Origin of the sequence: Candidatus Tisiphia endosymbiont of Nemotelus uliginosus, assembly GCF_964264835.1 — a bacterium.
GTDB lineage: Bacteria > Pseudomonadota > Alphaproteobacteria > Rickettsiales > Rickettsiaceae > Tisiphia.
Genome location: NZ_OZ183485.1, coordinates 403,700 through 519,042, shown reverse-complemented (window position 1 = coordinate 519,042; position 115,343 = coordinate 403,700). Strand labels below are relative to the sequence as shown.

The following is a 115,343-nucleotide window of genomic DNA, read 5'->3' as shown; positions in this document are numbered from 1 at the left end:
GGGTTTACTATATTGAAAATAAATTTCTCTAAATCACTAATGTGCCACATAACGTCACAATTTAACGCTACAATATTTTCATCTCCTGTGAGCATAGTGCTTTCTGCTACTATAGTTTTAGTATTATCTATACCAATATTAGGCCTAAAACTACTGCTAGATCTATATCCTATCTCGATTCGACGTGATTGATTCACTTTTTCGATTATTACTTGTTCGAAAGGAAGGGGTAGGTGGTAATTTAAGCCAGGAGATCCTTTACGGACAAATTTGCCAAACCTCATGACTGCTGCTTCTTCTCCTTCTTTTACTTCATAAATTCCGGAGGCAAACCAAATAGCAGCTAATGATAATAAAATTAATATCACTACATTATTATTAAAACTAAATTTACTATAGAAGTCATTAAAATGAAAATTATTTTTTTTCCTAGGTTTAGTAAATATGTTATATTCAGTTTTTTCATTATCCTGATCAAAATCTTCCCAAGGAGATTTTTTCATAATTTGCGCATATATTTGTTTAAACATATGTTATTATTGCCTTTTGATTAATTGATACATTATAGAGATATCGACAAGAATCCATTAATAGAGTACTATATCCTGTATCTATCTTTACGTCAAGCTGTTACTATCTAGCTAAGTTAAGGCAATTTTTATATAACAAAACAATGATTAATATAAATAAGCAAGAGATCTTAAGGAAGATTTCAGATATTACCTTTAATGATAATACAAAATTGATAAATGTTATCTCTAACATCATAATTAAAGATAACAATATTGGTTTTGCCATTGATACACTTAATCAAGATCTTCAGGTAGTGAATCATATTAGAAATCAAGCGATCAATAAGCTTATGGAAATACCTAATATTGGTAAAATAACTATCGCTTTAACTAACAACCGGGAAATAGTAAAAAAGCCCCATAATAGTAAAGTGAAACATCTGATCGCCGGGGTAAAAAAGATAATATTAATTGCCTCTGGTAAGGGCGGTGTCGGTAAATCCACTGTTGCAGCATTAATTGCCGAGCAATTAAATATGCAAGGGTATAAAGTAGGGATAATGGATGCAGATATTTATGGCCCTTCAATCCCTCATATATTTGGTGTTAGTGGGGTACCAGAGATGGTGAATAATAAGATGATTCCTTTAGAATCAAGGAATATTAAAATTATTTCTATAGGACTGCTTATTCAGAATCACTCAGCTGCTATTTGGCGGGGCCCAATAGCAAGTAAAACAATTTATCAACTTTTATCTTTAACTGATTGGAGCGAGTTAGATTACCTAATTATTGATATGCCCCCAGGTACTGGCGATATTCATTTAAGTATTTTAGAAAATTATCAATTAGATGGAGTAATAATAGTCACCACCCCTCACAAAATGTCTCAAATAGATGTAGTAAGATCAATTGACTTATATAAAAAATTTAATTTACCAATTCTAGGAATTATAGAAAATATGAGTTATTTAGTTGAACCCGGATCGCAAAAAATCATTCAAACTTTTAGCCAAAATTCGGGTAAAAATTTTGCTGCAGAACATAATATTCCCTTTGTCGGTAAAATTCCTCTGGACCCAAGATTATCATATAATTGTGATAACAGTATTACTCTAGCTGGTATCATTAATTTACCACTTAAAGGCTTTATTTAAACTTTCTTATACCATTTCCGGGAACTAAATTATCTATGTTCGTCGTACTTCATGATCTTCTGCTCCTCACATACACTGCAGTTTGAAGCGAAGAGTTAACTTCAAATTCCCTACCAGAGCCGAGCTCTAAAAGAAGTCTATTATATCTCTCTTACTGGCCTTGCTCTTTGTTTGCGTCTAAAGATATTAAACCTATGCCACAAATTAATAAGGGATTGTGATTTTGATAGGTCACGTTTATATCGTTCTTTAGTCATCAATTCATAGTTAGTAATTAAAGAAGGAATGACTTCATTATAATATACTCTATATAATCCTTGCATTGTTGCCATAGTTGTTAAATAACCCCATTTCATAACTTGCTGCGGCACCCTTGCTAACGCTTCAATACAAGCTATTGTTTCTTCAACCTCAGGATTACTGTCTTTATAGACGTCGGCGATCGGTGCTAAATTGAATTGCATATCTTTAATCATAGCTCTAATCATTAAACCCATATATTGATCAGTGGCAAATCTTTTGACAAACAATAATTTTCTTGCATGAATATTTAATAAAAATCTATATTTATTTATTAGAGACAATAACTTTGCTTGATAAAACCGCACACCCCTTAAGTTATTTTTATCATAAAATTTTATCTTTTCTTCGTAATGAATCATTTTCTCCATTCCTAAGTTGAGAAGTGTAGATAATAATTTATCGCAATTAATAAGGTCATTTCTTCGTGCTTGTTTAACATGAGGGGCTGCCCTGGTGCCAGCAAAATTGGCGGAATGACGGCTAATTTGTCTACCTTTTTCATCTCTTTTAATATCAGCGAAATGCCCTAACTCTTGACCTGCGATGATTTGCAACCGCGCTATCGCTGCCCACCCATCGCCAAAAGTTGGGTGTTCTATATTGTTTTGCGCAAACGGATCCCCTCCACATGAGACAAAAACCGCAACATTTTTGCCATCAGTGCTTTGCATACCACTATTACCCCCAGAACGTTGCCAGTCAACTATATTCATCATATCGCCAATATTATGAGAATAGGTAATAAATACTTGCACTTTATCATGTAGTAGCCACCTGATTACTATTGGATGAGCAGCTTGCACAAAAATTCTGGCTAATTTCTCGGTAATTTCTTTTTTAACCGGTTGTAATTTCTGAATTTGTTTATGCAAATCTTTATAAATAGATGCTAATTTTTGAGTGGATATATTGGATTTATATAAAGACTGAAATAATTGATTAGTTTGAGGTATTAATGCAGGATCTGTGATCTCTTCTTTGCTTACCATCCTGCTGATATTAAATTTCGGATCAGAAAATCTGGCAAAATTACTACTAGTATCAGTATCGATCCTAAGATTACCTGATTTAATTAATTGCTGCGCTAATTGTTCATACTCTAACTGCATATCTTCAGGAAAAAACGCCGGTACTTTATCAAGTATATGATAAATGGAACTCATCACATTATAAATTAATGATTACTATTAGAGCCTCTATTGCCCAGCTCTTATATGACTTTTTAAATAATAAGCATAATTAAAGTGATTTGTCAATGAATAGAGATCGCCTCCTTACCACCCGACTGAATATTTATAGAGCCATAATTTAGGTATTTCAGGTAGGTTGAGAGCGGCATGTAATAAGAATCTTAAGCCCTGTTTAAATAGTGATATTGTGGATCTATAAAGTTTTTTTTGAAGATATAGCCCCAGTAGAGATAGCCCAAAATAAAGCAACAGTCAGTACTAAAATAAGACGTTCAATCCTATCTTCATGCTGTAAATGTGTTTTGGTTATAGAAAATCCTCGTGATTTAAAATCAGAAAACATACATTCTATGCCCCATCTCATCCCATAATCAAGTACTCTGTATTTTGATGGTAGGCAATCCATAGCAATAATCCACGGCTCTTTGCAACCAGCTTCTTGTAAAATACCTATATTAGTTGTAACATTGGTATTGTGAAAAGTTTGATTTTCTAAAGATGTCAGCTTCATATTGACTGCATCACCTGTAGTGATTTCCCCTCCTTCTTGCATCAGTATAAGATTAGATTTAAGTCTTACTCGATAGCTCCATCCAAGAGATTGACATAAATTAATTAACGAGTGTGTACCATAAAACCGATTGGCTGCAAGCAAGATCTTAACACCTTCAGGTATCATTTTAGCTACATCCTTGATTAATGATTCTTGCACCTCAAAGCCAATGGCTCCTTGAGTTTTTTCAACCTTCCATGCAATTGGCATGGCTCTTTCACCAACTCTCAACGAAATCATCAAACATTCAAAATTAGTGGATATTTTACTTTGGTCCAATATCAATATAGCAGTCTTTTCTTTGCTAGCGGCCATCGTAATTATTTCCGGAACAAAACCATGCATAACCGGCTTAGGTTCTATCAAACAGTTAGATAACAATCTACTAATATACCTTTCTTTCGATTTAACATCTCCTGTCTTACGGGGCAATACCGCAATCCACTCTCCACTATTGACGCTGCTACAGCTTAATGCAGATGCTGCCAAATCAGCAATCCCACTTATATGCGACTTATGCAAACCAGTAACTCGACTACCTAAATCCTCTTCAATTACCTTTGCTATATGAGCTACTCCTCCAGTAAATATTCGCATCTTATTCTCCAATGATTATTATATTTGGAGATCATATTATCACGCTTTTTTACTTCTAGCAATTTAAGTCGGGTGGTAAGGCAGCAAGGAATAACAAAAGTTAAGAATGATCTGAAGTCTAACAGTCTCTATAGCAGCACCAATCCTCCTACTTTGGCTGATAATTCCTATTCCCATAAGCAATATCTTATTAACTCGTAGCGCCAACAAGAAATGACTGACTTAAAACGACAACTATCCTATCGAGCGGAAAAAGTAGCTTACTCTCTTTTGGGTTCACCAAATAAATATTTATCTAATAACCACACGCTGCGCTTGGGAGAGAATGGCAAAATAGTGATGAAAATCATAGGTAGTAAAGCCGGTATCTGGCATGACTTTAGCAATGACCTAGGTGGAGATTTATTTACTTTAGTGCAAAGAGAAAAGAACTGCAATTTTATGCAAGCTAAAGAATATCTGCAAGATATGGTTGGCATGGCTAATAACTATCAAAATAAAGCAACCTGGCTAAAAGATCTGGCGGCAGACGCATTTTACCAAAAAACCAAAACTCAGGATCAAAAGGAACAACATGTTGCAGAAGCTAAAATCAAATACGCCCAAGTTTTATACGAAAAATCAGATTCCATTAAATATTCCACCTCTCAAAATGTCGCAAGAAAATATTTATCAGAACATCGGGGAATTGAAATAATTCTAACCAAATATCAGCTAAGCCAAGATCTCCGCACTAGTATGATGTGGGATAATACCAGCAAACAACATTACCCGGCCCTAATTGCTTTTGCCAGGGACAAAGAAGGTCAAATCACCGGCGGACAAACTATTTATTTAAATAAAGAAACCGGCTCCAAAGCTGATATTACGGCTAATAAACGTTCTTTTGGTAAAATTAGTAGTTCTTTTGTAGAAATTCAACGAGATAGTGACCAAAAACACAATATCACTATTATCGCAGAAGGAGTGGAAACTGCTTTAAGCCTTCAAGAAGCAGGACTAAAAGGTAAAATCCTATGCAGCCTTGGAGTTAGTAATATCAAAAACTACCAACCACAAACAAACGAAAGGATTATAATCGCTGCCGATAATGATGGTCAAAATGCTCCCTCTCTGAAAGTTATAACAAACGCCAAGGAAACATTAGAACAAAAAGGTGCTATAGTTTTAATCACAATGCCTAAAGAGCCTGGAGATTTCAATGATCTACTTAAAACTCAAGGAATAGACTCTATCCGTAACCTACTAGTACCAAAGATTGAGAAATTAGCAACAGGCCATCAGAATAATCAGCTCAAGTCTATAGAACTAGAATTTTCCAAGGTAGCAACTGCTAATAATGTTCAGACACTACAAAATTTCCGGAATGCGATAAAATCATTAGAGAGATTTGGCTCAGCAGAAAATATCACCACTGCTCTACAAATATATAAACAACAAGGACTAGAAACTTTCATTACCTATAGCCGTAAAACCTGCTCTACAGCAATTGAGCAAAAAATAACCACAGATTTACAAACCATGAAAAACAAATTTGATCCAAATTATAACTTAGGTGATACCAGATTTTGCGATATAGTCATACACGACTTTAAAGGCAAAAGCCACGTAGTGCCAGAAGATTACCTTAGAGCCATAGGTAAAGATAAACAAGTAATGCAGTATATTAAGCCAGAATCAACGGTGGGTAAAGAAATAAAGCTGGAGTTAAAGAATGGAGCAGAGATACAGAAAAATAAAGGAATATTAGTGAGAGGAATTTAAAATTACCCTAAATATGTGAGGGTAACTTTTTAACTCATTACTAAATAAAATAGTTAACAGTAAATTAATTATCTATTAGTGGTCCACTTAATTTGTGATACAATTAGTTAACTTTTTCAATAGATAGGAATGGGAAATGCACTGAAAATTCTTAATTAATGTCAACTAAACCAAATAGCAAATTAAAATGTAAATAATAAAAAATAAAATGGGTAGATAAAATGGCAAAAAGTGAGAGAGGGGATCGGAAGGAGCTCATTGTTAAAAACATAAAAAGTATAATTGAAGGCCATCCAGAAGTTAGTAAAAAAGTAAAATTTAATGATAATTCAGATAGGCACGTAACTGGTATTCTGCCGCAAGACCTACAAGAAGCAGTACAACGTGTGCAGTTATTTGTTAATAAAAGTGAACCTTTTCCAATAAATTCAACAGAGCCAAAAGATATAAGAGATATAAAAATTCTCGAAACTGGGTTAAGGCAATTTGTGAGGATATTAGACGACCATCCTGGATTAAAGCCGGTACAGCAAGAGATAATCAAGGAGTTCTATAAATTTGCCAAAGAAGGAAATCGAGAAGATAGAGCTAATTTTTGCACACAACAATTGGATGAGTTGCTCGGTAAAAAGCCTCTCTATGAAAAACCGATACTGTACGGAATTCAAGAAGGAGAGGGTAAGACTGCTCTGCACCTGGCAGCAGAACGTGGAGATTTAAAGGCAGTAAAGCAGTTAATATCTCACTCTGATGTTAAAGCTAAAGACAATAGGGGCAATACTCCTCTGCATCTGGCAGCAGGATTTGGGGGGTCAGTAGACGTAGTAAAAGAGTTAATACCTTACTCTAATGTTAAAGCTAAGAACAGGGAAGGTCAAACTGCTCTACATGCGGCAGCATACTATGGACATTTAGATATAGTAAAGAAGTTAATATCTCACTCTGATGTTAACGCTTATGACAATTTTGATACGACTGCTTTGGATGTTGCCGGAATGCATAACCGCTTAGACGTAATGAAGGAATTAGTACCTTATATTGATGCTAAAGCTAAGGCCCGTAATGGTAGAACTGCTCTACATACGCTAGTACGCCGTGGAGACTTAGGTTTAGTAAAAGAGTTAATACCTCTCTCTGATGTTAATGCTAAGGAAAATAATGGCGACACTATTCTGCTTGTGGCAGCAAGTAAGGGACACCTAGACGCAGTAAAGAAGTTAATACAAGCTAAAGTTCCTATAAATGCTAAAAATTTGCCTAATTATGACACTCCTCTACATCTGGTAACCCAAAATGGAAACTTAGAGGTAATAAAAGCAATAATAGAGGGTGGGGGCAATATTAACGCCCAAAATAAAGGTAATAATCCTAGACGTGATATAGCTCTACCAGTAAAAATAATACAACAAAATCCTGAGATGATGTTTCAGGCAGTAATAAATAATATGCGTCAATATCTTCCAGTAGATCCCCTAGAACGACCTGCAATTCTAGCCACTAAATTAACTGATATAATAAAGGGATTAAACCAAAGAACAGACGTTAATAACCCTATTATGCGTTCTTTCATAAAAATGTTTGAGAAAGAACATGATAAGAGTGTTAACGTAAATCAAGAAAATACAGCTTCCGAAGCCAAAGAAATAGCAGGTGGCGTATTTCACTCTGCCCCTTCAGAAGTTGGAACATCCGAAGTAAAACCTTCAAATACTCCTAGTAAGAAAAGCTCTTTAAATAAAGAGACAAAATGCTCATTAATGTAATAAAAAAGCATGCACGCTATTACATCCATTACCAAATAGCTTACAAATTGGTAAAATGAGAAACTCTACCTTCGTGAGTTTGCAGCCTCATCTGTAACTTAGTAATGGGAAAATTACCAGCAAGTTTTACGTAGCAGGCCAGGTCTGGTAAGGTCATGATTTCGGATGGCATGACTAATAGTTTTTTGCGTTCGATATTATTAATATTTACTCCATCGCGCATGGTGTTGGAGCCGTAGGATAGGCTTTCTTGAGTTTCTAAAGTTTCTTGCTCACCGAGCATAAGTGCGGATCTGTGGGCGGTTTGTTGATCACTGACCCGAAAGATGAATTTGCTGTTAAACAAGTCTAACATTGAAGCAGAGCCAGATAGACCGTAAATTTCTTCTAGCTGGTAGATGTTTTGCATGCCCGCAACAAAGCAGCCACCATATTTTCGGCTCTCAGCCAAAGCGGTTGGCAGAGACGGTATTTTCTGCAAAGCTGGTAGTTCGTCGATAATAAACCACATGTTGTTATTATTTGTGTGAGTAGGCCGATCCATTAGAGCTTTAATAGCAATGCTGAGCCAAGCTGAAATTAGAGGACGCAGGGTAACTCTTTGATTGGGTAGCTGTTATAAATAACCAGCCAGTCTCGAGCTGATTGGTGAACCATCGCCTAATGCTGAAATCACCATCTGGTTGCAGGTGTTTTAAAGCTGCAATATTTTTCCCAACAGTAGCCTGAATGCCAGCTGAAGTTTCAGGGGCACTGCTACTAACAATACCAGCCACTGCGGTATTTTTAAATATTTTAGAGAATGCTTTATTATCTGAATAAATGATCATATTAACCAGTTTTTCAATATCTTTGCTATCCTGATATAGCTGCAAACTTTCAGATAATACTAACTCAGCATTTTTTGCAAAGAAATCATCTACTTTAAAGTTATAGCTGCTAAAACTACTAGCGATATCATCATAATCAGAAATTGCCTGGCAATCATTCCATGGAAGCCAATGTTGACTGTTTTCTGCAAAAGGATTAAGTAATTTATCTATTTTCGGATCAAAAAACCTATTAACAAAACTACCAGTTAAATCCACAATAATGGCACGCTCTTTCTGTCGTCTAATCTGAGGCAACAGCTCGTTCAACATATTAGTTTTACCAGTGCCAGTAGTGCCGGTAAGAAGAAGATGCTGTCTTTCACTGCCCTTTACTAGAGGCAGTCCAGCAAACTTGATATTTGAAGCTTTTTTAGCTTTTTGCAACATTTTAGCAAGCACCTTAGATTCTACAAAATCCATACCCCTAATTTTACTTGCCACCATTGATTTTTTCCCACGAGCAGAACAAAATATTACTGCTACTACTGTCCCTAAGGCAAAAACTATAAGTGTTTCCAACCAAGCTGTATGCAGTAAAAATTGGCCAAACTTATAAATCCTTACCCCATGATTTGTGTCATACCAAAATTTATAGATAAATTCTTCGGCATGCCGGTAAACCCAATCTTGTTGCTCAAGATAATAAAACCTGATACCTATCTGCTTAATAGAGTAAAAATGCTCACCTATAATTAGTTTTAATTGTACGTAGCGTTCAATGATAAAATAATATAAACTAGCTAAATATAATTTCTGCAATATTCGCCATATTAACCACAGTAAAGCTACCAACAACCCAACCACAAAGACATTGCTGCTCCCCTGCCCAAACATTCGAAACTGATGCGCTACAACCTGAGATCCACGTGTGAAGCTGTTTTGGGTTTGCTGGTTCACAAGAATTTATTATTTACCTTGGTTATCTTCATCATCACTAAAATCTTTTGCCAATTCTGCTTCCAATTCTTCAATCGTTGGTAGAGCGGTCTTGATATTCTCTGGCAGATTTTCTGTTAATCTATATTCAGCAAGCCCAATTGGCTTAGTCATGTCACGCAAAGCATATTCAGCCAGCACATTGTTTTTAGATTTACATAAAATAAGTCCTATGGAAGGTTGATCACTTTCATGTTTTATAAGATCATCCACAGCAGAAAGATAAAAGTTCATTTTACCGGCATGTTCAGGCTTAAAATCTTTGTCTTTTAGCTCCAAAACTATAAAACAACGTAACTTTAAATGATAAAATAGAAGATCTATATAAAAATCCTGATCCCCTACTACTAAATGATATTGTCTACCTACAAAAGCAAAGCCAGCACCCAATTCAAGGAGAAATTTCTCCATATGATAAACTAGTGCCCTCTCAACTTCTCTCTCATGCGCCTCTTCACCTATGCTGAGAAAATCAAAAATATATGGATCTTTTATAGTATAATGAGCCAAATCTGAATGCGGAGATGGTAGCTTATTTTTAAAATTGGTTACAGCCTGCCCTTGACGCTTATGCAAAGCTAGTTCAATTTGCATATCTGAAGTAGTTGAGATTTAATCTTACATTTAGTAAAATAAACAAATTATTAAATGGAGATTAAAATGAATTTAAATCAGAAAATAATAAGACCAAAAATAGGATTACTTGAACTAGCAAAAAGCTTAGGAAATGTATCTAGTGCATGTAAGACAATGGGGTATAGCAGAGATAGTTATTATAGATTCAAGGAATTATATGAGAATGGTGGCGATGAAGCCTTGTATGAAATAAGCCGTAAGAAACCCATATTGGCTAATAGAGTTGATCCTATTGTAGAGAAAGCGGTATTAGACATGGCAATAGAGTACCCCGCTTATGGTCAACTTCGTGTATCGAACGAATTAAAAAAAGATGGGATTTTAGTATCTCCCGGCGGCATTAGATCTATCTGGCTTAGGAACGATCTCAATAATCTTAAGAAACGGCTAGTAGCTTTAGAAACTAAAATGGCTCAGGATGGCATTATACTTACGGAAGCTCAATTACGTGTCTTGGAGAATCGTAAGAATCTTAAAGAGGCACATGGGGAAATAGAGACAGAACATCCAGGCTATCTTGGTTGTCAAGATGTTTACTATGTTGGCAACTTTAAAGGAATAGGTAAGGTTTATGGTCAAACTTTTATCGATAGCTATTCCAGGGTGACGGATGCCAAATTATACACAGACAAAACAGCTATAACCTCTGCTGATATGTTAAATGATAGAGTTCTACCTTGGTACGAAGAACAAGGTATTCCTATACTACGTATATTAACTGATCGTGGTACTGAATATAAAGGAAATATAGAACATCATGCCTTTGAATTGTTTTTAAGTATTGAAGGAATAGAACACACCGTTACAAAAGCATATTCCCCTCAAACTAACGGGATATGTGAGAGGTTTCATAAAACCATGAAAAATGAGTTTTATGATACTGCAATGCGTAAAAAGATTTACAATTCACTTTTTGAATTGCAAAAAGATCTTGATACCTGGTTACGTTATTATAATAACGAACGTCCTCATTCTGGTAAGTATTGTTATGGTAAAACGCCTATGCAAACCTTTAAAGATAGTAAAAAATTAGCGTTTGAAAAAAATAATGAGATCTTGTATCTTGAACACTTATCTGACAGTCAAAATTTATCTGACAATCTAATAAGTTAATTTATGGGGTCTGTAAGATCAAATCTTGACTTCTACACATAATCATTATATTCCTTGACCACCCATATGTAATAGAGTGTTTTACATAAAAAAAACGAATTTCTTTATCTGTTAGCTTATCTAGTAGGGTAATATTATGGTACCACGTTAATTGTGCAAGCACCTCTTGCACAAATGCAGAATCTGGATATTCCTCAGCAAATTGTCTCATATATTTAAGATTCCGAGTGCTAAATCCTTTCATCTCAGGAAAGGCAGATCTTAGGTCACGGCTCAGTTTATCAATGACTTTAGCACCCCAGCCATGTTGTTGTTGGCGCTTTAGAATTTCGCTACCGATATAGTGATATAAAATTATTAGCTCTTTATTAACAGACCGTGCTGCTTGATAACGGCTTGTAGATACCAGTTCTTTCAATTGTTCTAAAAATTCTTTATATTCTAGGCTAATGATATTTTTATCCATGATACTTTAACTATAGGTTCATAAAACTAATAAACTTTAACCAAGGCAATAGAGCAACAAATTATCATTTTTGTAATAATTTAGCTTTATTGAGTAATTCTGTAGCTTCTGCTACTTTTCCCAGTTTTTGCAATACTTTACCTTTTTCCTGATAGCTTTCAGCAAGATCAGGTTTATATTTAATTGCTAGATTAAAATTTTCTATAGCTTCATTGTATTTTTTTAATTTTGCAAAAACTGTCCCTTTGTCATAATATTCTTTTGCTGAATGCATCTTAAAGTTACTAGTTACATCATCATCCTTAAGATCTTCGTGCCATACTTCAGGTTTATTGTTAACCTTTTTATCTAAGAACTCTTCTGCATTTGCAATAGCGGTATTAAATAATAACAATGATAGAATAGTGGCAACTAACTTTGTTATGGTACTCATATAAATGAATCTTTATCTGTTTTTTTGTATTGATTTAAGTATTAATTTTCATTATCTTGTTTGTTGCTTGATGGTAAAGTAATATTTCTCCGTTTTATAGCATCTGTACTTAAACCAATATTATCTGCTATTTGTCCTGCAGTTCTAATAATTGTTGAGCTACTGGTTTGATCAAATTGCTCTTTTAATTCGCTACCCCCATCCTTTATATCCAAAGTCATACCTCCAAGACCTACAGTTCTTGCTCTTTCTTCTCCGGATAATTGAATATCAAGTATTTCATCTACATTTTGACTATACAATTTTTTGCCTTTATTTAAATCAGATTTTACTGATTCTGTTAATAGTTTTTGTGCACCTGTGCTATCTGTAACCATAGCTTGTTCTTGTAATCTATTATTTGATTCTAGATAGTTAGTTTTTAAGTCATTTTGTGTTTCTATTGGTGTATTGTTAATAGTAGAGTCAATGGTTTGTAGTGCCTTAGCTTGAGTCTGACTATCCCCCCAATTAGTTTGAGGCAATGGATTAGCGACTTCTATTACTTCTTGGGCTGTTTGCATAGCTTCATGGCTGTGAGCACGTGCCCATCTAGCAGCTTGTTCTTTAGTAACTATTCCAGGGATATTTTTAGCAATAATTGCCTGTAATACCGGTTCATTCATGTTGTGATCAATAGTAGCAGAGTTACTCTCCACATAGTTTCTTTGGTTGGATAATTGCTGCATGGTTTGTTGTGTTTTAGATATTTCTCTGCCGACTGTTTGTTGTTCATGCCAGGTACTGCTTAAATCTTGACCCACTGATCTAACCTCATCACTACTATTACTGATCCTGCCATCTTTTTGGGCCGATTTTACTTTTTCTAAAGCATCATTATAGGCTTTTTGTTGAGTTACTAATTTATCATGACGCACGCCTTCACTATTATTAGCATTTACTCCAATATTACCACCAAAAACCCCTGTTTTTAGCCCTAAACTTGCGTTTGTATTAGTAGTGGTTTCTTTCCTCTCACTACTACCATAATTTTCATTAAGAGATTGTCCTTGTAAAATAGATTCTTTGATTGCTTGATTTTCACTAAATGAAAAACCTTGAATCATTGAGTCGCTTTGGGCCCATTTTAAGGCTAGACTCTCTGAGTGTCTTTGTTCTTGGGAATTAAGTATACTTGATCTATTAGTCAAGGATCCCATTTTACTTTGGGCCGTCATAAATTGATTCTGCAGGCTATCTGACCAAAGTTGTGAAGATCGAAAATTAGTAACTAAAGAATCAACAGACTCAGTGATAAATTGTTTGCCGCTATCAGTATTAGTAACTCTCATACCTCCATCGTCAATTATTCCAGCTCCCATTTGCAGCGATGGGGTTAGATTTTGCTGCGCGATGGTACGATTGCCGATATTATAGTTGTCAAGGCTTAGGTTATTATCTGCAATATTTGTTCCTAAGTTACTTGCCACTGCAATTGGTGAGAATTGGCTGGCCAGCGTTGTAGTAGCATGAGCACACGCCTTTAATACTGCCCAAGACAGCATTGGTACCGAGGCGGCTAGCATTTGGAAGGTAGAGTAAGTGTGTAGTAACATTTCAGAGAAACTACCGTGTGATAGGATATTGAGGCCTACTGCTCCAAGAGAAATAGATTTTCCAGCCAAGCTTATCATCCCTAAACAATGGATTGTATCTTGGAGAAGAGGAAGGAAAGTGCCTCAATAAGGTTAGGAGTGATACTGAACAATGGATTGGTTTATAAAAACCGTGCTTATCTTAAGTACACTCCTAATTTATATAAACAAAGTGAAATACGAACGGTAGCCTGATCAATCAAAGATCGAATTACAATCCTGTAGCAATCACTTCATAAATTCAAGGTAAACTATATGAGCACCAAGCACAATATTTTTATGGGAATAGATGTTTCAAAAGATACTTTGGACATTTATTATAATTCCACCCATTACAAAATTAAAAATAATATAAGAGCAATATCAAATTTTATACAATTAAATCTTGTACAAGCCAATATTACTATTAAACTTTGTGTTTTAGAATCTACTGGCGGTTATGAAAAGCTTGTCATGAAACTTTTACAAAACGCCGAAGTCAAAGTTCATAGAGCGCATCCAAATAAGGTATATGCCTTTGCTAAAGCTAAAGGACATTTTGCTAAGACTGACAAATTAGATGCAGTGTTACTTGAACAATATGCAGTTTTTATATCAGATACTCAGCAAGGAGATGAGATATTATCAGATTTACAAGAAGAATTAAAAGCACTCAAAGCCGTGGAGTTTGATTTACAAGCTAGTGTACAAGCTAACAAAAATCGTTTACACCAACTTCAAGGCAAAGCTTTATCCTATTTAAAGAAACAGATAAATTTTGTGGATAAGCAGCTAGAACAGATTAGCAAGGATATTGAGGCTCTGATTACTCAAGATGACAATTTAAGTAAGAAGCAGGAAATTATTACTAGTTATAAAGGGGTAGGCAAGAAAATAGCCAGAGTGCTATTAATTGAGCTTCCAGAATTAGGCAAACTTAGTAATAAAGAGATTTCCTCTCTTGTAGGTCTTGCTCCTAAAACAGTCGAAAGTGGTAAGAAAGTCTATAAAGCTCACATTACCGGGGGTAGATTTGTTGTACGTCAAGCTCTTTATATGGCAGCTTTGGTTGCAACTCGCTATAATAAAATTATGCAAGTTTTTTATAATAAATTACTTAACGCTGGTAAAGCTCCTAAAATTGCTCTTGTTGCTGTTATGAGGAAGATTATTGTCTGTTTAAATTCTATGCTTAAACATAATACTTTTTTTCTTGACTCCTAAGACGGTAGATGAGAAAAAAATTGATAATATCTTTGATAATAAGAACGATGAACATCAGCTTTGTAACTCTGATGATCAGTGGACACGAAAGGAATTTCATAAAATATTTAAAGTTTGTAAATTCATAGCAGATCATATAGAAAAAAATAATACCCCCGAGGATAATTTAGCTTACGATCATGCTTACAAAATGGTAGTTGCTTTTGCTGATTCACCAAATAAAAAATACGTAGACACCCTCAAAAACTATAGAGATTTCTTACAGTAGATAAAATCACAGCTTTAACTTTATCTAATTTTTCATTATCTGTATTAACCTTAAAACCAGCATTATAAATAGTACGGTAATATATATTATCTTCTTTTGAATATTTTATAATATTAGCGTGACTACTTTCCTGGTCTAACGTATTTGTATACCTTATATAAGTAGTATTGCTCTTGTTAGGATCTTCTATATCTTGTACCAATATACTTGCTTGCTTATTAAAATCTCTATCTCTGTATAATACATTATCTTGGTCAGCCATCATCGCAATAGGATATAACATATCAGCTAACTTAGGATCTAGCGCTTCAGGAGTACTAGCGATATATCCTTCAATCAAAGCTTTATAACCTAGCAAAGCTGTACTATGAGATTCTCCTAAATCTTTATCGCTTGTTCTATACTCATCACCACGATCGGCTTTTTCTCTTTCAATTACCGCCTCTACATTTGACTTATATGCTTTTAAATTGTGATAAGCTGCCTTGGCCTGATTATACTCTTCTATAGTAATGTTTGATTCTGAATTTGACATATAATTAATTATAGTAAGTTACATTACACCAAATGATGTTAATTGAATAAAAGGCAAGTCCGTAGTTTAATTGGCCAGATTATTAACGCTTAACCGATATAACCGCTATATTAAAGTTTAAATTATTTTAATTATTATCTCATTGGCTAATCTTCTACTGGTGACATATAAACATTAGCTTCATGACTGCTAATAATTCTCACTGCTTTAATCTATGTTAACATAACATCAATTATCTAATTATGTTTTGTGAAAACCTTTATATTTATTAATATATAATACCCTATATTTCTAAAAAATGTTAAGATTTCTTTAGGGATAGCAAAATTATGTAATTGAGATCATGAAAATACAGGAGCAACCAGCTGCCAACAATTTAGCAGGCATATTAGAGCAGTTCGCGAACTTACCTTCCAGCTTCCCGAATTATGTTCAACAAATGACTGCTTTAGCACCTCCTTTAACGGAAGAAGAGCAAAGAAAATATCAACAAGCAAAACAGTGGTGTTGGCATGGGAAGGAATTACTAAAGGACGGTAATTATCAACAGGCTTTAGAATCATTTTCAAACGCCAAGGAAAATATTCCTGCTTCTTGGCAAGATGGTTATTTAGCCGTTTGGGCAGAGATGCAAAGTGCAGACTGTTATCAACATTTAGGTGAGTTTCTTATAGCGGTAAGTAAATTAGAAAAAACTATTGAAAAAGCTTCTGATAGGACAAAATGTGACTATGCACTGGAAAATTGTTATAAAGACCTCATTAAAATATTGGGGCACTTAGATTCTTTAGAAGATACACCAAAACAACCTAAAAATTTATTAGAGATATATGAAAAAGAACAAATAAATATCAGGATATTCGGCAACATCATTTCTTAATGTTTCCATATTTATTTTAGTCGCAGGGTTATTACGGGTTAGTTCAGGATCAAGTTTCTTTGTCCAACGAACTAATGTTGTTTTCCCTATGCTAAAACGTTTGGCCGTTTGCTCAAAGCTTAAACCTTCTTTTTGCTTAATCGAAAATATTTTTCGACGAAAATCTATTGAATATGTCATATCCCATTATTATAGCCGATTTATTAGTGATTAGCTGTATTGTTGTATATACATTATGAATATATGAATATTTAATTATAATTATTATAAAATAATTAATAAATCTTAGAGTTTTTTAAATTAAATGGTACAATTGATAATGTAAGCAATCTTTTAAGTAAAGTAAAATTTCTTAAAATATCCATAATTAAAGACCTGAACGAACGGAAGTTAAAGCGTTAGTAATTTAATAAAGGTTAAGTGGAAACAATAGGAAAATCTTTATGATACAAACATGTAAATCTCATAAAAATTTATTAACCCTTGCTTTCATTGCCGTGTTGTTGATAGACAATTATAATGCGCTCAGTGCTGTAAGGCTGAGATATACTGGTGATTGGGCAGATGAGTATATATATTTTTCGACTGGCAAAGGATTTGATCCTGGCGGGTCTTTTGAGAATGGGTCTATTATAAAGGTCAAACAGAATAAATATAGAACTTCTACTAATATGATTGTTGATAGGGATGATACCCAAATACAAGCTATGAGTATTGAGTGCGATAATACACAAATCCCGATGCTAGCTGTAGGATCTAGTATAAAAGTAGTAAGGCTTGGTTCGATCGTAACGCCACCTAAACCTGAGGCAGCAACTCTACGTCTATTAGGATCTCCTCCTGGATATGAAAAAGATGAGAGTACTGATATAACTTTTATACTGACAGGAACTCAGGGAACAGCTTTAGATGTCAATACTGGTTTAAATAATTACTCTGGATTAGGGGATATTTCACCTGATATTACCCTGAGGGTAGATTCTCTCAATAGAGGGGAAATTGAATGGAAAGGAAATTGTTATAGAGCTACAGAAGCAAAACGTATAAAAAAATTAGAAGTATTTACGGATTTCGTCAATGGCAAAGGAACTAATTTTAATGAAATAGACATTGGAAAACGTGACCAGCCAGCAATGCTTACCTTATTATATGAAATAGGTGATACCTATACATCCCCTACCTTAAACTTTAATCATGAATATTCAACATTAAGACTAAAAAATGATAATGGTAAGAATCGGATAATAAATTTATATTCTCGTATAATGCCTAACTATAATAATTATGGAGTTATTGAATTAAATGCTATTAATATAATACCTTATTAAAGTTACAAGCTCGGAAAGCACGTATAACTCTTGGAACACCAACCTATCGCTTTAAAGAATTGTGGATTACTGGTAATCAACCTGTATATCTTGAAGTACCAGTTTTTGCTAAAACTGTAAATATAACTAATAAAGCTGCTGGTGTTTACCTCGGTAAAAATATAAGTTGTGATCAATGGAACATACGGCCTGGTAGTAAAATAGAGTTAATAAACAACATTACTACCACAGGTAATCTATCTGCTGAGAATTTTGTTATAAATTTAAGCAATAAAAAGCTTAACTATGCAGGAGAAGCAAAATTTACTGGTACTTTGCAAATTAATAATGAATATAATGCCAATACCAATGAAGGCGGTAATATACAAATTACTTCTGGTAAATTTGATCTCAGTGGAGCAGAACTACTAATTAACACTTCCATTACATCGGATATTAATAATCTTCCACAAAAAATTGAATATAGCTTAGTGTCAGCGATAAATGATGCTGTTATTATTGCTCCAACACAGGATTATAAGCTAACAATAGAAGACAATAATCGTTTTATCAATTGGATAGGTTCAATGGTTTCGAATAATAAAAATCTCACTTTAACTGCTGCTAGTACAATACTTAAAGCACCAGCACCCGAGACGCCACCATCACCGCTTCTACCACCAGGACCTGCTGAGCCTTCTACACTACTTGGTGCTAATCATGGTAATAGTGCTGGTAGCTTTGTTGATGTTGGTGGTAAGGCAAGGTCTGACACTGGTGGTAGTGCTGACAGTTTTGTGGTTGTTGGTGATGTAAGACCTGATTCTCATGATAGTGCTGGTAGCTTTGTTGATGTTGGCAGTAATGCAAGAGGCTTTGCTGAAGGAGCTATCAGTTGGGGCAACGCCAGGGGTCAAGTAAGACGCTTAGCTCGGATTAACGATGACACTAATCATTTAAATGCTGGTAATATGCATGACGAGTTAAGTAGCACTGGTGACAATGCTAGCATTTCAGCTGATGCGCCTAGTAGTGAAGAAGGAGCAGGTGGTACTAATGCTGGTATAAGTCGCACAATAGGTGCAAGTTATTTTGGCGATATAGCAGCAAATTCTACTCACAAGAGTACTTTGATTCCCCAAAACAGCGCTAATGAGCTTATTAGCCAGGAATTGAATCAGAATGAAGAGCAACAAAAATTTGCTGTTCAGCTAACTCAAGTTACTAATAGAGTAAGTGATGCAGCTAGGTTTAAAAATAGCTTAGGCCTGTTTAATAAAGAGACTGCCACAGCGGATAGTAGGGAAGCAGCAGATAGGCTTATTACTCGTAATATCCCGCCTAGCACTGCAATGTGGGAATCATTGAAGGGTATGCATCAGCCAGCGGACCAACGAATGTTAGAACTTCAGACTATTGCGAATCATGCAGTAGTTAGTGCAGGTAATGATGATGAAACAAAGAAAACACCTGGTTTTTGGATTGCTCCTTTTGCCGCTAGAGCTACCCAAAAACAGCATCATGGAAGCAATGGCTATAAGTTAAACATGCAAGGTGGCACATTGGGAGGTGATTACTCCATAAATGATAATCTTGTGTTTGGTGTTGCTTATAGCCACCTTACTACTAACCTAAAATATCAAGGTATTAAAATAGGCGATAAAGCTAAGGTTCAAACTAATATAGTGTCATTATATGGTGTACAATTTTGGAGAACTAATTGTTTTTTAGAAGGAGTACTCTCTTATGGTTGGAGTAAGGTAAAAATTAATGAAAACCGTAAAACATTAAGTAATATGGAGCATGCTATTGGGAAATATACAGCAAGGGCTTATAGTGGACAATTAGTGGCGGGTTATAATTATTTTGACGATAAAAAAGTAATAATTACTCCTATTATCGGATTAAGTTATATCAAATTTAGAGATGCTATCTATCATGAAAGTGATACTAGTTATCAGAATTTGAAGATCAAGGTCAAGTCTGATTATAAGTTTGAAGGGTTAGTAGGAATAAGAGTGTCCACACTCATCCCTACTGACCAAATGCTAATAATTCCAGAATTACATGGCAATATTCACTATAATATTAAAGGTAAATCTCCAAATATTGAGGCAAGAATGGATGGTATAGATGAGTCGTTACCAACTAAAGCATTTAAGCAACCAAAGATATTTTACAATGTTGGAGCTGGCATCATGTTTAAGTGTCATAATCAACCCATAGAATATGGTATCAAATATAATACTACGCTTGCTAAGAGATATATTAGCCATCAGGGTAGTATGAAAATTAAAGTAAATTTTTAAGCTGTATACTCGTCTTGCAAGAATTACGAGAGTGTTCAAATAACTATGTCAAATTGAAAGAAGATAATCTTTTGTAAGATATAAAATTAAATATAGCCTTGTATCTTGAATATTGTCTTTAGTGAGAAACTATAAGATACTTAAGGGGACTTAAGTAAGAAGGCTAGATATACTGTGTATAGCCTTAGGACAAAGATCCTGTCGTTTAGATAAGTAACTAGCCTTCTCGTACTCAATGGAGATCGGACGGTGTCTTAGGTCTTGAAGTTTATATCAATGAACCTGTATTTACAAGGTTGATCTTTGAGTATTTCATTAATTATAAACATAATAGTATTTTATGGACAGCATAATTTTAGGTATAGATATTTCTAAACAAACATTTGATGTATGGCATAAATCGTTAAGGTGCTGACACTACATGTATCTCCAAGTGCGCATATCTATTATGCTTCTGTATGTTACCTTGTTTGTATCCTACTGATCTAAGCTATAGCATTGTCAATTAATAACAAAATTAAAACTAAAAAATTTGATAATAATCCAAAAGGCTTTAGTGGATTAATACAATGGCTAAAAACTAAAGAAATTAATACTGCTCATGCTTGTATGGAAGCTACTGGCTCTTACGGATTAAAGTTAGCTCAATATCTCTATGATAATAAAATTAAAGTTAGTATAGTAAACCCTGCTCGTATCAAAGGTTTTGCCATGAGCAAACTTTGCCGTGTTAAAACTGATAAAGTAGATAGTGAATTAATAGCCCAATTTTGTATAGCAATGAAGCCTGATCTCTGGCAACCACTACCTTCTCATATCCACGAATTACAACAATTGGTAAACCGTTTAGATGATTTAATCTCTATCAAAAATCAAGAAACTAATAGGTTAGAAGCATCATCTGATATAGTTACTGTAAATGTTCAAGCTCATATTAAATTTTTGAATGAACAGATCAAAGAAATAGAACAACTAGTTAGCCATCATATCAAAAACCATAAAGAGCTGGATGATAAGGGTGCTCTTCTTGCTTCAATCCCAGGAGTAGGAGAAAAAACAATAGCAGTAGTGCTTGCTTTCTTATCTAATATAGAGAATTTTGATTCTGTAAAACAAGTAGTAGCCTTTATTGGTCTCAACCCAAAACAGCGTCAATCTGGTACTTCAGTACGGGGAGCTAGTAGAATATCAAAAACAGGTTGCTCAGATTTGCGTAAAGCTTTTTATATGCCTGCTATAGTTTCTCTTAAATTTAATCCAATTGTTAAAGAATTTGCACAGCGCTTAAGTGGTTTAGGAAAACCCAAAATGGTTATAGTGATAGCTGCTATGCGTAAGTTGTTACATATTATTTACGGGGTACTTAAAAATAAAAATTCCTTTAATGAAAAAATTGTTTAAAATACAGATAATTTTATAAAAATTTAACAATAAATTTTTATAAAATTCTTAAAAATTTGTTGACACTCAAGACGGTATCTAAATGATTTGGGTAGTGACAAATAATAAATTTTACCATAATTTTGCTCAATTTTCAGAAGCTATAGATAGATTTTTTGGTAATATTGATAAGTACAAATATAAATTACGCATTCTTATAACTGACCAATTCCAAATCATAATTTTTAACCATTTTGCCAACTCTTCAGGTTAATTTCCCAGTGTCTGGTTCATATTTTTACCACCTAAGTTAATGTAGCATGTCCTGAAAATTCTCTAAAATTCACAGTAATTTTCTACTAAAAGTTTAGTTAACTCCTAAATAAGGAGTTAACTCTATAGCTTTTTATCCTCTAGTTCAACCAACTGGACACTAGAGAGGTTAATTGAGTATAACGTGGAAGAATTGTTGAATCTAAGGACTAGAGAGCAATAATTTTATCAAAGGTCATTTATATAGAGATCACAATCAGCGAATTAAGTTAATATTGGTATTTTTTAATTGTAGTTCTGCCCAAACCCTATCAGCAGTATATATAGGAGCTTGCAACTGAAGACCTAAAGCAATACATGAGCGATCTTCTAATGATAGACCTTTGTGTTTTGCATGATTTTGTAATTCAGCTGCAAGCTTAGCTTGTTCAAAATCAAAAGGAATAATATTTGTAATAATTTCGGCAATCAAAGTTGAAGCTTCTTCAGTTAAAATGCCAATACGCTGTAAAGCAGTTAAAGTTTCAGCAACATTTACTGCTGACATTACCGAATGGCTTAATAACGGTTTTATTATTTCAGTTCCAGGTTCTTCTTGAATAAGAGCGAGTAAAGCAGATGCATCAAGTACAATCTTATTGATCATAATCCATCGTATGCTTCCAGTAAATCTGTGTAACTTTTCTTTTTAAATATGGTATTGTAAAAAATTTGCTTTAGGTTTGGTGGTATATTAGGTTAACTGGTAATAATGTTATCCATTATTAGGTTTTAAAGTTTAAGAGTAAAATTTTACTTGATTACAGCATACATATTACTTAGTGTTATAATTAATTTACTAAAATAATTAAGTTACCAACATGCAAAAGTCAAAGGTAGTGACATTAACTTTGCAAGAAAAAGAAGCGCTTGTAGATCATATAAAGGAATCCTCCTTAAATGAAGATGATAAGCAAGTCATAATTGAGCTGTTAAATTTGTATGATGATTTAAAAGAGAAACTAAAATCGTCAAATATTAGCGTTAAGAAGCTCCAGGAAATGTTGCTAGGTTTTAAGTCTGATAAGATAAAAAAGCTTCTCCAGATTCAGTAAAAGAACCGCCAAATGAATCTGGTAATGCAGGCGGAGGTTATAGCAAGAAGAATAATCGTGATAATTGGCAAGGAAAATATTCCTTTGAAGATTATAAGGATGCTAACATTACTTATTTAGATCCTGAACATTTCTGTAGTGGAGACGAATGCCCTTACTATAATAAAGGTAAGTTATACAATAGCGAAGATAGGAAGCTATTACAATTTACAGGTAGTAGTCCTATAGAGGTAGATCGATATATCAAAAAAGTATACAGGTGTAATGGCTGTGGCCGCACAGTAATGAAGAAGAACAATATAGAGAAATGGACTAACAGTAGTAAGAGCTTGATAATATTGCAGAGAACTCATGGTGTACCATTTTACAGACTATCTCGGCTACAGACATTAAATGGTATACCGATATCGGATAGAACTTTATGGGAGCAATATTTATACGTTTGGCAAGAAGGTGGGGGCTTTGAGGTATTTGGAGCATTATTAGAGATGTTAGCAGAGTGTAAAGCATTTAATCTTGATGATACTAGAGCTAAAATTTTATCATAGTACCCCACACTTATTGTTGAAGTTGAAAGGCATGCATAATGTGTTTTCGTAGTAATGAAAACAACATAGCAGGGGTATCACTTAACGAGTTATAAAAATAATCTTTTATCCAATCAAATCCGTAAGTAAATAATGAGTATAATTTACGACCATGTTTTTTGATCTTTATAGGATAAATTTTGTTCTTAATGTCACCAGCAAGCACGCAAATAGCTAAGGATAAAGATACTATTGCAAATAGTTTTTCCAGCTTTTTTTGATCTGTAATGTGGGTATCTTCAATATTAAATCCAGATGACTTGAGAGACAGAAAAGGTCGCTCAATGCTCCACCTCTGCTTATATGCTAGCAAAGCACATTCACCAATAAGCACATTACTAGCAATAAATAGTTGCTCTCTTTCTAATTGCAAACAAGTTATTTTAATTGCCATACCATTGTAAATTTTGCTTTCTATAGTTTTAGTGTCACCCATTTGCATATCGGCAAAACATTTATTCAACTTCATCTTGCCACCGTTGAAATGCTTGACCTTCTCACTTTTTCTTAGCCTGATAGCAAAAGGTAATTTTTGGATTCCACCCATATATTGCAACCATTCCTCACCAACAAATTCCCGATCGGCAAGGATAAGCTCTATCATTTCCTTAGGTATAATTGTTAAAATTTGCTCAATCAATTTCTTTCTTTCATTAGTAGAAGAGTTGCCTTTTTTATCAAGTAACAACCATGCTATAGGAATTGAAATATTACCATAAACGATAGTTGCAACAAAAAAATTCAAATTTTTAATACCAAATTGCCAGCTGGTTCTATCTATGGCAAGGCTAATTTTACCTGTTAGACAGAGCAATTTAACAATAATTTTCCCTAAACTTATAAAGCACATATTTTGTTCTAAAAGCAAACGCTCAACTTTAACAATCTTGGCATGCAAATTGCCTTTAGAAGCGACATACAGTGCTAATTCTTTGATTCTCACAGTTTTAGCTTTTACTACTGCACAAATTAATTCTGCAAATGTTTTAATTCGTGCTGGGTGCCAATCTAAAAATATGTATAATATTTGGTATAGTGATTGAGAGTCCATTAATACCTCCTGTTGCTTGTTTCTCAGCGGAGATTAGTGACTCTCAGTCACTTATTCAATTTATTATTTTAACCCTCCTGTAAAATCTGTGGGGTACTATGAATTAATATAACTCCTTATTTTTTTAAAACATTTGATGCTGATACTATAAAATCATGGACTAATATATAAATCTTCAGGTTTGTGAAGATAGCTCAACTTACACTTGCAAATGTGATAAAACTAAGTTAACTATCAAAAGATAAATAAATATGAAAAATCAAATGATGTGGCATCCGGATATTCTTGGTCCTCTAACCTCATTAATGAAAGCAGAGGAAATTACTCTTAATCTGTTAAAAAACTCTATTGAAAATATGAGGGAACATGGTAGAAGTTGTACTGAGATAGCACAAGTATTGAAAGTAGCTAAGGTTAAGCTTAACAGCTTTGCTCCTAACCCTAAAGATGCATTGTTAATGCAAGCAATGTTAAAAGACTATACTAATGTAGTCAAAGTACTTTGCAAATTTTCTATTAATAATATTGACGACCTGAATAAAGCTTTTGAATATGCAAGTTTATATAAGCCAGCTATGTCTAGAGATGACATGAAAAAAATTATTAAGGAAACAGGATATCCTGTTTTAGATAGGGTAGGGTTATCAATCTCTGCTCAATATCTTCCACCTAATGCAACGATAAAAATGAATATTATAGGTAAAAAATCAGACAATTTAGGATTTTGTGAGCAAAATACAAGTAATAAAATGATAGACCTAGTTCTGGAAACAGGAGATACTCGGTTGCATGAGGCAGCAAGAAAGGGGGATTATATAAAACTACAAGAGTATATTGACCAGGGTGATAATATCAATACTCCAAATATAATTGGTGATACTGCCCTACATGTGGCATTACTTGTGCCAGATATTCAACTCGTAACTTCAGCACGTTGCCCGCAAGAAGCAAAAAGATAAATTAAGATGGTAGTTGACGGAGGCAGTAAAGCTAATGAAGCGGGTAAGGGTAATATTTTAATGTTCAGCAAGAATACTCCAGGAGAACAAAAGGAGAATAAGGTAAATCAGGATGAACAATGCAAGGTAGTAGAATTATTAATTAGGTATGGGAGTGATTTTGTCAAAAAAAATGAAGGGGGTTATACTCCGTTAGGTTTGATGCGGACACATCATTTTGAAGAATTGCTATCAGGCATTAATAAACGTATGGAAGCAAGTGATACACCACAAAGAATGACCGACATACATAAAGAAATAGTATGGCAATTGGAAACAGCAATAGAAAATTGTCTTTGTCCAGTGGATGATAGTAATAGAAAAGAGATTGCAGAAAAAACTTCTACTCTAGCAAGTATAATTGAGAGGTATAAGATGCAATATCAAGAAAAATTAGAAGAAAAATTTACGAACAAAGATTTAGATCAATTATCTATAGAAGAACCGATAGAGCAAGCTGAGAAACAAAAAGATACATTAGCGTCTTTGGCTTATAACCAAAAGGCTCCTTCTGTTATAGAATGTGGTAGTTCAAATATTTCCCAGTATGAGCCTACGATAGGGGGAGAGGTATCCTTTCACTCTAGTACTCATTCCGAATAATCAGATATCTCTTGAGACTCTTCAAAACCGAGAGTAAAATTCTTTTTGATTTATATTATTGCAAGATCCATTGGCCAATTATACAATGTCATTAGTTAGGAATTGACCAGACAGTTTAGTTGTAACTATGTCTATAATCACACAATTTTTCTAATATTATAAGTAATTTTGCCACTCATTTTTATAGAGCTAAATACTATAATAAAGTATTCATAGTACCCCACAGATTTTACAGGAGGGTTAAAATAATAAATTGAATAAGTGACTGAGAGTCACTAATCTCCGCTGAGAAACAAGCAACAGGAGGTATTAATGGACTCTCAATCACTATACCAAATATTATACATATTTTTAGATTGGCACCCAGCACGAATTAAAACATTTGCAGAATTAATTTGTGCAGTAGTAAAAGCTAAAACTGTGAGAATCAAAGAATTAGCACTGTATGTCGCTTCTAAAGGCAATTTGCATGCCAAGATTGTTAAAGTTGAGCGTTTGCTTTTAGAACAAAATATGTGCTTTATAAGTTTAGGGAAAATTATTGTTAAATTGCTCTGTCTAACAGGTAAAATTAGCCTTGCCATAGATAGAACCAGCTGGCAATTTGGTATTAAAAATTTGAATTTTTTTGTTGCAACTATCGTTTATGGTAATATTTCAATTCCTATAGCATGGTTGTTACTTGATAAAAAAGGCAACTCTTCTACTAATGAAAGAAAGAAATTGATTGAGCAAATTTTAACAATTATACCTAAGGAAATGATAGAGCTTATCCTTGCCGATCGGGAATTTGTTGGTGAGGAATGGTTGCAATATATGGGTGGAATCCAAAAATTACCTTTTGCTATCAGGCTAAGAAAAAGTGAGAAGGTCAAGCATTTCAACGGTGGCAAGATGAAGTTGAATAAATGTTTTGCCGATATGCAAATGGGTGACACTAAAACTATAGAAAGCAAAATTTACAATGGTATGGCAATTAAAATAACTTGTTTGCAATTAGAAAGAGAGCAACTATTTATTGCTAGTAATGTGCTTATTGGTGAATGTGCTTTGCTAGCATATAAGCAGAGGTGGAGCATTGAGCGACCTTTTCTGTCTCTCAAGTCATCTGGATTTAATATTGAAGATACCCACATTACAGATCAAAAAAAGCTGGAAAAACTATTTGCAATAGTATCTTTATCCTTAGCTATTTGCGTGCTTGCTGGTGACATTAAGAACAAAATTTATCCTATAAAGATCAAAAAACATGGTCGTAAATTATACTCATTATTTACTTACGGATTTGATTGGATAAAAGATTATTTTTATAACTCGTTAAGTGATACCCCTGCTATGTTGTTTTCATTACTACGAAAACACATTATGCATGCCTTTCAACTTCAACAATAAGTGTGGGGTACTATGAAAATTAATAAGTTTTTTTACATGGTTAATTAGCCCAATGCAAGAGTTCCTAATTAGTTAAAACAGCTTAATTTTCCTCCACCTCGTCTTTAGCTTAATCAAAAGGTTTAACAACAACCATAATGACTGCTAATATCATAAATACTGTTGGTACTTCATTCACAGTACGAAAAAACCTTTCTGTATGACGATTTTTTCCGTTAATAAAGTTTTTTCTCCATCTAGCTAGTAATCCATGAAAAACTGTAAGCCCTAGAACTGCCGTCATCTTTATATGAAACCATGTTCCTAAAGCGACTAGTCCATATATATAAGCATTTGTTAGACCTAATATATAAGTAATAATCATCGCCGGGTTCATAATGATCCTAAGCAATCTGCTTTCCATTAACTGAAAAGTTTTATCGCTTTCACTGCCTACTGTCGTTTTAGCGTGATAAGCATATAATCTTGGTAAATATAATAACCCTACCATCCAACAAATTACTGATATGACATGGAAGGCTTTAAACCATAAGTAGTAACTAGCCATATTGTACCTAATTTTTATAATTACATAAACACATAGTGAAACGAGAGGGACAGATTTTTTTATTAATTGAACTGACTATTAAATTATTTATATTTTTACTTGCTGGTTGTTTAACTAAGCCTAATATTATTTTAGTTAAACTATCAATAAATAATTTATTTATCCCAAGAGCAGGGACCCTAATATATTCAATTCCATATTTATTAGCAATATTAATATATTCTATATCTAATTCTACCAACGTTTCTACATGTTCTGATACAAACGCTATAGGTACTATTATTAATGCTTTATTTTCTTTTCCTGCCTTCTCTATTTCATCTTCTGTACTCGGTCCTAGCCACTTTACTGGACCGATTTTACTTTGATAAACTATTTTATAGTCTAAATTATCTATATTAACCTGAAATAATATTTTTTCCACTGTTTTTTCAACTTGCCATTGATAAGGGTCTCCTAATTCTATTATTTTCTCGGGAAGACTATGAGCTGAAAATAAAACTCGATAATTTTCTTTATTTTTTAGGCATTTTATTGATTGTTTTAATATTGAACAATGAGAAGCAATAAAATCATTATCTACCGGGTAACAACAAATAGTTTTTACTGGAATATGAGTAAGTTTAATTGTAGATAGGGAAGCCATAAAATCTTCAACTGAAGATTTAGTAGTAGTAGTAGAAAACTGAGGATATAAAGGTAGTAATATTATTTCTGAAGGATCATATTTATCTATATGCTTTACTACCTCCTTTGAGCCAGGAAAAGCATAGCGCATTGCTATAAAAACCTTAAAATCTTCATTTAATATTTGTTTTAATTGGGTAGTAATAGCAAGTTTTTGAAGCTCCGTTTCTTGTAAAATCGGGGATTTATTCCCTATTAAAGAATATAAGTGCTGTGACTTTTTTTCTCTAATGATTGAGAATAATTTCGCGATAATAAACCTTAATGGATTAGGAAGATTAATAATAGCTTTATCGTAAAATAAATTAAATAAAAACTGCTTAACTTCACTTAAACTACTAGGCCCCCCTAAATTTAGCAAGACAATTGCTATTTTCCTTTTAACTATTTTCGTATTTGAACTCTCTAACACAATTAACTAAAAACTCAACATTTTCAACTGGCGTATTTGGTAAAATACCATGCCCTAGATTAAAGATAAAATTCTTTTCTGGAAAATTGGTAATTAACTCTTTTACCTTTTTTTCAATAATTTCTTTATTAGTAAGTAATATTAAAGGATCTAAATTTCCTTGAACTACTATTTTGTTGCTCCAATTCTTCATTACACTAATTGGCACGAATTGATCCACTCCTATAGCAGTTATTCCAGTATTATTAATATAATTTTCGTATAGAAACCCTGACCCGCGTGGAAACCCTATAATAGGTAAAGTAGGAAATTTTTCTTTTAAGGTTCTGATAATTTTTTTAGTAGGTTGGATAACGAATTGATCATATTCTTTCTCTGCAAGGATCCCTGCCCAGGAATCAAATAATTGTACTATATCAACACCGGCCTCTATTTGCCCAATTAAATGAATAATAGTTTTTTTTGTAATAAAGTCTACAAGTTCTTGAGCTAATTTATTATTTTCATATATAAAGTTTTTGGTTGTTTGAAAATTTTGTTTACCTCTCCCTTCTAGCAAATAAGTCATTACAGTCCAAGGAGCTCCTGTAAAACCTATTAATGTTTTATCAGGGAGTAGTTGTCCTCTAACTTTTCTAATTATTTCATAAATTTTATTTAATTTTTCTTTATTTAACTCTTTAAAATATTTAAAATCATCTTCTTTTTTAAATTGTTGTAATACTGGCCCTTCTCCTTGTTCAAATGTTACTCTCCATCCTAAAGCATCAGGTAATATTAAAATATCAGAAAAAATTATAGCGGCATCCAAGTTATATCTTTTTACCGGTTGTAGGGTTACTTCTACTGCTTTTTCTACATCGTAGCATAGTTCTAAAAAGTTGGTGACGTTATCTCTTACTTTTCTGTATTCAGGTAAGTGCCTACCTGCTTGTCGCATTAACCAAATAGGAATCTTAATATTATTGTTTTTAAAGGTTTGTAATATTTGATTCATGGGGTTTCTATAATTGATAATATTATAATATTATTTTTTAGGTTGATGTAGAAGAACATAATATGTAGATTATTTGAATATACACATAATTATCAACATTTATATATCTTTTAAATCTCTTATTATTTAAGTGACTATAATTATTACTCACATAATTTTTTAAATTGTTTTGAAAGTGGATAACTAATCACTATTTATGTGAATAATATACCAAAACAGGAAAGATACGCGGCTATTCGTTATTTACACACAAAATTATCCACATAATTATATTATTGTTCGTGTCGCTTCGTAGCTGTATTAACTATAGGGCTTACAAGGCAATTATTAATTATTTGTAACATATAAAAATTAACAATAGTAAAAAATTATCCACAAAGGCTGCAAATAACCATGAAAAAGTTGATTATTCACCTAGTTTCTGAGTCTTCAATCCAAACAGTTAAATATGTAGCTAATACTGCCTTATTACAGTTTAATAAAGTTGAATCAAAATTGTACCATTGGCCAATGATAAGAAATAGTACCTTATTAAGAGAAGTTTTAAATAAGATCAAGGGTAAGCCAGGGTTGGTATTATACACTATTTCAAATAATGATCTAAGAAAAGAGCTAAGTAAATTTTGCTATAATTTAAAAATACCTTGTATTTCTGTGGTAGGAAAAATAGTAAAAGAAATCTCAGTGTTTCTAGGAGTAGAAATAGAAGGAAATTTTGGATATGATCAGGAATTCGATGAGAGTTATTTTGATAAAATTCATGCTATTGATTATACTTTTAGGCATGATGATGGGCAAATGCTTAATGAGTTAGAGGAAGCAGATATTGTTTTAATTGGCCCCTCCCGAACCTCTAAGACTCCTACATCAGTGTATTTAGCATATAATGGGTTTAAGACAGCAAACATACCATATATATATGGACATCCATTTTTAGAGCTGTTAGACAAAATAACGAGCCAGCTAGTAGTAGGGCTAATTATTAATCCCGCTAGGCTTATTGAAATAAGAGAAACGCGCTTAAATTCTTTGCAAGTAACTGATGCTACTAATTATACCAATTATCGAATAGTTCAAGAAGAATGTATGCAGGTAAGGTTAATTTGTGAACAAAAAGGGTGGCTAGTGGTCGATGTTTCCAGAAAGTCTATAGAAGAAACAGCTGCTTTAATTATGAAAAATTACTATGATCAGAAAAAGAATAATTCCAAAAATTAAAGATTTGGTTTCGGGAATAATGAAATATTTTGTAACATAATGTAACTTGCATATTAATATTGAAGGAATTAAAATTACCAAGGTTTTTATAAATTGGACAGAATGAGATTATGCAATTAACTATACTTAATTCAGTAAGTTGTTACGGTGTAGGGGTCCATTCTGGCAGAATTATTCAGTTAACATTAAAACCGGCGAAAAAAAATACAGGAATTATTTTTATTAGAAATGATATATCTCCAGAGATAAATTCTATCCAAACTGGTTATTTTAATGTTTCAGATACAACTTTATCTACTACTATACAAAACGAGCATAAAATATCTGTTTCTACCGTAGAACATTTATTGGCAGCCTTCTGGGGGTGTGGAATAGACAATTTAATAGTAGAAATTGATGGTCCTGAAGTACCAATAATGGATGGGAGCAGTAAGCCATTTATATTTATGATAGAATATGCTGGTAAATTATTACAAAACGCGCCAAAAAAATACTTGAAAATCTTGAAAGAAGTTAGAGTGAATCATAAGGATTGCGAGCTAATATGTAGTCCTTCTGATAGAATGATTGTTGATTTGACTATAGATTTTGCTAGTAAAGCTATTGGAAAACAAAATTTAGTTTTTTCTGAAAAAGAATCATTTAAAAATAACATTGCTGATGCTAGAACTTTTGGTTTTGTTCATGAACTTGAATATCTAAAGAGTAAGGGGTTAGCCCGTGGAGCTTCTCTTGATAATGCTGTAGGGATAGATCAAGATATTATAATGAACCACGAGGGATTACGATACCAAGATGAATTCGTGCGCCATAAACTTCTTGACCTTTTTGGAGATTTATATACTACAGGTGCCCATATGATCGCTAACATTCATGGTTATAAAACCAGCCATTCTTTAAATAATGAGCTATTGCGGCGAATATTTAGTGATAGCAGCTCTTACCAATGGGTTGGTGCTGTATAGCTTTCAGATTTGGCTGTTAATCTATAATTTAGAAAATATCTTTTTCATCTCTTGTAATAAGCTAGCAAATAAAAATTTTTCAAAACCTTTGCGAGGGATGATGATCATTCCCCAATTATGCTTCTCTATTATTTTCTGCAGAGGGTGGTTACTGCCATCTTGTTCTGGAGCATTCACTAGTAGTCTAACCAAATGTCTAATGCGTCTTTTGATTTTATTACGAGTGACTGCGGATTTGCTTAATTTCTTTCCTACTTTCATCCCCCAAAAAAAAATATTATTATTTTGTTCTGGTAATTTATTATGATAGGTAATTTTTGCAAAATCCTTTGTAATAATAGCAATAAAATAAGAACAGTGAAATTTCTTTCCTGCTTTATTAACTAAGTCAAATTCTTTTTGATTTTTTAGAGAAGTAATGAACAAGCTTGTTTACGCTGATAGCCTTTTTCTACCTTTAGCACGGCGTTTTCTTAATATTTCTCGGCCCCCAACAGTTGCCATTCTAGCTCTAAATCCGTGTCTTCTTTTTCTAACTAAATTACTCGGCTGAAATGTACGTTTCATAAATTTACTCTTGTGGATTGAAAAGCTTTGCTAAATAATAAAAAGATAAGAAAAATATACTTCTTATCTAATACTGTAAATAGCTCTCTTTATATTGAGATAACAGAAAATTGTCAATTTAAATGTATATTAACTAAGGGAATTCAAGTAAAATAATGATCGAGAAGACTCAGAGTTGTATTTTGAGAATTTTTGTGATAGAAATTCTTCTGCTCGTGATGCCTTTTGTTGAATTAAACTTAGTTCTATTCTGGATAAAAGTAATAATAATTTTAAAGTAAATATTGAAGTATAATGGCAAGACCTGATTTTACTGATTCCGCTAATATTATAAAAGAAATAATTAGAGTAAATCATGCTGGAGAATACGGAGCAAAAAGGATTTATCAAGGGCAGTTAAATTATATTAACAACCAAAGAGATTATACTACAATAAAACATATGTTAGAGCAGGAAGAAGCACATCTTCAATATTTTAATGATCTATTACTAAAACAAGATGTTAGACCCACTATTTTTATCCCATTTTGGCATGCTATTGGTTATACGCTAGGGAGTATTTCAGCTTTAATGGGAAATAAAACAGCTATGTTACTAACGCAAGGGATAGAGGAAGTTATTGAACAACATTATCAAAATCAGATAGATTATCTAGAAAGTAATGATATTGAACGAGACCTGCTAGCTAATATTAAACAATTTCAGCTAGAGGAAGTAGAGCATAAAGATATAGCATTAGAGCAGAAAAATGAGGAAATGTTAGCAGGTTCCTTAATAAAAAATATAATAAAAACAATGTGTAAATTGGCTATCATATTAAGTAAAAAGTTATAATAATTGCTTACAGTTTTAAATAAAAGTTTAAAGCAATTCACAGATCCTAATCTTATCCTCAATTAAGATATAAAAATATAAGGGAGTATTATGTCATATCAATATGTTTATGTTATGAATGGTTTAAGTAAAACTATTAATGGTAAACAAATTTTAAAAGAAACCCATTTATCATTCTTACCAGGAGCAAAAATTGGAATAATAGGGCCAAATGGAGCAGGAAAATCTACTCTTCTAAAAATTATGGCAGGCATTGATAAGGAATATGATGGAGAAGCTTTTGTAGCAAGCGGTATCAAGGTAGGGTATTTAGAACAGGAACCTCATCTAGATTCCAGCAAGAACGTATTTGAAAATATTATGGAAGGTTTAAAAGAGAAAAAGCTTTTAATTGATGAGTTTAATGCAATAAGTTATAAATTTGCTGAGGAGATGTCGGACAATGAAATGAACGAACTCTTAGAAAAACAAGCTGATCTTCAAGAAAAAATAGATAGTTGTGACGCATGGAGCTTGGAGCGAGAAATAGATATTGCTATGCTTGCTTTGAGATGTCCTGATAAGGATGCGGATGTTATAAAAATTTCTGGAGGGGAGAAAAGGAGAGTAGCTTTATGTAAGCTTTTATTAGAAAAGCCTGATATGTTATTACTTGATGAGCCTACTAACCACTTAGATGCTGAGTCAGTATCTTGGCTTGAAAATTATTTGAAAAATTATAAAGGTACGGTAGTAGTAATTACCCATGATCGTTATTTTTTGGATAATGTAACAGATTGGATATTAGAAGTCGATCGTGGTAGATGTGTTCCTTGGCATTCTAATTACACTGCTTGGTTAGAGCAAAAACAGGCTAAATTAGAGCTTGAAGATAAAGAAGAAGATGATAGGAATAAACAACTAAAACGAGAACTCGAATGGATACGCCAGTCGCCAAAAGCTAGGCAAACAAAAAGTAAAGCCAGAATTACTGCTTATCAAGAGTTGTTAACTAGACAAAAGGAACAAAATACCGGGACAGCGCAAATTATTATACCTAATGGTCCTCGTCTTGGCGATTTAGTGATAGAAGCAGAACATATAGGTAAAAGATTTGCTGATAAAGTTTTGTTATCAGATTTTAGCTTTAAAGTTCCTCCAGGTGCTATTGTAGGGATAATTGGGCCAAATGGGGCGGGCAAATCCACCTTATTTAATATTATTACTGGAAAGATACCGCCAGACCACGGCACAATTAAATTAGGACAAACAGTCAAACTTGGGTATGTGGATCAATCTAGAGATCATTTAGATGATAATAAAACAGTATGGGATGAAATTTCTGAAGGTCTTGAGGATTTACAGCTGGGACCTAAATCAATGAAAAGCCGGGCTTATTGCGCAGCATTTAACTTTAGAGGGGGAGATCAACAAAAAAAAGTAGGGCAACTATCAGGTGGAGAACGTAATAGAGTACATATCGCCAAGTTGCTAAAAGAAGGAGCCAATGTTATATTATTAGATGAACCATCAAATGATTTGGATGTGGATACTTTGCGAGCTCTAGAAGATGCAATTTTAGATTTCGCGGGTTGCGTTTTAGTGATAAGTCATGATCGTTGGTTTCTAGATAGAATCGCTACTCATATTATTGCTTATGATAAAGAGGGTAATGCTACCTGGTTTGAAGGAAATTATCAAGATTATCATGATTACATAGGGACTTTAACAGGTGAGAATGTTAGCAGTCCTAAATATCGTCATAAAAAATTGGTGTAATTAAAAAAGGGGAAAACCATGGAAGAAGCAATAAATACTATAGCACTATCTTTATCTAAAGAACAATTAATAAAACAGTGTGTTACCTTGGATTTAGCATTAGAGCGCATTAATTATCAGCAAGAATTAAGGGAACTTAGTCGGAATGACTGGAATTTACTTTTTTTAAAATGGTCCTTCTCTGGAAAAAAGGAATTATTAGATAAAATAGATAGGCATATTTTGGAAATAAAGACATTAGAAGGTGAGGAGCCGCTACAAGATCTTCAAGATCAGAATCTACTATCTAGTCTTAGTACTCAGAAAATTAAGCACTATGAATTAATACCAAGCGATGAGCTTTCTAATACTCATTCAAAACTTTGCGTAGATTATTTTTATATCCTACGTAGGCTCGTTCCTGCAAAACCTCCAACATCCTTTAATTATACTGATGACATTGAAAGAGATATGGATACATTTTATGATAAATTAGAGAGTTATAGAGATGGAAATGAGTTTAGAGAAGATCCTTATGTAAAATATGTAGCAGAGAATAAGATAAGTGATGATTTAAGCATGATAGATACGATTTTCAAAGTATGGGATGGAGATTTAGGAAAATATCTGGTAACTATTCCAGTGATTAAGTTTTATTTATGGGCAGCAGAGAAAATTCATAATTATTTTACCTCTAATTCTACAAACGATACTGATACACTGAATGAGAGTAATATACTTGCTGAAGTTGCAAATGAATTACTAGATCCTACTACTCTTATAGCTCTACACTCACACCAAGATTAAAAATGAATATGAAAATTAATTTATGAGTGAACTATTATTGGAACTTTTTAGCGAAGAAATACCTGCTTTAATGCAGAAAAATGCAGCTGAAGCTTATAAGAATATATTTATCAGCTTACTGCAAGAAAATGAGATATCTGCAGAAGTGCAAGTATATATTGGTCCGCGTAGGCTCACTGTCTATATCCCGAATTTACCAAATATTATCCCTTTAAAAACAGTAGAAATACGCGGTCCAAAAGTTTCTGCCCCAGAATCAGCTGTAGCGGGATTTTGCCGGTCTAATAATATTGATAAAAAAAATCTCTCTACGCTATTAGTGCAAGACCAATTATATTATATACTGAAAAAACAAACGCAGCCAATTGATATACGTATTTTGCTATCAGAGATAATTGTTAAAGCAATTAGTAAATATACTTGGCTCAAATCAATGAAGTGGGGAAATTATGATATAGATTGGGTTAGACCTCTTAGGAATATTTTATGTATATTTGATGGTAAGGTACTACCTATAAAATACGGGCATTTAATTGCTAATAATCTTACTTTTGGTCATAGGTTTATTCAACCAAGCGCCATAGAGGTGAATAATTTTGCTGATTATGAGTGCAAGTTAGTGCAAGCAAAAGTTATTTTAAATCAAGCAGAGCGTAAGGAGTCAATTGTAATGCAGTTAGATTCAATAGCTAGCGCGCTTAATTTAATAATAAAGAAAGATGAAAAGTTACTAGAAGAAGTAACAGGGTTAGTAGAATTGCCAGTGGTGATGGTTGGAAAAATACCAGAAAAATTTTTAAAATTACCCAGTGAAGTACTTATTAGTTCTATGAAAACTCATCAGAAATATTTTAGTACTTTTGATAAAGAGGGTAATTTTGCGCCTTATTTTCTGTTTGTGAGTAATATGCTTTCTGACGAATATACTATAGTTAGGGGCAATGAGAAAGTACTATCTGCTCGTTTGTCAGATGCTCTTTATTTTTATCAGCAAGATTTGGTGTATAGTTTAGAAACACGCTTACCGAAACTTGCCCAAATAACATTTCATGCGCAGCTTGGTACTATAAGACAAAAAATTGACAGAATTGTCAGTATTTGTCAGTTTATCAGCCCCAAGAATCAGAATTTACAAATAGCAGCTAGACTCTGTAAAAGCGACTTAACCAGTGAAATGGTTGGAGAATTTCCTGAGTTGCAAGGAATTATGGGACACTATTATGCTAAAGCAGAAGGGTTAAACGAGGATATTGCAATAGCAATAAGGGACCATTATAAGCCGCAAGGATCTAAGGATAATTTGCCCTTAACAGACGCAGCAATAATAGCTATTGCTGATAAATTAGATAGTTTAGTGGGCCTAATATTAATAGGAGAGGAACCAAGTGGCTCCAGAGATCCTTATTCTCTTAGACGGCAAGCTGGAGGTATTATTAGAATAATTTTAGGTAATGAATTAAAAATCAATATTAAGCAATTAGTTGCCCATACTATTTCTTTGTATCAATTTTTATCTAGAGAAGATTTCGAGAATACAAAAAGTCAATTAATTTTATCCTTCCTAGCAGAAAGAGCAAAATATTATTTTAAAGATCACTATAATATGCCGCTAATTAATGCTATAATCGACTTCAATATAGAAGAAGATCTAGTAATAAGTAAAAGGAAGATTGAGGCTCTACAAAAACTTTTGGAAGGAGAAAATGGTAATAATTTATTAACTATTTACAAAAGAGCTAACAATATATTAGAAGGCATAGATAGAGAAGGTGAAATTAATCAAGATGCTTTTATCTCTAATTATGAACAACAGCTATTTATTTCTTTAAAATATATTACTAAGCAAGTAGATTATTATATTGCCGAAAGGGATTTTTCAGCAGCATTTGGGATATTGCTAGAAATATTAAAACCTATCAATGAATTTTTTGATAATTTATTAGTAAAAGATTCTGATCCTATTATTTCTAATAATCGTTTGTTATTACTTCAAATAGTTAAGCAGTTATTTAATAAATTAGCAAACTTCGATATTTTATAAGGCTAGTGAAATATAGTAAGGGTAAAATTAATAATAAAGAATTGAATTGTGAAAGCTATTAACCGTGCCGCATTAGATCAAGCAGCCGATTTTATTAAATCTGGCAATTTAGTAGCTTTTCCTACAGAAACTGTATATGGGTTGGGGGCGGATGCTACCAATGAAGGAGCTTGCCAGAAGATTTTTAAAATCAAAGGTCGCCCTAGTATTAATCCATTGATTGTGCATGTTAAGAGCCTAGAACAAGCTCAAACTATTGGTGAATTTAGTGAAGATGCTCTAAAATTAGCTAATATGTTTTGGCCAGGACCTTTATCCATTGTGGTGCCAATAAAAAGTAGTGCTAAAATAGCCAGGAGTGTACTAGCCGGGCTTACTACAATTGCTTTGCGTTGCCCTGCACATTATATTGCGCTAGGATTAATCACAAGAGTTGGAGTGCCAATAGCAGCTCCTAGCGCTAATCCTTCTGGTTATATAAGTTCTACTACCTTGCCGCATGTGCAAGAACATTTCTTGCATGAAAAAGAGGTGTTTATTTTAATAGAGGATAGGTATCAATCTCAATATGGGCTTGAGTCCACTATAGTGTATACTACTGCTACCGATTTAGCTATTTTAAGAGAAGGTTCTATTACTAGAGAAGCGTTAGAAAAAGTTATTGATAGACAAATCACTAGCTGTGGATCTTTAATGCAAATTAAAGCTCCTGGTATGCTGCTCAAACATTATTCGCCCAAGGTAAAATTAAGGATGAACGCTGTTAGTTTACAAGATAAGGAAATAGGACTTAATTTTGCTGATAGCAAGCTTAATAGTAATTTTTCTGTTAATTTAAGTATAAATGGCGATTTAATTGAAGCAGCAGCAAATCTCTATTTAAAACTTAGATTATTAGATCACTATGCTATACAAAATAAAATATCAACAATTGCGGTAGCAAAAATACCAAAAATTGGTATAGGGGCTGCAATTAATGACCGACTTAAAAGAGCTGCTGAAATAACATGATTTCTTTATTTAGTAAATTAAAACAAGCACTAGTTAAAAGTTCAGATAAGATAGCTTCTGGTATTGACAAAATATTTTATAAAAAAAAGCTTGATGAACAAACTTTAGATGAACTAGAAGAGCTTTTAATATCTTCTGATATCACTCATTCAGTAGCTACTGCGATTGTAGGTAAGCTGCGATCCATAAAATTTGATCCTGAGACCAGCTCAGCTATAATTAAAGAAAAACTAGCGGAAATTATCGTTAATATGCTAGATCAACAACATGAATTTGAATTGTTGCCTACTAAGCTTAATGTAATTCTTGTTTGCGGAGTAAATGGTTCAGGCAAAACCACTACTATTGGTAAGCTAGCTACTAGTTATTCTCAGCAAGGGAAAAAAGTAGCCATTGCTGCTTGCGATACATTTAGAGCCGCTGCTGTTAGTCAATTAGCTAGTTGGGCCACGAAGAGTGGGGCGGTATTTATCACTGGTGAAGAATTAGCAGATCCTGCTAGCGTTGCTTATTTAGCAATACAATCTGCTCTCAAGAATGATATTGATGTATTATTTATTGATACTGCAGGAAGGTTACATAATCATAAAAATCTTATGGATGAACTTGGTAAAATTATAAGAGTAATTAAGAAAGTTGATCAAACTGCTCCTCATCATAATATTTTAATAATAGATGCTACTACTGGTCAAAATATATATAATCAAATAGAGCAATTTAAGGCTGTTGCTAATATAACTGGCTTAATTGTTACTAAATTGGATGGGACTGCTAAAGCGGGGGTAGTGGTGGGAGCGGTTCAAAAATTTGGCTTGCCGATATATTTTATAGGAATAGGAGAGGGAATAGAAGATTTAAAACCGTTTAACCCGGTTTTATTCGCTAATAGTTTAGTAGGCAATAATTAGTGAGAAGAAGGAAAAATGCATAATAGAAATTGCTTCTCATTAGGCATTTTCTTCAATCCTTCAACCTTTTTGCCGTTTATATATTTTGCCTTAAAATTATAATTCTTGGTGGTGATCATCATCACCTGCTAATTCAAGCTCCCATTGATTTTGACCTATATTTAATTGAGAGTCATTATATGATATTTTAGTAATATTTCCCCTGTTCAATATTTTACCCCCATGCTTGTCTTCTTCTATAATAGTACCATTTTTTTCAAACTTTGTTGTTTTTGATCCATCAGGATGGGTGATAATGGTTGTAATTGGCGCGGTTTTAGTCGTAGTTACCTTAGTCCCATTAGAATAAGTTGTTTGGGTTTTGTTAGAATCGGTCTCTATTATAGTGCCTTCATCATCGATTGAGCTTGTCGTACCATTCAAAAAATCTACTGAAAATGTATTATTAGCATGTAAGGTCTCTGTTCTATATACGCTACCCTTCTCATCTGCATATGTAACTTTTATATCATGACTACCTTTTTTTGTATACTTAGTTGCCTTACCAGCGCCATAAGGAGCTATAACCTCCTTCCTACCGTCATAATACTTATTGGTTTGCCCTAGAAACTTCCCATTAACCTCATGATTGATGTAAGTAGTATAATTATTTGTAACAATAGTTGTTAATAATTCTTCCCCATGTTGAGTGGTAGTAATCGCATGAGTATCATTTATTGTCGCATTTACAACTGAAAATTGCTGAGCATGAGTAGCAGCAACACTTACAACCAATACTGTGACTAATGTACTTTTTAACATATTATAGTTACTCTTATATATTAAATCCGGATAAGTGGGCTCCCATTGTTTAATGTGAGCTATTCCCCAATCTAATTCTCTAATCTTATCTGAACACCATTTTTCTACAAAATTAAAATTCAATATACGCATGTTAATACCTTCTTAATTAGTTATATTAAAAATTTATACATTTATATAGCTATTAATACTATTAATTAATTTACATAATATTAAATAAACTTTAAAGGGTGTGACATTTTTAATAATTTATTATTATCTTAAGTTTTCTTAAATCTTTTGAAAATAAAAAATAGAATATTGCTGTTACTCATCTCCTATTTTGAGGGCAGCAATAAAGGCAGATTGGGGAATTTCTACATTCCCTATATTACGCATACGTTTTTTACCAGCTTTTTGTTTTTCCAACAATTTACGTTTACGTGTGATATCACCACCATAACATTTGGATAGAACATCTTTGCGCATAGCTTTAACAGTTTCTCGAGCTATTATTCTGCTACCAATAGCCGCTTGAATAGCAATTTGGAATAATTGTCTTGGTATTAAGTTACTAAGACGTTTACATAATTCTCGTCCTCGATATTCCGCTCGCGTGCGATGTACTATAGTAGATAAAGCATCAACAGGTTCACTATTAACTAAGATAGATAATTTCACTAAATCTCCTACTAGATAACTATCCATTTCCCAATCAAAACTAGCATAGCCTTTGGTATAACTCTTCAACTTATCATAAAAATCAAATACAATTTCATTTAATGGCAATTTATAAATCACCATTGCTCTACCAGCTACGTAAGATAATTCTACTTGAACACCTCTTTTATCAGTACATAAAGCTAATACATTGCCCAAAAATTCATCCGGGACAAATATTGTGGCTTTAACCCACGGTTCTAACATTGAGTCTATATTTTGGACAGCAGGTAAATCAGCCGGGTTATGTATTTCTATTTGACTATTATCCCGCATATTAATTTTATATACTACGCTAGGGGCAGTAGTAATCATGTCAAGATCGAATTCTCGTTCTAATCTTTCTTGGATGATTTCTAAGTGTAATAATCCTAAAAAACCACAACGAAAACCAAAACCTAAAGCAGTGGAGCTCTCAAGCTCAAAGTCAAAGCTAGCATCATTAAGTTTTAATTTTGCTAACGAGTCTTTTAAATGTTCAAATTGAGAAGCTTCGGAAGGATATAAACCACAAAACACTACCGGTAAATGGGGTTTAAAGCCAGGCAAAGCTTCTAAGCAAGGCTTTTTTTCGTCAGTTATGGTATCCCCAACTTTACAATCAGCTACTTGCTTTATTGAAGCAGTAAAGAAACCTATTTCTCCAGCATATAATATATCGGTAATATGCCTTTTAGGGGTAAAATATCCAACATTTTCAACGTTATAGCTAGAATTGGTAGCCATCATCTTGATGCGCATATTTTTACGTAAGCTTCCATCAATTATTCTGACTAAAATCACTACGCCAAGATAAGGGTCATACCAACTATCTACTAACAATGCCTTTAAGATATCGGTTTGGCTATCTTTAGGAGAGGGTAACCTACCCACAATTGCTTCAAGTACGTCTTTAATACCTATTCCACTTTTTGCAGAGATTAATACGGCATCGCTGGCGTCTATACCAATTACATCTTCTATTTGAGCTTTAGTTTTGTCAGGGTCAGCGGCAGGCAAATCAATTTTATTTAATACTGGAATAATTTCATGATTATTGTCAATTGCTTGATAGACGTTGGCTAGAGTTTGAGCCTCCACCCCTTGGCTACTATCTACTACTAATAGAGAACCTTCACAAGCTGCTAGCGATCTGCTTACTTCATAGGAAAAATCTACATGCCCAGGGGTATCCATAAGATTTAGATAATATTTATTACCATCTTTTGCTTGGTAAATTAATCTGACCGTTTGAGCTTTAATAGTAATACCTCGCTCTTTTTCTATATCCATGGAGTCAAGAACTTGTTGACTCATTTCTCTGGCTGCTAGCCCCCCGCAATATTCAATTAGCCGGTCGGCTAAAGTAGACTTGCCATGATCTATGTGGGCGATGATAGAAAAATTTCTGATAAGCTTTTGATTATTCATTAGATTTTTAGTATAATGTTGAGTTTAATGAAGCTATTTATATAGATTTGTATAGAATTGAAGTTAATATATAGCAAAATACCATATTATAGTAGGAAAATTAATAGTGCGTGCTGAAATTGAAAATTATATAGAAAAAATAGAACAGTCACTAGAACTGCTCAGGAGGTCACTTTGATTTTGATAATGCAACGAAAAGACTTTCAGAGTTACAAGATATTTCAGAAGATCCCGGACTTTGGAATAATAAAGACAGGGCGCAAGATATTCTAAAAGAAAAACGAGTATTAGAGAGTAAGCTTGACTCCTTTAAACAACTCCAATCTTCTCTTAATGAATGTTTAGAACTAGAAGAACTAGCACTTATAGAGAATGATCAACAAATTTTAGAACAAAATCAGGAGGATTTAAAAAAACTGGCAATTATTGCAGAAAAGTTTGAAGTCGAGTGCTTATTCTCCGGAGAATTTGATAGTAATAGTTGTTTCTTAGAAATTAACGCAGGAGCTGGAGGTACAGAGAGCCATGATTGGGCTTCAATTATGATGCGCATGTATTTACGCTTTGCAGAAAGGCTAGGGTTCAAGCTAGAAATTATTCATCTGATTAATGGTGAGGAAGCAGGAATAAAATCATGTACTATTAAAATTAATGGTTATCAAGCATATGGTTGGTTTAGAACTGAATCAGGAGTTCATAGGCTAGTTAGGATTTCCCCGTTTAATGCAGCAGGCAAAAGGATGACTAGTTTCGCTAGCAGCTGGGTATACCCAGAAATTGATGATGATATATCGATTGTAATAGAGGATAAAGACCTAAGGATTGATACTTATAGATCTTCTGGGGCAGGAGGGCAGCATGTTAATACCACTGATTCAGCGGTAAGAATCACCCATTTACCTACTAATATAGTAACTCAATGTCAAAGTGATAGATCGCAGCATAAAAATAAAGCTCAAGCTATGAAAATGCTGAAAGCAAGACTATATGAGCGTGAATTGCAAAAACGTAACGAGGATCTTAATGAACAAAATGCCTCTAAAACAGATAATGGATGGGGGCACCAAATTAGGTCTTATGTGTTGCAACCTTATCAAATGGTAAAAGATTTACGCACTCACTATGAAACTTCGGATATTAAAGGAGTACTGGACGGGGATTTAGAGAAATTTGTTTCTGCTAGTCTTTCTAGAAATGTAGGAGGTTAATATATTTCTAAGATATAATACCATTTCCGAAAACTAATCATCTACGTTTGTCGTACTTCATGATCTTCTGCTCCTCACATATACGTCTGTACGCGCAGCTAGCAGGCACTCGTATTCCTAGTGCTAATTTAGTTTTGGGAAATGGTATAAGAACCTAACTACTCATTCTTTGACTTTTTCTTTACGACTGTACCAGCTGCGTAAATAAGTTGCTGCAATATCGCTGTTTTCGATTAATAGCACATTTTCAGCATTTCTAGTATCAGCAGCATTAGTGAAATTAAAGCTGCCAGTAATTACTTTAGTTTTATCAATAATCATGACCTTATTATGAGCAATACCCGGCACTCTATCTATAGATACCTCGATACCTGCACGCTTTAATTCGCTCATTTTAGAATATTTATCACTTAAGTTACTACGATCTAATAATACGTGTATTTGAACACCATTTTGTTTAGCTTGAATTAATTGCTCAACTATTTTTTGGGAAGTTAAACCAAATGCTTGAACATAAATGCTTTCTTTAGCCTTCGCTATTTCTTTAGCTATTAAGGAGCCACAACCAGATGGTGGTGTAAAACAGACATTGATAGTATCAGTTTCAGTGTGAGTGCTATGCCAAGCAGTAGGTGAAACTGGTGTATATAACTCGTTATATCCTACCCCAAGAGCTATGCCTCCTAAAAACGCTACTACTATAAGCGGTAACTTAAGTTTATACTTGCCAACTATTTTGGACATTTTTTAGGCTGAGAATTTATTATTTTTTAATTTCTGGAAATCGTCACCAGCATGATACGAAGATCTGATTAGTGGGCTTGCCGCAACCATCAGAAAGCCTTTAATTTTTGCAACTCTTTCGAAATATTTGAACTCTTCTGGTGAGATATATCGTGCAACTTCAGCATGATTTTTAGTAGGCTGTAAATATTGACCTATAGTTAAGAAATCAACTTTAGCCTCTCTTAAGTCATCCATTACTTGAATAATTTCATCATTTTTTTCACCAAGCCCCACCATCATACCGGATTTAGTAAAAATATTATCATCCAGCTTTTTTATATTATGCAATAAACTTAATGAGTTATAATACCTTGCTCCTGGCCGAACAGTTTTATATAACGAAGGAACAGTTTCCACATTATGATTATACACATCTGGCTTGGCTGCAGCAAGAATCTCGGCTGCCCCAGCTTTTTTAAGAAAGTCTGGGGTAAGAATCTCAATTGTAGTGTTAGGAGCAACCATTCTTATTTCCTTGATACAACTAGCAAAATGCTTAGCTCCTCCATCTTCCAAATCATCTCGATCAACTGATGTAATGACTACATGCTCTAGATTCAATCGTTGTACTGCTTGGGCTAATCTCTGAGGTTCATGTGGATCTAATAAATCTGGTCTCCCTGTTTTGACATTACAAAAAGTACAGCCACGGGTACATACAGAGCCAAGAATCATAACTGTGGCGTGCTTTTTAGACCAGCACTCACCTATATTAGGGCAAGCGGCTTCCTGACAGACAGTATTTAATTTTAAACTTTCAATTAACTTCTTAGTCTCATGATACTGGTAAGAATTTGGAGCTTTAACTTTTATCCAGCTTGGCCGCTTGTTTACTTTAATATCTTCTAGTTTAACTATAGTTGTCATATTAGTTTAAGATTATATTATAAAACAATATTGTTCTTTAACCTTAAATTCTGTGCAGGAAATTTTTACCGGCAGCTTTTAAATTCTAGACAGTTTTTACTTCTACTTTAACAATTTTTTGCACGTCATTATCAAAATATAAAAATAAATCAAATTTCTCACCGACCTTTAAGGTATTTTTTAGATCTAACAGCATAATATGTAAATCTCCTGGTTTAAGAATCACTTTCCCTTTAGCAGGAATTACTAACTTATCAAGTTTGATCATTTTGCTAATACCTTTTTCATCCACAAAACTCTTATGTAATTCGACTTTATTAGCAACGCTAGAGGTAGCCTTGACCAAATTATAGGCAATATCAGAGTTATTATGAAGCTCAAAATATATAGCCGAGTTATTATTACCGCTATTTTTACTGGTTATAGAGGGCCTTGCCCAAGCTTCTACTATTTCAATAAGGCTATCGGAGATTGAACAGTTTGGTGGAGTGAATGGCGGTTCTGTTACTTTACTTCCTTGCGTTTCTGGAACAATAACAGTTGCAGGAGTATTATTTATATCAGCAAAACATATGGTTCCACTGACACCAAGACTAATTGTAAATAATATTATTATCTTTTGAAGTGTCATATATACCTGTAAGTTAATTATCCAATTAATTATACATTATTGAGTTGCAATTCGATATAAGAATCATGATTTTGACCAACAAATTGGTGTTAAAATAAGTAAAAATGCCCTAATTCAATAGATTTCCTGAAGGACTTTAACAGCTTATTTTACTATCCTGCTGCTCTGAATAGGGGTTGTATTTTATAATCAGATTGCCACCACTTCTTTAATGTTTGTCAACCGAACCTGCCGTACCCACTCCACTCTATTATGATAAAAGTTATAGCATATTGTAGCACAGAAGCAAAAATTGCGGCTAGCACGTCATCTAACATAATACCAATGCCGCCTTTAATATTTTTATCGCACCAATTTATTGGCCACGGTTTTATTATATCGAAAAATCTAAATAAAATAAAAGGTAAAATAAATATAAATATCCAATTAATAAACTCTTCACTTAAATATTGGGTAAGTCCTGACCAATGAATAAATAATACCGAAAAAGAAGTTAATATTATTGTTAGCATCTGCCCTACGATTTCATCAATAACTACTTCTGATGGGTCTTCTTCTTTTCTAATATGTTTCGAATAATGGGAAGAAAAATATACTCCTATAATGAATAACAATATGCAACTTAAAAAAGCTATAATAAGAGTAGTAATAGTTTGGGCAGCCGGCATGGAAAAATTTGTAAACAAAAAAGCTAGAGGATTTTCTGTTGAACAATATAGAAAAATTAAGTAGCACAAAGGAAAGGCTGCTAAGGAACCAAAAGTACCAGGGCAGTATTTTATCTTCCCTATGTAGGAAAAGGTGACAACAAATTCTGTGAGTTTATTATAAAACATATTTTTTCTCATAAAAATTATTTTTCTAGCTCAAATAATTGATGTAAGCATCGTATTGTTATTTCATTATCAGTATCTGTTATTAAGAGAGAAATTTTAATTTCTGATACTTGTATCATATTGATTTTAATGTTAAATTTTTCTAAGGCAACTAATATTATGCTAACTAGCTTATGGTCATTTTTAATCCCATAGCCGATTATTGACACTATTGCTATTTGGGTATCAATAATGAAATTATTTATTTGGTTATTGCGTTTTAATTCCTCTAATAAATATTGGAGTTTATTTTTGTCAGATAATGAAGCAATAAAATTATATTGTTTACTATTTTCAATATTTTCCATTAACTCTAGATGGATATTATGGTTAGCAATTAAATTACAAATTTGATAAAAATTTATATAGCTTTGGCTGTCATGTTCTGCTAATGCATCTATTGTTAACTTTAATAAATTTTTATTAGAAGTAATACCAGTAATTTGGCTGTTTTCCATAATTTGATCTCTAGATGTAATTAAGGTGCCAGTATTTTCTGCTGAATTAGGGTCATGAGGTAAAAAGGATGATAAAACGCGTATAGGTACTTTATACCTAGTGGCTATTTCTAAACAGCGTGAGTGTAATACTTTAGCGCCGCAAGAAGCAAATTCTTGCATCTCTTCAAAACTAATTTGCGATAATTTTTTTGCTTGTGGCACAATTCGTGGATCGGAAGTAAATACTCCAAGCACATCAGTATATATATCACATCTAATGGCCTGCATGGCTACCGCAATTATTGAGGCAGTGGTGTCAGATCCTCCTCTTCCGAGAGTAGAGGCTCTATTATGTTCAGTGATTCCTTGGAATCCTGCAACAACTGGAATAATATTTTGATCTAAACATTTTTTTAATAAATCCGTAGAACAATATGTTACTAACGCCTTACCGTGGTTATTATTAGTGAGAATGGGAAGTTGCCATGCTAATACAGATCTAGCTAACATTCCTTCTTCTTGTAAATTAAGAGCTAGTAGAGCAGCGGTTACCATTTCACCGCTACATAAAGCAATGTCATACTCTGCTAGTTGGGAGTTTGTTTTAAGGCTAGAAACTTCATTACATAAAGTAACTAATTGGTTTGTGACTCCCGCCATTGCAGATACAACTACTATTACTTCATTACCGCATTGTTTCTCAAATTTGATAATAGGAATAATTTCTTTTACTCTTGCAATATTAGCAACCGAAGTCCCACCAAATTTTTGAACTATTAATGGCATAAGTCAGGTATTAGATTGACAAAACCTGAAGAATTGATATATCAATTTTAAAGATTACTGTTTATTTTACTGTACAACATTAACTATTTTATAGTCTCTTTTGCTAGAAAATTTCACTACCCCTTCAATTAAAGAAAATATGGTATGATCTTTCCCAAGTCCTACATTTCTGCCTGGATGAATTTTAGTTCCACGTTGTTTTACAATTATGTTACCTGGTATTACATATTGCCCATCAGATTTTTTAACTCCTAGTCTACGACCAGCCGAATCTCTACCATTCCTGGAGCTACCACCAGCTTTTTTGGTTGCCATTTTTTAATTTTCCTAATCTATGCTTATTGTTTAGTAATGTCTAATATTTTTAGTTCGGTCAATTCTTGTCTATGCCCAGTTTTACGGCGATAATTCTGACGTCGTTTTTTCTTAAAAACAATAATCTTACTATCTTTATACTGATTAGTAATTTCAGCAGTAACTAGTGCTCCTTTAACCATTGGAGTTCCTATAAAAGAAGGTTTAGAATCTTCCCCTAGCATCAATACTTGATCAAGTTGGATTGTAGATCCTTTTTCCCCATCAATTTTTTCTACTTTTATAACACTATTTTTGCCGACTTTATATTGCTTCCCGCCTGCTTTAATAACTGCGAACATAGAAAAATATCCCATAAATTTAAACAAATATTAAGACGGCATTATATTACCCTGAACTTTTTAAGTCAATACTTATTCCTTGTTTGTAAAAAGCATTTTTGTAACATTATTATCACGGTTTTCAAATGATATTTATATTTTATTACTAAAAATTAAAGGTTTAGCAACTATTAATGTAAATTTATGTTTAAATTTGTCTATCATTACAATTGGATATAGCCCTAGAAGGTAAATGTTTTACTTCAAGTTGAATTGTAGCGCTATTGCTCTATAAGTTTGTAAAAATAATAAGTAAAAATTAAGTTTTTTATATTATAGCCAAAGTGATTTAGTTAAAGATACTTGAATTTTAATCGGGGGCTGTGAAAACCATATAGGGAATCGTGATCACAACAAAAACCCTACAAAATTTATGGTATCACTAGCTAAATACCGCAGACTATAGCTGCAATTTTGGATTCCTTACCTCTAAGCCTATACTTTTGCCTTGCTATATTCTTTATAAATACAAAATAGAAAGGTTAAATATGAATAGAAAAAAATTCCATAAGAATTTATTAACTAAAGCATCAATTATTTCAATTGTCACTGCTTTTAGTAACTATAGTACAGCAGTAGAAACATCGGGCGTTCCTGCGTTAGATGGAGTAGCAATAATAAAGGATGCTACATTCACTGATAAGGCTGGCTTGGCTAATTGGCAGCAAATAGATCAACTAGGAGAGTATATTAAAGATGTATATGTTAAGGATCCTCTCAACAAAGCAATCACCTATAAGGGCGAGCATGCGCTTGTTGCTAATGCTCCGAATGCTAATATTATTGCCATAAACCTAGCCGGGCAGAATGCTAAGGCCTTGGTAATTCAGAAAGACACTTCTATTGGTTCTATCTTAAATGGTACTTTACCTATCATAATAGGTAAGGGAAAAACATTAAAATTGACCGGTGCTCCAGCTACTAAAGAGCTCCATGGATTTAAAGCAGGGGCAAATGTTTATAAGGGAGTAGGCGATATCACAATAAAAGGAAAGCAAGGAAAGCTGATAATTGAGCCTACTGATAATATTGCTGCGCCGGGCAGTGAGGCAAAAATTAACCTCCCTGGTAAGATTATTGCAAATGCTGCTAGTTCTGGAATCGTGGAAATTTTAGGCCCATGTCAGATAGAACAAGAGGTTGCTAGTAAAAATATCCCTCTAAATAGTATAAATTTGGATACAACTCAGCAAGTAGACTTTTTAAAGGATGTTTATGCCGCTAATACTCATATTAAGAAGCCTGGCATTTTCAATATAAAGGGCTCGTTATTTAGCAATAATATACTCTTTGCTGAGGATTTTGAATTAAATGACCAGGATGTTATAGATCTTAATAATAAGGTTGCAATATTAAGGGTTGCAGATGGACAAAAGATAGTAGGAAATATTAGTCAGCAAGGTGCTATTAATAATGAGATAATATTCCTGGGAGCGGGTAGTATTGAACAAGGGGTAATTAGAGATTTAGGCAAATTGTCAGTAGGGAAAGGAGAGGTAAAACTGATTAGCGGTGCTCATAAAATTAAGGAAATTCAGGGTAATGGTAGCCGCACCTTATCCCTTGCTTCTAACTTTACTTTAGAAGGTAGTATTAATGCAACAGGTGGTCAGCCACTTAATTTAACATTTACGGGAGGTGATATTAATCGCATTAGCGGCATAGTGGGAAGTAAGGATAACCCGGTCGGTGACATACAAATACAGCATGGTACTACCACTTTTGAAGAAGAGGTCAAAGCAGATAATATAATTATAGGTAATGGCGCCACTGCTATATTTAATAATAATACAACAGCTCAAAATATTAGGGGCCTCGATAATAACCAAGGTAAGGTTAAGTTTGATAATAATAGTAATATTGTGGTGAATAGTAAAATTGGTGAGCTCAATCAAATAAATACTATAGAAATAGCCAATGGGGATGTAGAAGTTAATGAGCAGGTTTCAGTAGGAAAAGTATTATTTTCTAGTGATAAGGAGTCAACTTTAACATTGTCTAAGGCAAGTACTATAACTGCAGGGGTTACCACTACAGGCAATAATCTTCACACATTAGTTATTAAGGAGGATTTTGATACTTTAGCAGCACCGTTTGGCTCAGATACTAATAGGCTAAAAGACATTCAACTACAAAATGATAAACAAATTACCATTAACAGTAATGATGTCCATTCGAACATATCTACGGCAGTCAATAACACTGGTAAAGTGCTGTTTAATGCAGATGGTAACTTTACTTATGAAGTAGGATCAAGTGACTTGAAATTATCTGAGGTAATTTTTGAAAGTAATTTGGAAGTCAAAGGAGATGTTTATGCTAATACTATGAGGGTTGCTGAGGGCAAAACTGTAACTTTTTCTGGTACTAAACTGCGCTCTACTGATATAGCTGCTTCAATTATAGATGGAGTACCCTCAGCCCGCACTGCCGAGTCTTTTAATTTTAATACAGTAATTGATGCACCACTGGGTCTTAATTTAGCAGCTGATAGTACGGTGAATTTTTCTACCTCCACCTTAATTAAAAGTCCGATTAATAATGGGCATATTAATTGTACAAGTGACACCTGGTTTCAACAAAAAATAAATAACGCAGCTGCAGTTAATTTCGCTCCAGAAAAATTGACGATATTAGAAGGAGATATTTCTGCAACTAATATTACCGCTGATAACGCGCATATCATTATAGTTAATAATGATATAAATATGTTGGGGAATTTACAAGCGCAAAATTTAACGTTAGATCTTGGGGCTAATCAACTCCGATACTCAGGGAATGCAGTATTAGTAGGAGATCTAGCAATTCATCTTTTCTATAATACTGCCACTAGCACTGGTGGTCATATTAAAATTCAAGGTCTAGGAACCATGGATTTAACAGCAGTAGATCAGCTGCTTGTTAAAGTAGCAGCACGTTCTGATATAAATAACCTTCCTGGCGCTCTACATGAATTATTTGTGAGTGATAATGGTACTGTACCTTTAATTGAGCAGGATAAAATAATTGTCGAAATAAATGAAGAAAATAATTTTGTAAGATGGGTAATGGATCCTGAGACTTTAACATTAAGGGCACAGGATGTATCAAATGAAGTGTTAAGGCGTAGCGTGAGAAGTGCTCCCCCACTGCAGCAGCAGCTTATTACTCAACTGCTTACTGCTGATTCAAATAGTGAAGCTGGACAGTATAAAAATAGTTTAGGATTTATCAGCACAGACCAAAATGCTACTGATGTAAGCATGGACAAACTAATTAGCCCAGCAGTAGCTATTGGACAGAGCCCCCTAATTAATACCTTCAGTGAAATGACAGAAGAAGGTGTGTTACAAACTAGTAACCATGCTACGCTCCGAATGGCCTTTTCTCCAAAACGGGCTATTGGTGCCGGAGATGATGAATCACGGCAATATGGAATTTGGGGGAGCCCTTTATATGGGTATGCTACTCAAAAAATGCAAGAAGGAGTTAGTGGTTATAAATTAAAATCACTTGGAGCTATAATCGGAATTGATACGTTCATAAATGATAATTTCCTTATTGGTGCTGCATATAGTAGGTTAAACACTAAAATGTCCTATAAAAATCAAAAAGCTGGAGATAAAACTAAAGGAAGAATTAATATCTTTTCTTTATACAGTTCATATAATTTCCCAAGCAACTGGCTGGTTGAAGGAATATTTTCTTATGGGAGGACTAAAGTTAAGAATTTGGAAGGGCACTTAATAGCAACTGGTGCTAATAGAAATATTATGGAAACAGCTGTTGGTAAGTATAAAACCACTTATTATGGAGGAAAACTACTAGCAGGATATAATTACCAAACTACTAATCAATTAGTACTCACTCCCTTAATAGGTTTAAGATATTCACATTTTGCTGACTCTGGCTATCAGATCACAGGGACCTCTTTTCTAAATGCAACTTATCAAAAAAGAAAGTACCATAAATTAGAGAGTTTAGTAGGGCTTAGAGCTTTAACTTCTGTAGCATTAAATGACATAGCATTAATACCAGAATTTCATGGTTATTTTCACTATGCTTTAAAACGAAAATCTCCACTAATTGAAGCAAGACTAGGGGGATTAGACCAACCATTACCTAGTAAGACAATTAACCCTAATAGAAGGTATTATAATATCGGTACTAGCTTAACTGCTAGATATAAAATGATGGAATATGGAGTAGCATATAATGTTGATCTTGCTAAAAAATATATTGCTCATCAAGGTAGTTTAAAGCTCAGAGTTAATTTATAAATCTTGTGGAAAAAGTTTTATAATACTGAGCCTAGATGCGACATAAAAATAAATGTTTTTATATCGCATTTTAATTTTTATCTGGCCTTTCTATCAAATCTCAGTAAATTCCCCTATAATATGCACCTCTTTTTCTACCTGCAGGCGATACTCAGTTGACTCTATTGTGTCCTCTCCATACCATACCTTATAACCTTGCATATCATCTTTATTATTAATATAGAATGTAGCCTCATGATTAACCTTACGAATCTCGCATGCATCACTTAACTGACTTTTTGCTTCAGCGTCCAAATTTGAGCTTGATACTTGTTCAATTTGGCCACTGTTTAAATAATCTAGTGCTGCTTCTACGATGGTACCCGCGGTTTGTTGCATGTCTTCTTCCCTAGGCTTCATATTTAATCTCATTGCTCCCTTTCCTAATTCATTATAAGTTATTTCCATACTGTTACCATCCTGCTGAACTTTTACACTTAAAAGAGTACCGCCAGGGGGCTGTCTTTTAAGATTACTTTGTGCTGTTTGTTGTGGTGATTTTGACATAATAGATACCTACCTTATTTATCTTTTTTTAAGTTGATTGTCAAAGTTATGGTTCAAGCTAAACCGCTTAGATTTATATATCAGATTTTTTAATTGTAAACTTCTTTATTTAAAATTAAAAAACTAAGTTTGATACATCAGCAAACACTCTATACTACCCCCAAAAAGCCTGTCAACAAAAATAATTAATGTCATTGCTAAAAAGATTAAAATTTTAGGAAAAGTTAATAATTTATTCCTGCTCCCCAGCAACTTAATGCCAGTGCTATCCCAACATAATTGGTATTTTTAAACCTAATAAGGCAATTATTGGGGTCAGTGATTTTTAAGGTTGTTACTTGCCAAATTAATAAGATATAAGCAATTAATACAGCTAGGTAATTAACCTGTTTGTGCGCAATATTATTAGCTAATAAGAATAATATTATAAAAATAGTATAGTAAATATATAAATGGCATCGGTAATTTTTCTTTTCTAAAAAGATGGCCATTGATTTAACTTTAATTTTTTTATCATCCTTTATATCCATAAAGCCATATATAGTATCGTAACCAATAGTCCAGAAGCAGCAGCCAATATACATAATAAAAGATTCTAAAGAAATTTTGTTAATTACTGCACTACTGCCAATTAAAGCTCCAAAATTAAATACTAGTCCTAAAAATATTTGAGGTAGGTAAATAATTCTCTTCATTAATGGGTACAAAACTATCATGATAAAGGCAATAAAACCTAGATAAATTGAAGTTGTATTTAATGATAATAGGATGGCTAAAGAACCAGATAATAATATAGCTAAAAACAATAGCGCTTCTTTAACCGTAAGTGAGCCATTTGCTAAAGGTCTATTTTGTGTTCTTAAAACGTATTTATCAAAGTCCTTGTCAAAAATATCATTAATAATACAACCAGCCCCTCGAGTAATCACACTGCCAAGAAAAAATAATATTAGTAATCCTATTAACTCTTGATGGGAAGTTGTGGTCAAAAATAATCCAAAATATGCTGGAAAAAATGAAGCCATATACCCTGTAGGGTTTGGCAATCTCATTAATTTTAATAATAAAAATATCTTATTGAACATTACTTTCACTATGTTGCAGTTATAATTGAAGTTTATCTAATTGGCATCTTAAGCTAACTATGATATCTTTGCCTAATTTAATTATAATAATTTTTAATTATGGCGGAATTTCCAAAACATTATAACTTCATAGAAAGCGAAAAAAAATGGCAAAAATTTTGGCACGAACAAAAAGTATATTTATGGGATCCTAATGATACGCGAGAAAATAGTTTTATAGTAGACACTCCGCCTCCTACTGTCTCAGGGCAATTACATATAGGTCATGTATATAGCTATACCCAAGTAGACTTTATTGTTCGTTTCAAACGGATGTTAGGGAAAAATATCTTTTATCCCATAGGCTTTGATGATAATGGCTTACCTACTGAGCGGTTAGTAGAAAAGCAAAAGCAAATAAAAGCTTCTAATATAGAGAGGCATAAATTCATTGATATTTGCCAAGAGGTCATTATTTCCGAGGAAAAAAAGTTTCGTGCCCTATTTAACCAAATAGCTTTATCAGTTGATTGGAATTTAGAATATCAAACTATTAATCCATTGTCTCGTAAAATATCACAGATGTCATTTTTAGATTTAGTGCAAAAAGGAGAAGTCTATCGTAATAATCAACCGATATTATGGGATCCCGTAGATGGCACTGCTTTAGCCCAAGCGGATATTGAGGATAAAGAAAGAATTACTCTGATGCATGATATTATCTTTAATACTGATCATGGTCTTGAGATAATTATTGCCACTACAAGACCTGAGTTACTACCTGCTTGCGTTGCGATATTTTACAATCCAAATGATATAAGGTATAAGGGCTTGAAAGGACATTTTGCTATCACCCCACTTTTTGGTAGCAAAGTACCCATTTTAGCAGATAATTTAGTGCAAATAGATAAAGGTACTGGCCTTGTGATGTGTTGTACCTTTGGGGATACTACGGATGTCAGTTGGTGGAAAACATATCAGTTACCTTTGAAAATTATTATAGATAAAAAAGGTTGTATCAATCTCCCAAAAGAAACCTCTAATTCCCTTTTTTATTCTCAGCTGAATGGGTTAAAAGTAAGAGATGCAAGAGAAAAAATTATAGAAATCTTACAAAAAGAAAATTTGTTAATTAAGCAAGTAGAAGTTACGCAAACTGTGAAATGTGCTGAACGTTCTGGGGCTCCCTTAGAAATACTTACTACTCCTCAATGGTTTGTGCATACAATAAAGCATAAAGATATTTTAATGCAACGTGCTAATGAGTTGAATTGGCACCCTAAAAATATGAAAATCAAATTAGAGAATTGGATAAGTAGTATATCTTGGGATTGGTGCATAAGTCGCCAGCGTTATTTTGGGGTACCATTTCCTGTTTGGTATTCAAAAAAAATAGGGGAAGAAGGAAAACCTTTATTTGCTGATATTACCAGCTTACCTGTTGATCCACTTGTTGATCTGCCAATTGGCTATCTTAGGGAAGAGGTGGAGGCAGATTGTGATGTTATGGATACTTGGGCAACTAGTGCGGTTACCCCGCAATTAAGCAGTCACGGAATCTCAGAAAATTTTAGTGTAGATCTAGCTAGGCATAATAAAATATTTCCTGCCGATTTACGGCCCCAAGCTCATGAAATTCTCAGAACCTGGGCTTTTTATACTATCTTAAAAGCGCAGCTACATGAGAACACACTGCCATGGCAAAATATTATGGTTAGCGGGTGGTGCTTAGCGAGTGATCGCAGTAAAATGTCAAAATCTAAAGGCAATATTATTATCCCTGAAGAATTGCTGGCCCAATATGGTTCTGATGTAGTGCGTTATTGGAGTGCTAAATCTAAGCTTGGAGCAGATAGTGCCTACTCAGAAGATGTGATAAAAAATGGTAAGCGGCTAGTTAACAAATTATGGAACGCTTGCAAATTTGCTTCTATCCATTTTGATAAGTTAGAACCTCAAGATAAGAATGCTGAACTTTCTGGGGTCATACCAAGAATTTATCATGAGCTTGATAAGTGGTTCCTATTTAAATTAAGCGAACTCGTAGATAAAACTGAAGCTAATATGCAAAATTATGAATATGCCCATAGCCTCGATTTAATAGAGAAATTCTTCTGGTCAGTATTTTGTGATAATTACCTAGAAATAACTAAGACTAGAGCTTACAATAAAGAAAATGTAGATGATAAGGGGCAATATAGTGCTGTTGCTACCTTATATCATACAATACAAGTTTTACTTAAATTATTAGCTCCCTTTATCCCTCATGTAACCGAAGAGATATGGCAAATTTTATATAGCAAGAATTCTATCCACTCTAGAGGTAGTTGGCCTAAAATTGGAAATTTCTTTACTAATCTAGGTCTCAGTCATGCGGACCAATTGATTAAAATATTGGATTTAGTAAGAAAAGCTAAAGCAGGGATGAATTTGTCAGTCAAAGCTGATGTAAGACTACTAGAAATTATAGGAGAAAAATTACCTGCTGAGTTAATATTAGATCTTAAAAATGTGACTTCAGCTGAGAAAATAGAATTTGTAAAAGAATTTTCAACAAATGGACAAGTGTTAGAAAATGAGGATATAATAGTAAATATAGTTTTTTTATTACATAAACAGTAAGGATTTACTCTGATATTTAGGTTTGTCTTACTTAGCTATTATAACAAATAGGGATGACAAGTGAAGCAGTAATACTTATCTTGTTTTAGCTAAATAGTTTACATTAGTTATAGATTAAATGATGTTTTTTATATTTTGCTCTTGAATATTTAAAATAAAGTTTTAGGATTAAAAAACTTGTTTAATAAAGATTTTTAATTTCTTTTTTATAATTTTTACTATATTTAAACATAAAGTTGTAATACAAAAGATAGGTATAATTAAAACTACAGGTGACTTTGGATTAAGCTGATTTAATTACCTGACAATAATTCAGTCAAATGCAAGAAAGTATTATTTTTATAAGCTACGCGTTATATTACTAAACTTGTTGATAAACAATTTTTAACACATTAAAATTTAATTTAGCTCCTCTAAGTATTTTATTTCTTTTTGAGGAAGCAGGGTATGCATTCTATGCTGTATGATTATACTGAAAGTTTATATAATATTATTAGCACAATTCGTATGCATTTATCCCAAAATTATGTAGTACCGAAAATATCATATAGGCTAAAAGACCCTTATTCAATTCTTAAAAAGATGATAAGAAAGGGTATTGATATCCAAGAATTAACCGATATTATTGCCATTAGAATTATAGTAGATACTAAAGAAGATTGTTATAAGAGTTTGGGTATCATAAATTACATCTACCAGATTAATTTAGAAAAGCTTAAAGATTTTATTAGTAATCCTAAAGGTAACGGTTATCAATCTTTACATGTAGTTGTAATGAATGCTTTTCCAGGACGGAATATAGAAATCCAAATACGTACTAAACAAATGCATAAAATAGCAGAATTTGGTGCGGCAAATCATAATGAGTATAAGAAAGAACAAGGAGAAAGAATCAAAAGATTATTTAATACCGTCAGAAGTAAAATATCAGTCCATAAAGCTTATAAGATTTTAGAAGAATTTGATTGGACCACCTTTGATTTGATGGCGTATGAAAAAGAAATTAAGAATCTTTGGCATTATTGTTTAATTAACCTCAGTGAAATCCAAAAGCAGCTCAAAGGGGAAAGCGATTAGGGGATATATACTCGATGAAAATCAAGAATTGCGTTGTCGTCTTCAGGGTTTAAGGTAGCAACGTACTAATATGTATTGCTTTTGCTCCTTGACCCTTTGGCTCCTAGCAATTCTTGATTTTGATTCTATCGTCTATCAACTCTTCAGGTGCGAACAGTATTTCAAGTCCTATAATCAACTTCATTATCGCAGTAAAAAAGTTATAAAATTAGAAATTAACCTATACACACATATTTACCATGTTTTTTCAACAATTGATTGTTATTTTGAGGTAGGCAGTAGGAGAATGTAATAAATTACTAACTAAAATATCATTTCTATAAAAATTTCCTTCACACAATCTAAATTACTCTTTAAACTAATTACAACTCAACAGGGTCTGTTTTCAAAAAATTTGCCTATAATTTGCAAGGAAAAACATGCCAAAAAAGGGTCTAACAAATTTTGTCAACAGAACCTAAGGGTAAACAAATTTTTATGCGCTCTGCCACTATTGATATTGGATACAATGCTATAAGAGCTGTAGTTTATGAATGTGATAAACTTGGGGCACCAGAAATTTTTAATGATAAATTTAAAAGTGACATCATTAATTTACTCAATCTCAGTAATTTAGAGATACCACATCAATCATATCTTGTGCTACAATACGGACCAGTGTTAAGGTAGCTGCGATGAGCCGCCACATTTAATGCAAAGTTCTAACTTTTTAAGTTCCTAAAAGAATATTGTTGACACTTTTTGATATTTATATTAAAAGATATAGCTCATAATATTTAATTATAGGTAGTATTGTTCGTAAATAGTACCGATATTAGGTATTCTAGGAATATACAAAATAATATATGTCAAATTTACTATCATTAGAAGATTTTAATCTATGCAACACAAAAACTGGTAAAATCAATCAACTAGCTTTTGGAGTAATGTTAATTTATTTTCGGTCTCACATTAAATTCCCTGCAGCAGAAGAAAAACCAATATCATTAAAATTAATATCAGCCATTGCTTCAGAGTTGGATATTGAAGAGTCTATTCTTTCAAAATTTAATTGGAGCGGTAGAACAGCCGAAAGATATCATCAGGATATTAGAAAATATTTGGGATATCGCCAAGCAAATAATAATGATGTTTTAATATTTACAGAATATCTAACAAATAATATTCTACCTCATTATCCATCTAATGAATTATTAATGGAGCAGACTAGGTTATTTTTTGACCAAAATAAAATTGTACTATTCAAGAAAAAACAGTTGGATCGTTATGTTGCTTCAGCAAAGCATCAATTTGAACAAAAATTTCTTGAAAAGATATTTAAAAGTTTAAGTCAAGATAACTGTTATTTGATTGAGCAAATCCTTGAACAAAGCGAACAGTCAAAGAATGGTATTATAGAATTATCAGAGTTAAAAAATGATATACCTGGGGTTAGGCTAAAAAATGTTAATTTTGCTTTGGATAAGATCGCTTTATTAAAACAAATTACTTTGCCCAAATCGATTGTAGATTTAGTAGATAGAAAATTACTGCTGAAATATTATGATCGTATCATGGCTTTATCGCCTAGTAATATTTTAGAGTTTAGCCCTGTGGCAAAATATGCGACTATGGCAATATTCTGTTATATAAGATTGCAGCTAATATTAGATAGTTTAGCTGATACATTAATTAAGCTTATAAAACGTATGCGTTCTAGTTCTGAAAAATACGTAGATAACTATATTGTAAAGGAGGTTAAGCGTGTTGATGGAAAATTTGATATTCTAGAGAAATTAGCATCTTTATCAATTAACAATCCTAAAAGTACAATTGAAGATAAGATTTACCCTGAAGTTTCTAAAGAAAAACTAGAAGCAATAATTACTGATTTACAGCAACGCGGTAAATGGTATCAACAACAGGTACAAAATAAGATTCATTCAAAGTATGCGTATGGAAGTAGAACCACACTACTACCAATACTACAAACTTTTCAGTTAAAAGAAGATAACTCTAGTTATCAACCGATTTTAAAAGCTGTTGAATTTATTAATAAGTACTGGAATGAATCAGACTCAGAGTATTATGAAACGGAGCCGCCTATTGAAGGTATAATACCTACAAATTGGCATCCAATGGTTGTTCAAGTAGATAAAGATGTGATTAAAGTTAATAAATATAACTATGAGCTTGCCGTTTTAGAAGAATTGAAGCGTTTTTTAAACTTCAAAGCAATATGGATTAAAAGAAGTTATCGATATAGAAATCCTGAAGAAGATATACCAAAAGATTTTGAACAAAAAAAGCAACAATATTATCAAGAACTTGGTCTACCTTTAGATGATAAGGAGTTTATTACAAAGTTACAAAATGCCTTAGAAAGGGGTTTAGAAAATCTAAATAGCAAAATACCTAATAATAATCTTGTTAAAATCAAGACAAGTACTGTTGGGAAGAATATTACTATTACCCCATCAGAAGCACAAAAAGATCCAAATAACATCATTGCACTACAAAAGGAAATTACAGGTAGGTGGTCAAGTATAAACCTTATTGATATTTTAAAAGAAACTGATCTACTTACCAATTTTACACAGCAAATGGAAACTATTGCTAAAAGTAGTAGTATTGAACCGTCAGGCCTTAGAAAAAGACTTTTATTGTGTTTATATGGTATAGGTAGCAATACAGGATTGAAGAGAATAAGTATTGCCAATGGTGATGTTAATTACAGCGATTTACGTTATATTAAGAAGAGGTATATTAATGCTACAAATGTTAGAAACTCTATTCGTCTAATTATTAACAATATTCTCAAAATACGTAATCCAGATATTTGGGGAGAAGCAACAACATCAGTAGCATGCGATTCAACAAAGATAAGTAGTTGGGATCAAAATCTTATTAATGAGTGGCATCACCGTTATCAAGGTCGAGGAGTAATGATTTATTGGCATGTTGATAAGAAATCATTATGTATTTATTCACAATTAAAAAGTTGTTCATCTTCAGAAGTAGGATCAATGATTAAAGGTATAATTGATCATGATACAGAGATGAACATGAACAGAGTATTTGTTGATACTCATGGTCAAAGTGTGATAGGTTTTGCTATTAGCTACTTACTTGATTTTGATTTACTACCTAGATTAAAAGCAATAAATAAACAAAAACTTTATGGGGTTGCATCTGGAGATAAATGGAAATACCAATATATTTCTGAAATAATTAAAGGTGGTATCAATTGGAAATTAATTGAGGAGAATTACAATGAAGTCGTTAAACATCTTGTAGCATTAAAATTGGGTATTGTAGAACCTGATGTATTAGTAAAACGTTTTAGTAATAATAATTACGAACATCCTGTATATAGAACTTTGTTAGAAATTGGTAAAGCAAATAAAAGTATTTTCCTATGTAAATACCTAGATTCAGAATATCTTAGAATTGAAATCAATGAAGGGTTGAATGTAGTAGAACGCTTAAATTATATAATGGATTTTATTTTCTATGGGAAACTAGGAGAGCTCACAACAAACAATATTGGTGATCAAGAATTATCAATATTATGTCTACATTTATTACAAGCTTGTATTGTCTATATTAATACTCTTCTTATTCAGCAAGTATTATCTGAGCCTCACTGGCGAAACAAACTGACTCCTGAAGATTACAGGGCATTAACACCGTTACTTTCAACGCATATTAATCCATACGGTTTGTTCCCAATTGATTTTAACCAACGTATATTAATATATTCGCAAGCTGGGTCGGGGTATTACCGATGACAATAATAAACCGTACTCCTGTAAGAGAAAAAGCCAAATACTTTTTGAAGGATTTAAAAAAGGAACAACCAGATTATAATTACTTGAGAGAATTATTTAGACATATTCGTAAAGAACTCGATATAACAGTAGACAATAGCACCACAAAGAAATTACCTTATGTACCAACAGAAGAGGAAATTAGTAAGTATTATAAGGCTGTATGGAAATCAAGAAATATGAAGCATGTAATAATTATTAAGACGTTACTTTATACTGGGGTACGAGTATCGGAATTGGTAAAAATAAAAATATCAGATATAGATTTAGATAGTTGTCAAATTAGAATTAACCACGGAAAGGGTAGTAAAGATAGAATAGTTCCGTTTCCTAATGCATTTACAGAAGTATTAGCTGTACACATTGAAAGTGCAAAGAAAAATAAGACAGTTTACCTATTTGAATCTAGTTGGAAGAAACCGTATTCTGATCGAGGTATTAGGAAAATATTAATGAATTACACAAAAGAAGCTGGCATTGAGAATTCAATATCACCACATAAATTACGGCATTTTCTTTTTACATGGATGAAGAAAAAAGGCGTGGATGATGCATTAATCCAACCTTATTCGGGGCATGATAGTCGTCAATCACTTGAAATATATTCAAAATTATCACTCGTAGACTGCCAACCAGAGTATGAAAAAAAGATTAAAGAATTCCCTGTTTAAATGTGGCGGCTCATCGCAGCTACCTTAACACTAGTCCTACTTACTGAAGAGTAAGTTATTTGATCACAATCTTTTAACAGAGCAGTTTCTGAGAAAATAATGGTTCCTTTTCCACGTACATTAATCATTGAACTTGAAATCTGATTTTCATAGCCTTCTGTCTTTGCATAGAAGGTATAAGTACTATTACCCCCTTCAACTTCAGTAAAAGGTCGAACAATTACTGTATTACAATTTTTAACTAAATCTTTTTTATCATTACTATTACCTCCTCCACTATCTACAAAAATACGGTCATCATATAATTGATATGGTTTACAAGAAAAAACATCTACTTTATATTTTCTACCCAAATAATGTAGTTTAGGATAAACGTCCATCAAATTGGATCCTACAGAATAATTTAATAGTAACTTAACATTGATCTGAATCAAATCCCTATTTAAGAAAGATTGTTTAGTTACTGCACCATAAGGTGTTTCTGGCTTATATAGTGTGTAAGTACTACGATATCGTGCAAATTGTATGTCATCGGTCTCTTGCACTGTAATATTATCATTTGTCAGCTGGCTAACATCAATAACATTGGTAGAGTTATCCATAAATTTAATATTACCCATGAAATTGCTACTTAAGAACACAAATTCATTATATTTATTATTACCACCAAATAGCTCTGCTGTACTGTCATAGAGAAAAAAAATGTTATGTAATTCATTACTACCAACTATTACGCCTGAGTTTATATATTTTAAATCATAGATAATAAACTTATTGTTACCTGCTAGTTGTTGCTTTTGATTATGAGCAATAACTATTGAATTATCACAATAATGTGTAGCAGTAGAAACAGAATTTCTGACCTCTTTTTCAAATTCTAACCCAGTATACTGTGGTAAGCAGATCATTGTAGCATTATTATTAATATGATTTGGTATGACACGCGATAAATTGCTCGTATCAGCTGCTCTGAGCATATTAATCATTGCATAAGATCGATTAAACCCTGGTTTTCTATTATCCACTTTATGCTTAAAACACCTAACTTCAAGCAAAATTCCCCATTTGTCAAATGCTACATTAGTCTTACATTCTTCAGTGGAGGAAGCTAGTTTTATTATTCCAAGTCCAGCAGCATAAGCTACCACTTTAGGAGGACTACTTTCTAAGTTTTTCCAAGCTTCTATTGCAGCACTATTGACTACGTCTTGTCGAGATGCTAAATGCTGTATATCTTTTGCCACCTCCTGAAACGATACAGTACGCCAGAAGATACTCCAATTTTCACCATGTGTAGTATCATATTTCTCTTCATACTCTATAATATTACTGACACCACTATATATTGCATAACCCACCATTAATCCTAAACCAACTCCTGTAGCTGCTAATGGAGCACCTGCAACTGTAAGACCTACTCCTGCGATAAATGAAACACTAGAAAAAGCTATGGATGCTGTATTATCTCTTATTTCTTTATCACTACATGAATCGTTACTATCTTTTCTATTAGCACACTGTACTAAAGCATTAGATGATATTACTATATCAACAATATCAAACACACTTGCTAGAGCTCCTGCTGTACCTTTTGCTATTTTTGCACCATATTTCATTCCTCCTATTTGAATAACAAACTTTGTATTATGCCCTAAGACACGTGGTACAAATTTACCTGCAACACTTGCAGCTGTATTAACGATCTTAGGGGTAATCTTTATCATTATATTTTCAATTGGCAATGATAGAAAAGAATAACCAAGTCCACTTATACTCAATGCACAGTATTCTGTACTTCCATCTTGGCAAGTGGCAATCGCACTATGTATTCCTCTTATTAACTGAATTCTACCGGCAGCATTTAATAACCTTTGCTTTAATTTAGGATTTATTTTTGGAGCATCACTCTTTGAAAAATCATGTGATAAATCCTTAATGCGTTCATTTTGAAGATAACTACTATATCCTCCATCTTGAATAACATCATTCAATAAATACCTATACTCACCGACAATACTGTTATCACTTACTATAATTCTTTCCTTAACTAACTCTAACAGTTGAACATTTTTACTTTCATCTTGGATATTTTTTGTATATTCTAGGAACTTTTTGCTATCAATTTTTATTTCGTCTATATCCCTTCTATTTTGTTGCTCTACTGCATTAAACTTATCTACATCATCCCATGAGTATAAACATTTATTAGTGCTTCTTTTTTTTCTATTGCCACTTAAACATTGTAAATCTAACCTTCGTTTTTTTGGATTTGGTGGAGAGTCTGTATCACTACTCTGAGCACTATCTACTTGTGCTTGATTATCATGTAATCTTTGTGAGAATGATCGTCTCCTGTTTATAAAATATTGTTCACTATTTCTACTAAGTCTTTCAGGAGCTAACTGTATTCTAAGCCACTGCACATCTCTATTCTCCTGCAACATAGTGTTAATGTCTCTAGCATTCTCGAGTGCCCAAAGACCACAATTATAACCATCTGTTTGTTGACGAATTTGAAAATCTGTAGGATTAATTATATTATTATCTGTTAGAATCTGGCGAATATTGTCTGGTATCCTACTACCTAATGAATCCTTATAATATCCGTGGTATTGTCCATTTTGATGGGCAATAACTAAAGTAGTCCAATGATCACCTCCCTGATTAATAATAAATGTTCGTGTTGGCACTCTTTGTTGATGCATTATTCTATTATTATTAACATTGTCTATAAATTGACGTATTTGCTCACGTAATTCTCTAGCATTTATACCTTGTTCACGGTCTGTAACTACAACAAGTCCTCTATCACTAAAGTCATAGTTATTATTCATAGCATGTACATCAAACATATTGCTATATGTATTGTCAAGGTAAGTAATTCTTCTAATATCTTGGTCTGATAACCAATATCTGTAATTAGGATTCGTTTCTAGTGTCACACTTTCAAGAGTTTGTTCATTGCGCTGCACGCTTCTGCCTAGTTGATGAACATGACCAAAGTAACTACGCTCAATATCATATGCAACAAATTGTTCCCTTGTTATCAGTAAAGAATCAGCAGTGTCAGCACGGCTAACAAGACCAACAGGTAACGTGACCAAAAAATCAGCTCCTTCAGTTATTGCTCTTATGTTATGACTTAGACCATATCTTCTTAATTGTACTCTTTCAGCTTGTTCTAGTGTCCTTTCCATACTATCTACAGTGGTTCTACCATCACCATATTTTAATTCCAGACCAATTAAAACGTCATTGTTAGCAGGGTTTTTACTCATTACATTGATGAACAAATCAATTCTTCCATCACCTCCTACTTGAAATTCAGGCCTTACGTTAATTTTAAAGTTTCCTTGGCCAAATTCTATATCACTGTAGCTGTTAAACAACCCTGTTAAAACTGCTGCAAAGTATGATTCATCTGTAATTAAAGACTTAATAGAAAATAGATTTCTGCCTATGTTAGTAAACATATCACCATAAGGACCTAAATCTACTTTATTATCTTGGCCTTTCTTAGGTTGATAATCCATTGTTGCATCAAGCGCTTTCTTTAAATTTTCAGCCTGATTCAAATCTGGCATATTATGTATTTCCCAATGATCAGCAACATTTGCCTGAAAGTAATTATTTACAGAATTAGTAAAATCTCTAACTACTACACTACCATCTTCTGTTAAAAACCTTAAAGAACCATCATTACTAGATCTAGCATCAACATATACTTCTATTATTTCTTTACAATTAGCTTGATTTAAACCTTGTATTTTGTTAAGAGGAATTCTTAGTGCTAGATCATTAATATCAACATTATCTCGTCCTCCTTCGTGAAAATGTACAACTAATACTCTGTTATTTCCTGTATTACTTCCTGCTATTGTTCTTTCAACAAATACAGATGTAGTAATACCATGGCTACTGCGCGCTCCCCTTGTAGTTTCCCTTGACTTGTGATAGGTAAGTACACTCTTTTCTATTCTTTTCCCTCTAATTATTGCTGAATTTAGAATTGAATGACCAATAAATAATCTGCTTAGATATTGTGGTTCACTTGAACCCTGTGTACCCGGTGATAACCTATAAATTTTCTTTAATTGATTTGCGATAATTGTTTTTATGCTATCAAGTCTTCTTTGCCCTACATCATCACCTCTGTTAACACTTTCAAAAATGGTTCCAATGATGGGAGATGGAGGTTGTAGCTCAGTCACACTTATTTCAATAGGATTAGCATAATCCATATTAAAACCAACACGTACTACTCGATCAGCAAGTGTAACAAAAGGTCTATTATTTTGCTGTAAACCTTGAGTGTAATCTTCAGCTTCTCTTAGCGCATGTTGTGGGTTTGTTCTGCCACCTTGTTCTTGCCCAGCTTTTATTTCAACAAGGATTGGAATAGCATTCTTAACACGTTCACTCCCACGTACTAATAAAGCAATATCAATATAACCCTCTATTCCCAACAATAGCTCCAAATATAACTCTAAATTATAGCGATATTTAAAATTTATTAATGCACCAGCTGTAAATCCATGATCAGCTGCCTCTAATGCTCCTTGAATATTAGGTAATCTTTTATAATTAATTCTATTAATATCATATATATATTCAAGTAACTTCTTAACATTTCTTTCTACTGCTTGTATAATCACTATATCTTCATCAGGATTATCTACAGTTTCTTTGCTAAGATTCTTAACAATATTTTCTAAAAGATTTGATTTATACTCACCTATTTCATGTTTATGGCGTTTCTCTATTCTTCTAAATTTAACCTTCATACTTTCAGGAAGTATCTGATCTGTAAGTTGTTGACTTATTACATTAACTCTATCTTTATTGTTGCTTTTACTAATGATTATTGCTACACCAGATTTAAATTCTATCTCATTAATTCTCCTATGAGCTCTAGATCTCAGATGATAGCTATCATCTCCTTCACTAAACAATAAATCGCTTTTTTCTAACCATCTCCTATCCTCTCTACTAAACATTGCTCCCATTATCTGCCTGTTATATCTCTTCTCAGAAATAACAAAAACATATTCTTCTAATTTTTTAGTTCTAGGTTCTTCAGTAATAGCTACAATTTTTAAAAATGGCACTTCATCAGCATCACTTATAGTACAGAGCTTAAAATGAAGCTCTGCTAACCCTAGCCTATCAAAAAGTTCTGTATTTTTTAAAGTAGTAAACATACCAGCAAAAAAGTTAACGTAAAATCCTTTCTTTGCTGGTGCTGCACCTACACCACTTTGTCTTGGTATTTGATCTAAAAACGATTGAAACTTTCGCTTAAAATCATTATTCTCATTTACCTGGAAGAGATAGTCAAGCAATTCAGGAGCAACCTCATTAGTAATTTGTTGATGAAGACCTCTTTCTAAACCAAAATTGTAATGATTACGCTCACCACCTTGACTTGCACTTCTAGCTGCATTGACATGATACAATCTTATTGGAATCGCTCCACTGCCATGAGTATGTATTACCCCACTAGAATCCACATTGATAGTTGCATCAAGCATAAGTCCCATTACTGCTATTTCAGGTTCACCACCCCAAGAGTTGCGATCTCTCATGTTATTCAGGTATTGATCAAAATCGCCTGTAATAAACCCGCTGTATTCATTTACATTAGATAACATATAATCAACTACTCTGTTGCGTAATACTCTTGTAACTAATCTATTTAAAGTTCTATCGCTACGAATATCATTTGAAAATGGGCTGTTTTCTCTAATTAACTCCCTTATATACCTCACGTTCCCAGACTCTTCTTCTCCAAATAACCTTTTAAACCTTTCTAAAAAGGCAGTGGAATCATTCTCAACTGGAAGTAAATAAGCTAAAGCAGTAGCCCAAAATAGACAACTACCATCCCCTGGTACATCAACAGATACAAATGTACTTTGTAGTTGATTATTATTACCATTAGAGCGACGATGTCTGATAAGATCTTGTGGATTTTTTTGTTCTGAAAACTCAATAACTTCTGAGTCTACATTAAGATTATTTTTTGTGGTAGGATTTAATGATAACTTGCTATTATCATTAATAATATTTCCTTTCTTTAGGTGCCATTTCCTATTCCAGATATTCCTCTCTGAGAATTTCATACCTCCCCCTCTTTATGCAACTTTATACAATAAAAAACTATGCTTATTTGTTAATTGTTACATAAAACTTATGCAAATACAAAGTATTTTTTAAGAATAGTTAAGAAAAAGTAATACTATAACTTTAAGTTTAACTTAAAGTTATAAATACTACTAAGAAATATATTCTTAGTAGGAAACTATATTAAAAGCTGGAGATATCTTTCAAAGATGGGCCTATGTTCTTTATCCAAGTTAATTATTGTCAACTATTAGCATTCTCAAGAGTATGTCCTTCTCCTATTACTAATACTGAAGAATCTAATGAACCACTATCATCTTGTAAATTATCATGGTGGTCACTATCACTAGAGTTATAAAATAGAGATTCATGATATGATTTTTTAGTATTAGTTATCATATTACTTAATTTATTTGACATTACCTGATCTATTTTGTGTAAAAGTTTTCCTCCTTTAGCATTACCAAGTATATCACATAATAGTTTTTCTAATGATTGCCTATCATACTGCTTATAAAAATTAAATACTTGTAAATGAGTTGAAACATCATCATTTGAACAACTATCACCTCCTCCTTTATGAGAGGTTGGCTTCTTACCAACACACAACACATTCTCCAATTTTTTTAGTACATCTTGGTCTAATTTCTCTACGAACTTCTTAGTAGGTTTTTTAACAGTAGTTTTAATAGAGTTTAAAAGTTTTTGTAGCAACTTTCCTTCATTTTGAGTGTATAAACTATAGCAAACATTATCTCCTTCTTGACACGTTAGAGTAAATAGTTTGGAATGCAGAGTATCCATTGGCCCAAGGATTCTGTGAACAGGTTCTAATACCCCAATGTTTATCATCTTACCTAATATACTGGATGTTGTTTCTATAGTATCATGAAAATGTTGTTGATGACTTTGAAACCCTGGTAAATCCCATAGCCAAGTTAAGAAATGCACTGCTTGATCAAATACAGCACCAGAACCAGAAACTATACTCTCACATGTATTCCAAGTTAACTTCTCATACTCCTGTTTAGGTAAATCACTTGGCTTTAAATGTTTAATGACTTTTTCTATATATTCATAAAAATGACCTGCTCTTAAACTATTTATCACATGAGAAGAACTACCATGATAATTGCTATTCTTTATCAAATCTTTCCTTATAAGTTCCCTAAAGAGATCTGGCTGTTCATAAGCATCTAGCTGATCAATACAAAAAGCGGTAATATTAGAATGACTAGGTGCATAACTACTACTTTTAGTTTTTATTGCTATCTCTATTAAAGTCTTAGGATCCTTATTAGGTAGTTTGTTCCAAAAAAACTCTACCGCCTCTTTACTACCTCTCTCTACTGCACAATCAATCCCATATCTATACAAAACTTGTTTATCATCTATATCACCTACTAATTTCTTAAACTTATTAACTAGTTCTAAATCAGGGTTTACAACGTTAATAGCATTTGCATAATAATACCAAAAAATTGTTAGTTTTGATGGTCTAGTAGCACTATGTATGTACTCTTCTATAGGGTACCCTTCTCTTTTACTTTCCTCAAACATATTATTGATTTCATCCTCCAAGCAAAACTGACAGGCAATATGATAAAGTTCAAAACCATCTTGCTCTCTACCATCAAATCCTTTAGACATTATTAATTTTTTTGCCACAGCAGTTCTATCAAGCGCAGAACCATTCCAACAGCTACTATCAGATAGTATGTTGTGGATAGTTTCCACCATATAACCACTTGGATTTTGTATCTGCTTATTAAGAAAACATGTATGATATTCAAACCACTTTTTAATCTCAAAACGTTTTAAATCATAATTAGGATCATCTTCTGCTACAGAACTTGCTAAAAGCTTTTCAACTACAGTCCACTTCTTATATTCACTACTATTTGGGATGAGTGCATCTGCTTCAGCTAATTTAGCCTCTGCCTTCTGAAATTTTGCTTCCACTTCCTTATTATATTTAGCATCAACTTTAGCTATTGCAAGTTCCCATGATTCATGCAGCATTTTTTTTGCTTCCTGGTACATTTTACTAGCAACCTGCTCTTTTTTTAAATCCTCTATACTGATTCTTTTCATTTATACTCTCCAAATTTAAATATGTTATTAAATAATTTAAGATATTAAAAATAAAATTCTTATGTTCCAACTATCCTCAGTAAATACCATGCTTGCAAAAAACTGTAGCAAGTTCATCTACAACTGATTACTGTATTACATTATCATTTCTTCCATATGTTATAATAAAACCATAAAACATTTTTTTGATTATATAACTTGTCTTTTAACAATTACTAAAGCTAAATTGTTAAAAAAATGCTAGAAATTATTAAAAATAATTAATTTCTAACAATCTAAAAAACTTATAAGTTCTTAGTCAACTTTATCCTGCATAACATCAGTAATATACAGTTAATTATAAAATAAGTATTATAAATTGTTGACTAAATTTTAATTTATAAGTACCCACAAAAAAGATAAAGTGTATGCTTGATTTTGTCAATACTGTAATTAAGTATGGATCTATGCTTAGACCTACTGGATTACATAGTTCAAAATTAGCTATATATCTTTAATAAAAATAATTTCCAAGTTAGTGTAGTAACACCCCAGCAAGGTTCAAGGGTCTTGCTATCAGCAAACTTTTAGGGGTAAAGTCTGATAAAACCGATGTGAATTAATATCTAGGTTTTATCAAAAGTTATGGAACCAGAGTTTTGGCAGCCAACAGCCCTGCATATTTGAGAGCATACTACCCTACAATTTTACTCCGACGTCATTGCGAGGCGGCTTACAGCCGCCTCGCAATCCAGGAAAAACTTATAAAATACGATGATTTAAAGGTTTTTTCTGGATTGCCGCGCTCGCTTACGCTCGTTCGCAATGACGAGGGGGATGCACCTTTCATAAAAATTGTAGGGTAGTATGATTTGAGAGTTACAACAATGGGTAAGACTCTTAGATAAACTCACTAAAGATAGTACCTCTTTGCTACTAACTCAGGCTCACTACCCAAAGAGTTTCTTATACTAATTATCTTTCAAGGAAGAATTAACATGGTATAATGAGGTAAGCAATAAAGTTAGAAATGGCATGTCAGGTTATCAATATGTTTATCCAGCAGAAACGTCTTGTCGGCTGGAAAGTTTGTTAAAATCAGCACCAGATCTCATAGCCTTTCGTAAGATCCAGTGTATTTATTTACGTGCTAAGTTTTCATATTTACCCAAGCAGATTTCTGAAATTACTGGCTTAAGTATTAGCCGAGTTAGGCAAATTCATACTGCTTATCATCAGCAAGGAGAATCTGCACTAAAAGAAACTACAAGAGGTGGTAGGAATCACTGTTATATGGACGAATCTAGTGAAAGTAGAATACTGGAATCTTTTAATCATAAAGCAACTCAAGGGGAAATTGTAGTAGTAGGAGAAATACATAAAAAATATGAAGAAGTTTTGCAGAGGAAAGTAACTAAATCGGCCATTTATAAACTTTTACACCGTCATTCTTGGCGTAAAGTTTTTCCTCGCCCTCATCATCCTAACCAAAATAAAGATGAGATGGAAGCTTTTAAAAAAACTTTAGCTCAGTGGTTGCCATCGCCCATGAAAAATCCCAATTGAAGGGACTTAAACTACAAGTAATGTTTCAGGATGAGTCTCGTTTTGGACGTATAAATGATATTCAAAGATGTTGAAGTTATAAAGGCAACAGACCTGCTGTTGCCAAACAAATTATACGAGAATATAGTTATATTTATGGAGCATTTAGTCCAATGACTGGAACATCAGATATGCTTATTTTACCATCTATGACAGTAGAATGTATGAATATTTTCTTACAAGAATTATCGTTGAGACATCCAGATAAGTTTATTTTACTGATATGTGATGGGGCGTCAAATCATCGTCAAACTTCTATCAAAATACCAGAAAATATAATGATTCAGTATCTTCCTCCTCTTTCTCCTCAACTAAATCCTTCTGAAAACATGTGGGAAGAAATAAAAGAAAAATTCTTTTATAATAAACTATTCCATTCAATGGAAGATTTACTCAATAGAATGGCGGATGCTATATTACAATATGAAGCAAGTCCTCAAATTGTAAAATCTATCACTAGTTGGAATTGGATTATTAATCCTATTAATTCTATCTTGAAAGATAATTAGTATTACCTACTAAAAGTTTTGTCCCTACGTATATTATTTGGCAATGGGTCATATTCTCTTTCTTTGTTCTACTGTCAGTATTGTTTTTATTCATAAGGCTATTTACAATTAATGTACTGATGATTCTTATTGATCCTTACTTCCATCCATTTATCGCTCTACTCTTCTACCTAAGCCACTATGGAGTTTTTGCTGTCTATATGAGACTTGTCAAACAAAATAAGCTTGAAGTTTACGAATGAGGTTATAGCAGTTACTGACTTAAATTCCGATAGGCGCACTTGGGCAAAGTTGGCATACCAACTTTGCGTGCGCTCAGATTATTCGGCTTTTGTAATTGCTATTACCCAAAAACTTAAACTCAAGCAAGCTTATAACGGTAATGGCAATATATCATTGTAGTAAATCAGAAGTACAAAGAAGCAAAGGACAAAATGCAGTTGCAGCAAGCAGCTATATTTCAAGAAGTAAATTGCAGCTTGTTACAACTGATAGTAGCACAGGAGAACAACTCACTATTAGCTATAATCTTAGCAGCAGAAAAGGACTTAGCCATAGCATAATTCTAGCCCCAGATGATGCTCCAGCTTGGGTTTATAATAGACAAGAATTATGGAATAAAGCAGAGAGTAGTGAGACACGAAAAAATGCTGAGACAGCACGAAAATTAACTATAGCGCTGCCAAAAGAATTAACTCTACAGCAGAATATTGAACTTATCGAGGACTTTGCTTTTGAGTGTCTAGTAAGTCACGGCATGATAGCAGATATAAACATTCATTATGATAATGAAGATAATCCCCATGTCCATATTCAGATGACTACCAGAAGATTACTGCGTTCACTAGAAAATGGCGAAGTAACTTTTGGGGCAAAAGGCCGCAGCTGGGGAAGAAGAGAGTTTTTATATTATTACCGTGAAAATGTTGCCAATTTTATCAACTTGCATTTAGAAAAACATGGGTCTTTAGATAGGGTATCGCATTTATCACATAAAGCAAGGGGAATTGATTTAATACCAACTATCCATGAGGGAGCAGCCTGGTATATCAAAGACTCTAAGCTGAAATTAATAAATGCCCAAATACTCCAAGAAAATGTGGCAAAGATCAGAGCAACTCCAGAGTTGGTATTTGATAAATTATCAATTAATAAACCAGTTTTTACTAAGGAAGAAATAGCTATAGCCTTGTCTGATGTACTATCTGTAGATTTGAAGATAGGGCCAGCAGCAAAACAAGCAGCAGCACAAGTAGATGATAGTTTTGATCAACAAAAACTGCAGCAAGATTTACGAGAGTTAAGTAAGCAATTAGTAACAGAAAATGTTCAGGAAGATAAGGAGGTGTCTGGCGATAATATAGTAGCAGATACTCATCTATTGCGCCAAAAATACTCGTATGAATTTATGCTGCTCTTTCGTCAGTTGTTGGCATCCGATAAGATTAGTTTAGTACATCCTAGTGATTTAAAAGGTCGTACTTATATATGCATTAACCAAAAGGATAAAGTTAGAGCAGAGATTTGTGGGAATAGTCGAAGAATTACAGCACCGGGGGCAACATAATCTCTCTATTGATGAGAGTGCAATAGATAAGCTTTCTATAAGGGAGAAATTAATTGCCAGTGCTGTGAAAGTTGGTATTGCTGTGCAGGAAGTGGTAAACGACAAGTTAGGATTAAAGTACGAGCTAATTGCTAGACAATCTGAGCCTTTAACCAAGAAGCAACGCAAAGCAGTAATGGAGATTTTGAATGGCAAGGATATTAGCGTATTAGAGGGGTATCCGGGATCGGGCAAGACATTTGTCATGCGGGAGATCGTGCGTCAATATAGAAAAGCGGGTTACAGGGTAATAGGAACATCCCCAAGTAGTAGTGCGGCGCAAGTTTTAGCAAGTGCTACGGGTATCCAGTCAAAGAATATAGCGCTGTGGCGTAAAGATTGGCAAGAAGCTAAGGGCCAAAAGTTTGAGTTGGCTTTGCGCTCTGATTATTATACGGAAGGAGAGTATCAACATCAAGAGAGAGTAGAAAGTAGTTTTAGTCAGTATTGCAATAATATAGGAATTGATGACAGTACTGAATTAAATAATAAAACAATCCTGATTATAGATGAAGCAAGCATGATTGAGCTAGCAAGTATGGATTATTTGCTAACAGAAGTATCAAGATTTGGCGCCAAAGCGATAATAGTAGGTGATAATAATCAGTTTGCGGCTGTTGGTATGACTGGTGCTTTCAGGAAGGTATGCGTTATGTCTTGCGTTAGTAGGTTGACTGAAGTGATGAGACATAAGCACCCGGACTTGCAAGTTAGAAAGATGCAAAGGGAAGCTACCAAGCTAATGGGTCTATATAAGATGAACGAAGCATTAAAGATTTTTCAGCAGCTTGGAGCATTTAATATTCATGATAATGAGCTAGCTACTAAAGATGCATTAGTGGCAGATTATATTAGTGAATATGTAGTACAAGCCAGTCACTTAAACCGAGATGATTTAGCCTCAATTAGGTCGGTAGTAATAGGTGCCTATACTAATGTAGCGGTAAATTATTTCAATATAGAAGTTAGGGAAAAACTAAAACAAGCTGGTATTTTAAAGGGTCTAGGTGCCAACTTTAAATCTGGAGCAGAGAGGGTTGAGTTGCTACGAGGTGAACAGATAGTATTTACCAGTAATAAGGCGGAATATAAAGGATTTAATGAAGTATTAAATGGTGAGGTAGCAACAGTCATAGATTTTAATGAGCCAGATAAATTTGGCCATGGCATAGTGAAGTTATTAGTGCATAAAGCAGATGGCAGTAAGAAAATAATCAAGATTGATACAGCTAACTCTAAATATCCGGTTAGATTTAAACATGGTTATGCAGTAACTGGTTATAAGTTGCAAGGTGAGACAGTAGATTATATGAAAGTATATTATGAGTCTGTCATTGGTTATGAGGCCTTTAATGTGTTGATGAGTAGGTACAAATATGAGGTAAAGCTATATTCAGCTAAAGATGTATTAGAAGATATTGTTTATAAGAGGCTGGAAGAAGATGTAGCTACAGTACGATCACAATTTACTATAGAAGCATATAGGAAATTGAATAAGCTAAAGGTAGAGGTACCTAGCTGGTATATTGGTTTAAGCTTGGGGGTTAGCAAGCGAGTTGATAATAATTTAGCCCTTAATTACCGTCAGCTTGATAAATTAAGCCCTAATGAGCAAGTCATTAAGAGTTATTTAGAAGCTAGACGAGTAGTACTTGATTTACGCGGTAAAATACAAGAATGGCAGGAGCATCAAGAGACTCCTATTAAACTTACTAGATTATACGCAGCTGTAAGCAAAAGGGCTAATGTCAAGATGAAGAATGCCAGGGAAATTACTATAGACCCTTATGGGTTAATATTAGAATTCTTGCATCAGCTAAATACAGCCCGGAAATTGTTAGGAGAATCTGCTACTGAAGAGGAAATTAGAGCTTATGTTAGATCAGCATCAGTTGTAAAAACTACCAAAGCAGAGCTTACCAACACCTTCGCTTCTACCTCTATTAATGATAGAACATTATGGTCAGAATTATCAAGAACAGAGCAGAACCAGTATATTTTGCCACATCTCTTAGAAGATGATCTGCAGCAGTTGGAGAATATATATGAGCAATTAGAAGAATCAAAGGAGACCCTTAAGAAACATGCATTAGTTATTTGTAATAATTATCATGGCAGTAGTAGTAGCGGAGGTGCAGAAGAAGCTAATAATAAAGATTATGTCACTATGGGTGATAGAATCATCCAGCTTAATTTAAATTATCAGACGATCCTAAGACATGCTGGCTATTCTACTGATAAGTATTTTTTTAAGAATATTAATCAAGGAGCCACCCTAGTGGCTAGTAGCTGTTGGGGAGAAATAATGAAGATTTGTCATGGTTTACATTCTAGAAAGCATGATAAGATAGATGCCTTAAATATTTTTACCACTAATTTAGCAGCCCTAAATGAATTTATTAGTGAGACAAAGCAGTTATTAATAGAGAAAACAGCACTATTACAAGCCACTAAGGTAGAACAACAACAGATAAAAAAAGAACTCACAGAAATAACGAATTATCGGGAGAAATTATTTCCTGAATTCATAAGTCGTATCTATAAAACTCCTGTATCACAAATACTGGAGAAATGGCAAGATTTATTAGAAGAAGGTAAGCATGAGCAATTGGCAGATGCTATCTCAAAACTTAAGCACAACCCCAAATTACTTGGTGATTTAAAAGGTGTTGGCTTTGGTAAAATGTTTGCTATTAACCAAAGTAGGAAAGATGCAATTAGCAATTTAGCGGTGATAGCTAGAAGGTTTAAAGATTATGAGCAAGGAGCAGTAAAGGTACAAGAATTGCAAAATACACTGCTAGCCAGAAATTATGAGAGTGTACTTGCTAATTTATCAGCAGAAATAGTCCTATTAACGGAGAGCTTGCCTAATAAATATGAACAGAGCTTTTTGGCTCAGGTGAGTCTCTTACAACAGGAGAGTAAACTCACTATAGAGAATTTGGCAATTATAATAAAAGAGGATGAGCTGCAAGGCCTTATTTATGAATATTATAACTATATTAATGATGCAGAACTAGCTAGATCAGTGTCGTCAGCTAACATTGAAGCTGAAGATCAAAAAAACACCAATACAGTAAAAATAGAGGAATCAAGTACCAGAGAAGGTAAATTTATAGACAGAACTAACAAATATAGAGGAAATTATAGTACTAATACAACTAAAAATAAGAGATTAGACTTTAACGAAGTAAGTAGCCAATTAACTGAATATAATTATCGATGCATTTTTGAACACTATGCTCGAAGGATCAATAGTGACGGCAAAAGTTTTAAAAGAAGCGGCGCTGAGATTAGTCTTGGCAGTTTAAGTATGAATTTAAGAAAAGGAGTATGGATTCGTCATAGTACTGGAGAAGGAGGTAATATATTTTCTTTTGTACAGCAAGCTCTTAACTGCGGTAAATTAGAAGCCTTAGAACAAGTAGCCTTGATGGCTGGTATTAGTGCTAAAGGTAATGATTATCACGCAAATAATTATCATAATGACAATTATCAAAATAATGTGCCACAACTTAAGATTGTGGGACAAGAAAATACGCAAGCTGGGGCTATTATCAATGAATGGTGTACGCAACCTTATGTTCCTGCGTCTGCAGTTAAATTTGATCCGAATGTTCATTTAGCCTGGCTGCTTAAAAGTAACATTATTGACGGTATCTATTATTACAGAAATAAGGAGAAGCAACTAATAGGTTTAACGGTTAGGTTGGTCAGTACTCAAGATGGTAGTAAGCAGGTACTACCAGTTAGCTACTGCAAAAATGAATCATTACATAAAGAAGCCTGGCGATTAAAGGGTTTTAGTGATAATGGTTATAAACCAATTTATCATCTAGAGAAGTTAGCAGATGACAGCAGAACTATATTAATAGTAGAAGGTGAGAAGACTTGTGATAAGGCACAAGAATTGCTACCAGATTATCTGGTACTATCATGGCTGGGTGGCAGTAATGGATCCGCTAAAGCAAATTGGCAACAATTACGAGGTAGAGAAGTAGTAATTTGGCCTGATCATGATGAGGCAGGTGTCAAAGCAGCTAGAACCATAGGACAGATGATTAATGAGGCTAATGGCTATATTGGCCTTGTAGCTATCATTGATCCAAGTAGGTTAGAGTTTTACGGTACTATCCATGAAAGCATCTTACCAGAGAAATGGGATCTAGCTGATAAGTTGCCAGAAGGTTTAAATACAGAGAATCTCAAAGAGGCAATTATTCATTGTCAGCAGCAAAATAGTTCACTATCTTATAGTCAGTCTATAGCTGCAAGCTTAAAGCAGTTACTGACACAACCCCAGATACTTGCGATAGGAGAGCGAATATTCTGGCAAGCCAGAACCATTGGAGCTTTACTGCAAGTAGAACAAATACGTCAAGAAGTGGCAGCAGAAGTCAGCTGGCAAGAGAAGCTGAGTTCACCGGAAGCTAAGTATTATATGAAATATGCAGAAAACACAGGAAAGGGTGGGAGTCCACATGAGTTTTTAAGGCTACAAGATAGCTTATACCGAGATACACTAGTTGCTATAGCCGTAAGTAGCAGAATTAAAGATAAGGAATCTCTAGGATTGCCAGGATTAATACGAGAATTGCAAGGAGAATATGAATAAAAACAAAGAGCTTTTAGCCATATTAGTACTTATTGCAATTTTGGTGATGATGAGCATTATCAATCTCATGTCAAAAGTTTAGAAGGGTGCGGTAGTGACCTGGTAGAGCTATACCAAATTATAGTCAGGGATGTAAGCTTATTACATCAAGAACAGTTAAGCATAAGAGGAGGTAGAATAATTAAGGTCCAGCAGAAAGCCATTCAGCAGGAAATATATAGACAAATTACCACTTATAAAGTAAGGCAAATTAAAGGTCAAGCAAGTAGTAAGTTAGATTATGATGATAAAGTAAAAATAGCTAGCAAAATCTATGACAAACTGTGTAGTCACAAATGGTGGCAAAGTTTGGCAGTAAAAGACTTAAACCATTTGCACAAACTACAGCAAGAAATGCAAGAGAAGACTCTATACTTGCAAGAACAAGCGACGCAACAGGTTAATAATCTTAAGAAGGCTGATACCATCAATAAATTACAGGCACAGATCCAAGAGGTTATTGCCGGCTTGAGAGTTACTACTCTATCACTTACACGTACCAATATCAGCAAACTGCAAGAAAAAGCTTGCCTATATGGGGTTAGTAGAATAAATGAACAAAAAGTATCTAATTTAACTGATCGTCAAATAAAAGCTCTAGTAGCCCGCAGTTTATTTGAAATAAAATACGAAAAAGAGATTAATGATATATTACAAGGAATTTGGTATACTGACAATGATAATAGGCCAATGCCAGTAGCACATAAAATTAAATGCCTAGTAGATGCTAGTAGAATTACCAAAATGGCTGGCTACGTTATTGAAAAAATGATGATTGATAATTCAGAACAAGATTTACAGTTGCAGAAATTAGCCGGGCAAATTATCATAGATGCTATACAAAAATATCAAACAAGAAAGGAAACAATCAAGTTAACACTGACAACTGATATAGTGCAGAAATTAGCAGGCCATAGCAAGAAGATCCAGCATAGTATAGCAGAGCAGTTAGTTGATCATATATGGCAATCGGGTTCTGAGCAAATAGCAGATGAACAATTGGCGCTAATGAACAAGTCAGCCATAGTAGAACAGCAATTAATACCTCTTATAAGGCAACAATTTAGGGAAGAGCTACTAGAATCTTCCCCCAACTTACCAACTAATGAGCAGTACTTAAGCAAAAATATAGAGGCTAGCATAGATTTTGCTGTTAGTAAAATACGTAATAGTATCTATAGCATTGCCAGTAGCACTAGTGATCCTACATCTCCAATATTGTCAGATGGCCATCAAGACATACAAGAATTAAATCCTGTAAGCCATAAAGAGTATAATAAAATCATCAAACAAACAATGAATTACTTTAATCAAGCGCAAGAAGAACTGCGGGTAGAACAAAATATCCAACAAGATAAACTACAGCAACAATTGCAGAAAAATCATAGTATGTTTCTGAAATTATAAGTTTTATCATTAATTTTATATGTACTATCATAAACTTTAATGTATGTGATAACTTTCTTTTTAGCTTAAAAATAAATATCATATATACGTAATAATTTTATACCTTATTGTTTATATACGGGTATATGGATACAGCAACTAAAATCTTCTATGTTTCTTAGGTGTTAATTTATAACACCTAAATCTTACAACCAAATATTTGTACCTTGACTGATGTGAATTATACAGTTAATATAATCTTTAGGTGTTAATTTATAACACCTAAAGGATGTATTATGTTTATAGAATATTTAGATAATTTACGATCACTTGGAAAACGTTATTTTACTTTTAAACAGGCAATTCAAGATCTAAAAGTATCAATAAATAGCGTAAAATCTGGTTTATATCGCATGAAGAATAAGAAGAAACTTATCACTCCAGCCAAAGGGCTTTATGTTATCTTACCCCCAGAACATCAATTGCAAGGCTCTATCCCAGCTGAAGAACTAGTGCCTATCCTAATGACATATTTGCAGGCAGATTACTACGTTTCCCTTCTCTCTGCAGCTATATTCTATGGTGCAGCTCATCAAAAGCCAGCACGTTTCCAAATTATCACTAACAAACTGATTAAGCATCCTCTTGAATTTGGGCAAGTAACATTGGAAGTGATCTATAAGAAGTCTTTAGCAAATTTACCCATACAAGGTTTTACTGTTGCAACTGGCTACCTTAAGGTGGCAAGTCCAGAATTGATCGCTTTAGATCTGCTGCACTATCCAAGTAGAGCTGCTGGCCTAAATCATATTGCCACTGTCTTAACTGAGCTTGTTAATGCAATTGATGTTGATAACCTTATAGAGCTTGCAAAGCAAATCGGAGAAAAGGCTTGGCTACAGAGGCTTGGATTTATTTTAGAAAAAATTGACTATATGAATGAAGAAAAAGTTTTACTGCTTATAGACAAGCTGCAGGAATATTTAAATGGAAAAATGACAGTATTCGTACCACTTGTCTCGGAAATTCGCAAAAATGGATTTCCACGCATAAAGAAATGGCGAATTATTGAAAATACTAATTTTGAAAGTGATTTATGATTCCAGAAAGTTTCATTGAAAATTGGCGTGTAAATGGCAAATGGCAAACACTGAGTATGGTTGAACAGGATTTGGTAATCAGTAGGGCTCTAATTTGTCTATATAATAATCCACAAATTAAAGATAGTTTAGTGTTTCGAGGTGGTACTGCTCTAAATAAACTCTTCATTAAACCGCCAGTACGATACAGTGAGGATATTGATTTCGTGCAAAAAAGGCCAGAACCTATTGGTTTGACTATTGATGCAATTCGTCAATCATTAAAGCCATGGCTTGGTGACCCAAAGTGGAAAATCACTGAACGTAGCGTAAAACTTGTCTACCAATATAAAGCAATTAGCGGGTTACCAGCAAAGTTAAAAATCGAGATCAATACAACAGAACATTTTCAGGTCCTTCCTTTAAGGCATGAATCATTTTCTATTGAATCTCAGTGGTTTAATGGTGTTTGCGAAATCGTTACTTATGAACTGGCAGAGTTGGTTGCTACAAAACTACGTGCCCTATATCAAAGACGGAAAGGCCGTGACCTTTTTGATTTGTGGTATATTTTTAAGTGTAAACTAGTAGAAGCTAATCAAGTCATTCATATCTTTCAAAAATATTGTGCTAATGATAGTATCCTGATTTCTAAAGAATTATTTCAAAAAAATATGGAACTAAAAAGGTTAAACAAAGATTTTCAAGTTGATATGAATGTCTTGCTTCCACCCCAAGTATATTGGAATTTTGATGAGGCTTTTGAATTCGTCCAGACTCGCATTCTTAGTCAAATCCCATGAAATATGGTTAATAGTTACCCACTCTGCACTGCAAGTGCAGAGCTTAATATTACGGCATAAATGCCTAATGTATGTACTAACTTAAAAGTTAGAAATTATTTGTGTGTAACTCATTAAGAAGATGTAAAGACAAAGAAATAATTATATCTGTTAATCTATAAGATTACGTTAAATTATGTCTTTATATCTTTTAGGTACGTTATATAAAATTATGTTGAAACGACGCACTGCAAGTGCGGGATTTTTCTCCCAAAGTGGGACAAATAAATTCTAATTCATAATGGAAAACACAGGCTTGAATTATCCCTGAGATATCATTATTTTGGTTACTCAATAACTAACCAGCTGAAGCTGGTTAGTTATTGAGTAAATCGGTTATTTATTTTATGCTTAAGGTATTCCCTTCAATTGCAAGCGAAAAGCGGATAGTTTTAATCCGGTTATTTTTTCTCAAAGTTATAGGGGAGGTACATAAAGCTTAGCGCCGAGTAAAACACCTAATTCATGAGCAATATTTTGTAATAATTTTATTAGTTATTTGAAAAAGAGGTTTATTACTCATAAGATGATAGTATCATATAATAGTATCAATGTCTAAGAAAACTTACACATTGATATTTGACTTTGCCATATGTAGAAATCATCTCATCTTGATAGTATAATAATTTACATTAAATTCAAATAACAACCAATTTTTGCTAAGTGTATATTATTTGTATTTTTTAAGTTTTTGAGATAATACTAATTGATGTATTAAAAATTTGAGGTAATAATGAAAAAACAAAATGTTCCAGAAATATCAGGGAAGAGCACTAAAGAGCAAATTTTAGCCGCCTATAATGAGGTGTTAACGCAATTAACTGCAAAGCAAATAGCTAGCCCTGCTGAACAAAAGCAGAGACAAGATGAGCAAGCTGTTATAACGAAAGCGGTTAGCCATTCATCTGATACTATATTAACGGAGCTGAGTACTTTAAAATCTAAGATAATAAAACAAATTGATAATTTATCAGAGCAATTACTTGGCGAATCTCAAAAATTGACCAGTATACGTGAAGCAATTAGTTTAGAACAGAAACATTTACAAGAATTATATCAAATTAATGAAACAGCTAATACCTTGTCTGCCTTGTTGCAAACCCAAACTGAACAAAAAGAACAGTTTAAATCAGAAATGGAACGAACAAAACAAGATTTTGTACAAGAAATGACCACTAAAAAAGCTCAATGGCAACAGCAAAGCGAGCAAGTTGAGAGAGATTACCAAGAACAGCAAGAGAAACTGGCAAAAACTAGAAAACGTGAGGAAGAAGAATATAATTATACCCTAGAATTAACACGTCGTAAGGAACTGGATGAATATAATAATAAGAAAGCTAGTATGGAGAGAGAATTATCGGATTTGCGAGATAATCTATTAAAACGAGAAGCTGATTTAGTTGAAAGAGAAAGTAACCATACATCTTTCAAAATGCAAGTAGAGCAAATTCCAAATTTGATAAAAGACGCAGTAAATAACGCAGAAGAGTTACTGCGCACTAAGATGTCACAACAATATGATTTTGATATACAACTGAAACAACAAGAGCATGAGAGCAAGCTAAAGTTGCAAGAGCAAAGTATTAATTATCTTGAAGATAAAATTACCAAGCAAGAGATGTTAATAAAAGAACTAACTACCAAAGCCGATATGGCAACACAGCAGGTTCAATCGATTGCCTGTCGTGCTTTAGATACCTCAACCCAACGTTTTGTTACTTTAAATGCCAGTCATGATAAGGAAAAGGCCTTATAATATGTACACCGATTGCAAAAAGCTTTAATATCTTGTTCTCATGTTGGAAAATTTGGAATATAGAGATTTATGTTGGATAGAGCAAGAATTTAGTGGTATAAGTTTTAGAGATATGAGGTTGGAAAAACGTTTTAAGTATATTTAAAGACATTTTATGCCACAAGCTCAATCAAATATTTCTTCATGTTTTGAAAGTTGGTCATCGATAAAAGCCTGTTACAGATTTTTTAGCAATAAAAAAATTAAAGCATCTACAATCCTTGAGGATCATATAATTAGTATAATTGATAATAGAATCAGGTATGAGAATGAAAAAATTTTAGTGATTACGATACTACTTAAATATTGGTTATAAAAATATGAGTAAAAAACGATAGCTTGGACAGAGTATTCCGTACACAAAAAGGTCAAGATGGAAGTTTAGGTCTGATATTACATAACAGTTTAGCATTAAATGAATCAGGTGTTCCACCTGGATTAGTTAGTTCTACATAATAATTGACTAAGGTCTGGATGAAAATAAGATTGATATGGATATAAAATAAAGGCAAAAATAGTAAAAAAACTATGACAATAACTCATAAATACCTGTTCTGTTGACATTATATTACAAAGTTTTGATTTAGTGAGATAGTAAAGAGCAAAGCTACTATCGTTAAGAACTTAGGAAGTTCACAAGATCTTATTGACCATATTAAGTAGCAGAAATTACTGTTTTTAAAACTGTTTAACCAATTCTTAATAAAATAACAATTGGTCACATAATTAATTCACAATTCAAATTTCATGGACAATTAGCAAAGGTTAATGATAACGAAGCAAGCAGTAACTGGTACATTTCGTGAAGCAATATAACAATATCAATTAATGTACGTAATTATTTATGTTTACCTTGTAGGAATGAGTTTTAAATAAAATAATATTTAGTAATATATTTGCAATATTATTTTCTTTCTTTTTTACTATTTTAGTAATATACTTTACAGAATGATTGATATAGTGGATGTAATAGCGAATAATTGAGTAATAATCCGTTGTTTATCATGTCGTCTTAATTAAATGTAAGGTAACTTATGAAAATATTAGTGACAGGTGCAGCAGGTTTAATTGGATCAGCACTAGTAAACAAATTAGAGACACAAGGTTATGAAATAATTAGCTGTGATATTAGATTACGTGATAACCCTTTAAGTTTTTTTTCAGAAGACATAACACCGGTTTTAACTCAGTGTACAGGGATTATTCACCTAGCTGCAATTGCGAGGGTAATACATGGTGAAATGTATCCTGAACTATGTCAAAAAGTTAATGTTGATGGTACAATAAAATTATTGGAATTGTGTAAGCTACTACCAAACAAACCTTGGTTTATCTACGGCAGTAGTAGAGAAGTGTATGGCGAACAACAGAAACTACCGGTAACAGAGTCTGCTCCTTTAAGTCCAGTAAATAATTATGCTAAGAGTAAAGTATTAATAGAAGAATACGTAACAAGTTTACAAGATTCTAACTTGAATGTAGCAATATTACGATTTTCAAATGTATATGGTGGTTTATTAGATCATCATAATAGAGTAATTCCTGCATTTTGTATCAACGCATTAAAAGGCTATCCTATCAGAATCGACGGCAGGGAATGTATTTTTGACTTTACCTATTTAGATGATGTAGTGGAAGGAATCTATTTAGCTGTTAAATATTTACAAGATAAAAAGTCTTCGCTTCCTTCCCCTATTCATTTGACTGCTAATAGGCCATGTAGTCTAGAGGATTTAGCAACAATAGTATTAGAAACTACAGGCAGTGATTCTAGAGTTGATTTTCATCCACCAAGAAGCTTTGATGTACCGAAGTTTTATGGTGATTTTACTAGAGCTACAGAATTACTTGGTTGGTTGCCAAAACATTCATTAGAAGTAGGATTAAGTAAATTTATAACGAATCTACAAAATAATACACAAGGATGTCCTAAAAATATAGATACGGTAATATATGAAAATATTAAAAGTTATTCATGGCTACCCACCTTACTATAGTGCTGGTTCTGAGGTATATAGCCAAATTCTAGCACATGAATTAGCCAATAATAATGAGGTACAAGTATTTGCTAGGCATGAGAATAGCTTTTTACCAGATTTTCATTATAGCACAATCCTAGACTATAATGATCCTCGGATCTTACTGCATCTAATTAATATACCTACAGCTAAATATCGTTATAAATTTATTAATGAGGAAGTAAATATCAGATTTAAAAGAATAATAGCCAATTTTCAACCAGATCTTATACATTTCGGTCATCTTAATCATCTATCCGTTACATTACCAAAAATTGCTTTTCAAGAAAATATACCGACAATTTTCACTTTACATGACTTTTGGTTAATATGCTTGCGCGGTAGATTCATTCAACGTAATTCTAAAAATTTATTACAACTTTGTGATGGTCAAGAAGATCAAAAATGTGCAATTCAATGTTATAAGGGGTGTTTTACAGGAGATGAAGAGCGCCTAAGATCAGATTTAGATTATTGGACAGAGTGGGTCAGTATTAGAATGAAGCAAACCAAAGAAATAGTCGGTTATATAGATCACTTCATTGCTCCGTCAAAATTCTTACAGGATAGATTTATCCAAGATTTTAACATTCCGATAAGTAAAATTTCTTATCTTGATTATGGTTTTGATCTAAATCGTCTGAAAGAACGTAATAGAATACCAGAGAAAGAATTGACTTTTGGTTATATCGGTACTCATACTCCTGAAAAAGGTATAGATCTATTATTAAAGGCTTTTGCTAACTTATCATCTAAAGCAAAACTTAGAATTTGGGGAGCAGAAAGAGAAGAAACTACAGCTTTAAAAGCAATTACCGATCAATTTTCTCAAGGAATCAAAGAGAGAATAGAGTGGATTGGCAGTTATCATAATGAAAATATAGTTACAGATGTGTTTAATAAACTTGATGCAATTGTGGTTCCGTCAATTTGGGGGGGAAAACTCACCATTAGTGATACATGAAGCACAACAACTGAGAATACCGGTAATAACTGCAGATTATGGTGGCATGGCAGAATATGTAAGAGATGGAGTAAATGGTTTATTATTTAAGCATAGAGATGCAGATAGTTTGTCGGAAAAAATGCAACACCTATCTACAGATCCGAAATTATATAATAAACTTACTCAAAGAGGCTATCTCTATACTGAGCACGGTAATGTATTGTCTATTAGTGCACATACTGAGGAGCTTAATAAAATATATACTAACATTATTGTAGATAAAGGTAAATTAGTACCTACTAAACCTGGTCCTTGGAGAATTACTTTTGATACTAATCCAGATTATTGTAACTTTGCCTGTGTTATGTGTGAATGTTTTTCTCCTTATAGTAAAGTGAAAGATGAGAAAAAAGCGCAAGGGATAAAACCTAAAATAATGCCGATAGAAACTATTAGGAAAGTGATTGAAGAAGCTGCAGGAACCCCTTTAAGAGAGATAATACCTTCAACTATGGGTGAACCTTTAATGTATAAGAATTTTGTTGAAATAATAAATATATGTCATGAGTTTGGTTTAAAGCTTAATTTAACAACCAATGGTTCTTTTCCTGTGAAAGGAGCTAAAAAATGGGCTGAACTATTAGTACCAGTTTTATCTGATATTAAGATTTCTTGGAATGGAGCAACTAAAGAAACGCATGAAAAGATTATGAGAGGTTCAAAATGGGAGGTAGTCAAAGAAAATTTAAAAACATTCCTAAATGTTAGAGAAGACTGTTGTCGTATAACAGGTGAAAGATGTACTGTTACTCTGCAATTAACATTTTTAGAAAGTAATGTGCATGAACTATGCGACATAGTGAAGATGGCTATAGAACATGGGATTGATAGAGTTAAGGGACATCATCTTTGGGCACATTTTGCTGAGATTAAAGATTTATCTATGAGGAGAGACAAATCAGCAATTAGTAGGTGGAATATAGAAGTTAAAAAATTGTACGAATTAAGAGAGCATATGTTATTACCAAATGGTCAGAAAATAAAATTAGAGAATTTCACGATTCTTGCCCAAGAAGGCATTCAGGATTTGGCACCTGGTGGTCCATGTCCATTTTTAGGTAAAGAAGCGTGGGTGAACCCTGAAGGGAAATTTAGTCCTTGTTGCGCGCCGGATGATTTAAGAAAAACGTTAGGAAATTTTGGTAATGTCAATGAAGTCAAGTTAGCAGAAATATGGCAAAGTAATGAATATGTAAACTTACAAAAAAACTATTTAAATTATGAGTTATGCAGAACATGCAATATGAGAAAGCCCCTAATCAATTAGTGCAGGATAATAAGTACCTGAAATTTATTAAAATTTCATCTTGTAGAAGGTTTCACCAATTATTTGGAAAACCTATGTATGAATCAAGATTTATATATGTTGAAAAATTTCATGATCCAGGTCTTGCACCAGTTTATGATCAGACTGGTGCTTATCATATTGATACTACAGGCAAAGCAAGTTATAGCAGGAGATTTTTAAAAACTTTTGGTTTTTATTGCAATAGAGCCACCGTAAAAGATGAAACAGGATATCACCATATAGATTCTGTTGGTCATAGAATATATAAGCAATCGTATCAATGGGCTGGAAATTACCAGGAGGATATTTGTGTAGTTAGAAAATATGATAAGTTTTTTCATATCGATTTAGACGGTAACAGGATTTACCAAGAGGAATATGATTATGTCGGAGATTTTAAAGATAGTATTGCTGTAGTATATCAAGATGGTTACGCTACCCATATTAATCATCATGGAAAATTAATACATAATCAGTGGTATAAAAAACTTAACATTTTTCACAAGGGATTTGCGGTTGCAGAAGATCAAAATGGTTGGTTCCATATAGATATGGATGGCAATGCTATCTATCAGCAACGCTTTAAAATGGTTGAGCCATTCTATAATGGTCTGGCAAAAGCTGAGACTTTTGCGGGCATCTTGGGACAAATTGATATTACAGGAAACAGAAAATGCACTATTGCTGCTTGTAAGCAAGAATGCCAAGTACACAAATTATCTGCAGAACTGGCTGCTTTTTGGAAAACTTACCTGACAAGTGTTGCAGTTGAACTTGGTTTATTAAATATCTTACCTGCAACTCTAGCAGTTTTATCTCAACAACTAAATATGGTTCCAGCAAATCTTGCAAGATTGCTCAGAGCATTGTGGGAAATAGAACTGCTTGATTATGATCAAAGCAAAAATTTGTGGCAATTATCAGTAAAAGGCAGATTCTTCAAAAACACACCATTCTTATCGAAAGCTGCAATCATGTGGGCAAGAGTTGCTGCTGAACAGAATTGGCTAAAAATAACCGATATGTTAAATCAGCAGTCAATATCTTCATTTCCATCTTTTAAAGAGAAAGAAACTTCACAAAGTAGAAGAGTTGAGTTTTATCAAGCATTGCTAGGCTATACTGCATTTGATGTTAAAGAATTAAGTAACAAGGTAAATATAAACGAGGCTAAGGATATATTGTTATTTGGCGTACATTCTTTGTTTTTAGCTTCTTCTATAGAAAATAAAGACATAGCGACTATAAACTTACATTATTATAATGATCACAAGTTACCTGAAGATCTAGTAAAGGATTTAAAAGTTAAGTTGATAACTCCAGGAAAATTAGCTCAGCATTATGATTTAGGTATCTTTTGCCGTTTTTTACAACATCACGATGATCAGACAGTACTCTCTTACTTAAAGTTTGCTAAAGATAAAAAAATAGTACGTATCTTACTAATAGAAACCATACTAACTAGCAATTCTCCAATAGGAGGTGCTGTAGATATTAACATTTTGGTTGAAACAGGAGGCAAATTGAGAACATTAAATGATTGGGAAACAATATTAACACAAGTGCCAGACTTTAAAATTTTTGATATCGTGCCATTGACAGATTATTTATCAGTTATTGATATTAGGTATTAATAATATGGAGGTACTACAACAGAAAGGTTTTCTTATTATCAAAAATATGATTCCTGTAGAGTTAGTAGTGCAGTCTTTAAGTAACATCAAGAATAAAGTATCAGAATTATCTCAAGAATTAGATGTGTCAATTTTTGATTATTTAAATTGCACTGGTAGATGGGGTATATCGTCTCAAATTACTAAGACTGTACCTCAAATACTAAATAAGATAATACAAAACTACCTTGAAACATTATTGCAATGTCAAATATTAGCAAAGAAAGCAAATGTTATCTGTAAAACTGCTGATTTGATTGATGCAGTTCCTTTCCATCAAGATATTTCTTATAGCTTTAATGATCCTTATCATTTTTCTGTTTGGCTAGCATTAAATAATGTTAGTAGTACTTCAGGAGCTCTGCAAATTATTAAGGACAGTCATAATTGGGTAATAGAACCACTAGTTGACTTTTGGCAACCATATTTTATTGATAAATATGCAAATTGGCGTCATGACAAAATCGAAATATTACCTATTACAGCAGGAGATGCCATAATTTTTGATGCAAAATTATGGCATGGTAGTGGTAAGAATCTAGCTGCTAAAGATAGATTTGCTTACGTTACAAGATGGGTTATACCAAACCAAAGTTTTCCTTGCATACCTAAGCCTCAGGCTGCAAATTTTGGTATGTTCAATTGTGGCGTACTAACTGAATCTATACTGAAGGAATATTTATTATCATTTAACAGACAGCCAAACATAGAACAACAAAACATGACAGAGTTGATCAAAACCTGGCTCACTTTTCTCACAGATACTTCTATTCATGAAATTAATACTATAAAAGCTAAAAACGATTTGCAACAGTTATTTATTTTGCATCAAGCGTCAACATTACATGATGCCGGAGATATTTCTGGAAAAATATATAAGAATCTGTGGTTCTCTTTACTGACATTTCTTAATAAAAAAGTTCAGCTAGTAAAATTAGAGTTATAATGAGTAAAAATACCTGGCATCATTTCAAGTATATATCGTTATTTATCTTAAATATATTATATCAATTTAAGTTCAATGTGTTCGTAATGTGTCTAGTAGCACTGATAGTGGCTATTGACTCATCTTTTAGAAAATACTTAATCAAGAATATTTTGGATACAGCTGTAAAATATCAAGGTAGTAATGTTGTGGAAAATCTTGTACTACCTATTAGTGCTTATATTTTGATGGCATTGCTTATTACCACTGCTTTTAGATTTTATGGCTACTTTGTGGATATCCGAATGATGCCTTTACTTCGTCAAAGAATAGCTGATAGATCTTTTGACATACTACTAAAACAAAGTCATGTTTATTATCAAGATAATTTGTCTGGAAACTTGGTAAATAAAGTCAGTAATTTGATGGATAGTACAATAGAGCTTATCAAATTATGTATAGACCATTTTTTTAAGTTTAGTATAGCATTAATTTTGGCTCTTTATACTTTATCATTGGTAAGTATAAAGTTTGCAATAACTACTCTGACTTGGGTAAGTGTTTTTATTGTAGTTTTGATTTTTAGCTTCCGCATACTTGCGGATGTAGCTAATAATTATTCTAAACTTAGTACACAAGTTATAGCTAGTGTAGCTGACAGTATGTTAAACATTATGTCTATCAGATTATTTTCCCAACAAGCATATGAGAGACGTAAATTTTTTCACATATGCCAGAAAAAGGTAACTGCAGAGAAGAAATTACAATGGTTATATTTTTGTTTGTGGTTTATCTATGGCTATTCATTTGATTTACTACAAATAGTAAGCTTCTATTTTATAATTTATGATTATCAATGTGGCAAGATTGTCCTTGGGGATATTGCTCTGATACTTGGGATTAATATCTCTATTGTAGAATTTCTAAACCAGCTGACTAGAGATCTTACTCAATTTTCTACTCATTTTGGTAAAGTTTTAGATGCATTATCTGTTGTAACTACTGTATCAGAAATTAAAGATAAGAAAAATGCCAAAAAACTAAAAGTAATAAATGGAGCAATAATATTTAATAATGTTTCTTTTTCTTATGAGAACAAGACACCTTTATTTAGTAATCTCTCAGTTACTATTAACCCTAGTGAAAAAATAGGCTTAGTGGGTTATTCCGGAAGTGGTAAATCTACTTTTATCAACTTAATTCTCAGACTATTTGAAGTTAAGAAGGGCAAAATACAAATTGATGATCAATGTATATCAGAGGTTACACAAAATTCTTTAAGACAAGCAATATCTGTAATACCCCAAGAGTTAGTACTATTTCATGACACTATTTTAGAAAATATTCGTTACGGCAACTTTCAAGCTACGCACGAAGAAATTATGCAAGTTGCTATGTTAGCCGGTATACACAATTTCATTATTACTCTACCGCATCATTATAATACTATAGTAGGAGAGAAAGGCATTAAGCTATCAGGAGGAGAAAGACAGAGAATAATAATAGCCAGGGCATTTTTAAAAGATGCACCAATATTATTTCTTGATGAGCCCACCAATCAATTAGATTCTATCACAGAACAAGAGATTCAAACTAGTTTATTTAAATTAATGGAAAATAAAACTACTATTGTGATAGCACATCGTATTTCTACACTTTTGCATATGGAGAGGATTTTAGTATTTGATCAAGGAAAAATCGTACAAGACGGTAATCATGCCGAATTAGTTTTACAAAAAGGTCTTTATCAAGACCTATGGTATGCTCAAATTGACGATGTACTAAGGTATTAAAATAGGACTGTTATGACAAAAATCATAGATCTTAGAAGTGATACTACGACTTTACAAAGTTCAGAGGTGGTAAATGCAATAAGTAATGCAATTGTTGGAGATTTTGCCTATGGCGAAGATAAAAGCTGCAATGACTTATTAGAATATTGTCAGCAATTATTTAAAGTAGAAGATGCCTTATTTGTTACTAGCGGTATGCTGGCAAATAGGTTAGCTATTGCTAGTCAAACAAGTCCTGGAGATGAAGTAATTACCCATTATAATTATCATATTAATTTCTTTGATAGCGCTGGTAACGCCAAAATAAATAATATTGTATTTAATTGTAGTAAGAATTCTAGTGGGATTTTAGACGTTAAAGAGGTAGAACATGCTATTAATTCTAAGCCAAGATATAAGATTTTTGCGCAAGTTAAGCTAGTGTCCATAGAAAATAGTATCAATGGCTTTAATGGTAAGATTTATCCGTTTGACAAGCAAGTAGAATTGTATAAATTGCTCAAAGCCCAGAATATCAATCTGCATTTAGATGGTGCTAGAATATTTAACACTTACGTTGAAACAAATATTGCCCTAGCAGATTATGCTAAATACGTAGATACTATGAGTTTCTCATTTACTAAAGGGCTTGGAGCACCATTTGGTTCAATGCTTTTAGGTAAAAAAGAGATAATTGATAGAGCTAGAAAATTACAAGTTTGGTTTGGTGGTGGTTATCATCAAATTGGATATTATGCTAATGCAGCAAAATATGTACTACAGAATAACATCCCTAGACTGACGCAAGATAATAAACTTGCTAAATTATTTGCAGATAAAATTAAGGAAATCCGGTATATAAAACTAATACTACCTTACCCTGAAACTAATATAGTAAGTTTTAGTATAAAAGAATTGCACGTTACTAATGATGTTTTCTTAAATAAATGTCAGATGTACGGTTTGTTATTATTTCCTTGGCTTGAGTTTCATATAAGAGTAGTTGTGCATTTAGGTATTAACGAAACAGATATTATTAAGGCTGTTGAAATTATAGAGGAGGTAGTATTTAATTTAACATGAAAATAACAATAGATTTTTTTAGTGATACAAATACTAATCCTTCAAGTGAAATGCGTGAAGCTATGGCTAAAGCAAAAGTTGGTAATGAAGTGGCCGGTGAAGATCCAACGGTCAATGAACTCATAGAAGTTACTTGCAGAATGTTAGGTAAGTCGGCAGGAGTCTTCTTACCATCAGGTACAATGTGTAATGTAGTTGCCTATAAGGTTCATATACGAAAACCGGGAGACTACTTAATACTAGATGAAACTGCACATTCTTTAGTAGTACAATCAGGATTAATTGCAGCACAGGCACATGCAACTCCTTTGCCTATTAAAGGAATAAGAGGAATATTTACAGCAGAGCAAATTAGAGAATTCATCAGCCAACCCACTTTAAGGAATGTGCCAAAGGTTAGACTAATATCTATTGAACAAACCACTAATTTTGGTGGCGGGGCTGTATGGCCCTTACAATACATCCAAGAAATCTCAAGCTTATGTAGACAGAATACTGTGTTTACTCATTTAGATGGAGCTAGATTATTCAATGCCTGTGTTTATACTAAAATTTCTCCCAAAGAATATGCAGATTATTTTGATTCCGTGTTTATTGATTTTAGTAAAGGCTTAGGAGCTCCTATGGGAGCAATATTAGTTGGTAGTAAAGAGTTCATCGAACAAGCTTGGTACTATAAATTTCAAATTGGTGGGGGAATGCATCAAGCCGGTATTATCGCTGCCGCATGTTTATACGGTCTGCAAAATAATATCAATTCTTTAACAGAAGATCATAAAAAAATGCAGCATTTGGTAGAAAGTTTAAGTCATATAGATCAAGTGATTATTGCACCAAATTTATATAAAACTAATATAGCATATTTTTCACTGCGTACCGGTGCTGTATCTATGCAAGAATTGATAGATACATTGAGAATAAATTATGGAATTAGGATGGCTAATATACGAGGTAAGATAAGAGTTATCATGCATCGAGATATCAGTTATGAGAATATAGATTATACTGTATCTACTATCAAACAGATTTTAAATAATTCAGTATAATAGCATTTTGGGGCAGTGTTACTGCATGTGTCACGAAGTGCTACTGGCTAAGTAGAGTCAGACTTTTGATAAACTTCTGCAAGCGATTCTATTGCAATTCTCAAATTTCTCACAATATGAATAAAGCATCATACAAGTATTTACTCCTCTTGTATATTTTATGAACATATGTGACCGTTACTATGAAAAAAGAGAGTGTCTGGGTAATATGTTATGGATATCAGACTAGAGTTGTTAAAACTGCTAAATTCTGAAGTTAAATAGTTGTATAAAGGTTAAACTGGTTATTACCGTAAATAGCCATATTTATGTAAGTACTGCAGCCATTGTAGAGCATTACGTTTAACCATCAAGGTTTCGTAATCCACTTCAGGATTACAGTAACCTTTACCAGTAGATAATAGAGTATAAATAACGCGCAGAATTTTGTGTCCAGCTACGATAATAATATGGCTACAGGTGATTGAAGAGGTAAAAACTAAACTTTCTAATACTACATTTGTAGATTAGTAAAAATTTTAAGGATTGGAAGTTATATGATAAATTTTTACGATATATTGACATTTTTGGTGCTCAAATAAACAAAAATATCAAACCTTTACTATAATCTTTCTAATTTACAGTTGTAGTACTAAGTTAAAAATCCTTAGATTATTTTCAGTAAGAGCTGTATTAATATATGTGGGGGAAGTTAGCAGTGAGGTAGTAGATAGCTTATATTTTGCAAATATCATCGATTTTGCCTCCTTGCTTTCTACTAAAAACTTTTCTGCTGCAAGTGCTATTAGTATTTAGCAATCAGTTGATATTTCATCTAACAGTTAGTAATCTTTTAGCTACTTATTCTTCTGTTAATTTGCCTTTATTTATCGTATCTTCGCTCAGGGTTAAAGATTTTTGTGCAAAGGTTTTTGATTTTTTGATAAGAACATTGATTTTTTGTTTCTTTTGTTCTATTTTATTTTTAGTCTTAAGCTTTTTATTATTTTCTGATTTTTGGCTCTGCTGTTCAATTTTGTTTGATTTTTGCCATTTTACTTGCCGTTCATGAACTAAGGCTTCAATATCGGGATTATAGATAAAAGCCGGTTGAAGATTTTTGGGTTTTGCTACTATTTTTAAGGTAGTTTTACAAATAGCTACCTCAGGTACTGGTAGTAATATATAACACTGACCTTCTTCTAGCTTTGCAAGATCACTTGGCAAAATTACCTCCTGCCTTTTCTCTTGTTCGGTATAGCTGATGCCATCACGAAACTCATGAGCACCGTAAGAGGTGTTTTTTTGATGGCTTAAATATTCTACCTCACCAATACGTTTGGTGACGACCCTTGCTTCATCTGCTGTTAAGATTCTAAAAATAATATTAGTATTAAATTGGCCAAGAATAACATTGCCACTATTCCTACCATAAATGCTAAAAAGTTGATTAAGACTTTGGGTAGCAGCGAGCACGCAGCCACCATATTTCCGAAGCAAAGTGATATTTTCCTGTAATGCTGGTAAATATCTTAATTTAGCAAGCTCATCAAAGACAAACCATACGCGTCTATTTTGATTAATACCAAGGCTGATTAAGGCATTTAAAGCTATATCTGTTAACACGCTAATAAATGGTAATAAAATCTTACTATCTGCTCCATCACAAGCGATGAATATCCATCTATCATCTTTTGTGCTATCTACCCTTAAGAACCAATCATGGAAACAAAAACCATTATCTTGATTAGTTTCGTTACAATCAACAATAAATTCTAGCCATTCTGTAGCAAGTAATGTATTAATCCTAATATTATGGGGAGCAACATTATGATCGCTATCAGAACATATAAGTGAACCAACAGAAGTATTTTTTAGTTTATTGCTGAGGCTTTGTATTGTTTCTTTATGAATGAGATTATATAAATTTTCAATGGTTGCTGTTTTGACGGTGGTGGTTTCTGATAGTATAAGATATTCCAGTATGCCAATAAATAACATCCTGCCCCAATTGGTCCATTTTTTATCATAATCAAAAACTTCCTTAGGCGAATCAGGAAAAAAGGAAGTGGCTATTTTCTTAGTATCCCGATTTGACTTTATCTCTTGCCAAAAATTCCAGTGGTGAGCTCTTTTGTCAAATGGATTCAGGATAATATCTCTGCCAGGTCTATAGTATCTGGCTATCATATCACCTTCAGTATCGATAATTACTGCTGGTTGTCCTTTTTGTCTAATTTGAGGTAATAATGAATGTAAACAGTTAGTCTTGCCAGAGCCAGTACTACCAGTAATAAGTATATGTTTAACTTCTGAATCTTTAACTAATGGTACATTGCCAATAGTAAAGTGACTGGCTTTGTTATTTTTTTTGAGGAAGCTTGCTACTTCTGCTGGTAGCTTTATTATATGGCCGCTAAGGTGCTTTTTCTCTTTTGCAGCTTTGCCAAATCTTACCCACAGAGCAAAAATTATCACAAATGTAGACAGTACAAAAATGAGCCACATGATCAGTAATTTTTTAACTAATAACAATGTTTGCTTGTAGTGGTTAGCAAATCTGTTGTTACTTAACACCAGATCAGGAACAAGATTAGCTTTATATAAACCATCTTTAGTATAGGCATTAATTGTGGTGATACGCTTTGAGTTATGATTATTAGCGCTGCTTGGCTTAATTATTGCTCGGATTTTAAACATTTCCTTATCAAAGTAACTTGCCAGTAATGCTTTTTGATAAGTCATGGTAGAAACTAAGTCTACTTTGCTAAAATCTGAGTAGCTAAAGGTTAGGACAATAACCAAACCAATTAAGATAGAAGCAGTAATTGAACGTTTTAGCACCTGCATAAACATTCTTAAATTATGCAAAAATATCTGACCACCACCAATGAAATTACTTAGCATAGGCGTCCTTGTATTTTTGATAGTTTCAATATTGTCTCTTACTAACTATCAGCAAATATTATTAATTTACTATAGTCATTGTTATCAGCAGCTCTTAGAGCTTCTAAATATTGTTTTCTAGTAGCATTATCACAAATTAAATTACTTCTACCCCAACTAAATCTAGGCTCATTATGATTTACTAATATAAGATCAGCAAAGAGCCTAGAAAACCTTCCATTGCCATTTGGAAATGGGGGGATAAATACAAGCTTATGGTGAAACCTTACTGCAGTTTCTCGTAAAGGATAAATTTTATGTTTTAACTGGTAAATAATATCCTCAAACAATAATTGGAGTTCCTGTCCAATATAAATACTATTTACTCCTATATTGGTTTGAGTTTTTCTAAACTTACCAGCCCAAGTCCAAGTTTTATCAAACATTTTATGATGTAATTTCTGTGCAAAACTTATTGATAAAATATCTGGCCTTTTTCTTTGTAAGACCCATTCCTCTCCTTTTAAAATATTATATTGCTCCCATTCATTTAGCTCACTTTGAGTTGTCAAATGTTTTGGTAACAAATTATTGATTTCATCTTGATTTAAAGGAGTAGCACCTTCAGCGTAAATAAATCTCATTGCCAAATAGTTTTTATATTATTTTTTATTAATTCTTCTTTTATAATTTCAATTTGCTCTTGTTGTTTTTCATCAGTTACTTTTTGATCTTCCAATATCATTGAATGTGATATTTCCTTTAGCCTACCTATAGCCTTTCTTTCTGCTTGCTCTTCTATAATATTTAGTAAGTTTTTTTCTGGAACTATAGCATAGATGAGCTTGCAACCTAGTTGACTTGCGACTTTTTCTAAAGTTGCAAGGGTTGTCTTCATCAATATCTCATCATTTTCTATCCGCAAGATTCTTTGTTTACTAACCCCACACCGATGAGCTAGTTGTGCACTTGTCATACCGATTACAGTTCTTATGGTTTTTAACCATCCGTTACTTGGTATTACCACATTTTGTAATGGGCTTAATTGATGCATTAGCTGTTTACAGGTTAATTTTCTTAAAGACCAATCCATAACTACCAACTCATAAGTAAACTTATATATTACCATAACATCATATAAAAACAATATATATATTGTTTTTATATGATAACACTACTAATAATCCACAAATGCAAATTATTAGTAGTGATAATAATTCAAAAAAGTACTACAAATGAAATAATGTAACTTTATAGTACTGTCTTAATCACCAAGCCATGATAACAGTACCTTCCTTGAATATTGCTTATGATGATACGGTTTTGCAGAATGATAAAGTCTTACAGCTTTTTGCCAATCACCATGTCGAGAGTATAAATCAGTTAGTAGTTTTGCGGCATATTCAACATTATTTTTAGGGGTCAGCATTTCTTCGAAACTAGCAAAGTATTTTCTATGCCAATGCATATTGATCTGCATTACGCCTACATCAATATTTGTATATCCTTTTCTTAAGTAAACACGTATAATTTTAGATGCATCTAGCTTAGATTTGGTAATGAAAGACTTACCTGCTATATTTATTGCATAAGCTTTTAGCCCAGATTCGACTTCAGCAATGGCTTTCAACAAACCGCTTGGGATATTATGCTCCTTTTCAACTGTACTAATTAACTCAGATAAATCTTGTCCGAACACAATATTTTGTGAAAAACTAACTATTGTAATAACTAGAAACTTTATTATTTCTTTACTTAAAATAGTAAACCATGTTATTGTTAAATTATGTATCCTAACCTTAAGGCCTATTATGAACTGGATTAAAGCACGACTAAATAAAGATAATTTTTGGAATTTAATGTTTTGGTTGGGGATATGTTTCAGTGTTTTTTTTAGCGAACAAATAGCAGATTTTTCAGGTATTGGAAGTTTAGTTTCCTTAGTTTTATCACTAACTTTAGTGCCATACATACTTGCTAGATTTAACCAAATAAAATATACTGACAATAAAATATTCTTAAATAGCCAAGATGAAGACTTAACAAATAGACTGCCCAAAAGGTTAGGGATAGTATTTTTAGTTAATATATTTTTTACCGCTGCATGCATGTCTAAAAATTTTAATGAATTAACGATTTCTTCTATTATTGCTATAGCTCTTGGTTTACCTGTCTCATATTTCATATATAAAAATTGTCCTATTTCTATTTTATTTAATAAAAATACTTGGCAAGAAGAAGTTATTGGTATGAAAGTAGGGACATATAATGCTAATTTTTCCTCTTCTAGCTTTAACGCCAATTCCTATAGCAGTATTAGTCATAATAATACTATAAAGTCTCCTGATATTATTAATGATCCTTCTTATAGATATTTGAGTTCTAATATCTATAACTCAGATCGCTAATTGATAACTGCTTACTCATCTTTTGGTTTAACTTGTTTTGCGTTTTGATAAGCTCCTTTGTTATTAAGCTGGGTTGTTTTTTCAGATCCTTTAGTTGGTCCACCTATTCCTAAAGGGCCACCAATAAATTTTCCCTGCCCAATTCTATCTTTCTCATATTTATTAACCTGTGTCTGTAAGTCTTTCTGTTCAATTTCACTAGCTTGTCTGACATTGTGATATTGTTCAGTATTCTTACCAGTTACTTTTTCGAACTTACCTTTAAGTATTCCCTCTTTTTCATGAATATTGGCAGTACACTGTTCATTATCAATATTAAGGCCACTTTTTGCTGCTGATTCTTTAATTTGTAATCTTGGATTTTTATTAATTAGCCCATCATGTTTATCAGTAAAATCATTTAAGGCTCTTTCTGCCTTAGCTCCTGAAACTTGCTGTTTACCCCTATTTATTTCAGGTATTAAATTTTGTAGTTTTTCATCGGCTATTTTATTCCATACTCTCATTACATCAGGATGGCCTTGATCCACCAGCTTCCTGGTGGAGTTTGCATCCATACCAAACTCTATTACGCAGCGGTCTAACACTTCTTGATACATATCTTTGCTAACTGTTGCTGATTCTGATGCAAGTTTGGTTTTTGCTTGGTGCCAATTATCTACTGTTTCCTGACGCATTGATACTTGCTCTTCTAATCTTTGTTGCTGCTCATAGCTGCTTCTTACTGCATCGCTATAATGTTTTTCCGTACTATTATCTTTGCCCCATGCTTCACTTGATGCGGCTTTAACAATATTAACATAGCTTTCATTAGTGTTATTTTGCCTAGATATATCATTCTCTTCACCAAATGATTGGTCACTAGAGTTTTGACCACTTATTGATCCTTCCACATTACTAGATATACCAACACCAGTAAGGCCTTGTAGTGGGCTACTAAATGACGCACTGGCTGTTAAAGCAGTTCTTGTAGCTTGTTGCCAACCATAACCATATTTTTCACTAAGTGACCTAACATTATTTACTGCTTGCTGTAAAGATTCTGCATATTCTCCAGCTTTACTATAATCAATTGTTTCTCCACTATGTTCACGCTGCGCTACATTGGAAACAAAATCAGCTGTATCGCTAAAAGTGTTACTCTTAGCATCTGATAGCAATCTCTGATCTGATTTAAGCAAGCCTTCAGAGGTTTGGATGCCTTGATTCACATGATTCTGGCTTGTTTGTTCCAGATTAAATTTGGTAACACCAATAGAGGAGGTAATACCTTGACCACCAGTGTAAATTATGTTGCCGTCAGGATTCTTGCGTGCCATGCTACCATCTGCTTGTTGCCAGCTGTTGCCTCCTTCGACATATTGCATATTATAGTCTGTTTTATAACCCGATCTTCATAGTACCCCACACTTATTGTTGAAGTTGAAAGGCATGCATAATGTGTTTTCGTAGTAATGAAAACAACATAGCAGGGGTATCACTTAACGAGTTATAAAAATAATCTTTTATCCAATCAAATCCGTAAGTAAATAATGAGTATAATTTACGACCATGTTTTTTGATCTTTATAGGATAAATTTTGTTCTTAATGTCACCAGCAAGCACGCAAATAGCTAAGGATAAAGATACTATTGCAAATAGTTTTTCCAGCTTTTTTTGATCTGTAATGTGGGTATCTTCAATATTAAATCCAGATGACTTGAGAGACAGAAAAGGTCGCTCAATGCTCCACCTCTGCTTATATGCTAGCAAAGCACATTCACCAATAAGCACATTACTAGCAATAAATAGTTGCTCTCTTTCTAATTGCAAACAAGTTATTTTAATTGCCATACCATTGTAAATTTTGCTTTCTATAGTTTTAGTGTCACCCATTTGCATATCGGCAAAACATTTATTCAACTTCATCTTGCCACCGTTGAAATGCTTGACCTTCTCACTTTTTCTTAGCCTGATAGCAAAAGGTAATTTTTGGATTCCACCCATATATTGCAACCATTCCTCACCAACAAATTCCCGATCGGCAAGGATAAGCTCTATCATTTCCTTAGGTATAATTGTTAAAATTTGCTCAATCAATTTCTTTCTTTCATTAGTAGAAGAGTTGCCTTTTTTATCAAGTAACAACCATGCTATAGGAATTGAAATATTACCATAAACGATAGTTGCAACAAAAAAATTCAAATTTTTAATACCAAATTGCCAGCTGGTTCTATCTATGGCAAGGCTAATTTTACCTGTTAGACAGAGCAATTTAACAATAATTTTCCCTAAACTTATAAAGCACATATTTTGTTCTAAAAGCAAACGCTCAACTTTAACAATCTTGGCATGCAAATTGCCTTTAGAAGCGACATACAGTGCTAATTCTTTGATTCTCACAGTTTTAGCTTTTACTACTGCACAAATTAATTCTGCAAATGTTTTAATTCGTGCTGGGTGCCAATCTAAAAATATGTATAATATTTGGTATAGTGATTGAGAGTCCATTAATACCTCCTGTTGCTTGTTTCTCAGCGGAGATTAGTGACTCTCAGTCACTTATTCAATTTATTATTTTAACCCTCCTGTAAAATCTGTGGGGTACTATGAGAATCTACTACTAACGCATTTTTCAACCACCTTATTACTGATTGATGATTATTTTCAGTTACTGCATACGCAATTAGGCGGCGGCAAATTAGCTCACATTCATTGTTGATCTGGTAGTCAGGATTGTCCTTTAATTTTTTAAACTCTTGATAGGCTTCTGTAAACAATTCTACTACTTTTGTACCTAAATGCAATACTTCCGTAGGTTTAGATAGCTCCGGTAAACCTTCCGTAAGTTTAACCAGTTGTAGCAAAGTGCAACCTTTGTAATAGTGTGCTTCAGGATAATCAGGTTTGTAGTCTAAGGCTTGCTTAAATGCAGTGTAAGCCTCGTCATGTCTTGCTAGAGCTAGTAAGGCCTGGCCTTTGCCGCAATAGGCTTCAGCAAGCGCAGGGTTGTGCTGTAATGCTTCCTCAAATGAATTAAGTGCTCCAGGAAAGTTTTTTCTTGATAAAAAAACCTCCCCTGTACCACTATAGGCATCAGCATGGTTAGGGTTGTGCTGTAATGCTTCCTTAAATGCCTCGAGCGCAGCTTCAGTTCTGTAGTGCTGAAATGGATCCTCAATTGCATCCTTAACTTCCTTTAAAGGATTTTTAGAGCTCATAATGACCTTGACTAGTTTGAGCAGAGCTTGACCTTTACCCACATAGGCATCAGCATGTCTAGGATTCCACTTTAATGCTGTCTCAAATTCCTTTAATGCCTTTTGAGAGTTGTTGAGTAATAAACTTTGTCCTATACCACATTGGGCTTCAATATGCTTGCTCTGCAGATTTAATACCTCCTTAAAGGCTTCAAGAGCTAATCTATGCTTCCCTAGTGCTAATAATGCTTGACCTTTGAGGCAGTGGGCAGCAGGATATTTAGAATCTAATATTAATATATTTTCTGCTTCAACAAGAGCCTCTTTAGGTTTTGCTAGTGCTAATAATGCTTGACCTTTTCCACAGGAAGCTTTGGTAAACTTAGGATTTGATTTTAATACTTTATTGAATTCAACAAGAGCGTCTTCAGGTTGTCCTAGTTTTATTAACGCTAAACCTGCCAACCACAAGGAATCAATGTGGTCAAGAGCTAGGGCAGATATTGTGTTAACCACTTGAAGCGTATTTTCAGGTTGTTCTAAATCTAATAAAACTAGTCCTTTATTGGAGAGAGCCCTAATATCATTTTGGTTTAGACTTAATGCTTTCTCAAGTGCAGTCAGAGCTTCGTGAGGCTTTCCTAGTTGTTGTAAAGCTATACCTATGTTACAATGTGTTTCCGCGCATTCAGAATTTAACGTTAATGCTTGCGTCAAGTAGGTTAGGGCTTTGTCAGGCTCTCCTTGCTCTAGTAAAAGGTCGCCTATAGATATAAGGAAAGGTGTATAATTAGGAGCTAAACTTAATGCTGTCTTCAAGGTAATTAGCGCTTTATTGGGCTGTTCTAGAACATGGAAAATGTAAGCTATACGCAGAGGTAAAGTAACACTACTGCGATCTAAATTTAATGCTTTCTGGTACATAGCAAGTGCTTCTTGCAATTGTTCTAACTTCGATAAAATTTGACCTTGATTAAAGAGTGCTGCAACATTATTATTGTCTATTTTTAATGCTTTCTCACCAGCGACCAGTGCTTCTTGCAATTGTCCTAAATTCAATAAAATGCTACTTTTATTAGAAAGTACCTCAAAACTATTATTATCTATCCTTAATGCTTCCTCACACATGACAAGTGCTTCTTGATATCTTTTGAGTTGGTATAGGGTGCAGCTTATCCCATGATATGCAACAAAATTATCAGGATCTTGGTGTATTGCTACACGAAAGTCCTGCTCTGCTGCCTTATATTCACCAAGCTCGTATAAGTACTTACCTCTAGCAAGATACGCGTTAGTGCAATTAGGATTTAACTTGATTGCTTTATTAATAACTTCACTTAGTACTAAACCTGGTATTCGTGCTTCCTCACAATACTCTATTGTACTGTAAGCATCTGCAGCCTCCGTTGCCTGACCCATTCTTTCTAATGAACAGCCTAGTTTATAATATACGTTAGGATATTGAGAGTTTAACACTATTACTTTATTAAAATGCTCGATTGCTTTTGAATCATGGCCTAGTATTGCTTGCAAACAGCCATTGTAAAAGTAGTCATGATCTGAGCCAAGTTCTAAGCGTTTTATGCACTTTAAAGCATTGAATATATCTGTAACTAATGCTTTCTTCTGCTCCTCTATATTTTCTGCAGGTCGGCTATCTGTATCCCAATAGGCATGATTAGGCAGAAGATCTAAAACCTTTATTAGATTGCTCCCATCACCTGAACTATTTGGTAATTTTTGCGTCGAAACTTGCTTGTGTTCCTCACCTATATTTAAACAGGTGGAAGTAGTCGGCAGCATTTCGTTGAATAATCGCTCAAATATCTGTAGGCTCTGGAAGAGCCCTATATCTTGTACTTGTAAATCAGCAGCTAACTTAGAATGCTGGGCTATTAAAATATCAATTTTGTGACAATGCAGTTTTACAGAATTAGGATCTAACTCTAAGGCTTTCTCACAATTTAAAAAGGCACCTATCAAGTCCTTGTCTTTTAAGCATCGTTTACTTTCTTCATAAGCTTGCTTAACCGCACTAGAATTTTGCTTTATTAGTTCATTCTTATATTTATCCTCAACTTTAGTAGGGTTCTGAGGTGTTTTATTTTTCTTAGAATTTTTGCTCATAGCTATTTACAATATTTTAAGTTGATTTATTTATTAGACTTCTTGCAGAATTCGCATCGAGCAGTGGATTTGTAGGAGATACGGACCCCTCGACCCGCATCGTACTCTATCTAGTGTACGTGAGGATTGGCAGTACCTGGTCATTGCCCCAATTACCAGCAAGAGTAGCATGATGCAAGAAGTCTATTAATGAGACAAAACCGTCTTTTTAAACATTAAGTCGCTGTTTTTATGTGACTTTAATTTTAGTGTTTCTAATTACTATTAGGGACAATTAAATAGTTATCCGCACTATTTATAATCGTTAAAATATCTGTGATATAATAATCACTACATTTAGGAATTAAAAATGAACATAACCTCTATAAAAGAACTTTTATATCGTCAAATCGTAAATTCTATTTTAATGATTCTTGAATATTTTGCTTCTTGTAAAAGCACATGATTGTACTGTTAAAAAAACCCGTAATCATTACTTTATAGCAATTAGTTATGGATATTAAGATGATGTTGTGTAATTTTGAGATATTAATAATTTAAATAATAGTACCTGTAAGCATCATTCATAACTCTAAATAAATTAATTATTTGTTAATAATAGACTTGTCATTATAGGTAAGTTTTTTAATAAAGCAAGTATTTTATGCCAATATCAGCAATCCCGGCTTTGTTGCATAAATAGAAGTTGGTGTTGAGGAAGTCAAAATAATCTGATAGAAGAGAGACAATTAAAAATAAATCAGAATTGACAAGAGAGGAGTGTTGAGTGCCAAATAATTTGACCCCCTTAGGATAAAAAATCACCAAGAGGTGTTTACTACCAACTATAAATACCGATTTTTTGGAGAGCAAAATTTGATATATGTATAAGTTTTCTAGACAATGATAGTATCATATGATACTATCAGCTTATGAGTAATAAACCTCCTTTTCAAATAACTAATAAAATCATAGAATTATTACAAAGTATTTCCCATGAACTAGGGGTGTTATTCGGTGCTAAACTTTATTTACCTCCTATAAACTTAAGAAAAAATAACCGTATTAAAACTATCCACTCTTCTCTTGCAATTGAAGGAAATACCTTAAACATAAAACAAATAACCGATTTAATAAATGGCAAGAGGGTGTTAGGGCCACAAAAAGATATTATTGAAGTTAACAATGCTATCAAAGTATATAATAATTTAAATATCTTCAATTCATCATCAATAGAATCATTATTAGAAGCTCATAAACTACTAATGCAAGATTTAATAGCAGATAATGGATGTTGGCGTAAAAGTGGAGCAGGGATATTTAAAGGTAATCAAATAACTCACCTTGCTCCTCCTGCAAATCGCGTACCTTTATTAATGGACAATTTATTCAATTTTATCAACCAAAATAATGACATCTCAGGGATAATTAAAGCCTGCGCATTCCATTATGAATTAGAATTCATACATCCTTTTTCAGATGGTAATGGAAGAATGGGAAGATTATGGCAACAACTATTATTAATAAAGACTAATGCAATTTTTGAATATATTTCTGTTGAAAGCTTAATAAGGAATAATCAAAGTGAGTATTACAGCATCTTAAATCAATGTGACAAGCTTGGAGAATCCACATTGTTTATTGAATTTATGAGCACTCAAATATTAGAAGCATTAAAACTATATACCAATAATGCCATACCTGAAGCTAATACTCCATTATCAAGAATTGAAATTGCTAAAATTACTTTAGTAGACAAATGGTTTTCTAGGAAAGATTATATTGTTATTCATAAAGATATTTCTACTGCAACGGCTAGTAGAGATTTAACTTTTGGGCTAGAGCAAGGAATGTTAAGTTGTAAAGGTGATAAAAATCAGACCTATTATAAATTTCAATAAGACCGTATCTATATTTTGCCAACTCTTCAGGTTGAACGTGTATATAAAGAGTATAAGAGCTTGTCCGCAAACTAAAATTAAGGTATAAAGAAAGAATCAAGTAAATCTATAGAGCAGTAAATATGGGGAGATGTAGATATCCAACAGATTTGGAAGATAAGGAATGGTTAAGGATAGAGAAATTTTTTCAGGTATCGTATGTCAGAGGTGGGAGGCCATTAACACATAGTAAGAGAGAGATTTTAGATGCAATTTTTTATATATTACGTACTGGGTGTCAATGGAGATATTTGCCGCATGATTTTCCGCCTTGGAAAACAGTATATGAACAATTGAGAAGATGGAAAAAGCAAGGGATTATTGCAAGAATGAACCATGAGCTTACCAAGGACATTAGAGAGAAATTGGGAAGGAATCGTAACCCTAGTGCATGTATAATAGATAGTCAATCTGTAAAAACGACAGAAAAAGGGGGACTAAAGGTTATGATGGGGGGAAGAAAGTTAAAGGAAGAAAGAGACATATTATCACAGATACTCAAGGCTTTGTGTTAGGTTGTCATGTTGGACCTGCTAATGAAAATGATAGGGATGGTGCTAAGTTGGTACTAGATAATATGAAGAAAAAGTACAACACTATTAAGAAAATGTGGGCTGACATGGGGTATCAATCTAAAGATTTACAGGATTTTATTAAGAAAAAATATGGTATAAATTTAGAAATTGTCAAGCGACCATCATGTAGGTTTTGGGTGCCAAACGATATATCGTTAGAACTATTACCAACAATAGAAGTTGGATTTAAAGTTCAGCCAAGACGATGGGTTGTTGAACGGACATTTGCCTGGATCAATAGAAATAGAAGGCTATCCAAGGAATATGAATTCCTTACTAATTCAACTGAACACATGATTTTTTTAGCTATGAGCAGATTAATTCTTCGAAGGCAATTTTATTAGAATTTTTTAGTTTGCGGACAAGCTCTAATTGAAGTTTTTAAGTAGCTAGAAATTTTGTCATTCTATTCAAAATTTTAAGAATAGGCAATATGTTCATGCTTATCTGAAAGCTAGAAGAGATGATAATGATAGTGTGATATTTAAAACACGTAGACGACAGTCAGACACTAGAATTGACTATTTCTAACCATCCATTTTCATCAATAATTTTAATGCCAACTCCTGCTTTATGAGCTTTGACAAATGTCGAATCTATCATTAACCATTCAAAATCAGGATCATTTATAAAGATATTTAGTAAGCGCTCCCATACCCATTATCACGCCATCTACAAAATCTCCCGTGCACATTCTTCCAATTGCCATAATCGGGAGGCAAATCTCTCCATGGCGCTCCTGTTCTAAATATCCACATCACTGCATTTATAAATGTTCTATTATCTACCGCTACACCTCCCCAACAACCTTGCTGCCCAGGTAAGTGGACTCCCTATCTTATCCCAAAGATCATCCTTTATATCATGTTCTATGCACTGGGCTCATAGTTTCTTATCATCTCTTTCTGTTGCTACTATTACCATAGCAAATCCCACACAATTATTCAATCATTATCTCATGACGACTTACCCTAGCGAAAAACGTAAATTGCTAAATTTTGTATTTGCGAACCTGGAACTAAATGGCTGCAAGCTTGATTACTCCTTGCGTCCGCCGTTTGATATGTTCGTAAAATGTAGCAAAACCTGCGAATGGTGGAGATGAAGGGAATCGAACCCTTGACCCTCTGCGTGCAAAGCAGATGCTCTACCCCTGAGCTACATCCCCAAAGCAGTTATAGGCTGAGATATTTAACTGAAGGTACATATATTTGATAGAGTTCGGTTATGCTCACATATTGCTTATATGGCCCGAAGGCTCTACCAAACCTTAAAATTCATGTGTCCTAAGCTAAGTCCAGTGCACCTTGCTAGTTAATGGTCAATTTTGTGGTTATTCTAGTTTTCGAATCCTCGAGGATATAATTTAATGTTTTGCTCTCACCCAAGGCAACAAGGTTCCATCAGCTCCTGTCACCAAATCTCCTGAAGCCTCATACTCGGCTGCAAAAAATGTAGATTTCTGAGTAATAAGTTTTACTGGCTTAATTTTTTGCCCCTGATAAAAATACTCCTTGGCTTGCTCCCGAGAGGTAGGGTTATTTTTAGAGGCAGTTTTTGCTTTTGACATACAGGACCTATCATCACTTAATCGTCTTACTATTACATAAAAATAGCGAGCATTTATGATTTGTCAAGGAAAAGCGACAAATATTAAGGGCTTTAACTAAAAAGCTGCACCACTGATACGTAGTGGCCCTCTTCAAGCATTATGTGATCGTGTTTTAGTTCATTCTTGCTAATCTGCCTCTTGAAGCTTAGCGTCCTAGCTCGCTGAAACCTTGCCACCGTTTTGCAAAACTTAATATAATTAACAGGGGAGATAAAGTTTATCTCCTCCAATTATTTACTCCCCTCTTCCTATCGGCTTTTTCCCCACCTTGTCCTTTTGCCTCCTAGTCACTTGAGGCGCAGGCGTTACAGCTCCATTCTGTCTCTGAGGTTGGTATGGACGGAGAGATTGCTTGATATGGTCAAGCTCCTTCTTGCGAGTTAGTATTGTGTACCTCGGCCTTGAGTCAGGTGTGTACACAATGCTCTGTCCTTTATTATTTTTAATTGTTAGATCTGCGCCCTGGGCAATCAATTTTTGCAATATTTTTTGCTTGCTAGTAGCTAGCCGTTCAGCTGCCGGTGCATTGGCCTCTTTATCTACGGAAGCTGGTTGCAAGAGTATATGCATAGGAGTATCGCCTACATTATTTCGTATGTTTAGTTCCACACCACCCTTGTTGCAATGGGATTGAATCAAGGAGGCCGCCTCCTCTGCATTGATCTTGTTTTGTCGAAAACTTTCCATAATAACATGTGAAATAGCATAGTACCCCACACTTATTGTTGAAGTTGAAAGGCATGCATAATGTGTTTTCGTAGTAATGAAAACAACATAGCAGGGGTATCACTTAACGAGTTATAAAAATAATCTTTTATCCAATCAAATCCGTAAGTAAATAATGAGTATAATTTACGACCATGTTTTTTGATCTTTATAGGATAAATTTTGTTCTTAATGTCACCAGCAAGCACGCAAATAGCTAAGGATAAAGATACTATTGCAAATAGTTTTTCCAGCTTTTTTTGATCTGTAATGTGGGTATCTTCAATATTAAATCCAGATGACTTGAGAGACAGAAAAGGTCGCTCAATGCTCCACCTCTGCTTATATGCTAGCAAAGCACATTCACCAATAAGCACATTACTAGCAATAAATAGTTGCTCTCTTTCTAATTGCAAACAAGTTATTTTAATTGCCATACCATTGTAAATTTTGCTTTCTATAGTTTTAGTGTCACCCATTTGCATATCGGCAAAACATTTATTCAACTTCATCTTGCCACCGTTGAAATGCTTGACCTTCTCACTTTTTCTTAGCCTGATAGCAAAAGGTAATTTTTGGATTCCACCCATATATTGCAACCATTCCTCACCAACAAATTCCCGATCGGCAAGGATAAGCTCTATCATTTCCTTAGGTATAATTGTTAAAATTTGCTCAATCAATTTCTTTCTTTCATTAGTAGAAGAGTTGCCTTTTTTATCAAGTAACAACCATGCTATAGGAATTGAAATATTACCATAAACGATAGTTGCAACAAAAAAATTCAAATTTTTAATACCAAATTGCCAGCTGGTTCTATCTATGGCAAGGCTAATTTTACCTGTTAGACAGAGCAATTTAACAATAATTTTCCCTAAACTTATAAAGCACCATAGTACCCCACAGATTTTACAGGAGGGTTAAAATAATAAATTGAATAAGTGACTGAGAGTCACTAATCTCCGCTGAGAAACAAGCAACAGGAGGTATTAATGGACTCTCAATCACTATACCAAATATTATACATATTTTTAGATTGGCACCCAGCACGAATTAAAACATTTGCAGAATTAATTTGTGCAGTAGTAAAAGCTAAAACTGTGAGAATCAAAGAATTAGCACTGTATGTCGCTTCTAAAGGCAATTTGCATGCCAAGATTGTTAAAGTTGAGCGTTTGCTTTTAGAACAAAATATGTGCTTTATAAGTTTAGGGAAAATTATTGTTAAATTGCTCTGTCTAACAGGTAAAATTAGCCTTGCCATAGATAGAACCAGCTGGCAATTTGGTATTAAAAATTTGAATTTTTTTGTTGCAACTATCGTTTATGGTAATATTTCAATTCCTATAGCATGGTTGTTACTTGATAAAAAAGGCAACTCTTCTACTAATGAAAGAAAGAAATTGATTGAGCAAATTTTAACAATTATACCTAAGGAAATGATAGAGCTTATCCTTGCCGATCGGGAATTTGTTGGTGAGGAATGGTTGCAATATATGGGTGGAATCCAAAAATTACCTTTTGCTATCAGGCTAAGAAAAAGTGAGAAGGTCAAGCATTTCAACGGTGGCAAGATGAAGTTGAATAAATGTTTTGCCGATATGCAAATGGGTGACACTAAAACTATAGAAAGCAAAATTTACAATGGTATGGCAATTAAAATAACTTGTTTGCAATTAGAAAGAGAGCAACTATTTATTGCTAGTAATGTGCTTATTGGTGAATGTGCTTTGCTAGCATATAAGCAGAGGTGGAGCATTGAGCGACCTTTTCTGTCTCTCAAGTCATCTGGATTTAATATTGAAGATACCCACATTACAGATCAAAAAAAGCTGGAAAAACTATTTGCAATAGTATCTTTATCCTTAGCTATTTGCGTGCTTGCTGGTGACATTAAGAACAAAATTTATCCTATAAAGATCAAAAAACATGGTCGTAAATTATACTCATTATTTACTTACGGATTTGATTGGATAAAAGATTATTTTTATAACTCGTTAAGTGATACCCCTGCTATGTTGTTTTCATTACTACGAAAACACATTATGCATGCCTTTCAACTTCAACAATAAGTGTGGGGTACTATGGGTTGGGGTATATTCTGCAGCAATGATTGCTGGAAAACTCCAACCCATGGATAAAAGAGAGTTGATCATGGGCTGTAGTCTATCATCGTTGTCTATATTGTTGGTGCGAGCTCCATTAGCGATTAATATTTCAATATATGAAAGGTTACCCGCACAAACAGCTAGGTGTAATGGCGTAAGGTTATATAAACTTAACCAAAGTCCTATCTTATCAACAAATATCATATTTCTTTCATAAGGGTTGTTTTTATCATTAATTCTCACATTAGGATTAGCACCAGCTTGAATTAGGTCTTTTATAATTGACACATTACTATTATTATCAAAAATAATAGCATGTAAAAGCTGACTGTCCAACATATCTTGAGGCTCAGCAGGTCTAAAAAATTTTATTATATTCTTAAGCATTGTGTACCTATTTTTTAAAGTTAACTCCCCTGCAGTGCAAATGCATAGCTTAAGATTATAGCATCAACGCCTAATGTATGTACTAACTCACTGATAGGTAAGCCACTAGTTTGACTAGTGAGACTATCAAGGCTTGGCCTTAAGATTTAGTATAAAAGAAACAAGTTATTAAAGACCAAGGATTTCTCCACTATCATCAAAACACATTATAATACATGGTATTTATGATTTTTATGAAGAATAGGATTAATTTAATACAAGAGGTGATAGTTCGTATAATACGCTATAGTGATTTTTTGCACCTATCACTCCTGTAGGCCTTTAGAAAAATTGTATAATTAGACGGATGTCTATTTTGACATCTTAAAACTATTACTATACTACGCAGTACTCTGTAATATCGAACCCGTCAAAACTGTTAACACATCAGATCTGCATTGGCATCTTGATCATTACTCGAGTACTTATGGTATTTAAAACAGTATGTAGGATGATCATTTACTATACCGATAGCCTGCATAAAGGCATATATCATTTTAGGCCCAATGAATGTAAAACCTTTATTTTTCATATCTTGACAAATAGATCTTGATAATTGAGTTTCGTCTGGTACTTCTTGTGTAGATTTCCATTCATTTAGAATAGGTTTATGTTCAACGTAATTCCAAATATAGTTACTAAAAGAACCATATTGTTTTTGTACTTCTAAAAACATTTTGGCATTTTGGATAGAAGATCTAATTTTTAGCTGACTCCTTACTATTCCTGAATTATTTATTAGTTCTGATTCTTTTTCTGCAGTGAATTTTGCAACCTCAATAGGGTTAAAACCATGATAAGCTAACCTATAATTCTCTCTTTTTTGAAGAATTAGTAGCCAATTTAAACCAGCTTCGGCTGATTCCAATATCAATAATTCAAACAACTTACAATCATCATATACAGGAATCCCCCATTCTTCATCATGGTATTTTAGGTACAAAGGATGATCTTTTATCCAATCACATCGAGGTTTAGCATCATTAAATTTCATTTTTTGAAAACCATAGGATAAATGTTACGATTGTACTTTAAGAGCTATTAAACATGCTAATGCTAACCTTAATTTATCCAGTACTTAATCACTATTTACCTTGTGCCATATAAAATCCTCCAAATTTAATTTATTTTAGCATTTCTATTTTTA

The 115,343-nt window shown here is 33.3% G+C and carries 90 protein-coding genes, 1 tRNA gene and 6 pseudogenes (1 of these 97 cut by a window edge); 51 read left to right on the top strand and 46 right to left on the bottom strand.

What is annotated here, in order from left to right:
• Positions 1–530: the start of an FtsH protease activity modulator HflK gene (gene hflK / locus ACFELV_RS02270; protein WP_375326573.1), read on the bottom strand. The gene continues 547 nt to the left of window position 1, outside the view; the window shows 530 of its 1,077 coding nt (coding positions 1–530); it begins with the start codon at positions 528–530; the stop codon falls past the left edge of the window.
• A gap of 143 nt (positions 531–673) precedes the next feature.
• Here hflK and ACFELV_RS02265 point away from each other — a divergent pair, with 143 nt between their 5' ends.
• Positions 674–1,669 (top strand): Mrp/NBP35 family ATP-binding protein, encoded by a 996-nt coding sequence (locus ACFELV_RS02265; RefSeq protein WP_375326572.1) that lies wholly within the window; start codon positions 674–676, stop codon positions 1,667–1,669.
• A gap of 140 nt (positions 1,670–1,809) precedes the next feature.
• Here the strand turns inward: ACFELV_RS02265 and ACFELV_RS02260 are convergent, their stop codons facing one another.
• Positions 1,810–3,135, bottom strand: coding sequence for a DUF2748 family protein (locus ACFELV_RS02260; protein WP_375327491.1), 1,326 nt, complete (start codon positions 3,133–3,135; stop codon positions 1,810–1,812).
• Positions 3,136–3,355: 220 nt separating this feature from the next.
• On the bottom strand, positions 3,356–4,312 hold the full coding sequence (locus tag ACFELV_RS02255) for a transposase (protein WP_375326263.1): 957 nt from the start codon (positions 4,310–4,312) through the stop codon (positions 3,356–3,358).
• Between the two features lie 213 nt (positions 4,313–4,525).
• Here ACFELV_RS02255 and ACFELV_RS02250 point away from each other — a divergent pair, with 213 nt between their 5' ends.
• Complete coding sequence (locus ACFELV_RS02250) at positions 4,526–6,076, top strand: toprim domain-containing protein (protein ID WP_375326571.1); 1,551 nt, start codon at positions 4,526–4,528, stop codon at positions 6,074–6,076.
• Positions 6,077–6,297: 221 nt separating this feature from the next.
• A complete protein-coding gene (locus ACFELV_RS02245; protein ID WP_375326570.1) occupies positions 6,298–7,839 on the top strand; it encodes an ankyrin repeat domain-containing protein in 1,542 nt (513 codons plus the stop codon).
• Positions 7,840–7,879: 40 nt separating this feature from the next.
• Here the strand turns inward: ACFELV_RS02245 and ACFELV_RS02240 are convergent.
• Together ACFELV_RS02240 and ACFELV_RS02235 are read right to left on the bottom strand one after the other, a co-directional pair.
• Positions 7,880–9,545: pseudogene (locus ACFELV_RS02240) on the bottom strand (type IV secretion system DNA-binding domain-containing protein).
• Positions 9,546–9,617: 72 nt separating this feature from the next.
• A pseudogene (locus tag ACFELV_RS02235) lies at positions 9,618–10,241 on the bottom strand (PDDEXK nuclease domain-containing protein); the annotation flags it as partial.
• A 66-nt stretch (positions 10,242–10,307) separates the two neighbouring features.
• Between ACFELV_RS02235 and ACFELV_RS02230 the strand changes: the two are divergent.
• Positions 10,308–11,396 (top strand): IS481 family transposase, encoded by a 1,089-nt coding sequence (locus tag ACFELV_RS02230; protein ID WP_375326314.1) that lies wholly within the window; start codon positions 10,308–10,310, stop codon positions 11,394–11,396.
• A 1-nt stretch (position 11,397) separates the two neighbouring features.
• On the opposite strand, the gene ACFELV_RS02225 is transcribed toward ACFELV_RS02230, so the two are convergent.
• From ACFELV_RS02225 to ACFELV_RS02215, 3 genes are all read right to left on the bottom strand, one after another.
• Positions 11,398–11,862 (bottom strand): DUF1016 N-terminal domain-containing protein, encoded by a 465-nt coding sequence (locus ACFELV_RS02225; protein WP_375326569.1) that lies wholly within the window; start codon positions 11,860–11,862, stop codon positions 11,398–11,400.
• A 64-nt stretch (positions 11,863–11,926) separates the two neighbouring features.
• Positions 11,927–12,295, bottom strand: a complete 369-nt coding sequence (locus ACFELV_RS02220) for a tetratricopeptide repeat protein (RefSeq protein WP_375326568.1) — start codon at positions 12,293–12,295, stop codon at positions 11,927–11,929.
• Positions 12,296–12,336: 41 nt separating this feature from the next.
• Positions 12,337–13,959, bottom strand: coding sequence for a hypothetical protein (locus ACFELV_RS02215; RefSeq protein WP_375326567.1), 1,623 nt, complete (start codon positions 13,957–13,959; stop codon positions 12,337–12,339).
• A gap of 225 nt (positions 13,960–14,184) precedes the next feature.
• Between ACFELV_RS02215 and ACFELV_RS02210 the strand changes: the two genes are divergently transcribed.
• A complete protein-coding gene (locus ACFELV_RS02210) occupies positions 14,185–15,132 on the top strand; it encodes an IS110 family transposase (protein ID WP_375326566.1) in 948 nt (315 codons plus the stop codon).
• Positions 15,122–15,400 (top strand): hypothetical protein, encoded by a 279-nt coding sequence (locus ACFELV_RS02205; protein WP_375326565.1) that lies wholly within the window; start codon positions 15,122–15,124, stop codon positions 15,398–15,400. Before ACFELV_RS02210 ends, ACFELV_RS02205 begins: the two co-directional genes overlap by 11 nt.
• Here the strand turns inward: ACFELV_RS02205 and ACFELV_RS02200 are convergent.
• The gene (locus ACFELV_RS02200; RefSeq protein ID WP_375326564.1) at positions 15,372–15,935 is read right to left on the bottom strand and encodes a hypothetical protein; all 564 of its coding nucleotides are present in this window, start codon (positions 15,933–15,935) and stop codon (positions 15,372–15,374) included. The genes ACFELV_RS02205 and ACFELV_RS02200 overlap by 29 nt on opposite strands.
• Before the next feature lie 343 nt (positions 15,936–16,278).
• On the opposite strand from ACFELV_RS02200, the gene ACFELV_RS02195 reads away from it, so the two are divergent.
• On the top strand, positions 16,279–16,815 hold the full coding sequence (locus ACFELV_RS02195) for a tetratricopeptide repeat protein (protein WP_375326563.1): 537 nt from the start codon (positions 16,279–16,281) through the stop codon (positions 16,813–16,815).
• Here the strand turns inward: ACFELV_RS02195 and ACFELV_RS02190 are convergent.
• Entirely contained in the window at positions 16,756–16,995 is a 240-nt protein-coding gene (locus tag ACFELV_RS02190; RefSeq protein WP_375326562.1) for an IS630 transposase-related protein, read from the bottom strand. The two genes, ACFELV_RS02195 and ACFELV_RS02190, sit on opposite strands and share 60 nt — an antisense overlap.
• Positions 16,996–17,258: 263 nt before the next feature.
• On the opposite strand from ACFELV_RS02190, the gene ACFELV_RS02185 reads away from it, so the two are divergent.
• The 3 genes from ACFELV_RS02185 to ACFELV_RS02175 all read left to right on the top strand — a co-directional run bounded on the left by ACFELV_RS02185 (position 17,259) and on the right by ACFELV_RS02175 (position 21,832).
• Positions 17,259–18,143 carry a hypothetical protein gene (locus tag ACFELV_RS02185; protein ID WP_375326561.1) on the top strand — a complete coding sequence of 295 codons (885 nt, stop codon included), beginning with the start codon at positions 17,259–17,261 and terminating at the stop codon, positions 18,141–18,143.
• Between the two features lie 59 nt (positions 18,144–18,202).
• The gene (locus ACFELV_RS02180) at positions 18,203–20,431 is read left to right on the top strand and encodes an autotransporter outer membrane beta-barrel domain-containing protein (protein WP_375326560.1); all 2,229 of its coding nucleotides are present in this window, start codon (positions 18,203–18,205) and stop codon (positions 20,429–20,431) included.
• Between the two features lie 492 nt (positions 20,432–20,923).
• Entirely contained in the window at positions 20,924–21,832 is a 909-nt protein-coding gene (locus tag ACFELV_RS02175; protein ID WP_375327490.1) for an IS110 family transposase, read from the top strand.
• A 508-nt stretch (positions 21,833–22,340) separates the two neighbouring features.
• Here the strand turns inward: ACFELV_RS02175 and ACFELV_RS02170 are convergent.
• Positions 22,341–22,730 carry a type II toxin-antitoxin system VapC family toxin gene (locus tag ACFELV_RS02170; RefSeq protein WP_375326559.1) on the bottom strand — a complete coding sequence of 130 codons (390 nt, stop codon included), beginning with the start codon at positions 22,728–22,730 and terminating at the stop codon, positions 22,341–22,343.
• A gap of 214 nt (positions 22,731–22,944) precedes the next feature.
• On the opposite strand from ACFELV_RS02170, the gene ACFELV_RS02165 reads away from it, so the two are divergent.
• Positions 22,945–23,178: a hypothetical protein gene (locus tag ACFELV_RS02165; protein ID WP_375326558.1), complete on the top strand. Its 234-nt coding sequence runs from the start codon at positions 22,945–22,947 to the stop codon at positions 23,176–23,178.
• A gap of 284 nt (positions 23,179–23,462) precedes the next feature.
• The gene (locus tag ACFELV_RS02160; RefSeq protein ID WP_375326557.1) at positions 23,463–23,726 is read left to right on the top strand and encodes a hypothetical protein; all 264 of its coding nucleotides are present in this window, start codon (positions 23,463–23,465) and stop codon (positions 23,724–23,726) included.
• A gap of 10 nt (positions 23,727–23,736) precedes the next feature.
• Here ACFELV_RS02160 and ACFELV_RS02155 read toward each other — a convergent pair whose 3' ends face one another.
• A complete protein-coding gene (locus ACFELV_RS02155) occupies positions 23,737–24,816 on the bottom strand; it encodes an IS4 family transposase (protein ID WP_375326208.1) in 1,080 nt (359 codons plus the stop codon).
• A gap of 251 nt (positions 24,817–25,067) precedes the next feature.
• Here ACFELV_RS02155 and ACFELV_RS02150 point away from each other — a divergent pair, with 251 nt between their 5' ends.
• The 3 genes from ACFELV_RS02150 (at position 25,068) to ACFELV_RS02140 (ending at position 27,809) form a co-directional block, all read left to right on the top strand.
• Positions 25,068–25,775 carry a hypothetical protein gene (locus ACFELV_RS02150; RefSeq protein WP_375326556.1) on the top strand — a complete coding sequence of 236 codons (708 nt, stop codon included), beginning with the start codon at positions 25,068–25,070 and terminating at the stop codon, positions 25,773–25,775.
• Positions 25,776–25,781: 6 nt separating this feature from the next.
• Positions 25,782–26,417, top strand: coding sequence for a hypothetical protein (locus ACFELV_RS02145; RefSeq protein ID WP_375326555.1), 636 nt, complete (start codon positions 25,782–25,784; stop codon positions 26,415–26,417).
• 312 nt (positions 26,418–26,729) lie between these two features.
• Positions 26,730–27,809, top strand: coding sequence for an IS4 family transposase (locus tag ACFELV_RS02140; RefSeq protein ID WP_375326208.1), 1,080 nt, complete (start codon positions 26,730–26,732; stop codon positions 27,807–27,809).
• A 109-nt stretch (positions 27,810–27,918) separates the two neighbouring features.
• Here ACFELV_RS02140 and hemJ read toward each other — a convergent pair whose 3' ends face one another.
• From hemJ to hemE, 3 genes are read right to left on the bottom strand one after another with little or no spacing between them, the layout of a single operon-like run.
• A complete protein-coding gene (hemJ, locus tag ACFELV_RS02135) occupies positions 27,919–28,356 on the bottom strand; it encodes a protoporphyrinogen oxidase HemJ (RefSeq protein ID WP_375326554.1) in 438 nt (145 codons plus the stop codon).
• 7 nt (positions 28,357–28,363) lie between these two features.
• Positions 28,364–29,455 (bottom strand): ferrochelatase, encoded by a 1,092-nt coding sequence (gene hemH, locus ACFELV_RS02130; RefSeq protein WP_375326553.1) that lies wholly within the window; start codon positions 29,453–29,455, stop codon positions 28,364–28,366.
• A complete protein-coding gene (hemE, locus tag ACFELV_RS02125; RefSeq protein WP_375326552.1) occupies positions 29,424–30,452 on the bottom strand; it encodes a uroporphyrinogen decarboxylase in 1,029 nt (342 codons plus the stop codon). Before hemE ends, hemH begins: the two co-directional genes overlap by 32 nt.
• 393 nt (positions 30,453–30,845) lie before the next feature.
• Between hemE and ACFELV_RS02120 the strand changes: the two genes are divergently transcribed.
• Entirely contained in the window at positions 30,846–31,670 is an 825-nt protein-coding gene (locus ACFELV_RS02120; RefSeq protein ID WP_375326551.1) for a pyruvate, water dikinase regulatory protein, read from the top strand.
• Between the two features lie 107 nt (positions 31,671–31,777).
• Complete coding sequence (gene lpxC, locus ACFELV_RS02115; RefSeq protein ID WP_375327489.1) at positions 31,778–32,635, top strand: UDP-3-O-acyl-N-acetylglucosamine deacetylase; 858 nt, start codon at positions 31,778–31,780, stop codon at positions 32,633–32,635.
• Between the two features lie 21 nt (positions 32,636–32,656).
• On the opposite strand, the gene rnpA is transcribed toward lpxC, so the two are convergent.
• Positions 32,657–33,061: a ribonuclease P protein component gene (rnpA, locus tag ACFELV_RS02110; protein ID WP_375326550.1), complete on the bottom strand. Its 405-nt coding sequence runs from the start codon at positions 33,059–33,061 to the stop codon at positions 32,657–32,659.
• Between the two features lie 6 nt (positions 33,062–33,067).
• A complete protein-coding gene (rpmH, locus tag ACFELV_RS02105) occupies positions 33,068–33,202 on the bottom strand; it encodes a 50S ribosomal protein L34 (protein ID WP_341763627.1) in 135 nt (44 codons plus the stop codon).
• Positions 33,203–33,496: 294 nt separating this feature from the next.
• On the opposite strand from rpmH, the gene ACFELV_RS02100 reads away from it, so the two are divergent.
• From ACFELV_RS02100 to ftsY, 6 genes are all read left to right on the top strand, one after another.
• Positions 33,497–34,036 carry a demethoxyubiquinone hydroxylase family protein gene (locus ACFELV_RS02100; protein ID WP_375326549.1) on the top strand — a complete coding sequence of 180 codons (540 nt, stop codon included), beginning with the start codon at positions 33,497–33,499 and terminating at the stop codon, positions 34,034–34,036.
• A 90-nt stretch (positions 34,037–34,126) separates the two neighbouring features.
• Positions 34,127–35,794: an energy-dependent translational throttle protein EttA gene (gene ettA, locus ACFELV_RS02095; protein WP_375326548.1), complete on the top strand. Its 1,668-nt coding sequence runs from the start codon at positions 34,127–34,129 to the stop codon at positions 35,792–35,794.
• Positions 35,795–35,812: 18 nt separating this feature from the next.
• Positions 35,813–36,580, top strand: a complete 768-nt coding sequence (locus ACFELV_RS02090) for a hypothetical protein (RefSeq protein ID WP_375326547.1) — start codon at positions 35,813–35,815, stop codon at positions 36,578–36,580.
• Positions 36,581–36,602: 22 nt separating this feature from the next.
• Positions 36,603–38,621: a glycine--tRNA ligase subunit beta gene (glyS, locus tag ACFELV_RS02085; protein WP_375326546.1), complete on the top strand. Its 2,019-nt coding sequence runs from the start codon at positions 36,603–36,605 to the stop codon at positions 38,619–38,621.
• A gap of 57 nt (positions 38,622–38,678) precedes the next feature.
• Entirely contained in the window at positions 38,679–39,632 is a 954-nt protein-coding gene (locus ACFELV_RS02080) for an L-threonylcarbamoyladenylate synthase (protein ID WP_375327488.1), read from the top strand.
• The gene (gene ftsY, locus ACFELV_RS02075) at positions 39,629–40,540 is read left to right on the top strand and encodes a signal recognition particle-docking protein FtsY (RefSeq protein WP_375326545.1); all 912 of its coding nucleotides are present in this window, start codon (positions 39,629–39,631) and stop codon (positions 40,538–40,540) included. Before ACFELV_RS02080 ends, ftsY begins: the two co-directional genes overlap by 4 nt.
• Before the next feature lie 96 nt (positions 40,541–40,636).
• On the opposite strand, the gene ACFELV_RS02070 is transcribed toward ftsY, so the two are convergent.
• The gene (locus ACFELV_RS02070) at positions 40,637–41,473 is read right to left on the bottom strand and encodes a hypothetical protein (RefSeq protein WP_375326544.1); all 837 of its coding nucleotides are present in this window, start codon (positions 41,471–41,473) and stop codon (positions 40,637–40,639) included.
• 174 nt (positions 41,474–41,647) lie between these two features.
• The gene (gene lepA, locus ACFELV_RS02065; RefSeq protein WP_375326543.1) at positions 41,648–43,450 is read right to left on the bottom strand and encodes a translation elongation factor 4; all 1,803 of its coding nucleotides are present in this window, start codon (positions 43,448–43,450) and stop codon (positions 41,648–41,650) included.
• A gap of 106 nt (positions 43,451–43,556) precedes the next feature.
• Here lepA and prfB point away from each other — a divergent pair.
• Positions 43,557–44,658, top strand: a protein-coding gene (gene prfB, locus ACFELV_RS02060; protein ID WP_375326542.1) for a peptide chain release factor 2 whose coding sequence is annotated in 2 segments (ribosomal slippage) — positions 43,557–43,625 and positions 43,627–44,658 — 1,101 coding nt in all. Because the reading frame shifts where the segments join, the coding sequence is not laid out codon by codon here.
• 162 nt (positions 44,659–44,820) lie between these two features.
• On the opposite strand, the gene ACFELV_RS02055 is transcribed toward prfB, so the two are convergent.
• The 7 genes from ACFELV_RS02055 to rplU form a co-directional block, all read right to left on the bottom strand.
• The gene (locus ACFELV_RS02055) at positions 44,821–45,402 is read right to left on the bottom strand and encodes a phospholipase D family protein (protein ID WP_375326541.1); all 582 of its coding nucleotides are present in this window, start codon (positions 45,400–45,402) and stop codon (positions 44,821–44,823) included.
• A gap of 3 nt (positions 45,403–45,405) precedes the next feature.
• Complete coding sequence (gene lipA, locus ACFELV_RS02050; RefSeq protein ID WP_375326540.1) at positions 45,406–46,311, bottom strand: lipoyl synthase; 906 nt, start codon at positions 46,309–46,311, stop codon at positions 45,406–45,408.
• Positions 46,312–46,396: 85 nt separating this feature from the next.
• Positions 46,397–46,942, bottom strand: a complete 546-nt coding sequence (locus tag ACFELV_RS02045) for a copper chaperone PCu(A)C (RefSeq protein ID WP_375326539.1) — start codon at positions 46,940–46,942, stop codon at positions 46,397–46,399.
• Between the two features lie 218 nt (positions 46,943–47,160).
• On the bottom strand, positions 47,161–47,778 hold the full coding sequence (locus ACFELV_RS02040) for a phosphatidylglycerophosphatase A (protein ID WP_375326538.1): 618 nt from the start codon (positions 47,776–47,778) through the stop codon (positions 47,161–47,163).
• Positions 47,779–47,795: 17 nt separating this feature from the next.
• Complete coding sequence (locus ACFELV_RS02035; RefSeq protein WP_375326537.1) at positions 47,796–49,043, bottom strand: aspartate kinase; 1,248 nt, start codon at positions 49,041–49,043, stop codon at positions 47,796–47,798.
• Between the two features lie 66 nt (positions 49,044–49,109).
• Complete coding sequence (gene rpmA / locus ACFELV_RS02030; RefSeq protein WP_375326536.1) at positions 49,110–49,358, bottom strand: 50S ribosomal protein L27; 249 nt, start codon at positions 49,356–49,358, stop codon at positions 49,110–49,112.
• A 23-nt stretch (positions 49,359–49,381) separates the two neighbouring features.
• On the bottom strand, positions 49,382–49,699 hold the full coding sequence (rplU, locus tag ACFELV_RS02025) for a 50S ribosomal protein L21 (RefSeq protein WP_375326535.1): 318 nt from the start codon (positions 49,697–49,699) through the stop codon (positions 49,382–49,384).
• Positions 49,700–50,226: 527 nt separating this feature from the next.
• Here rplU and ACFELV_RS02020 point away from each other — a divergent pair.
• On the top strand, positions 50,227–53,997 hold the full coding sequence (locus ACFELV_RS02020; protein WP_375326534.1) for an autotransporter outer membrane beta-barrel domain-containing protein: 3,771 nt from the start codon (positions 50,227–50,229) through the stop codon (positions 53,995–53,997).
• Positions 53,998–54,090: 93 nt separating this feature from the next.
• Here ACFELV_RS02020 and ACFELV_RS02015 read toward each other — a convergent pair whose 3' ends face one another.
• On the bottom strand, positions 54,091–54,543 hold the full coding sequence (locus tag ACFELV_RS02015) for a hypothetical protein (RefSeq protein ID WP_375326533.1): 453 nt from the start codon (positions 54,541–54,543) through the stop codon (positions 54,091–54,093).
• 224 nt (positions 54,544–54,767) lie between these two features.
• Positions 54,768–55,628: a 4-hydroxybenzoate octaprenyltransferase gene (ubiA, locus tag ACFELV_RS02010; protein ID WP_375326532.1), complete on the bottom strand. Its 861-nt coding sequence runs from the start codon at positions 55,626–55,628 to the stop codon at positions 54,768–54,770.
• Positions 55,629–55,727: 99 nt separating this feature from the next.
• Here ubiA and ACFELV_RS02005 point away from each other — a divergent pair, with 99 nt between their 5' ends.
• The 5 genes from ACFELV_RS02005 (at position 55,728) to ACFELV_RS01985 (ending at position 63,786) form a co-directional block, all read left to right on the top strand.
• On the top strand, positions 55,728–58,229 hold the full coding sequence (locus ACFELV_RS02005) for a valine--tRNA ligase (RefSeq protein ID WP_375326531.1): 2,502 nt from the start codon (positions 55,728–55,730) through the stop codon (positions 58,227–58,229).
• A gap of 447 nt (positions 58,230–58,676) precedes the next feature.
• Complete coding sequence (locus ACFELV_RS02000) at positions 58,677–59,306, top strand: bifunctional (p)ppGpp synthetase/guanosine-3',5'-bis(diphosphate) 3'-pyrophosphohydrolase (protein WP_375326530.1); 630 nt, start codon at positions 58,677–58,679, stop codon at positions 59,304–59,306.
• 444 nt (positions 59,307–59,750) lie between these two features.
• Complete coding sequence (locus tag ACFELV_RS01995) at positions 59,751–59,975, top strand: hypothetical protein (RefSeq protein WP_375326529.1); 225 nt, start codon at positions 59,751–59,753, stop codon at positions 59,973–59,975.
• Positions 59,976–60,151: 176 nt separating this feature from the next.
• The gene (locus tag ACFELV_RS01990; RefSeq protein WP_375326201.1) at positions 60,152–63,076 is read left to right on the top strand and encodes a Tn3 family transposase; all 2,925 of its coding nucleotides are present in this window, start codon (positions 60,152–60,154) and stop codon (positions 63,074–63,076) included.
• Positions 63,073–63,786 carry a tyrosine-type recombinase/integrase gene (locus tag ACFELV_RS01985; RefSeq protein WP_375326202.1) on the top strand — a complete coding sequence of 238 codons (714 nt, stop codon included), beginning with the start codon at positions 63,073–63,075 and terminating at the stop codon, positions 63,784–63,786. Before ACFELV_RS01990 ends, ACFELV_RS01985 begins: the two co-directional genes overlap by 4 nt.
• Here the strand turns inward: ACFELV_RS01985 and ACFELV_RS01980 are convergent.
• Both ACFELV_RS01980 and ACFELV_RS01975 read right to left on the bottom strand, forming a co-directional pair.
• Positions 63,783–69,908: a hypothetical protein gene (locus ACFELV_RS01980; RefSeq protein ID WP_375326528.1), complete on the bottom strand. Its 6,126-nt coding sequence runs from the start codon at positions 69,906–69,908 to the stop codon at positions 63,783–63,785. The genes ACFELV_RS01985 and ACFELV_RS01980 overlap by 4 nt on opposite strands.
• 244 nt (positions 69,909–70,152) lie before the next feature.
• The gene (locus ACFELV_RS01975; RefSeq protein ID WP_375326527.1) at positions 70,153–72,003 is read right to left on the bottom strand and encodes a hypothetical protein; all 1,851 of its coding nucleotides are present in this window, start codon (positions 72,001–72,003) and stop codon (positions 70,153–70,155) included.
• 1,014 nt (positions 72,004–73,017) lie between these two features.
• Here ACFELV_RS01975 and ACFELV_RS01970 point away from each other — a divergent pair.
• The 8 genes and pseudogenes from ACFELV_RS01970 (at position 73,018) to ACFELV_RS01935 (ending at position 83,627) form a co-directional block, all read left to right on the top strand.
• Positions 73,018–73,548: a helix-turn-helix domain-containing protein gene (locus ACFELV_RS01970; RefSeq protein WP_375326526.1), complete on the top strand. Its 531-nt coding sequence runs from the start codon at positions 73,018–73,020 to the stop codon at positions 73,546–73,548.
• A 92-nt stretch (positions 73,549–73,640) separates the two neighbouring features.
• Positions 73,641–74,096: pseudogene (locus ACFELV_RS01965) on the top strand (transposase); the annotation flags it as partial.
• A 207-nt stretch (positions 74,097–74,303) separates the two neighbouring features.
• Positions 74,304–74,498, top strand: coding sequence for a hypothetical protein (locus tag ACFELV_RS01960; protein ID WP_375326525.1), 195 nt, complete (start codon positions 74,304–74,306; stop codon positions 74,496–74,498).
• The gene (locus ACFELV_RS01955) at positions 74,479–75,663 is read left to right on the top strand and encodes a MobA/MobL family protein (protein ID WP_375326524.1); all 1,185 of its coding nucleotides are present in this window, start codon (positions 74,479–74,481) and stop codon (positions 75,661–75,663) included. The genes ACFELV_RS01960 and ACFELV_RS01955 overlap by 20 nt, the downstream gene beginning before the upstream one ends.
• The gene (locus ACFELV_RS01950) at positions 75,623–80,320 is read left to right on the top strand and encodes an AAA family ATPase (RefSeq protein WP_375326523.1); all 4,698 of its coding nucleotides are present in this window, start codon (positions 75,623–75,625) and stop codon (positions 80,318–80,320) included. Before ACFELV_RS01955 ends, ACFELV_RS01950 begins: the two co-directional genes overlap by 41 nt.
• A 393-nt stretch (positions 80,321–80,713) precedes the next feature.
• The gene (locus ACFELV_RS01945; protein ID WP_375326522.1) at positions 80,714–81,766 is read left to right on the top strand and encodes a hypothetical protein; all 1,053 of its coding nucleotides are present in this window, start codon (positions 80,714–80,716) and stop codon (positions 81,764–81,766) included.
• A gap of 275 nt (positions 81,767–82,041) precedes the next feature.
• Positions 82,042–82,845 carry a type IV toxin-antitoxin system AbiEi family antitoxin gene (locus ACFELV_RS01940; RefSeq protein ID WP_375326521.1) on the top strand — a complete coding sequence of 268 codons (804 nt, stop codon included), beginning with the start codon at positions 82,042–82,044 and terminating at the stop codon, positions 82,843–82,845.
• The gene (locus ACFELV_RS01935) at positions 82,842–83,627 is read left to right on the top strand and encodes a nucleotidyl transferase AbiEii/AbiGii toxin family protein (protein WP_375326520.1); all 786 of its coding nucleotides are present in this window, start codon (positions 82,842–82,844) and stop codon (positions 83,625–83,627) included. The genes ACFELV_RS01940 and ACFELV_RS01935 overlap by 4 nt, the downstream gene beginning before the upstream one ends.
• A 382-nt stretch (positions 83,628–84,009) precedes the next feature.
• Here ACFELV_RS01935 and ACFELV_RS01930 read toward each other — a convergent pair.
• A pseudogene (locus tag ACFELV_RS01930) lies at positions 84,010–84,189 on the bottom strand (Fic family protein); the annotation flags it as partial.
• Positions 84,190–84,399: 210 nt separating this feature from the next.
• On the opposite strand from ACFELV_RS01930, the gene ACFELV_RS01925 reads away from it, so the two are divergent.
• Together ACFELV_RS01925 and ACFELV_RS01920 are read left to right on the top strand one after the other, a co-directional pair.
• On the top strand, positions 84,400–85,422 hold the full coding sequence (locus ACFELV_RS01925) for a hypothetical protein (protein WP_375326519.1): 1,023 nt from the start codon (positions 84,400–84,402) through the stop codon (positions 85,420–85,422).
• Between the two features lie 154 nt (positions 85,423–85,576).
• Positions 85,577–85,777, top strand: a complete 201-nt coding sequence (locus tag ACFELV_RS01920; RefSeq protein WP_375326518.1) for a transposase DNA-binding-containing protein — start codon at positions 85,577–85,579, stop codon at positions 85,775–85,777.
• A 122-nt stretch (positions 85,778–85,899) separates the two neighbouring features.
• Here ACFELV_RS01920 and ACFELV_RS01915 read toward each other — a convergent pair.
• Positions 85,900–86,046 (bottom strand): annotated as a pseudogene (locus ACFELV_RS01915) (Npt1/Npt2 family nucleotide transporter); the annotation flags it as partial.
• A 449-nt stretch (positions 86,047–86,495) separates the two neighbouring features.
• Between ACFELV_RS01915 and ACFELV_RS01910 the strand changes: the two are divergent.
• Genes ACFELV_RS01910 through ACFELV_RS01875 form a run of 8 tightly spaced genes read left to right on the top strand, consistent with a single transcriptional unit; the run spans position 86,496 to position 96,272 of the window.
• Entirely contained in the window at positions 86,496–87,458 is a 963-nt protein-coding gene (locus ACFELV_RS01910; RefSeq protein ID WP_375326517.1) for an NAD-dependent epimerase/dehydratase family protein, read from the top strand.
• Positions 87,415–88,443 (top strand): glycosyltransferase, encoded by a 1,029-nt coding sequence (locus tag ACFELV_RS01905; protein WP_375326516.1) that lies wholly within the window; start codon positions 87,415–87,417, stop codon positions 88,441–88,443. Before ACFELV_RS01910 ends, ACFELV_RS01905 begins: the two co-directional genes overlap by 44 nt.
• The gene (locus ACFELV_RS01900; protein ID WP_375326515.1) at positions 88,388–89,752 is read left to right on the top strand and encodes a radical SAM protein; all 1,365 of its coding nucleotides are present in this window, start codon (positions 88,388–88,390) and stop codon (positions 89,750–89,752) included. The genes ACFELV_RS01905 and ACFELV_RS01900 overlap by 56 nt, the downstream gene beginning before the upstream one ends.
• Entirely contained in the window at positions 89,713–91,407 is a 1,695-nt protein-coding gene (locus ACFELV_RS01895; RefSeq protein ID WP_375326514.1) for a hypothetical protein, read from the top strand. The genes ACFELV_RS01900 and ACFELV_RS01895 overlap by 40 nt, the downstream gene beginning before the upstream one ends.
• Positions 91,408–91,411: 4 nt before the next feature.
• A complete protein-coding gene (locus ACFELV_RS01890) occupies positions 91,412–92,392 on the top strand; it encodes a phytanoyl-CoA dioxygenase family protein (protein ID WP_375326513.1) in 981 nt (326 codons plus the stop codon).
• Complete coding sequence (locus ACFELV_RS01885) at positions 92,392–94,164, top strand: ABC transporter ATP-binding protein (RefSeq protein ID WP_375326512.1); 1,773 nt, start codon at positions 92,392–92,394, stop codon at positions 94,162–94,164. Before ACFELV_RS01890 ends, ACFELV_RS01885 begins: the two co-directional genes overlap by 1 nt.
• A 12-nt stretch (positions 94,165–94,176) precedes the next feature.
• A complete protein-coding gene (locus tag ACFELV_RS01880; RefSeq protein ID WP_375326511.1) occupies positions 94,177–95,226 on the top strand; it encodes a threonine aldolase family protein in 1,050 nt (349 codons plus the stop codon).
• Positions 95,223–96,272, top strand: a complete 1,050-nt coding sequence (locus ACFELV_RS01875; RefSeq protein WP_375326510.1) for a threonine aldolase family protein — start codon at positions 95,223–95,225, stop codon at positions 96,270–96,272. Before ACFELV_RS01880 ends, ACFELV_RS01875 begins: the two co-directional genes overlap by 4 nt.
• A gap of 840 nt (positions 96,273–97,112) precedes the next feature.
• Here ACFELV_RS01875 and ACFELV_RS01870 read toward each other — a convergent pair.
• The 7 genes from ACFELV_RS01870 to ACFELV_RS01840 all read right to left on the bottom strand — a co-directional run bounded on the left by ACFELV_RS01870 (position 97,113) and on the right by ACFELV_RS01840 (position 106,851).
• Complete coding sequence (locus ACFELV_RS01870) at positions 97,113–99,158, bottom strand: type IV secretion system DNA-binding domain-containing protein (RefSeq protein ID WP_375326509.1); 2,046 nt, start codon at positions 99,156–99,158, stop codon at positions 97,113–97,115.
• Between the two features lie 41 nt (positions 99,159–99,199).
• Positions 99,200–99,781 carry a mobile mystery protein B gene (locus ACFELV_RS01865; RefSeq protein ID WP_375327487.1) on the bottom strand — a complete coding sequence of 194 codons (582 nt, stop codon included), beginning with the start codon at positions 99,779–99,781 and terminating at the stop codon, positions 99,200–99,202.
• Positions 99,778–100,230 (bottom strand): mobile mystery protein A, encoded by a 453-nt coding sequence (locus tag ACFELV_RS01860; protein WP_375326508.1) that lies wholly within the window; start codon positions 100,228–100,230, stop codon positions 99,778–99,780. The genes ACFELV_RS01865 and ACFELV_RS01860 overlap by 4 nt, the downstream gene beginning before the upstream one ends.
• 171 nt (positions 100,231–100,401) lie before the next feature.
• A complete protein-coding gene (locus tag ACFELV_RS01855) occupies positions 100,402–101,439 on the bottom strand; it encodes a lytic transglycosylase domain-containing protein (RefSeq protein WP_375326507.1) in 1,038 nt (345 codons plus the stop codon).
• Between the two features lie 117 nt (positions 101,440–101,556).
• Positions 101,557–102,912, bottom strand: a complete 1,356-nt coding sequence (locus ACFELV_RS01850) for a hypothetical protein (RefSeq protein ID WP_375326506.1) — start codon at positions 102,910–102,912, stop codon at positions 101,557–101,559.
• 43 nt (positions 102,913–102,955) lie between these two features.
• Positions 102,956–104,035 carry an IS4 family transposase gene (locus tag ACFELV_RS01845; protein ID WP_375326208.1) on the bottom strand — a complete coding sequence of 360 codons (1,080 nt, stop codon included), beginning with the start codon at positions 104,033–104,035 and terminating at the stop codon, positions 102,956–102,958.
• Between the two features lie 68 nt (positions 104,036–104,103).
• On the bottom strand, positions 104,104–106,851 hold the full coding sequence (locus ACFELV_RS01840) for a tetratricopeptide repeat protein (RefSeq protein ID WP_375326505.1): 2,748 nt from the start codon (positions 106,849–106,851) through the stop codon (positions 104,104–104,106).
• Between the two features lie 911 nt (positions 106,852–107,762).
• On the opposite strand from ACFELV_RS01840, the gene ACFELV_RS01835 reads away from it, so the two are divergent.
• Positions 107,763–108,731 carry a Fic family protein gene (locus ACFELV_RS01835; RefSeq protein WP_375326504.1) on the top strand — a complete coding sequence of 323 codons (969 nt, stop codon included), beginning with the start codon at positions 107,763–107,765 and terminating at the stop codon, positions 108,729–108,731.
• Between the two features lie 122 nt (positions 108,732–108,853).
• Positions 108,854–109,689 (top strand): IS5 family transposase gene (locus ACFELV_RS01830; RefSeq protein ID WP_375326503.1). Its coding sequence is split into 2 segments (ribosomal slippage): positions 108,854–109,226 and positions 109,226–109,689, totalling 837 coding nucleotides; the frame shifts between segments, so codons are not numbered across the junction.
• Between the two features lie 208 nt (positions 109,690–109,897).
• Here ACFELV_RS01830 and ACFELV_RS01825 read toward each other — a convergent pair.
• The 5 genes and pseudogenes from ACFELV_RS01825 to ACFELV_RS01805 all read right to left on the bottom strand — a co-directional run.
• Positions 109,898–110,218: pseudogene (locus ACFELV_RS01825) on the bottom strand (IS5 family transposase); the annotation flags it as partial.
• Positions 110,219–110,438: 220 nt separating this feature from the next.
• Positions 110,439–110,513 (bottom strand) — tRNA-Ala (locus ACFELV_RS01820).
• Between the two features lie 198 nt (positions 110,514–110,711).
• A complete protein-coding gene (locus ACFELV_RS01815; protein WP_375326502.1) occupies positions 110,712–110,915 on the bottom strand; it encodes a hypothetical protein in 204 nt (67 codons plus the stop codon).
• Positions 110,916–111,191: 276 nt separating this feature from the next.
• Positions 111,192–111,644: a hypothetical protein gene (locus ACFELV_RS01810; protein WP_375326501.1), complete on the bottom strand. Its 453-nt coding sequence runs from the start codon at positions 111,642–111,644 to the stop codon at positions 111,192–111,194.
• Between the two features lie 32 nt (positions 111,645–111,676).
• On the bottom strand, positions 111,677–112,519 hold the full coding sequence (locus ACFELV_RS01805) for an IS4 family transposase (protein WP_375326500.1): 843 nt from the start codon (positions 112,517–112,519) through the stop codon (positions 111,677–111,679).
• A 135-nt stretch (positions 112,520–112,654) separates the two neighbouring features.
• On the opposite strand from ACFELV_RS01805, the gene ACFELV_RS01800 reads away from it, so the two are divergent.
• A complete protein-coding gene (locus tag ACFELV_RS01800; protein ID WP_375326208.1) occupies positions 112,655–113,734 on the top strand; it encodes an IS4 family transposase in 1,080 nt (359 codons plus the stop codon).
• Here ACFELV_RS01800 and ACFELV_RS01795 read toward each other — a convergent pair.
• Positions 113,693–114,157 (bottom strand): hypothetical protein, encoded by a 465-nt coding sequence (locus ACFELV_RS01795; RefSeq protein WP_375326499.1) that lies wholly within the window; start codon positions 114,155–114,157, stop codon positions 113,693–113,695. The two genes, ACFELV_RS01800 and ACFELV_RS01795, sit on opposite strands and share 42 nt — an antisense overlap.
• 418 nt (positions 114,158–114,575) lie before the next feature.
• Positions 114,576–115,190: a DNA-3-methyladenine glycosylase I gene (locus tag ACFELV_RS01790; RefSeq protein ID WP_375326498.1), complete on the bottom strand. Its 615-nt coding sequence runs from the start codon at positions 115,188–115,190 to the stop codon at positions 114,576–114,578.
• Positions 115,191–115,343 lie beyond the last annotated feature (153 nt).

Excerpts from the sequence above, each read along its gene's own strand:
- ACFELV_RS02255 (WP_375326263.1), bottom strand. The coding sequence starts at position 4,312 with ATGCGAATATTTACTGGAGGAGTAGCTCATATAGCAAAGGTAATTGAA.
- ACFELV_RS01910 (WP_375326517.1), top strand. The coding sequence starts at position 86,496 with ATGAAAATATTAGTGACAGGTGCAGCAGGTTTAATTGGATCAGCACTA.
- ACFELV_RS02150 (WP_375326556.1), top strand. The coding sequence starts at position 25,068 with ATGAAAAATCAAATGATGTGGCATCCGGATATTCTTGGTCCTCTAACC.
- ACFELV_RS02265 (WP_375326572.1), top strand. The coding sequence starts at position 674 with ATGATTAATATAAATAAGCAAGAGATCTTAAGGAAGATTTCAGATATT.
- ACFELV_RS01790 (WP_375326498.1), bottom strand. The coding sequence starts at position 115,190 with ATGAAATTTAATGATGCTAAACCTCGATGTGATTGGATAAAAGATCAT.
- ACFELV_RS01975 (WP_375326527.1), bottom strand. The coding sequence starts at position 72,003 with ATGAAAAGAATCAGTATAGAGGATTTAAAAAAAGAGCAGGTTGCTAGT.
- ACFELV_RS02170 (WP_375326559.1), bottom strand. The coding sequence starts at position 22,730 with ATGATCAATAAGATTGTACTTGATGCATCTGCTTTACTCGCTCTTATT.
- ACFELV_RS01895 (WP_375326514.1), top strand. The coding sequence starts at position 89,713 with ATGCAGAACATGCAATATGAGAAAGCCCCTAATCAATTAGTGCAGGAT.
- ACFELV_RS01870 (WP_375326509.1), bottom strand. The coding sequence starts at position 99,158 with ATGCTAAGTAATTTCATTGGTGGTGGTCAGATATTTTTGCATAATTTA.
- ACFELV_RS02250 (WP_375326571.1), top strand. The coding sequence starts at position 4,526 with ATGACTGACTTAAAACGACAACTATCCTATCGAGCGGAAAAAGTAGCT.
- ACFELV_RS02140 (WP_375326208.1), top strand. The coding sequence starts at position 26,730 with ATGGACTCTCAATCACTATACCAAATATTATACATATTTTTAGATTGG.
- ACFELV_RS01970 (WP_375326526.1), top strand. The coding sequence starts at position 73,018 with ATGTCAGGTTATCAATATGTTTATCCAGCAGAAACGTCTTGTCGGCTG.
- ACFELV_RS02035 (WP_375326537.1), bottom strand. The coding sequence starts at position 49,043 with ATGCCATTAATAGTTCAAAAATTTGGTGGGACTTCGGTTGCTAATATT.
- ACFELV_RS02200 (WP_375326564.1), bottom strand. The coding sequence starts at position 15,935 with ATGTCAAATTCAGAATCAAACATTACTATAGAAGAGTATAATCAGGCC.
- ACFELV_RS02245 (WP_375326570.1), top strand. The coding sequence starts at position 6,298 with ATGGCAAAAAGTGAGAGAGGGGATCGGAAGGAGCTCATTGTTAAAAAC.
- rplU (WP_375326535.1), bottom strand. The coding sequence starts at position 49,699 with ATGTTCGCAGTTATTAAAGCAGGCGGGAAGCAATATAAAGTCGGCAAA.
- ACFELV_RS02000 (WP_375326530.1), top strand. The coding sequence starts at position 58,677 with ATGCATTCTATGCTGTATGATTATACTGAAAGTTTATATAATATTATT.
- ACFELV_RS01925 (WP_375326519.1), top strand. The coding sequence starts at position 84,400 with ATGAAAAAACAAAATGTTCCAGAAATATCAGGGAAGAGCACTAAAGAG.
- ACFELV_RS02090 (WP_375326547.1), top strand. The coding sequence starts at position 35,813 with ATGGAAGAAGCAATAAATACTATAGCACTATCTTTATCTAAAGAACAA.
- ACFELV_RS01990 (WP_375326201.1), top strand. The coding sequence starts at position 60,152 with ATGTCAAATTTACTATCATTAGAAGATTTTAATCTATGCAACACAAAA.
- glyS (WP_375326546.1), top strand. The coding sequence starts at position 36,603 with ATGAGTGAACTATTATTGGAACTTTTTAGCGAAGAAATACCTGCTTTA.
- ACFELV_RS01880 (WP_375326511.1), top strand. The coding sequence starts at position 94,177 with ATGACAAAAATCATAGATCTTAGAAGTGATACTACGACTTTACAAAGT.
- ACFELV_RS02145 (WP_375326555.1), top strand. The coding sequence starts at position 25,782 with ATGGTAGTTGACGGAGGCAGTAAAGCTAATGAAGCGGGTAAGGGTAAT.
- ACFELV_RS01795 (WP_375326499.1), bottom strand. The coding sequence starts at position 114,157 with ATGCTTAAGAATATAATAAAATTTTTTAGACCTGCTGAGCCTCAAGAT.
- ACFELV_RS01905 (WP_375326516.1), top strand. The coding sequence starts at position 87,415 with ATGAAAATATTAAAAGTTATTCATGGCTACCCACCTTACTATAGTGCT.
- ACFELV_RS01900 (WP_375326515.1), top strand. The coding sequence starts at position 88,388 with ATGCAATTGTGGTTCCGTCAATTTGGGGGGGAAAACTCACCATTAGTG.
- ACFELV_RS02020 (WP_375326534.1), top strand. The coding sequence starts at position 50,227 with ATGAATAGAAAAAAATTCCATAAGAATTTATTAACTAAAGCATCAATT.
- ACFELV_RS02045 (WP_375326539.1), bottom strand. The coding sequence starts at position 46,942 with ATGACACTTCAAAAGATAATAATATTATTTACAATTAGTCTTGGTGTC.
- lepA (WP_375326543.1), bottom strand. The coding sequence starts at position 43,450 with ATGAATAATCAAAAGCTTATCAGAAATTTTTCTATCATCGCCCACATA.
- ACFELV_RS02160 (WP_375326557.1), top strand. The coding sequence starts at position 23,463 with ATGAAGAAGAACAATATAGAGAAATGGACTAACAGTAGTAAGAGCTTG.
- ACFELV_RS02015 (WP_375326533.1), bottom strand. The coding sequence starts at position 54,543 with ATGTCAAAATCACCACAACAAACAGCACAAAGTAATCTTAAAAGACAG.
- ACFELV_RS01940 (WP_375326521.1), top strand. The coding sequence starts at position 82,042 with ATGTTTATAGAATATTTAGATAATTTACGATCACTTGGAAAACGTTAT.
- ACFELV_RS01840 (WP_375326505.1), bottom strand. The coding sequence starts at position 106,851 with ATGAGCAAAAATTCTAAGAAAAATAAAACACCTCAGAACCCTACTAAA.
- ACFELV_RS02220 (WP_375326568.1), bottom strand. The coding sequence starts at position 12,295 with ATGAGTACCATAACAAAGTTAGTTGCCACTATTCTATCATTGTTATTA.
- ACFELV_RS01935 (WP_375326520.1), top strand. The coding sequence starts at position 82,842 with ATGATTCCAGAAAGTTTCATTGAAAATTGGCGTGTAAATGGCAAATGG.
- ACFELV_RS02155 (WP_375326208.1), bottom strand. The coding sequence starts at position 24,816 with ATGGACTCTCAATCACTATACCAAATATTATACATATTTTTAGATTGG.
- rpmA (WP_375326536.1), bottom strand. The coding sequence starts at position 49,358 with ATGGCAACCAAAAAAGCTGGTGGTAGCTCCAGGAATGGTAGAGATTCG.
- ftsY (WP_375326545.1), top strand. The coding sequence starts at position 39,629 with ATGATTTCTTTATTTAGTAAATTAAAACAAGCACTAGTTAAAAGTTCA.
- ACFELV_RS02120 (WP_375326551.1), top strand. The coding sequence starts at position 30,846 with ATGAAAAAGTTGATTATTCACCTAGTTTCTGAGTCTTCAATCCAAACA.
- ACFELV_RS01890 (WP_375326513.1), top strand. The coding sequence starts at position 91,412 with ATGGAGGTACTACAACAGAAAGGTTTTCTTATTATCAAAAATATGATT.
- lipA (WP_375326540.1), bottom strand. The coding sequence starts at position 46,311 with ATGACAACTATAGTTAAACTAGAAGATATTAAAGTAAACAAGCGGCCA.
- rpmH (WP_341763627.1), bottom strand. The coding sequence starts at position 33,202 with ATGAAACGTACATTTCAGCCGAGTAATTTAGTTAGAAAAAGAAGACAC.
- ACFELV_RS02225 (WP_375326569.1), bottom strand. The coding sequence starts at position 11,862 with ATGGATAAAAATATCATTAGCCTAGAATATAAAGAATTTTTAGAACAA.
- hemJ (WP_375326554.1), bottom strand. The coding sequence starts at position 28,356 with ATGGCTAGTTACTACTTATGGTTTAAAGCCTTCCATGTCATATCAGTA.
- ACFELV_RS02230 (WP_375326314.1), top strand. The coding sequence starts at position 10,308 with ATGAATTTAAATCAGAAAATAATAAGACCAAAAATAGGATTACTTGAA.
- ACFELV_RS01955 (WP_375326524.1), top strand. The coding sequence starts at position 74,479 with ATGGCAATATATCATTGTAGTAAATCAGAAGTACAAAGAAGCAAAGGA.
- ACFELV_RS01835 (WP_375326504.1), top strand. The coding sequence starts at position 107,763 with ATGAGTAATAAACCTCCTTTTCAAATAACTAATAAAATCATAGAATTA.
- ACFELV_RS01875 (WP_375326510.1), top strand. The coding sequence starts at position 95,223 with ATGAAAATAACAATAGATTTTTTTAGTGATACAAATACTAATCCTTCA.
- ACFELV_RS01850 (WP_375326506.1), bottom strand. The coding sequence starts at position 102,912 with ATGCAATATGTCGAAGGAGGCAACAGCTGGCAACAAGCAGATGGTAGC.
- ACFELV_RS01920 (WP_375326518.1), top strand. The coding sequence starts at position 85,577 with ATGCCACAAGCTCAATCAAATATTTCTTCATGTTTTGAAAGTTGGTCA.
- ACFELV_RS02005 (WP_375326531.1), top strand. The coding sequence starts at position 55,728 with ATGGCGGAATTTCCAAAACATTATAACTTCATAGAAAGCGAAAAAAAA.
- ACFELV_RS01985 (WP_375326202.1), top strand. The coding sequence starts at position 63,073 with ATGACAATAATAAACCGTACTCCTGTAAGAGAAAAAGCCAAATACTTT.
- ACFELV_RS01885 (WP_375326512.1), top strand. The coding sequence starts at position 92,392 with ATGAGTAAAAATACCTGGCATCATTTCAAGTATATATCGTTATTTATC.
- ACFELV_RS02055 (WP_375326541.1), bottom strand. The coding sequence starts at position 45,402 with ATGTCCAAAATAGTTGGCAAGTATAAACTTAAGTTACCGCTTATAGTA.
- ACFELV_RS02210 (WP_375326566.1), top strand. The coding sequence starts at position 14,185 with ATGAGCACCAAGCACAATATTTTTATGGGAATAGATGTTTCAAAAGAT.
- ACFELV_RS01860 (WP_375326508.1), bottom strand. The coding sequence starts at position 100,230 with ATGGATTGGTCTTTAAGAAAATTAACCTGTAAACAGCTAATGCATCAA.
- ACFELV_RS02040 (WP_375326538.1), bottom strand. The coding sequence starts at position 47,778 with ATGTTTTATAATAAACTCACAGAATTTGTTGTCACCTTTTCCTACATA.
- ACFELV_RS02070 (WP_375326544.1), bottom strand. The coding sequence starts at position 41,473 with ATGCGTATATTGAATTTTAATTTTGTAGAAAAATGGTGTTCAGATAAG.
- ACFELV_RS02100 (WP_375326549.1), top strand. The coding sequence starts at position 33,497 with ATGGCAAGACCTGATTTTACTGATTCCGCTAATATTATAAAAGAAATA.
- ACFELV_RS02195 (WP_375326563.1), top strand. The coding sequence starts at position 16,279 with ATGAAAATACAGGAGCAACCAGCTGCCAACAATTTAGCAGGCATATTA.
- ettA (WP_375326548.1), top strand. The coding sequence starts at position 34,127 with ATGTCATATCAATATGTTTATGTTATGAATGGTTTAAGTAAAACTATT.
- ACFELV_RS01865 (WP_375327487.1), bottom strand. The coding sequence starts at position 99,781 with ATGAGATTTATTTACGCTGAAGGTGCTACTCCTTTAAATCAAGATGAA.
- ACFELV_RS02260 (WP_375327491.1), bottom strand. The coding sequence starts at position 3,135 with ATGAGTTCCATTTATCATATACTTGATAAAGTACCGGCGTTTTTTCCT.
- ACFELV_RS02185 (WP_375326561.1), top strand. The coding sequence starts at position 17,259 with ATGATACAAACATGTAAATCTCATAAAAATTTATTAACCCTTGCTTTC.
- ACFELV_RS01800 (WP_375326208.1), top strand. The coding sequence starts at position 112,655 with ATGGACTCTCAATCACTATACCAAATATTATACATATTTTTAGATTGG.
- ACFELV_RS02165 (WP_375326558.1), top strand. The coding sequence starts at position 22,945 with ATGCAAAAGTCAAAGGTAGTGACATTAACTTTGCAAGAAAAAGAAGCG.
- hemE (WP_375326552.1), bottom strand. The coding sequence starts at position 30,452 with ATGAATCAAATATTACAAACCTTTAAAAACAATAATATTAAGATTCCT.
- ACFELV_RS02190 (WP_375326562.1), bottom strand. The coding sequence starts at position 16,995 with ATGACATATTCAATAGATTTTCGTCGAAAAATATTTTCGATTAAGCAA.
- ACFELV_RS01845 (WP_375326208.1), bottom strand. The coding sequence starts at position 104,035 with ATGGACTCTCAATCACTATACCAAATATTATACATATTTTTAGATTGG.
- ACFELV_RS01810 (WP_375326501.1), bottom strand. The coding sequence starts at position 111,644 with ATGGAAAGTTTTCGACAAAACAAGATCAATGCAGAGGAGGCGGCCTCC.
- ACFELV_RS01815 (WP_375326502.1), bottom strand. The coding sequence starts at position 110,915 with ATGTCAAAAGCAAAAACTGCCTCTAAAAATAACCCTACCTCTCGGGAG.
- ACFELV_RS01945 (WP_375326522.1), top strand. The coding sequence starts at position 80,714 with ATGCAAGAGAAGACTCTATACTTGCAAGAACAAGCGACGCAACAGGTT.
- ACFELV_RS01980 (WP_375326528.1), bottom strand. The coding sequence starts at position 69,908 with ATGAAATTCTCAGAGAGGAATATCTGGAATAGGAAATGGCACCTAAAG.
- ubiA (WP_375326532.1), bottom strand. The coding sequence starts at position 55,628 with ATGTTCAATAAGATATTTTTATTATTAAAATTAATGAGATTGCCAAAC.